Origin of the sequence: Flavobacterium sp., from assembly GCF_035299005.1 — a bacterium.
GTDB lineage: Bacteria > Bacteroidota > Bacteroidia > Flavobacteriales > Flavobacteriaceae > Flavobacterium.
Map to the genome: position 1 here is coordinate 1 of NZ_DATGXL010000001.1, position 115,343 is coordinate 115,343.

At 31.4% G+C, this 115,343-nt stretch carries 104 protein-coding genes and 4 tRNA genes (1 of these 108 running past the window's edge); 45 read left to right on the top strand and 63 right to left on the bottom strand.

The genetic code is table 11. The features are described from left to right. Positions 1-9: 9 nt before the first annotated feature. The 3 genes from VK164_RS00005 (at position 10) to VK164_RS00015 (ending at position 1,891) form a co-directional block, all read left to right on the top strand. Positions 10-153 (top strand): T9SS type B sorting domain-containing protein, encoded by a 144-nt coding sequence (locus tag VK164_RS00005; protein WP_324207569.1) that lies wholly within the window; start codon positions 10-12, stop codon positions 151-153. Positions 154-314: 161 nt separating this feature from the next. Then, positions 315-1,316: a type IX secretion system membrane protein PorP/SprF gene (locus VK164_RS00010; RefSeq protein WP_324207401.1), complete on the top strand. Its 1,002-nt coding sequence runs from the start codon at positions 315-317 to the stop codon at positions 1,314-1,316. A gap of 56 nt (positions 1,317-1,372) precedes the next feature. Continuing rightward, positions 1,373-1,891, top strand: coding sequence for a gamma carbonic anhydrase family protein (locus VK164_RS00015; RefSeq protein WP_324207402.1), 519 nt, complete (start codon positions 1,373-1,375; stop codon positions 1,889-1,891). 2 nt (positions 1,892-1,893) lie between these two features. On the opposite strand, the gene murI is transcribed toward VK164_RS00015, so the two are convergent. The 8 genes from murI to VK164_RS00055 form a co-directional block, all read right to left on the bottom strand. Beyond that, positions 1,894-2,673: a glutamate racemase gene (gene murI / locus VK164_RS00020; RefSeq protein ID WP_324207403.1), complete on the bottom strand. Its 780-nt coding sequence runs from the start codon at positions 2,671-2,673 to the stop codon at positions 1,894-1,896. Between the two features lie 73 nt (positions 2,674-2,746). Next, positions 2,747-3,250: an OmpH family outer membrane protein gene (locus VK164_RS00025; protein WP_166236385.1), complete on the bottom strand. Its 504-nt coding sequence runs from the start codon at positions 3,248-3,250 to the stop codon at positions 2,747-2,749. Positions 3,251-3,275: 25 nt separating this feature from the next. Next, a complete protein-coding gene (locus VK164_RS00030) occupies positions 3,276-4,289 on the bottom strand; it encodes an OmpH family outer membrane protein (protein WP_324207404.1) in 1,014 nt (337 codons plus the stop codon). A gap of 115 nt (positions 4,290-4,404) precedes the next feature. After that, positions 4,405-7,098, bottom strand: coding sequence for an outer membrane protein assembly factor BamA (bamA, locus tag VK164_RS00035; RefSeq protein ID WP_324207405.1), 2,694 nt, complete (start codon positions 7,096-7,098; stop codon positions 4,405-4,407). Continuing rightward, positions 7,028-7,771 (bottom strand): isoprenyl transferase, encoded by a 744-nt coding sequence (locus VK164_RS00040; protein ID WP_324207406.1) that lies wholly within the window; start codon positions 7,769-7,771, stop codon positions 7,028-7,030. The genes bamA and VK164_RS00040 overlap by 71 nt, the downstream gene beginning before the upstream one ends. 1 nt (position 7,772) lies before the next feature. After that, positions 7,773-8,456, bottom strand: a complete 684-nt coding sequence (locus tag VK164_RS00045; RefSeq protein WP_324207407.1) for a DUF6089 family protein — start codon at positions 8,454-8,456, stop codon at positions 7,773-7,775. 121 nt (positions 8,457-8,577) lie between these two features. After that, positions 8,578-9,462: an NAD kinase gene (locus VK164_RS00050; protein ID WP_324207408.1), complete on the bottom strand. Its 885-nt coding sequence runs from the start codon at positions 9,460-9,462 to the stop codon at positions 8,578-8,580. Positions 9,463-9,471: 9 nt separating this feature from the next. After that, on the bottom strand, positions 9,472-10,131 hold the full coding sequence (locus VK164_RS00055; protein WP_324207409.1) for a CBS domain-containing protein: 660 nt from the start codon (positions 10,129-10,131) through the stop codon (positions 9,472-9,474). 95 nt (positions 10,132-10,226) lie between these two features. On the opposite strand from VK164_RS00055, the gene VK164_RS00060 reads away from it, so the two are divergent. The 8 genes from VK164_RS00060 (at position 10,227) to clpX (ending at position 18,633) form a co-directional block, all read left to right on the top strand. Beyond that, positions 10,227-10,940: a pyridoxine 5'-phosphate synthase gene (locus VK164_RS00060; RefSeq protein WP_324207410.1), complete on the top strand. Its 714-nt coding sequence runs from the start codon at positions 10,227-10,229 to the stop codon at positions 10,938-10,940. A gap of 3 nt (positions 10,941-10,943) precedes the next feature. Then, positions 10,944-11,705, top strand: a complete 762-nt coding sequence (locus VK164_RS00065) for an alpha/beta fold hydrolase (RefSeq protein ID WP_324207411.1) — start codon at positions 10,944-10,946, stop codon at positions 11,703-11,705. Positions 11,706-11,827: 122 nt separating this feature from the next. Beyond that, positions 11,828-13,078 carry an OmpP1/FadL family transporter gene (locus tag VK164_RS00070; protein WP_324207412.1) on the top strand — a complete coding sequence of 417 codons (1,251 nt, stop codon included), beginning with the start codon at positions 11,828-11,830 and terminating at the stop codon, positions 13,076-13,078. An 18-nt stretch (positions 13,079-13,096) separates the two neighbouring features. Continuing rightward, positions 13,097-14,677, top strand: a complete 1,581-nt coding sequence (locus VK164_RS00075; protein WP_324207413.1) for a G-D-S-L family lipolytic protein — start codon at positions 13,097-13,099, stop codon at positions 14,675-14,677. A gap of 79 nt (positions 14,678-14,756) precedes the next feature. Beyond that, the gene (locus VK164_RS00080; RefSeq protein ID WP_324207414.1) at positions 14,757-15,101 is read left to right on the top strand and encodes a phage holin family protein; all 345 of its coding nucleotides are present in this window, start codon (positions 14,757-14,759) and stop codon (positions 15,099-15,101) included. A gap of 101 nt (positions 15,102-15,202) precedes the next feature. Beyond that, positions 15,203-16,528 carry a trigger factor gene (gene tig, locus VK164_RS00085; RefSeq protein ID WP_324207415.1) on the top strand — a complete coding sequence of 442 codons (1,326 nt, stop codon included), beginning with the start codon at positions 15,203-15,205 and terminating at the stop codon, positions 16,526-16,528. A 144-nt stretch (positions 16,529-16,672) separates the two neighbouring features. Further along, positions 16,673-17,329, top strand: a complete 657-nt coding sequence (gene clpP, locus VK164_RS00090) for an ATP-dependent Clp endopeptidase proteolytic subunit ClpP (protein ID WP_166236397.1) — start codon at positions 16,673-16,675, stop codon at positions 17,327-17,329. Between the two features lie 71 nt (positions 17,330-17,400). Then, on the top strand, positions 17,401-18,633 hold the full coding sequence (gene clpX, locus VK164_RS00095) for an ATP-dependent Clp protease ATP-binding subunit ClpX (RefSeq protein ID WP_324207416.1): 1,233 nt from the start codon (positions 17,401-17,403) through the stop codon (positions 18,631-18,633). 54 nt (positions 18,634-18,687) lie between these two features. On the opposite strand, the gene VK164_RS00100 is transcribed toward clpX, so the two are convergent. From VK164_RS00100 to VK164_RS00110, 3 genes are all read right to left on the bottom strand, one after another. Further along, a complete protein-coding gene (locus VK164_RS00100; protein WP_324207417.1) occupies positions 18,688-18,822 on the bottom strand; it encodes a hypothetical protein in 135 nt (44 codons plus the stop codon). 38 nt (positions 18,823-18,860) lie between these two features. After that, complete coding sequence (locus tag VK164_RS00105) at positions 18,861-20,423, bottom strand: OmpA family protein (protein ID WP_324207418.1); 1,563 nt, start codon at positions 20,421-20,423, stop codon at positions 18,861-18,863. A 358-nt stretch (positions 20,424-20,781) separates the two neighbouring features. Next, positions 20,782-22,290 carry a GH3 auxin-responsive promoter family protein gene (locus VK164_RS00110; protein ID WP_324207419.1) on the bottom strand — a complete coding sequence of 503 codons (1,509 nt, stop codon included), beginning with the start codon at positions 22,288-22,290 and terminating at the stop codon, positions 20,782-20,784. Positions 22,291-22,391: 101 nt separating this feature from the next. Between VK164_RS00110 and VK164_RS00115 the strand changes: the two genes are divergently transcribed. Next, positions 22,392-23,183, top strand: coding sequence for a DUF2797 domain-containing protein (locus VK164_RS00115; RefSeq protein ID WP_324207420.1), 792 nt, complete (start codon positions 22,392-22,394; stop codon positions 23,181-23,183). 46 nt (positions 23,184-23,229) lie between these two features. Here the strand turns inward: VK164_RS00115 and VK164_RS00120 are convergent, their stop codons facing one another. Both VK164_RS00120 and sppA read right to left on the bottom strand, forming a co-directional pair. Further along, on the bottom strand, positions 23,230-25,833 hold the full coding sequence (locus VK164_RS00120) for an AsmA-like C-terminal region-containing protein (RefSeq protein ID WP_324207421.1): 2,604 nt from the start codon (positions 25,831-25,833) through the stop codon (positions 23,230-23,232). Positions 25,834-25,976: 143 nt separating this feature from the next. Then, positions 25,977-27,743, bottom strand: a complete 1,767-nt coding sequence (sppA, locus tag VK164_RS00125) for a signal peptide peptidase SppA (RefSeq protein ID WP_324207422.1) — start codon at positions 27,741-27,743, stop codon at positions 25,977-25,979. A 114-nt stretch (positions 27,744-27,857) separates the two neighbouring features. Between sppA and folK the strand changes: the two genes are divergently transcribed. Further along, positions 27,858-28,988, top strand: a complete 1,131-nt coding sequence (folK, locus tag VK164_RS00130) for a 2-amino-4-hydroxy-6-hydroxymethyldihydropteridine diphosphokinase (protein ID WP_324207423.1) — start codon at positions 27,858-27,860, stop codon at positions 28,986-28,988. Here folK and VK164_RS00135 read toward each other — a convergent pair. Both VK164_RS00135 and VK164_RS00140 read right to left on the bottom strand, forming a co-directional pair. Further along, positions 28,985-31,045, bottom strand: a complete 2,061-nt coding sequence (locus tag VK164_RS00135) for a T9SS type B sorting domain-containing protein (RefSeq protein ID WP_324207424.1) — start codon at positions 31,043-31,045, stop codon at positions 28,985-28,987. The two genes, folK and VK164_RS00135, sit on opposite strands and share 4 nt — an antisense overlap. A 35-nt stretch (positions 31,046-31,080) precedes the next feature. Next, complete coding sequence (locus tag VK164_RS00140) at positions 31,081-31,617, bottom strand: RNA methyltransferase (RefSeq protein WP_324207425.1); 537 nt, start codon at positions 31,615-31,617, stop codon at positions 31,081-31,083. Positions 31,618-31,883: 266 nt separating this feature from the next. Here VK164_RS00140 and mutS point away from each other — a divergent pair, with 266 nt between their 5' ends. From mutS to VK164_RS00160, 4 genes are all read left to right on the top strand, one after another. Next, on the top strand, positions 31,884-34,451 hold the full coding sequence (gene mutS, locus VK164_RS00145) for a DNA mismatch repair protein MutS (protein ID WP_324207570.1): 2,568 nt from the start codon (positions 31,884-31,886) through the stop codon (positions 34,449-34,451). A 151-nt stretch (positions 34,452-34,602) separates the two neighbouring features. Beyond that, positions 34,603-34,675, top strand: a tRNA-Gly gene (locus VK164_RS00150). Positions 34,676-34,693: 18 nt separating this feature from the next. After that, a tRNA-Leu gene (locus tag VK164_RS00155) sits at positions 34,694-34,779 on the top strand. Between the two features lie 107 nt (positions 34,780-34,886). Further along, positions 34,887-35,237, top strand: coding sequence for a YegP family protein (locus VK164_RS00160; protein WP_324207426.1), 351 nt, complete (start codon positions 34,887-34,889; stop codon positions 35,235-35,237). 53 nt (positions 35,238-35,290) lie between these two features. Here VK164_RS00160 and VK164_RS00165 read toward each other — a convergent pair whose 3' ends face one another. From VK164_RS00165 to gcvP, 10 genes are all read right to left on the bottom strand, one after another. Continuing rightward, a complete protein-coding gene (locus VK164_RS00165; protein WP_324207427.1) occupies positions 35,291-35,509 on the bottom strand; it encodes a hypothetical protein in 219 nt (72 codons plus the stop codon). A gap of 119 nt (positions 35,510-35,628) precedes the next feature. After that, entirely contained in the window at positions 35,629-35,844 is a 216-nt protein-coding gene (locus VK164_RS00170; protein ID WP_166236409.1) for a hypothetical protein, read from the bottom strand. 164 nt (positions 35,845-36,008) lie between these two features. Further along, the gene (locus tag VK164_RS00175) at positions 36,009-38,156 is read right to left on the bottom strand and encodes a S46 family peptidase (protein WP_324207571.1); all 2,148 of its coding nucleotides are present in this window, start codon (positions 38,154-38,156) and stop codon (positions 36,009-36,011) included. Positions 38,157-38,276: 120 nt separating this feature from the next. Beyond that, a complete protein-coding gene (locus tag VK164_RS00180) occupies positions 38,277-38,531 on the bottom strand; it encodes a hypothetical protein (protein WP_324207428.1) in 255 nt (84 codons plus the stop codon). 68 nt (positions 38,532-38,599) lie between these two features. After that, positions 38,600-39,472: an ACP S-malonyltransferase gene (gene fabD, locus VK164_RS00185; protein ID WP_324207429.1), complete on the bottom strand. Its 873-nt coding sequence runs from the start codon at positions 39,470-39,472 to the stop codon at positions 38,600-38,602. A gap of 92 nt (positions 39,473-39,564) precedes the next feature. Next, complete coding sequence (locus VK164_RS00190; protein ID WP_324207430.1) at positions 39,565-40,413, bottom strand: glycosyltransferase family A protein; 849 nt, start codon at positions 40,411-40,413, stop codon at positions 39,565-39,567. 28 nt (positions 40,414-40,441) lie between these two features. Further along, positions 40,442-40,969 carry a methyltransferase gene (locus VK164_RS00195; protein ID WP_324207431.1) on the bottom strand — a complete coding sequence of 176 codons (528 nt, stop codon included), beginning with the start codon at positions 40,967-40,969 and terminating at the stop codon, positions 40,442-40,444. Positions 40,970-41,036: 67 nt separating this feature from the next. Further along, entirely contained in the window at positions 41,037-42,095 is a 1,059-nt protein-coding gene (locus VK164_RS00200; RefSeq protein ID WP_324207432.1) for a ketoacyl-ACP synthase III, read from the bottom strand. Positions 42,096-42,229: 134 nt separating this feature from the next. Beyond that, positions 42,230-42,601: a group III truncated hemoglobin gene (locus tag VK164_RS00205; protein ID WP_324207433.1), complete on the bottom strand. Its 372-nt coding sequence runs from the start codon at positions 42,599-42,601 to the stop codon at positions 42,230-42,232. 131 nt (positions 42,602-42,732) lie between these two features. Further along, positions 42,733-45,576 (bottom strand): aminomethyl-transferring glycine dehydrogenase, encoded by a 2,844-nt coding sequence (gene gcvP, locus VK164_RS00210; protein ID WP_324207434.1) that lies wholly within the window; start codon positions 45,574-45,576, stop codon positions 42,733-42,735. 150 nt (positions 45,577-45,726) lie between these two features. On the opposite strand from gcvP, the gene VK164_RS00215 reads away from it, so the two are divergent. Then, entirely contained in the window at positions 45,727-46,566 is an 840-nt protein-coding gene (locus VK164_RS00215; protein ID WP_324207435.1) for a hypothetical protein, read from the top strand. Here the strand turns inward: VK164_RS00215 and galE are convergent. After that, positions 46,516-47,538, bottom strand: a complete 1,023-nt coding sequence (gene galE, locus VK164_RS00220; protein ID WP_324207436.1) for a UDP-glucose 4-epimerase GalE — start codon at positions 47,536-47,538, stop codon at positions 46,516-46,518. The genes VK164_RS00215 and galE overlap by 51 nt on opposite strands. An 84-nt stretch (positions 47,539-47,622) precedes the next feature. Beyond that, on the bottom strand, positions 47,623-48,750 hold the full coding sequence (locus VK164_RS00225; RefSeq protein ID WP_324207437.1) for a DegT/DnrJ/EryC1/StrS family aminotransferase: 1,128 nt from the start codon (positions 48,748-48,750) through the stop codon (positions 47,623-47,625). A 270-nt stretch (positions 48,751-49,020) separates the two neighbouring features. Between VK164_RS00225 and VK164_RS00230 the strand changes: the two genes are divergently transcribed. Together VK164_RS00230 and VK164_RS00235 are read left to right on the top strand one after the other, a co-directional pair. Next, positions 49,021-50,253, top strand: a complete 1,233-nt coding sequence (locus tag VK164_RS00230; RefSeq protein ID WP_324207438.1) for a 3-deoxy-D-manno-octulosonic acid transferase — start codon at positions 49,021-49,023, stop codon at positions 50,251-50,253. Next, positions 50,253-50,702: a GNAT family N-acetyltransferase gene (locus tag VK164_RS00235; RefSeq protein WP_324207439.1), complete on the top strand. Its 450-nt coding sequence runs from the start codon at positions 50,253-50,255 to the stop codon at positions 50,700-50,702. Before VK164_RS00230 ends, VK164_RS00235 begins: the two co-directional genes overlap by 1 nt. A 7-nt stretch (positions 50,703-50,709) precedes the next feature. On the opposite strand, the gene VK164_RS00240 is transcribed toward VK164_RS00235, so the two are convergent. From VK164_RS00240 to VK164_RS00255, 4 genes are read right to left on the bottom strand one after another with little or no spacing between them, the layout of a single operon-like run. Continuing rightward, entirely contained in the window at positions 50,710-51,096 is a 387-nt protein-coding gene (locus tag VK164_RS00240; protein WP_324207440.1) for a hypothetical protein, read from the bottom strand. An 11-nt stretch (positions 51,097-51,107) separates the two neighbouring features. After that, positions 51,108-51,452: a hypothetical protein gene (locus VK164_RS00245; protein WP_324207441.1), complete on the bottom strand. Its 345-nt coding sequence runs from the start codon at positions 51,450-51,452 to the stop codon at positions 51,108-51,110. Next, positions 51,449-51,787 carry a hypothetical protein gene (locus tag VK164_RS00250; RefSeq protein ID WP_324207442.1) on the bottom strand — a complete coding sequence of 113 codons (339 nt, stop codon included), beginning with the start codon at positions 51,785-51,787 and terminating at the stop codon, positions 51,449-51,451. The genes VK164_RS00245 and VK164_RS00250 overlap by 4 nt, the downstream gene beginning before the upstream one ends. 54 nt (positions 51,788-51,841) lie before the next feature. Beyond that, on the bottom strand, positions 51,842-52,345 hold the full coding sequence (locus tag VK164_RS00255; protein ID WP_026725674.1) for a GbsR/MarR family transcriptional regulator: 504 nt from the start codon (positions 52,343-52,345) through the stop codon (positions 51,842-51,844). Positions 52,346-52,534: 189 nt separating this feature from the next. Here VK164_RS00255 and VK164_RS00260 point away from each other — a divergent pair, with 189 nt between their 5' ends. After that, a complete protein-coding gene (locus VK164_RS00260; RefSeq protein ID WP_324207443.1) occupies positions 52,535-53,650 on the top strand; it encodes an ATP-binding protein in 1,116 nt (371 codons plus the stop codon). A gap of 41 nt (positions 53,651-53,691) precedes the next feature. Here the strand turns inward: VK164_RS00260 and VK164_RS00265 are convergent, their stop codons facing one another. The 4 genes from VK164_RS00265 to VK164_RS00280 all read right to left on the bottom strand — a co-directional run bounded on the left by VK164_RS00265 (position 53,692) and on the right by VK164_RS00280 (position 58,177). Beyond that, positions 53,692-55,716, bottom strand: coding sequence for a M3 family metallopeptidase (locus VK164_RS00265; protein ID WP_324207444.1), 2,025 nt, complete (start codon positions 55,714-55,716; stop codon positions 53,692-53,694). A 159-nt stretch (positions 55,717-55,875) separates the two neighbouring features. Beyond that, entirely contained in the window at positions 55,876-56,358 is a 483-nt protein-coding gene (purE, locus tag VK164_RS00270; RefSeq protein WP_324207445.1) for a 5-(carboxyamino)imidazole ribonucleotide mutase, read from the bottom strand. A 79-nt stretch (positions 56,359-56,437) separates the two neighbouring features. Next, positions 56,438-57,601 (bottom strand): 5-(carboxyamino)imidazole ribonucleotide synthase, encoded by a 1,164-nt coding sequence (locus VK164_RS00275; RefSeq protein WP_324207446.1) that lies wholly within the window; start codon positions 57,599-57,601, stop codon positions 56,438-56,440. A gap of 42 nt (positions 57,602-57,643) precedes the next feature. Continuing rightward, positions 57,644-58,177 carry a hypothetical protein gene (locus VK164_RS00280; protein ID WP_324207447.1) on the bottom strand — a complete coding sequence of 178 codons (534 nt, stop codon included), beginning with the start codon at positions 58,175-58,177 and terminating at the stop codon, positions 57,644-57,646. A 99-nt stretch (positions 58,178-58,276) separates the two neighbouring features. Here VK164_RS00280 and hpt point away from each other — a divergent pair, with 99 nt between their 5' ends. From hpt to VK164_RS00305, 5 genes are all read left to right on the top strand, one after another. Continuing rightward, positions 58,277-58,810, top strand: a complete 534-nt coding sequence (gene hpt / locus VK164_RS00285) for a hypoxanthine phosphoribosyltransferase (RefSeq protein WP_324207448.1) — start codon at positions 58,277-58,279, stop codon at positions 58,808-58,810. 23 nt (positions 58,811-58,833) lie between these two features. Next, positions 58,834-59,406 (top strand): adenylate kinase, encoded by a 573-nt coding sequence (locus VK164_RS00290; protein WP_324207449.1) that lies wholly within the window; start codon positions 58,834-58,836, stop codon positions 59,404-59,406. A 121-nt stretch (positions 59,407-59,527) separates the two neighbouring features. Beyond that, entirely contained in the window at positions 59,528-60,802 is a 1,275-nt protein-coding gene (locus VK164_RS00295) for a hemolysin family protein (RefSeq protein ID WP_324207450.1), read from the top strand. Between the two features lie 142 nt (positions 60,803-60,944). Next, a complete protein-coding gene (gene obgE / locus VK164_RS00300; RefSeq protein WP_324207451.1) occupies positions 60,945-61,955 on the top strand; it encodes a GTPase ObgE in 1,011 nt (336 codons plus the stop codon). Positions 61,956-62,135: 180 nt separating this feature from the next. After that, a complete protein-coding gene (locus VK164_RS00305) occupies positions 62,136-64,283 on the top strand; it encodes a S46 family peptidase (RefSeq protein WP_324207452.1) in 2,148 nt (715 codons plus the stop codon). 58 nt (positions 64,284-64,341) lie between these two features. Here the strand turns inward: VK164_RS00305 and VK164_RS00310 are convergent, their stop codons facing one another. From VK164_RS00310 to VK164_RS00345, 8 genes are all read right to left on the bottom strand, one after another. Next, complete coding sequence (locus VK164_RS00310; protein WP_324207453.1) at positions 64,342-64,869, bottom strand: NAD(P)H-dependent oxidoreductase; 528 nt, start codon at positions 64,867-64,869, stop codon at positions 64,342-64,344. Positions 64,870-64,873: 4 nt separating this feature from the next. Next, positions 64,874-65,086: a hypothetical protein gene (locus tag VK164_RS00315; protein WP_324207454.1), complete on the bottom strand. Its 213-nt coding sequence runs from the start codon at positions 65,084-65,086 to the stop codon at positions 64,874-64,876. Further along, a complete protein-coding gene (locus VK164_RS00320) occupies positions 65,070-65,306 on the bottom strand; it encodes a (4Fe-4S)-binding protein (protein WP_324207455.1) in 237 nt (78 codons plus the stop codon). The genes VK164_RS00315 and VK164_RS00320 overlap by 17 nt, the downstream gene beginning before the upstream one ends. A 15-nt stretch (positions 65,307-65,321) precedes the next feature. Further along, complete coding sequence (locus VK164_RS00325) at positions 65,322-65,606, bottom strand: GNAT family N-acetyltransferase (RefSeq protein WP_324207456.1); 285 nt, start codon at positions 65,604-65,606, stop codon at positions 65,322-65,324. A gap of 40 nt (positions 65,607-65,646) precedes the next feature. After that, the gene (locus VK164_RS00330; protein ID WP_324207457.1) at positions 65,647-66,360 is read right to left on the bottom strand and encodes a pirin family protein; all 714 of its coding nucleotides are present in this window, start codon (positions 66,358-66,360) and stop codon (positions 65,647-65,649) included. 164 nt (positions 66,361-66,524) lie between these two features. Continuing rightward, on the bottom strand, positions 66,525-67,100 hold the full coding sequence (locus VK164_RS00335) for a Crp/Fnr family transcriptional regulator (RefSeq protein ID WP_324207458.1): 576 nt from the start codon (positions 67,098-67,100) through the stop codon (positions 66,525-66,527). A 16-nt stretch (positions 67,101-67,116) separates the two neighbouring features. Continuing rightward, positions 67,117-67,737, bottom strand: coding sequence for a response regulator transcription factor (locus VK164_RS00340; RefSeq protein ID WP_324207459.1), 621 nt, complete (start codon positions 67,735-67,737; stop codon positions 67,117-67,119). A 1-nt stretch (position 67,738) separates the two neighbouring features. Further along, on the bottom strand, positions 67,739-69,730 hold the full coding sequence (locus VK164_RS00345; protein WP_324207460.1) for a sensor histidine kinase: 1,992 nt from the start codon (positions 69,728-69,730) through the stop codon (positions 67,739-67,741). A 130-nt stretch (positions 69,731-69,860) separates the two neighbouring features. On the opposite strand from VK164_RS00345, the gene VK164_RS00350 reads away from it, so the two are divergent. After that, positions 69,861-72,047, top strand: coding sequence for a LamG-like jellyroll fold domain-containing protein (locus tag VK164_RS00350; protein ID WP_324207461.1), 2,187 nt, complete (start codon positions 69,861-69,863; stop codon positions 72,045-72,047). Between the two features lie 98 nt (positions 72,048-72,145). Beyond that, positions 72,146-72,703 (top strand): sugar O-acetyltransferase, encoded by a 558-nt coding sequence (locus tag VK164_RS00355; protein WP_324207462.1) that lies wholly within the window; start codon positions 72,146-72,148, stop codon positions 72,701-72,703. A gap of 37 nt (positions 72,704-72,740) precedes the next feature. On the opposite strand, the gene VK164_RS00360 is transcribed toward VK164_RS00355, so the two are convergent. The 3 genes from VK164_RS00360 to VK164_RS00370 form a co-directional block, all read right to left on the bottom strand. Beyond that, the gene (locus VK164_RS00360) at positions 72,741-74,612 is read right to left on the bottom strand and encodes a U32 family peptidase (protein ID WP_324207463.1); all 1,872 of its coding nucleotides are present in this window, start codon (positions 74,610-74,612) and stop codon (positions 72,741-72,743) included. A gap of 169 nt (positions 74,613-74,781) precedes the next feature. Further along, entirely contained in the window at positions 74,782-75,966 is a 1,185-nt protein-coding gene (locus VK164_RS00365; protein WP_324207464.1) for a pyridoxal phosphate-dependent aminotransferase, read from the bottom strand. A gap of 55 nt (positions 75,967-76,021) precedes the next feature. After that, the gene (locus VK164_RS00370; protein WP_324207465.1) at positions 76,022-77,116 is read right to left on the bottom strand and encodes an acyl-CoA desaturase; all 1,095 of its coding nucleotides are present in this window, start codon (positions 77,114-77,116) and stop codon (positions 76,022-76,024) included. A 107-nt stretch (positions 77,117-77,223) separates the two neighbouring features. On the opposite strand from VK164_RS00370, the gene rsmG reads away from it, so the two are divergent. Next, positions 77,224-77,853: a 16S rRNA (guanine(527)-N(7))-methyltransferase RsmG gene (rsmG, locus tag VK164_RS00375; RefSeq protein WP_324207466.1), complete on the top strand. Its 630-nt coding sequence runs from the start codon at positions 77,224-77,226 to the stop codon at positions 77,851-77,853. Between the two features lie 27 nt (positions 77,854-77,880). On the opposite strand, the gene VK164_RS00380 is transcribed toward rsmG, so the two are convergent. From VK164_RS00380 to map, 6 genes are all read right to left on the bottom strand, one after another. Then, positions 77,881-81,567, bottom strand: coding sequence for a T9SS sorting signal type C domain-containing protein (locus tag VK164_RS00380; RefSeq protein ID WP_324207467.1), 3,687 nt, complete (start codon positions 81,565-81,567; stop codon positions 77,881-77,883). A gap of 190 nt (positions 81,568-81,757) precedes the next feature. Continuing rightward, entirely contained in the window at positions 81,758-83,383 is a 1,626-nt protein-coding gene (pruA, locus tag VK164_RS00385; protein ID WP_324207468.1) for an L-glutamate gamma-semialdehyde dehydrogenase, read from the bottom strand. A 147-nt stretch (positions 83,384-83,530) separates the two neighbouring features. Further along, positions 83,531-83,917 carry a Co2+/Mg2+ efflux protein ApaG gene (gene apaG, locus VK164_RS00390; RefSeq protein ID WP_166236450.1) on the bottom strand — a complete coding sequence of 129 codons (387 nt, stop codon included), beginning with the start codon at positions 83,915-83,917 and terminating at the stop codon, positions 83,531-83,533. Between the two features lie 117 nt (positions 83,918-84,034). Continuing rightward, the gene (locus VK164_RS00395) at positions 84,035-85,285 is read right to left on the bottom strand and encodes a DUF5103 domain-containing protein (RefSeq protein ID WP_324207469.1); all 1,251 of its coding nucleotides are present in this window, start codon (positions 85,283-85,285) and stop codon (positions 84,035-84,037) included. Between the two features lie 77 nt (positions 85,286-85,362). After that, positions 85,363-86,127: a methyltransferase domain-containing protein gene (locus VK164_RS00400; protein ID WP_324207470.1), complete on the bottom strand. Its 765-nt coding sequence runs from the start codon at positions 86,125-86,127 to the stop codon at positions 85,363-85,365. After that, positions 86,127-86,945, bottom strand: a complete 819-nt coding sequence (gene map, locus VK164_RS00405) for a type I methionyl aminopeptidase (RefSeq protein ID WP_324207471.1) — start codon at positions 86,943-86,945, stop codon at positions 86,127-86,129. Before map ends, VK164_RS00400 begins: the two co-directional genes overlap by 1 nt. 178 nt (positions 86,946-87,123) lie before the next feature. On the opposite strand from map, the gene VK164_RS00410 reads away from it, so the two are divergent. After that, a complete protein-coding gene (locus VK164_RS00410) occupies positions 87,124-88,398 on the top strand; it encodes an acetyl-CoA hydrolase/transferase family protein (RefSeq protein WP_324207472.1) in 1,275 nt (424 codons plus the stop codon). A 220-nt stretch (positions 88,399-88,618) separates the two neighbouring features. Then, positions 88,619-88,954, top strand: coding sequence for an RNA recognition motif domain-containing protein (locus tag VK164_RS00415; RefSeq protein WP_231835254.1), 336 nt, complete (start codon positions 88,619-88,621; stop codon positions 88,952-88,954). Positions 88,955-89,010: 56 nt separating this feature from the next. Here VK164_RS00415 and VK164_RS00420 read toward each other — a convergent pair whose 3' ends face one another. The 6 genes from VK164_RS00420 to VK164_RS00445 all read right to left on the bottom strand — a co-directional run bounded on the left by VK164_RS00420 (position 89,011) and on the right by VK164_RS00445 (position 98,215). Further along, complete coding sequence (locus tag VK164_RS00420; protein WP_324207473.1) at positions 89,011-90,396, bottom strand: TolC family protein; 1,386 nt, start codon at positions 90,394-90,396, stop codon at positions 89,011-89,013. After that, positions 90,396-91,742 (bottom strand): HlyD family secretion protein, encoded by a 1,347-nt coding sequence (locus VK164_RS00425; RefSeq protein ID WP_324207474.1) that lies wholly within the window; start codon positions 91,740-91,742, stop codon positions 90,396-90,398. The genes VK164_RS00420 and VK164_RS00425 overlap by 1 nt, the downstream gene beginning before the upstream one ends. 2 nt (positions 91,743-91,744) lie before the next feature. After that, positions 91,745-93,397, bottom strand: a complete 1,653-nt coding sequence (locus VK164_RS00430) for a peptidase domain-containing ABC transporter (RefSeq protein WP_324207475.1) — start codon at positions 93,395-93,397, stop codon at positions 91,745-91,747. Further along, entirely contained in the window at positions 93,394-94,065 is a 672-nt protein-coding gene (locus VK164_RS00435) for a TetR/AcrR family transcriptional regulator (protein WP_324207476.1), read from the bottom strand. Before VK164_RS00435 ends, VK164_RS00430 begins: the two co-directional genes overlap by 4 nt. Before the next feature lie 137 nt (positions 94,066-94,202). After that, on the bottom strand, positions 94,203-95,720 hold the full coding sequence (gene gpmI / locus VK164_RS00440) for a 2,3-bisphosphoglycerate-independent phosphoglycerate mutase (RefSeq protein ID WP_324207477.1): 1,518 nt from the start codon (positions 95,718-95,720) through the stop codon (positions 94,203-94,205). A gap of 83 nt (positions 95,721-95,803) precedes the next feature. Beyond that, positions 95,804-98,215 carry a DUF5916 domain-containing protein gene (locus VK164_RS00445; protein WP_324207478.1) on the bottom strand — a complete coding sequence of 804 codons (2,412 nt, stop codon included), beginning with the start codon at positions 98,213-98,215 and terminating at the stop codon, positions 95,804-95,806. A gap of 190 nt (positions 98,216-98,405) precedes the next feature. Between VK164_RS00445 and VK164_RS00450 the strand changes: the two genes are divergently transcribed. Beyond that, complete coding sequence (locus VK164_RS00450) at positions 98,406-99,137, top strand: murein L,D-transpeptidase catalytic domain family protein (protein WP_324207479.1); 732 nt, start codon at positions 98,406-98,408, stop codon at positions 99,135-99,137. Here the strand turns inward: VK164_RS00450 and VK164_RS00455 are convergent. Both VK164_RS00455 and VK164_RS00460 read right to left on the bottom strand, forming a co-directional pair. Continuing rightward, entirely contained in the window at positions 99,126-100,712 is a 1,587-nt protein-coding gene (locus VK164_RS00455) for a L,D-transpeptidase family protein (RefSeq protein WP_324207480.1), read from the bottom strand. The genes VK164_RS00450 and VK164_RS00455 overlap by 12 nt on opposite strands. Before the next feature lie 42 nt (positions 100,713-100,754). After that, the gene (locus tag VK164_RS00460) at positions 100,755-101,192 is read right to left on the bottom strand and encodes a GNAT family N-acetyltransferase (RefSeq protein ID WP_324207481.1); all 438 of its coding nucleotides are present in this window, start codon (positions 101,190-101,192) and stop codon (positions 100,755-100,757) included. A gap of 161 nt (positions 101,193-101,353) precedes the next feature. Between VK164_RS00460 and VK164_RS00465 the strand changes: the two genes are divergently transcribed. Both VK164_RS00465 and VK164_RS00470 read left to right on the top strand, forming a co-directional pair. Further along, positions 101,354-101,429, top strand: a tRNA-Gly gene (locus VK164_RS00465). A gap of 31 nt (positions 101,430-101,460) precedes the next feature. Beyond that, positions 101,461-101,533: transfer RNA gene (locus VK164_RS00470), tRNA-Gly, on the top strand. A gap of 34 nt (positions 101,534-101,567) precedes the next feature. On the opposite strand, the gene pepE is transcribed toward VK164_RS00470, so the two are convergent. Next, positions 101,568-102,275: a dipeptidase PepE gene (pepE, locus tag VK164_RS00475; RefSeq protein WP_324207482.1), complete on the bottom strand. Its 708-nt coding sequence runs from the start codon at positions 102,273-102,275 to the stop codon at positions 101,568-101,570. Positions 102,276-102,457: 182 nt separating this feature from the next. On the opposite strand from pepE, the gene VK164_RS00480 reads away from it, so the two are divergent. The 6 genes from VK164_RS00480 to VK164_RS00505 all read left to right on the top strand — a co-directional run bounded on the left by VK164_RS00480 (position 102,458) and on the right by VK164_RS00505 (position 107,804). Beyond that, positions 102,458-103,141 (top strand): hypothetical protein, encoded by a 684-nt coding sequence (locus VK164_RS00480; protein ID WP_324207483.1) that lies wholly within the window; start codon positions 102,458-102,460, stop codon positions 103,139-103,141. Between the two features lie 2 nt (positions 103,142-103,143). Next, positions 103,144-103,977 carry a hypothetical protein gene (locus VK164_RS00485; protein ID WP_324207484.1) on the top strand — a complete coding sequence of 278 codons (834 nt, stop codon included), beginning with the start codon at positions 103,144-103,146 and terminating at the stop codon, positions 103,975-103,977. Positions 103,978-103,993: 16 nt separating this feature from the next. Beyond that, the gene (locus VK164_RS00490) at positions 103,994-104,497 is read left to right on the top strand and encodes a DUF6702 family protein (protein WP_324207485.1); all 504 of its coding nucleotides are present in this window, start codon (positions 103,994-103,996) and stop codon (positions 104,495-104,497) included. A gap of 15 nt (positions 104,498-104,512) precedes the next feature. Beyond that, positions 104,513-106,789 (top strand): M1 family metallopeptidase, encoded by a 2,277-nt coding sequence (locus VK164_RS00495; protein ID WP_324207486.1) that lies wholly within the window; start codon positions 104,513-104,515, stop codon positions 106,787-106,789. 95 nt (positions 106,790-106,884) lie between these two features. Then, positions 106,885-107,229, top strand: a complete 345-nt coding sequence (locus VK164_RS00500) for a twin-arginine translocase TatA/TatE family subunit (protein WP_324207487.1) — start codon at positions 106,885-106,887, stop codon at positions 107,227-107,229. Next, positions 107,229-107,804: a phosphatase PAP2 family protein gene (locus VK164_RS00505; protein ID WP_324207572.1), complete on the top strand. Its 576-nt coding sequence runs from the start codon at positions 107,229-107,231 to the stop codon at positions 107,802-107,804. The genes VK164_RS00500 and VK164_RS00505 overlap by 1 nt, the downstream gene beginning before the upstream one ends. On the opposite strand, the gene VK164_RS00510 is transcribed toward VK164_RS00505, so the two are convergent. Next, positions 107,788-108,429 (bottom strand): O-methyltransferase, encoded by a 642-nt coding sequence (locus tag VK164_RS00510; protein ID WP_324207488.1) that lies wholly within the window; start codon positions 108,427-108,429, stop codon positions 107,788-107,790. The genes VK164_RS00505 and VK164_RS00510 overlap by 17 nt on opposite strands. Before the next feature lie 72 nt (positions 108,430-108,501). On the opposite strand from VK164_RS00510, the gene rlmN reads away from it, so the two are divergent. Continuing rightward, complete coding sequence (gene rlmN / locus VK164_RS00515) at positions 108,502-109,542, top strand: 23S rRNA (adenine(2503)-C(2))-methyltransferase RlmN (RefSeq protein WP_324207489.1); 1,041 nt, start codon at positions 108,502-108,504, stop codon at positions 109,540-109,542. A gap of 53 nt (positions 109,543-109,595) precedes the next feature. Further along, positions 109,596-110,576, top strand: coding sequence for a polyprenyl synthetase family protein (locus tag VK164_RS00520; RefSeq protein ID WP_324207490.1), 981 nt, complete (start codon positions 109,596-109,598; stop codon positions 110,574-110,576). Positions 110,577-110,769: 193 nt separating this feature from the next. Here the strand turns inward: VK164_RS00520 and VK164_RS00525 are convergent, their stop codons facing one another. Then, complete coding sequence (locus VK164_RS00525; RefSeq protein ID WP_324207491.1) at positions 110,770-113,181, bottom strand: PAS domain S-box protein; 2,412 nt, start codon at positions 113,179-113,181, stop codon at positions 110,770-110,772. Between the two features lie 193 nt (positions 113,182-113,374). Here VK164_RS00525 and VK164_RS00530 point away from each other — a divergent pair, with 193 nt between their 5' ends. The 3 genes from VK164_RS00530 to VK164_RS00540 form a co-directional block, all read left to right on the top strand. Further along, on the top strand, positions 113,375-114,139 hold the full coding sequence (locus tag VK164_RS00530; RefSeq protein WP_324207492.1) for a response regulator transcription factor: 765 nt from the start codon (positions 113,375-113,377) through the stop codon (positions 114,137-114,139). Between the two features lie 68 nt (positions 114,140-114,207). Next, positions 114,208-114,759, top strand: coding sequence for a hypothetical protein (locus tag VK164_RS00535; RefSeq protein WP_324207493.1), 552 nt, complete (start codon positions 114,208-114,210; stop codon positions 114,757-114,759). Between the two features lie 69 nt (positions 114,760-114,828). Further along, positions 114,829-115,343: the 5' portion of an RNA polymerase sigma factor gene (locus VK164_RS00540; RefSeq protein ID WP_324207494.1), read on the top strand. It continues 55 nt past the right edge of the window; 515 of the gene's 570 nt are visible here — the first part of the coding sequence; its start codon is at positions 114,829-114,831; its stop codon lies beyond the right edge, outside the window.

Below are 115,343 nucleotides of genomic sequence, written 5' to 3' on the forward strand. Positions count from 1 at the left end.
ATTAAACAAATCAGCCCATCAATAGGCAGTGACGGTTGGGACGGAACGTTTAATAACCAACAATTACCATCAACTGATTACTGGTTTACAATAGACTATACAGAAAATGGTGCTGCAAAACAGTTTAAAGCGCATTTTTCATTAAAAAGATAAAGAATATTTAAGGTTAAAGGTGTATTTAAAACACAAAAATTTATATCTTTGACCGATAAGCTTTAAAAATCATTATTGTGGTTGTAACTGCAATAATGATTTTTTAAAAAAGTTGTATATTAAACAATAAATCGCATTTTCATTAAAACGATAAACCTACGATGAATTTTAAAAAGAGTTATTTTATTTTAGCATTTTTAGTAGCACAATTTACTTACTCACAAGAGGGTGTTGCAGTTTATTCTGATTACTTATCAGACAATTATTATTTAATCCATCCATCTATGGCTGGAGCCTCAAATTGTGGTAAAATTAGACTTACAGGTCGTCAGCAATGGTTTGGTCAAGAGGATGCACCAGCTTTGCAAACCTTAAGTTTTAATACATCTTTAGACGAAGATGGAACTTCTGGGATAGGGATGATTCTTTTTAATGACAAAAATGGTTATCACTCACAAAGAGGAGGAAAGTTGACTTATGCTCATCATTTGAGATTTTCTAGAGGGACTCTAGATTTAAATCAATTGTCTTTTGGTTTGAGTGCTGCTTTTGTTCAAAGTACATTGGATGGTTCTGAGTTTACGGGATTTGATCCAGTGATTGTACCAGGTGTAATTCAAAAGGATTCATATTTTAATGTTGATTTAGGTGTTTCTTATCATTATATGGATTTCTTTACTCATTTCACTATTAAAAACTTTTTGGCCAGTCAGAGAAGAGAATTATATTCAGAAGGATTTGAGTCAGATAACTTGAGTAAATATCTATGGAGTGCTGGTGCTGTTTTTGGAGATGATAGTAATTTGTTGTTTGAACCTTCTTTTATGTTTCAATATACTTCTGAAACTAAAGAAAAAGCTATTGACTTAAATTTGAAAGTATATAAAGAATTAGAATTTGGAAAACTATGGGGAGGATTGTCATACAGAAGAAGTTTTGACGGAGCTCAATATGTAAGCGGAAGCGGTTTAGAAGAGCAAAAGCTACAATGGGTAACCCCAATTATTGGCTTAAATTATGATAAATTTATGTTTTCATATACATATTCTCATATAATGGGAGATGTTAAATTTGATGATGGTGGTTTTCATCAGATTACTTTAGGAATCAATATTTTCTGTAAAGATAAAGAGTGGGATTGTAACTGTCCAGCAGTTAATTAATCTTTTAAATATATTATATCTGTCCCGATGAATCGGGACATTTTTTTTAATTAATTATGCTTATAAAAGAAGTAAACGGAAAATATCCGCAAATTCCTCAAGATTGTTATGTGGCTGAAAACGCAACTATTGTAGGCGATGTAGTTTTTGGATCAGACTGTAGTGTATGGTTCAATGCAGTGGTTAGAGGAGATGTAAATTCTATTTCTATTGGGAATAAGGTTAATATTCAAGATGGAGCAGTAATTCATTGTACTTATCAAAAACATCCAACAGTTATTGGTAATAATGTATCAATTGGTCATAACGCAATAGTTCATGGTTGTACAATTAAAGATAATGTTTTAATTGGTATGGGAGCGATAGTAATGGATAATTGTGTTATTGAAAGTAATTCGATAGTAGCAGCTGGTTCTGTAATTACTCAAAATACTGTTGTTGAATCTGGATGTATTTATGCGGGTGTTCCAGCAAAAAAAGTTAAAGATATAGATCAAAGTAATTTTGCTGGAGAAATCGAAAGAATATCGAATAATTATATAATGTATTCAGGTTGGTTTAAAACAGAAGAATAATCTTAAAAGTTCTTGAAAAAAACTTTTTCTTTATTTTTTAGTATGTTTTCTAAAACTCTTGGATTACTATTGGTGTAAAATAGTTGTGTAGACCATTCTTTTGAATTATTCAATAGATTATGTTCTTCTAGTATTTTTTTAGTTTGTTTTGCAACAGCTTCACCAGAATCAATAATTTTAATGTTTGGTGGTATTATTTTTTTAATTTCAGGAATTAGATAAGGGTAATGACTACAACCAAGTACTAAATAATCAATATTTTTTTCAATCATTGGATGTAAATAGCTTTCTAATAATTCTCTCATTTCAGGAGTATTAATATCTCCATTTTCTATTAGTTGAACTAAACCATGTCCTATTTGTTCAATTATATTGACATCTGGATGGTTTGAAACATTTTTATGAAATAATTCACTATTTAATGTTCCTTTTGTTGCAAGAATCCCTATTGTATGGGTTTTACTTTGAATTGCTGCCGGTTTTATTGCTGGTTCAATACCAATGAAGGGGATGTCATATTTTGACCTTAATTCTTTAATTGCATTCGTTGTCGCTGTATTACAAGCTACAACTATAAGTTTGCAATTTTGTTCCAACAGAAATTCGGTGTTTTTGCAACTTAAGGAAATGATTTCTTCTTTTGATTTTAATCCATAAGGGGCATTTTTACTATCAGCTAGGTAGATGGTGTTTTCATGAGGTAGCAAAGCATGAACTTCTTTCCAAATAGAAGTTCCTCCTATACCAGAATCAAATAAGCCTATTGGATTTGTGTTTTTCATTAAAACAAAAATAAAAAAAACTGCTCAATCTAACGTTAGATTGAGCAGTTTTTATAGTTACTATTTGAATTAATTAGAAACCTAATTCTTTTTTAACATCAGCTAATAAATCTGGCCCATCAGCAACAATAACTCCACTACCTGTTGTTGAATCTAATACATAATTGATTCCTTTTGCTTTAGCAACTTTTTTTACAGCGGCTTGTGCTTTTTCCATGATAGGTTTGATTAAGTCTAATTCTTTTTGACCTAATTCTTTTTGAGCAGTTTGTTGGAATTGTTGAATTCGAGCACCCATGTCTTGCATTTCTTTAGAACGAGTTTCGTTTAATGCATCACCAGCAGTAGCAGATTCTTGTTCATATTTTTGCAATTTAGTTTGGTATTCAGTTACCATATTTTTGTAATCTTTGTCATAAGTTTCTTGAATTTTCTTCAACTGTTCTTGAGCCGTTTTCATATCTGGCATAGAAGTCATTAATGCTTGAACATCAATATGAGCTACTTTAGTTTGTGCTGAAGCTTGAGCTCCTATGAAAAGTACAACTGCGATTACTAATGATTTTAATTGTTTCATTTTTTGATTTTAATTTAGGTGTTAATTATTCTTTTTTCTCTGTTTCTGTTTTTTCTTCCTTAGCTTTTTTAGCAGCTTCTTTATCTGCAGCTAATTTTTTCTTTTTTTCCTCTAAAGCTTTTTTACGATCTTCTATTTTTTTATTTCTCTCGTCAATTGCTTTTTGTCTCGTTTCTTCAGGTGTTAACTTTTTTTCTAAGTTACCATCTTCAGTTATTTTGTCTTTATCTGAATCTGGACTTGTTAACTTGTTTTCTCCTCCTGTAGATTCTTTTTCAATTACTGTGCCATTTTTTTTCGCTTCGCGTTCATCAAGCATTTTTTGGCGTTTTTCTGCTGCAGCTGCCTTTTTATCTGCAATAGCTTTTTGTCTTTCTTCAATTAGCTTTTCTCTCGCTGCTTTCTTGTCGTCTAATATTTTTTGTCTTTCTGCAACCGCTGGATTATCTTCGATCGATTCTTCTAAAGCTTCTTTAGCTTCTAAAGCTTTTAATTGTTTTTTACTCATTTCCTCTCTTTTCTGAGAAGAGGTTAGTTTTTTTACAACATAATCACTGATATCATATTTTTGAGCAGCAAATAGCATTGTTAAATCGGATGATTTGTCAAAAATGAAATCATATTTTCTTTGTTCAGCTACATCTTGAACAATTGTAAAAATTTGATCTTGAATTGGCTTTACAAGTACTGATTTCTGAATGATTAAATCACCTTTAGGACCAAAACGTTTTTCTTGATAATCTAAAAGTTCTTTTTCGAAGTAAGCAATTTCTTCTTCGCGTTCTTCTATCAATTCTTTGGTTAAAAGAACACGTTCTGTTTTTAGATTTTCTTTTAAAGTGTTTAATTCATTTCTTTTGGTTTCAATTTCTTGCTTCCATTTTTGAGCTTTTTGCTCTAATTGGTTGATTGCATCAGCATAATCTGGAACTTTTTCTAAAATATATTCCATATCAATATAGCCAATTTTCACACCTCTAGCGGTTTGTGCATTAGCAACAATTGAAATAAAAGCAATAAATAAGAGTATTCTTTTCATATATAAATGTTGTTGTTTTTTATGAATAAAGTACCAAGTAAAATACTTGATACTTTGCAAACGTAACAAATATCAAAATATTTTTACGAATTTAATAAAAAACTATTAACTATCTTTAAAATTGTTGTCCAATGATAAAGTGTGTTTGCCATCCGCTTTTAACGGTTTCTCCAGGAATAGCATCAAATCCATGAGCAAAATCGATACCTAATAGTCCAAAAGCTGGCATGAATACACGTAATCCTACTCCAGCAGAACGTTGTAACTTAAACGGATTGTAATCTTTAAATTCGTTAAATGCAGCTCCAGCTTCTAAGAAACTTAAGGCATAGATTGAAGCGGATTGGTTTAGTGTGATTGGGTAACGTAATTCTAATGAGAATTTATTGTAAACTGTCCCGCCATCAGTTGAAGATAATGAATTGTTTGGATATCCTCTTAATTGAATAGTTTCTCTACCATCTAACGAATAGTTTGCTAATCCGTCACCTCCTAAGTAAAAACGCTCAAATGGAACCAATCCTCTATCGTTATTATATGCGCCCATATATCCAAACTCTCCCAATGAGCGAAGAACTAATTTGTCATAAACACGAGTGTACCAGTCAGCCTTAAATTTAATCTTATAGTATTCTAACCAATTGTATTTTTTCTGATCTACTTTTGCTTGATCTACTGCAGCATCAGCTGGGTCTGAAACTGGATAGCCGTCTTCGTCTAAGTATGAACCAGCAGGGTAGTTACTTCCGTCAGGAGCAAAACCATCTTCTGTGGCTCTTGTTTTGTATTCGTCTAAATTTTCTAAATTTTTATAATCAACACCATTAAATAAAGAGTATGGTAAAGTGAATTTTCCAGAAATACTAAATTCAGAACCTTGAGTTGGGTAAATAGGGTTAATTCCTTTACTATTTCTTGATAGGCCTATTGTGTATGCTAAATTTCTTGATGCTCCATTCCCAAAAGTAAACAATCCAGTATTGTAATTGTTCAGATCATAATATTGAAACGATACAGCTTGTGACAATACAAAATAATCATCAGGTACTGTTAAACGTTTTGCAATACCAACAGATAATGAAGTAATATTAAAGCTTTGATCTCTAGTTACATCCCTTGTGGAATAGTTGTATAAGAATTGTTTACTATGAGATAAAGATGTTGAAAAACTTATAGGTTTTTTACCTCCAAACCATGGTTCAGAAAAAGATAAACTATAGGTTTGGAAATATGAACTTCCTTGTAAGCGTAAAGACATTTTTTGTCCATCTCCCATTGGAAGTGGTTTGTAGGCATCTTTCTTAAATATGTTTTTAGCTGAGAAGTTGTTAAAAGATAGCCCTAAGGTTCCAATGAAGCCACCGCCTCCATAACCTCCTTGAAGTTCTATTTGACTTGCTCCTTTTTCAACAACGTTGTATTCAATGTCAACAGTTCCTGCTTGTGGGTCAACATTTTTAAAATCGGGTTTAATTGCTTCAGGATCAAAAAATCCTAATTGTCCGATTTCACGAATAGAACGGATTAAATCTTCTTTACTATACTTTTGACCTGGTTTAGTTCTTAATTCTCTATAAATTACGTGATCATTTGTTTTGTCGTTTCCAACAACCGTAATTTTGTTAAAATAAGCAATTGGACCTTCAGTAATTCTAATCTCAAAATCAATAGTATCATTTACAGTTCTAACTTCAACTGGATTGATGTTTGAAAACAAATAACCATTGTTTTGGTATAAATTAGTAATATCTTCTCCGTCTGGTTTAGATTGATCAGCGATTCTTTTTTGTAAAATGGTTCCGTTATAAACATCTCCTTTTTTGATTCCTAAAAGGGCATTTAATTGACGATCAGTATATACAGTATTACCTAAATAACGAATGTCTCCAAAATAGTACTTTCTACCTTCTTCTAATTTAACTTTAATTGCTATAGTGTTACTGTTTTTATCATAAGTTACAGAATCTGATAAAATTCGAGCATCTCTATATCCTTTTTCTTTGTATTTATCAATTACTGCGACTAAATCTTCTTTGTATTTATCTTTAATGTATTTGGATTTTTTGAAGATTCTAATAGGATTACGTTGTTTAGTATTTTTAAATGTTTTTTTAAGTGAGGCATCAGAAATTTGAGAATTACCATCAAAATCAATACTCTTAACCTTTACTTTGTCTCCTTTGTCAATATTTACAACCATTTTTACATCAGAAAAAGCAGAATCTTGAACTGTGCTTATGGCTACTTTTGTATTATAATAACCATCTTTTCTATATTTATTTTCGAAATAGTTTTTAGTTGTAGTTAATAAATTTTCATTAACAATTTTTCCTTTTTTAAGGTCGGCTTCTTTGATTAATTCTTCGGCTTTTCCTTTTTTTACACCTTGGATTTTTACGTCACCTAGCTTTGGAAGCTCATTAATGTTTAATTCTAAAAAGATACTATCTCCTTCAATTTTATTTACATAAAAATTAACATCCGAAAACAAACCTAACTTCCATAATTTTTTAATTGCAGCACTTATATCCTCACCAGGAACCATAATTGACTGTCCTTTTTCAAGGCCAGTAAAAGTAGTAACAGTTTGTTCGTTATAGCTAATTTTTCCAGTAACATCAATTTTGGCTAATATATATTCTTTTCCGCTCTCTAATTTTGTTTCTTGAGCAAAAATTGAACTGCTATTTAATAAAATAAAAATTGAAAGTAGTTGTAATCCTTTTTTAAACATTTTTTTACGGTATAATTTGTTCGCTTGTTTTTCCAAATCGGCGTTCTCTTTTCTGATAACTAATAATTGCTTCATATAAATGGTCTTCTGAAAAATCTGGCCAAAGCACATCTGTAAAATAAAACTCGGCGTAAGCGATTTGCCATAATAGGAAATTACTTATTCTATGTTCGCCACTTGTTCTTATTACTAAATCTACATCGGGTAAATTGTGTGTGTAAAGATGCTGATTAATAATTGATTCGTCAATAGCCTCTTCAGAAATTATATTATTTTTAACTTTGTTGCTAATTTTTTTAACAGCTTGAACCAGCTCTTCTCTAGCACCATAACTGAGGGCTAAAGTGAGTGTCATTCTAGTGTTTTCGGTGGTTTTTTGAATTACTTCTTGTAATTCTTTTTGAACGTTAGCGGGTAAATTTGTTAAATTTCCAATAGCGTTCAATTTGATGTTATTTGATTGTAAAGTTTTAATTTCTTTCTTTAATGAAGAAATTAAAAGCTTCATTAGGGTGTCAACTTCTAACTTGGGACGATTCCAATTTTCGGTTGAAAAAGCATAAAGGGTAAGGTTTTTGATGCCAAGTTTAGCACAAGATTCTACAGTTGTTCTCACGGATTTAGTGCCGCTTTCATGACCCAAAGCACGTAAAAGACCTTTTTGTTTTGCCCATCTTCCATTTCCATCCATAATAATGGCTAAATGTTGAGGCAAAGTTGCTGTATTTATTTGTTGTACTAATTCCATTTTATTCTGCACAAAAACATGGGTTTTGACCAAAGGTATATGTAAGTGTTAAACCTGTAAACACATACCAATCGTTACTATTTATATTGCCAAAACGCAATGTTTCAAAATTATCATTTTCAGGATTACTCCCGTCTAAATTATCAGTAAAAGTATATCGAGCTCCAACTTCTGCTCCTAATACAAAATTATTAAATAAACGCGCTTTTACACCAACAATCATTGGAATTGCAAACGTGCTGCTTTGATAATCTTTTTCACTTTCGTTGTTTAAAATATAAATCTCATCATAAATGAAATAATTAACTCCTGTAAAAACATAAGGTGTTACCTTCTTTTTACCATCATGCAAATCAAAATCCATAAAATTGAATTCCATTCCGGCAGAAAATTCTTTAACTTGATTTTTAAATGAATTTCCTCTTAAATTTCTACTTGGAACATCGCTATCAATATCTTTTGACTTTAAACTTCCTTGATAATAGGAAAATCGCCATGCATGACGTGCGCTTCTGTTCCATTTATAAATTATTCCAATCGCTGGCTCATTTGGTGCTATATAATCCGTCGGACCCACGTCTCCAATATAATTAATTCCACCTACAAAAACACCTAACTCGTTGATTTGTGAGTAGGCATTCAAGGTGCAGAAAATCAAGCTTATGTAAATTAAAAAGCGTCTCATTTTTTGAAATAGTTTGCAAATATAACAATATTGACTTCTTAACCCTATTTTAAAGGATTTTTTTGTTACATCTTGTTGAATTTTTAAAACGCTAAAAAACTGAAAATGATATGTAGAAGGATTAATTTCTTTTATCGGCCCCCCAAAGTAGTTTTTTTCTAATCGTATTTAAAAAAGTTTCTTCTTTGAATTCTATGATTGAAATTGTGAATGGAGCTTTTCTAATATAAACGGTTGTTTCTTTAGAAACTGCGGCAATTCTTGAATCTAAGGAGATTAAAAACTGCTCCTCTCTTCCTGAGATTTTTAATTCAATTTCAGTATCATCTGTAATTACCAATGGTCGTGCATTTAAGTTATGAGGTGCCATTGGAGTAACTACAAAACTGGCAACTTCTGGTGTTAAAACAGGACCGCCGCAGCTTAATGAATATCCTGTTGAACCTGTAGGCGTTGAAACAATAAGGCCATCTGCCCAATATGAAGTTAAATATTCGCCATTTAAAGAAGTTTCAATTGTTATCATCGATGTAGTATCTTTTCTAGCTACAGTAACTTCGTTTAATGCAAAGTCTAAATCTTTGAAATTTTGATATTCTGGATTTGTTTTTACACTTAACAAACTTCTTTTGGAAATAATATAATCTTTTATAAGTACTTTTTGTAATAAAGGCTCAATATTTTCAAATTGTACGGTTGCTAAAAACCCTAATCTACCAGCATTTATCCCAATAATTGGAATATTTTTATCCCTTATAAATGTAGCCGCTTTTAAGATGGTTCCGTCACCGCCAATGCTTATTAATGCTTCAAAGTCATCATCAAGTTCTGTATAATTTGAATAATTTGGAAATTCTTTTGTGATAATATTTTTTTCTTGTAATATTTTTAAAAACGAATTTTCAAAAGCAATTGAAATAGAGTTGGTCTCTAAAAATTGAACAACTTTGGCAACAATTTCAGCAGTGTTGTTTTGGTAATATTGTCCGAAAATAGCTATTTTCATATTTCTCTTTTATATATTAAGATATTTGTCCAAGTAATCTGAACGTTCTTTTAAGCTGTTCAAATAAGAATCTTCCTGATGTTCAGAAATAATTTCATATTCATATCTTCTAAATGTTTGGATAATATCGTTCAAGCCACTTTGACTTATTTTTACAGTGATTTCTACTTTGTTATTTACAATATTAGAAATAAATAACCCTAAAATCTTTGCATTGTTACTTTCTATAATTTGAGCAACTTGACTCATCGAAAATTTATCAGCTTCTTTTTCTACGATAATAATTCCGCCTTCTTCCTTTAAAAATGGAGTTTCGTGTAAAAATCGAATAACATCTTCTAATTCATAATAGCCTAAATAATTGTTTTTTTCGTCTAAAACAGGCAATAAATTTGCCTCATTTTTTGCAAAAACTTCCAAAACATCTAACCAAATCATTGTAGATCGAACGAAAAATCGTTCAAAATGAAATCTACTGTCGTTTATAATAGCATCAGGATTTAGAAATTCAACAGCTTCTTTATTTATGCACCCAATATAAATACCATCTTCTGTTACGGGGAAGTGTGTATATGGAAAATCCACAAAAACATCTTGAGCTTCAGCAATAGAATCAGTATGTTTTATAGGTTTTATCTCGTTATTAATGTAGCTGTCTAAACTATTCATTTTGATTTGTGTCTAATTCAACCGCAAAATAATCAAAAAATACCACATGTTACCTAATTTATACTTTGTATTTTTGCTAAATTAAAATAGAACACATGACAAAATTATCGGTTAATATTAATAAAATAGCAACTTTACGTAATTCAAGAGGTGGAGATGTGCCTGATTTACTAAAGGTTGCAAAAGATATTCAGCAATTTGGAGCACAAGGAATCACAATTCATCCGCGACCTGACGAAAGACATATTCGTTATCAAGACGCACGCGATTTAAAATCAATTGTGTATACAGAATATAATATTGAGGGAAATCCACAACATAATTTTATTGATTTGGTTTTGGAGTGTAAGCCTACGCAAGTAACTCTAGTTCCAGATGCTATTGGAGCTTTAACATCTAATGCAGGTTGGAATACAATAATGCACAAATCATATTTAACTGAAGTAATTCAAGAGTTTCAGCGGAATGGAATAAGAACTTCTATTTTTGTAGATGCCGATGAAAAAATGATTGAAGGAGCAAAAGTAACTGGTACAGAACGCATCGAGTTGTACACTGAATCTTTTGCTCACGAATATGGTTTAGGCAATAAAAAAGGAATCGAGCCTTTTATTAAAGCAGCTATTAAAGCTAATGAGTTAGGACTTGGAATAAATGCTGGGCATGATTTGAGTTTAGAAAACATCAAATTTTTTAAGGAAAATATCCCTAATTTATTAGAAGTCTCGATTGGACATGCTTTAATATCGGAATCTTTATATTTGGGATTAGAAAATGTGGTGAATATGTATCTTCAAAAATTAAAGTAAGAAATGTTGTATTCAAGAATAGAAGGAGAAGGGAAGCCAATGATAATTATTCATGGCTTTTTAGGGATGTCTGACAATTGGAAGTCACTAGGGAGCCAATTTGCTTTACAAGGTTTTCAAATACATGCAATAGATTTACGAAATCATGGAAAAAGTTTTCATTCTGATGATTTTAGTTATGATGTTATGGTAGAAGATGTGAAACAATATTGCAATTTTCATCAATTAGCAGATTGTATAGTATTAGGGCATTCTATGGGGGGAAAAGTGGCTATGTTGTTGGCAACTACTTATCCTGAATTGGTTTCTAAATTAATTGTAGCTGATATAGGGCCAAAATATTATGCTCCACATCACCAAACCATTCTTGCAGGATTAAATGCAATCGATTTTTCTAAAAAACCAAGCCGAGGTGATGTTGAAGAAGAATTGTCAAAACACATTAAAGATTTTGGTACTCGTCAATTTTTATTAAAAAATTTATATTGGAAATCGCCAGAGCAATTAGCTTTTAGATTTAATTTAAACGTTTTTAATGAAAAAATAGAAACTATTGGAAAGGCACTTCCTTTTAATAAGCAATTTTTAAAACCGACCTTGTTCTTGAGAGGTGATAAATCGGATTATATTTTAGATGCTGATTTCGAAACAATTTATCATCATTTTCCCAAGGCAGAAATTAATACAATTAAGAATGCGGGTCATTGGTTACATGCTGAAAACCCAAAAGATTTTTATGAGTTTGTAATGCGATTTATGAAATAAAAGTGCTAAAAAATTATGCACGCATAATTTTTTAGTTAAAAAAATTGTAAAATTCATATTTTGTCTTAATTTTGAACTATTGATTTTTATAAATTCAGAAAAAACTAACACTAAATTACATTATGAGAAAATTACTTTCTTTAACATTATTGGCTTTAGCTGGCTCAACTGCATTTGCAGGAGGATATCGAGTTAGTATTCAAGGTCAAAAACAATTAGCTATGGGGCACACAGGTGTTGCTGTAGTAAATAGTGCTGAAGTTGCGTTTTTCAACCCAGCTGGTATGGCTTATTTAGATAAAAAATTCAACTTATCAGTAGGCGGCAATGCATTGTTTGCAAAAACTAAATTCCAAAATTCACAATACAATTGGGAAGCTTCAACAGAAAATATGGGAACTCCATTTAGTGTATATGCAACATACAAAATCAACGATTGGTTTACGGCAGGTTTAGCAGTTTACACACCATATGGAAGTTCTGTAGAGTGGGATCAAGATTGGGAAGGAGCACATTTAGTAAATAATATTGATTTACAAGCTATTTTTGTACAGCCATCTATCTCTATTAGAGTTGGTGAACATTTTAGTATTGGTGGTGGTCCAATCTATGCAACGGGATCAGTAAATTTCAATAGAAATTTATCTATGAATCCATTACTTTCTGATTCAGAGGGTAATCCAACAGATGTTACTTTAGATGCAAAAGGAATTACTGCATGGGGATATACTGCTGGGTTTATGTTCAATCCAACAGATAAATTAAGATTAGGAATGAATTACCGTTCAGAAATTATTATGGAAGCTAGAGATGGTGATGCAAATTATGACGATACACCTTCATTTAATCCTCTTGCAAACACTAAGTTTGATGCTGATTTACCATTACCAGCAGAGTTAACAGTAGGATTGTCTTATGAAGTAACTAATAAATGGTTGGTAGCATTTGATTATAATAGAACAATGTGGAGTGTTTATAAAGCATTAGATGTTAAATTTGCAAATGGAACAGAGTCTTTGAACCCAAGAAATTATCAAAATTCAAGTACTTATAGATTTGGTACTCAGTATAAAGCAAATGATAAATTTACTTTCAGAGCAGGTATGTATTTTGATGAAAGCCCAGTACAAGATGGTTATTTTGCGCCAGAAACACCAAGAAACGACTCTATGGGGTATACAGGAGGTTTGACATATCAAGTGAATAGTAAATTAGGAGTAGATTTCTCATTCTTGTATTTACACTTTGATGAGATTGATAATTCATACAATTATTCAACAGATCCTATTTCAGGACAGCCTAATCCAGATTTTGGAGGAACTTATAAATCAGTTGTATTCTCTCCAGGTATTGGTATTACATATGGTTTCTAATTTTTAATAAAAAGAAAGATGAAAAATAAATTTATATATTTAGCTATTATAGCAGCTGGTTTTGCATCATGTGAACCAGAATTTGAAAATGCAGTTGATGCAAATTATACAGCAGGTGATGCCGATTTTACAAGCTATGTTGCTATTGGAAATTCATTAACTGCTGGTTATATGGATGGTACTGTTTCTAGAGGAGGTCAAGTAAATTCTTACCCAAATTTATTATCACAACAATTTGCATTAGTTGGCGGTGGAGCATTTACTCAACCATCATATGCAGATGATGTTAATAATTTAGGAGGGTTAATGTTAGGAGGAATGCCAATAGGAACAACACGTTTAGTTATTGATGCTTCACAAGGACGTCCAGAAAATATTGCAGGGACTTCTACAATTGAAGTTTCGAATTTACAAGCTACTGCTTATAATAATATGGGAGTTCCAGGGGCAAAATCGTTTCATTTGCTAGCTTCTGGTTATGGTAATGTGGCTGGTGTAGCTTTAGGACAAGCAAACCCATATTTTGTTAGGCATGCAACTTCTCCAACGGCTACTGTTTTAGGTGATGCAATGACAAAAAATCCAACTTTCTTTACCAATTGGATTGGAGCTAATGATGTTTTAGCTTATGCTACTAACGGTGGTGCAAAATCTGACGGGATGACTCCTGCAGATGACCATAATGTTACAGGAAATTTGAATCCAGCAACTTATGGAGGTAATGATATTACTAACTCAAATGTGTATGCTAGTGTTTATTCTACAATTATTAACACATTAACTTCAAACGGAGCTAAAGGCGTAGTTTGTACAATTCCAAGTGTAACATCAATTCCATATTTTACTACAGTTCCTTATGCACCATTATCACCAACTGCATTGGGTGGTTCAGCGAATATTAACGCATTAAATGCACAGTTATACGGACCTTTAGATGGTATTTTTACTGCTTATGGAGAGCCAAATCGTGTAAATCCATTATCTGCTACTTCAGCAAATCCAATATTAATTTATGACGCTGACGCTACAGATAGATCGGCTCAAATTACTGGAGCATTAACACCAACATTAGGTGCTCCTACTGCAGCTGCTTTTGGAGCTGTTTTTGGAAAAGCACGTCAAGCGACAGCTGCTGATTTAGTTGTTTTACCAGCATCTTCAGTAATTGGTACTCCAAATGCTTCTTCGCCTTCAACTATGATTAACATAAATGGTGTTTCATATCCAATGGCTAACAAATGGGTTTTAACTGCTAATGAAAAAGCTAAAGTAGCAAGTGCAACTGCTTCATACAATAGTACAATTGTTTCTATTGCTGCATCTAAAAACTTAGCCGTTGCTGATATGAATGCTATTATGAATCAGTTAGTGAGTGGTTTACAAATTGAGACAGGACAAATTTATACGGCAAATTACTTTAGCGGTGTTGCAACAGAAAATAAAGTATTGTTTTCTTTAGATGGTGTTCATCCAAATGCTCGTGGATATGCTGTAATTGCAAATGAAATTATCAAAGTAATTAACGAACATTATAATGCGAACTTACCTTTACATTATGTAAATAATTTCCCAGGAATTAACATTGTTGGTTCTAATTAAAAAAATAATTTGTATTTTTAAAAAAGGCATCATTTTTGGTGCCTTTTTTTGTAATTTTAAATTTATAAAACTCAAATAAATGAATTTTTTAATCAAACTTTTAATTAGTGCAATTATTGTATTTGCTTTATCGCATTTTTTGCCTGGCGTACACGTTACAGATTTGAAAGCAGCTTTATTAGTAGCTATAGTGTTAGGCTTGTTAAATACCTTTTTAAAGCCGGTTTTAGTTTTTCTAACTATTCCAGCAACTTTAATAACATTAGGTTTATTCTTGTTGATAATTAACGCAGTTATTATTTTAATTTGCGATTATTTTATTCCTGAATTTCAAGTAGACGGATTTTTAACCGCATTATTTTTTAGTGTACTGTTGTCAATAAGTCAGTCAATTTTGAATAAAATATTCGTTAGTGATAAATAATTTTATAGCGAATTGAATTTCAATAAATTAAAAACTTGTTTGGGTTGTAAAAATTCTATAATTTTGCAACCCAATTTTTATGGTATTTAAATAAAGAGATAATGAACATTACAAAAGCACAAGTTGATGCATTAAACGCTATTATTACAATAGCAATTACAAAAGAAGATTATTCAGATAAAGTAGAAAAAGTATTAGCAGATTATAGAAAAAATGCAGCTATTTCTGGTTTTAGAAAAGGAGCAGTTCCAATGAGTTTGATACAAAAACAATATGGAAAAGCTGTTTTGTTAGACGAAGTAAATAAAATTTTACAAGCTTCTTTAAATGATTATTTGACCACAGAAAAATTAGATATTCTTGGAAATCCACTTCCAAAAATGACAGAAGATTTCAATTGGGATAACGAAAATTTATCTTTTGAGTTTGAGTTAGGACTTGCACCACAATTTTCAGTTGATTTAACTGCAAAAAATAATGTCACAAAATTCAATGTTATTGCTGATGATAAAATGTTGAATGATCAAGTAGAGCGTATTCAAAAGCAATATGGAAAATTAATTTCTCAAGCAGAAGTTAAAGCCGATTATGAAGTTAGAGGAACTTTTACAAATGAAGAAAAAGGAATTAATGCACCAGCAAATTTTGCATTAGATATTTTTGCAGATAAAAAAGTTGCTAAATCATTTGTAGGTAAAAAAGTTGGAGATGTTGTTGCTGTTGCAACTAAAGGGTTATTCGATGACGATCATAAATTAATGGATTATTTGAAAGTAGGACATGATGAAGTTCATGGTTTAGATATTACCGTTGATTTTACAATTGAGGAAATTAATGCAGTAGAAAAAGCTGAATTAAATCAAGAGTTGTTTGATAAATTATTTGGACCTGGAGTTATTTCGTCTGTTGATGATCTTAAAGCGAAGATCAAGGAAGATGCTGAAGTACAATTTGCGCAACAAGCAGATCAAAAATTTTTAAATGATGTAACAGATTTCTTGATAGAAAGCACAAAATTTGATTTGCCAGTAACATTCTTAAAAAAATGGATTAAAACAGTAACTGAAACACCACTTACAGATGAGCAAGCGGAAGAAGAATTTGCTAAAGCAGAAAAAGGATTACGTTTTCAATTAATTGAAGGAAAAGTAATGTCTGAAAATAATTTGCAAATTACTTTTGAAGATTTAAAAGCACATACTGCTGAATTAATCAAAAAACAAATGGCACAATTTGGTCAATTAAATCCATCAGAAGATGAGATTAATGGAATTGTAGCTCGTGTAATGTCTAACCAAGATGAGGTAAAACGTTTATCAGAGCAAGTAATGAGCGAAAAAATGTTAGGTCTTTACAAAGAAAAAGTAAAAGCTAAAACAAAAGAAGTAAATTATGAGCAATTCATCAAAGAGATGTATGGAGAATAATATCTCATAAAAAATAATTATCTTTGAGCGTCAAACTAGTTTTGACGCTTTTTGTTTCAAGATAATTTGTCACAAAAAGGGAAAGGCACGAACTTTGTTTTTATTTCAATACTTTTAAACGCATAAACATTTAAACAAAAAAACATGAACTACGGAAAAGAATTTAAAAAATATGCTACTAAGCATCATGGAGTAAACAGTTTATATTATGATAAAATAGTTGGAAGTATGACTCCATATATCATTGAAGAACGCCAAATGAATGTAGCTTCAATGGATGTTTTCTCTCGTTTAATGATGGATAGAATTATCTTTTTAGGAACAGGGGTTGATGATTATGTGGCTAATATCATTCAAGCACAATTATTATTCTTAGAAAGTGTTGATGCGTCTAAAGATATCAGTATTTATATCAATTCACCAGGAGGAAGTGTATATGCCGGATTGGGAATTTATGATACAATGCAATTCGTAAAACCAGACGTAGCTACAATCTGTACAGGAATGGCAGCTTCGATGGGAGCAGTTTTATTGTGTGCAGGAGCAGAAGGAAAGCGTTCTGCGTTACCACATTCAAGAGTAATGATACATCAACCATCTGGAGGAGCTCAAGGGGTAGCAACCGATATGGAAATCAACTTAAAAGAAATGTTGAAATTAAAAGAAGAATTATACCAAATTATTTCTCAACATTCAAAACAACCTTATGATAAGGTATATAAAGATAGTGAAAGAGATTATTGGATGATTGCTGCCGAAGCGAAAGAATATGGAATGATTGACGAGGTTTTAACAAGATAATTTAAAGAGTAATTAGTGATTAATAAATAGTGTGAGCTAATTACTAATCACTTTTCACTAATCACTATAAAATGGCGAAAGAAGTATTAGAGTGTTCATTCTGCGGAAGGAAAAAGCCTGAAACTAATTTATTAATTGCAGGGATTAATGCGCATATATGTGACAAATGTATCGAACAAGCTCATGGAATTGTTCTAGAAGAATTAAAACAATCTGGAAATTCTGATTTAATTGCGGATTTAATTTTATTAAAACCAAAAGAAATTCGTGCTTTTTTAGATGATTATGTAATTGGACAAGATCAGACAAAAAAAGTGATGAGTGTAGCGGTTTACAATCATTACAAGCGTTTGATGCAAAAGCAATTGGAAGATGAAGTTGAGATTGAAAAAAGTAACATTTTAATGGTTGGACAAACTGGAACCGGGAAAACATTAGTGGCAAAAACTATTGCAAAAATGTTGAATGTTCCTTTGGCAATAGTTGATGCAACTGTTTTAACCGAAGCAGGTTATGTAGGAGAAGATGTAGAAAGTATCTTAACTCGTTTATTACAAGCCGCTGATTATGATGTGGCGAAAGCCGAGAGAGGTATTGTTTTCATTGATGAAATAGATAAAATTGCTCGTAAAAGTGATAATCCATCTATTACACGTGATGTTTCTGGTGAAGGAGTACAACAAGCATTATTAAAATTGTTAGAAGGAACAATTGTTAATGTGCCACCAAAAGGAGGTAGAAAACATCCTGATCAAAAATTTGTTGAAGTAAACACGCAAAATATCTTATTTATAGCTGGTGGTGCTTTTGACGGAATTGAAAGAATTATTTCAAAGCGTTTGAACAGACAAGCTGTAGGTTATAGTTCGTCTATTGGGACTGATCATATTGATAAAGACAACTTATTGCAATATTTGATACCAAAAGATGTGAAAGATTTTGGTTTGATTCCTGAAATTATTGGGCGCTTACCCGTTTTAACTCACATGGATCCTTTAGATGCAGAAACATTAAGAGCAATTTTAACAGAACCTAAAAATGCCTTAATTAAGCAATATAAAAAATTATTTGAAATGGATGAGGTAACTCTTGAAGTTGAAGAAGAAGCCTTAAGTTATATTGTTGAAAAAGCTTTAGAATACAAATTAGGAGCGAGAGGATTACGTTCGTTATGCGAGGCTATTTTAACGGATGCTATGTATGAATTGCCAAGTTCTGAAGAGAAGCATTTACAAGTAACGAAAGAATATGCTGAAAATAGTTTAAGTAAAAATTTATTACAGCGTTTAAAAGCAGTTTCCTAGTTATACCAATTACATTATAATTAAAAAGGTCGCCAATTGGCGACCTTTTTATATTTAAGCATTTTTCTTTTGCCCGATTGTTTTTACTTGTTTAGCGTGAACGTATCTTTTTTGACAACTCCAACCTCCAGAACATGAGGTTAATAATAATACAGTTGCAATGGCTAAAACTAGAGAGAATTTTTTCATTTTGTTTAGAGAGTTTTTTATAGTTGTGATTAATTGTGTTATTTAATAATTTTAAATTCGACTCTTCGGTTTGTTTGGTCTTGTTCAGCTGAACATTTGTCACATTTATTTAATAGTTGACTTTCTCCATAGCCTTTATATGATAATCTCGAAGCAGCAATTCCTTTGTTGATTAAATATTGGTATGAAGATTTAGCTCTTCTTTCAGAAAGTTTTAGGTTATAATCAGCAGTACCTTTATTGTCAGTATGGGCGTTAATTACAATGGACATCTCTGGATTGTTATTTAAAACCTCAACAATTTTATTTAAAGATAATGTTGACTCTTGTTTGATACTAGCTTTGTCAAAATCAAAGTATATGTTTTCAATAACAATCGCATCTTCGGTAACAACTGCTTTTTTCTGTTTTAATGTAAGTGTTTTGTTTGTGTCGCCTGTAGAAATTTGAGTAGTTTTAGGTTCATAACCATCTTTTTCAACCGTAGTTGTGTATTGAGTTAATGGCTCTAACTGTAATCTTACTTTTCCTTTATCGTCTGTTTTTGTGTTAGCAATAACATCTCCAAATTCATTTTTAACAACAATTTTTGCATTTGGCAGAGCAATACTTGATAGTTCTTCTACTACGGTATAATCGTTATATTGGTTTTCTTGTGTTTTGATATCAAATTTTAAAATATCAAAATTTCCTGCTGCATGTTTATCTGTAGAAATATAACCTTTAGATGGTGAAGTCATTACAAATGCAACATCATCTCTTCTAGAGTTCAAATCAGTACCTAAATTTAAAGCAGGTAAGAAAGAGTTGTCAACTTTAGCAGATCTAAAAACATCATATCCACCAATGTTTGTATGACCTTTAGATGAAAAATATAAATATTTATTATCAGAAGATATGAAAGGGTATTTTTCATCAGTAGCCGTATTAATAGTAGGTCCTAAATTGACTAATTTCCCTATTGTTCCATCTTCTAAAATAGGTGCTTCATATATGTCAAAACCACCAAAACCACCAGGAATGTTTGATGCTATATAAATTTTCTTACCATCAGGAGAAACGCTTGGAGTCTCTACAGAGTAATTTGCGGGTACAGCATTTAAATTAGTAATATTTGTCCACTTCTTTGCGTCTTTTTCATTTAATTCTGCTTTGTGAAGTGTAAAAATTTGATTGTTTTCTGGGCTCTCTTGTGTAAAATAGATTGTTCTTTGATCAGGTGAAAAACCTAATGAACCTTCATTTTTGTCAGAATTTAAGGCTTGAGAAAAAAGTAAAGGGAATGATAAGCTACCATCTTCTTTAATATCTACACAGTATAAGTTATTATTTGGTTCATTGGTTACTGGATTAACAGTAATTTCAGCGTGTCTATGTTTTTTGTTAGATAAAATAATGTATTTGTTTTTGAAAAACGATGTTCCAACTTCATTCAGTTCAGAATTAATGCCAGTATCGTTGATTAAAAAATTTAAACCTTTAGTAGATTTATTAATTACATTGATAATTGAGTCTAATCCTTCTGAGCGTTTTGGTTCTTGTGAGTATGCAGTAAAAGTTCCAATAAGTAAAAATAAAGTTAGTATTTTAGGGAAATTCATAAAATTAAATACTTAATTAATAGTAGGTTAATGTTTTCTTAAAACGAGTGCAAAATTAAGACTATATTTCAGATAAAAAATCTTTTGTATAATAATTATCATAAAACTCGATAAAGTGCAAAAAAAATCGATTTCATGACAAATGAAATCGATTAAATTTTAAATATTTTTTTAAAAAGTAAAATTATACAACATGTGTTTTATGAATATCTTTATAAATTTCTTGTTTTGTTGAATTTTTATTGATTTCACATCTTCTGTAAGGGCCACATTTATAACGTCTTGGACCACATGAAAACGATGATATTATAACTATTGATATCAGTAAAATGATTACTACTTTTTTCATTTTATTTTTTTATAAATTAAGTAAGCTTTCTAAATAATTTCGTTCATTTGATAATCTCGGAATTTTGTGTTGTCCTCCAAGTTTATCTTCTTTTTTTAACCAGTCATAAAAAAGATTCGCTCGAGCAACATTTAATACTAACGGATTTAAGGTCATATTGTTGTATCGCTTGGCTTCATAATCAGAATTGAGTGCTTGAATATTTTCATCTAATGCTAAACTAAATTTTTCAATATTTTCTGGCGGATTTTTAAATTCAATAATCCATTCATGTGCTCCCTTTTGCTTGTCACTCATAAAAATGGGAGCGACAGTATAATCAACAATTTCACAGTTAAACATAGCACACGTTTTGGCTATGGCAGTATCTGTATTTTCTACCATTAATTCTTCGCCAAAAACATTGATGTGATGTTTGGTTCTTCCAGAAACTTTAACTCTATATGGATTTAATGAAGTAAATCGTATTGTGTCTCCAATTAAATAACGCCATAAACCTGAATTTGTAGTAATAATTAATGCATAATTTTTATTCAATTCAACCTGATTTAGTCTAATTACGCGTTGATTTAATGTTCCAAAAGTGTCCATTGGAATGAACTCATAAAAAATACCATAATCTAACATCAATAGTAGTTCGTCAGAATTATTTTGATCTTGAATGGCAAAAAAACCTTCAGAAGCATTATATATTTCGTAATATTTAAAATTGTCCTTTGGAAATAATTTTTTGTATTGTTCCTTATAAGGTTCAAAACTTACACCTCCATGAAAGTAAACTTCTGCATTTGGCCAAAGTTCTAATAAATTTGATTTTCCTGTTGTTTCTAATGCTTTTTGGAGTAAAACTAACATCCAACTTGGCACGCCTGCCAAACTTGTAACGTTTTCATTAATCGTTTCATTAATAATTGCAGGAAGTTTTGTTTCCCAATCGCCCATTAGTGATATTTTACTGCTTGGAGTTGAGCTAAATTCTGCCCAAATAGGCATATTATCAATCAAGATAGCTGATAGGTCACCAAAAAATGTATTATTATCTTCATACAATTGCTTGCTTCCACCCAAACGAAGACTTTTCCCTACAAAAAGTTGCGAATCTTCGTTGTTGTTTAAATACAAACACAATAAATCTTTACTAGCTTTATAATGACAGTTTTCTAATGCTTCTGTGCTTACAGGTATAAATTTACTTTTAGCATTGGTAGTTCCGCTGGATTTAGCAAACCACTTAATGTTGGAATTCCAAAAAACATTTTGTTCACCTTTTCGAGTCAATTCAATTAAAGGTTCTAAATCTTCGTAAGTTGATACCGGGATTCTTTCGCTAAAGCTTGTGTAACTTTTCATAGAAGAAAAGTCATATTTCTTACCTATTTGAGTGTTTTCGGCTGATTTTATTAGGCTGAAAAGTAATTCTTCTTGTACTTCATGTGGGTATTTTAAAAACAACTCCATTTGATGAATCCGTTTTTTTAAAATCCAAGTTGCAAAAGAATTTATGATTTGTAATGGCATTTAGCTAGTTCTAATTTTGAATTATTAAAAGGGAATAATAACTTTACCAAAAATAGCATTTTTTTTAAATAATTGAGCAAAAAAGAAAATCTTTACACGAAATGATATATCAAGGCACACTTTCTAAAATGCAAACCGAATTAAGTAACCCAATTCAGTATTACTTGGTTTTTGAAAACAGTTTTTTGAATCTTAATCAACTTTTGGGAAAAAATCTTGAAATTGAATTTCAAGGATACCAATGTTTAAATTGTGGAAAAGCCAAAAAGATTTTCCGTCAAGGTTTTTGTTATGATTGCTTTATGAGTAGTCCAGCGGTAGGTGATTGGATAATGAAACCTGAATTAAGCACTGCTCATTTAGATATTGAAGATAGAGATTTAGCTTATGAAAAGCGTGTGCAATTGCAACCTCATGTGGTGTATTTAGCTTTGTCAAGTGAAGTAAAAGTAGGAGTGACAAGAAAAACACAAGTGCCCACAAGATGGATTGACCAAGGTGCTGTTCAAGCGATTCCAATTGTAGAAGTTCCAAACAGATATTTAGCAGGAATAACAGAGGTAGCGTTGAAAAATCATTTTGCTGATAAAACCAATTGGCAAAAAATGCTAAAAAATGAAGTGCCTAACATGGATTTAATTGCTGAACGCAATAAAGTTTTTGATTGGTTGCCAAATGAAGTAAAAGAGTATTTTCCAAATGATGAAAAAATTATTCAATTGGATTTTCCTGTATTACAATATCCAAAAAAAGTAAATAGTTTAAATTTAGATAAAACACCGAATTTCTCAGGAAAATTAGCTGGAATTAAAGGACAATATCTACTTTTTGAAGACGGAACCGTTTTTAATGTGAGAAGTTATGAAGGTTATGTGGTGAAGATGAGTTTATAAAAAGAAACCCTTTCAAATTTGAATGGGTTTCTTTTTTATTTCGAATTTATTCTTTTTTCTTCTTTTTAAGCCAACCATTTAATGCATCAGTTGCTTTGGTCTTAATTTCTTCTTTAGGAGTTGTTTTGGGTTTTGTTGTATCTGTTGCAGTATTCGTTCCAGATGTATTACCTTTAGTTCCGCCTAATAAATTACCTAACGCTGTTGTTCCTTGGTTAATATACTTGTCTTTTTGCATTTTTACTAGTTGAGTGGCCAAGCTAGTAGTGGCTTGTTTCATGTCGGTAGTGATTTTGGGTTGTTTAAAGTTGCCTCCAAGTACCGCATTTACAGGAACATTTTCAATTTTCTTTTGATCAGCAGGTGTGAGTTTTGCAATTAAATTATTAACTTCTGTTCCCATATATTTTGCAGGGACATCAAATTTTAAATTGTAATTCATGCTCTGATCAAAACCGTGCGTTCCACCTACATTTACTGTAATATCTTGATATTTTATGTCAAACGGTTTAACGTTTACTTTTCCTTCTTTAAAGGATAATGCCGCTTTTACATCGTTTAAATTTACCTTACTCATATCAATAAATTTAACTTTAGAACTCAATTGTGTTAGTAATTCTGAGTTTTTCTCATTTATTGTTGTAGATAATAGTTGTCCGAATAAATCACCTGATATCGTTTTTAAATTAGGTGTCATATCTTGTTGTAAATCACCCGACAGTTTTATTGTAGAATTAATTTTTCCGTTAACTACACCAGCAATAGGAGCAATAGATTTTAACATATCTAATTGCGTAAATGATTCCGCAATATTGACTTTGTCTAAGCCTAAATTCATATTAAAAGTTGGCGTTTTTCCTTTGGTTGAAACCGTTCCGGTTAATCCAATGTTTCCTCCAAAAATGCTCATTTTTAAATTATTTAAGGATACAGCCTCATCTCTGATAACCATATTACCAGAAACATTTTGTAGGTTTAAATTGTCATAGATGACTGTTTTTGCTTTTGCCGTAATACTACAATCTAAAAAAGAAGGGATTTTTACAGCTTCTGTTGTTTTCTTGCCTTCATTATTAGTGGTTGTAGTTGGAGCCATAAAATCTGAAACAACTAATTTATTGGCACTCATTGTGAAGTTTCCTTTTAGGATTTGATTTTTGAATACAAAACCATAAAAGTTATCTAAAGTTCCTGTTACTTGTAAATCAGAAGTTCCAGTTTTTGCATCAAATTGATTTAGACGAATTTGACTAGGATTGAATGCAACTGCTGCTTGATTAATTTTGAATGGTTTTGCCATTTCTGGGCCTTCATAATTAAAACCAGTTAAACTAACTAATCCTGAATTTTGAATGTTTTGATACTGACTCGTTTCTACCGATTTCATGTCAAATTTTGTCTTAACATTGGCTTTTAAAATTCCAGTTAAAGGCTTGTCTAATTTTACAGGATAGGCTTTGGTGACATTTGCTAAATTTATGGTTCCTTTTAATTCGGCATCAACAAGCGCATTTTCTGCTATGTTTTTAATAGTTGCTTTTGCATTAAAAACATCTTGATCAATAGCAAATGATAAATTATGTAAATTAACATAAGTGTCGTTCATTAAGCCAGTTTCGTTCACTATATGTGTGTCAATTACAATGTTTTTAACTGATTTTGGTAAGTCTGGATACTGGAAAGATGCGTTGCTTGAGGCAATTTTTACATCAAATGCAGGAATAGTAGTTTCGGTTAAATTTCCTTTTACTTTTCCGTCAACTGAAAATTGTCCTGTTGTTTTTACTTTGTTAATATCGCCAGAATATGCTGCAGGAATTAATCCCAAGAAATTTTTAAAATCAGAAGTTGGTGTTTTAAAAGTTAAATCATAGGCTTGACCTGTTTCCACCATTTGGATAAATCCGTTGAATTCTAACGGTAGCTGATTAATTAAGGCTTTGTTGTCTTTGAATTCATATTTGCTTTTTTCTAAATCAATTCCTAAAATGGCATCTAATGAAATGGATACATTGTTCATATAGTTCATTTTATCCATATCAAAAGATAGTTTTGCTGTAGTTTTAGTTTCTAAATCTAATTTTTGGGCAGCAAAATTTCCTTTTCCTTCGTGATTAATGCTATCTAAAACCATTTTCATTTTTGAACCTTCATCTAGATAAGTGAATTTTAAATTTTCAACTTCATAGTTTTGAATGTTTAAGGCAAAAGGTTTACTGTCAGATGATTTTTTATCGGTTTCTTCTTTTAGTGCGATGTCAAAATTACCAACGCCATCTTTATTGAAAATGATGTTTACAATTCCGTTAATAGTACTAAAACTTTCTAAATTCATAGCTTCACCATCACCTTTAAAAAGCTCTTTAACGCTCATGGTTAAATTAGTTTCTCCAGCATATAAAAGTGTATCGTTTTCAAAAGGAGCTTTTGTTATAATGCTTAATTTTTCTATTGAAACATTTGCTTGAGGGAAACTTTTGAAAAGACTTAAATCAACATCTTCAAAGGCTATGGTTGCATTTACGTTTTCATTCAATGTTTTGGCAATCATTGCTTTGATTTTGTCTTTAAACAAGAATGGTGCTGCTGCCAATGCTATGATGGTTACTAATAGGAATATTCCAGTTCCTTTTAAGATTTTTTTCAACATAATTGTAATTTTTGAAGTGTAGGATGAATTGTATGACACAAAATTAATACCAATTATATAAATAAGTACTAATTTTATGTGAAACTTAAAAAAAATCCCAAAAACGAAATGCTTTTGGGATTAGAAACAATTTATTATTTTAATTACTTGATACTGATTTCATAAGGCATCATTGCTTGAACTCCTTTTCTGCTTTTTACGCGTTTGATTTGTTCTAACATTTGGAAACCTTCTTCGCCTAACTGTTCTTTTAAAAGTTGTTCTTTGGTTTTGAACATTGCCATTCCAGTGAAATTTGCTAATAAATCTTCAAAGTTTTTTTCATATTCAGGAAAGTTCTCTGTTCTGTATGATGTAGTTTTTCCTAATTTAGCAGCATATTTAATAGCATCTTCTAGGCCTCCAATTTCATCTACCAAGCCTAATTTGTGCGCGTCAACGCCAGTCCATACTCTTCCTTGAGCAATAGCGTCTACTTGAGATGTTGTCATTTTTCTTCCATCTGCTACGCGTTTTAAGAAAGTAGTATATGTTTTTTCTATGCTTTCTAACACATATCCTTTGAAGTTTTCGTCTATTGGTTCAAAGATACTATAGCCGCTTGCGTTTTCATGTGTTTTTACTTGTTCAGCATTAATTCCAATGTTTTTTCCTAATTGGTTCATGTTTGGTAACATTCCAAAAACGCCTATAGATCCTGTAATTGTGTTTGGTTCTGCAAAAATTCTATCTGCATTGGTTGAAATATAATAACCGCCAGAAGCAGCATAATTACCCATAGAAACCACAACAGGTTTAACTTTTTTAGTGATTTCAATTTCTCTCCATATTAATTCAGAAGTTAAAGCACTACCTCCAGGACTATTCACTCGCAATACAATCGCTTTTACATCATCATCGTTACGCGCATCTTCTAATGAACGTTTGATTGAACCTTCACCAATAACGTTTACATCACCTTCGCCACCAGCAATTTCACCTTGAGCATAAATCACAGCAATAATATCATCTTTTGAATAATCTTCAACAGATGTCGCTGCTGTTTTAGCATAATCTGTGATGCTTACAATGTTGTATTTTTCTTTTTTATCAACTTTTAATTTTGTTCTAATTGCATTGTGATATTCGTCTTCATAAGCTACTTTGTCAACTAATTTATTTGCTAAAGCTAATTCAGGTGTTCTTGCACCTAATGTATTTGCAATAGCATCAAGTTGTGCAACTGTAAGGTTTCTACTTTTTGCAATATCTGAAACGATTGTTCCCCAAACCGAATTCAATAAAACGGTCATTTGCTCGCGATTTTCAGGACTCATTTCTTGTGCTAAAAAAGGTTCTACAGCACTTTTATATTTCCCATGACGAATCACTTCAAATTTAATACCTGATTTTTCTTGCAAATCTTTCATGTATAAAATTTCTGAGGATAATCCTTTGAAATCTACTTCTCCAACAGGATTTAAATACACTTGATCAGCTACAGAATTCAAATAGTATTCACCTTGTGTGTAATAGTTGGCATAGGCATACACAAATTTTCCTGATTTTTTAAATTCTTCTAATTTATCACGAACAGATTTGCTTTGTGCTAAACCTAATTGTGATTGATTGTTTAAAATAGAAATCCCTTTGATTTTATCATCTGCTTTTGCAGCTTCAATTGCATTTAAAATATCGGTAACACCATCATGATGTGCTTCAAAATAATTGAAGTCTTTATAATTTGTTTTTCCAGCATAGTCTAATGATACTTTTGATAAGTCTAATTCAATCACTGAATTTTCTTTTATCTTAACAGTATCTTCGCCACTTCCTGCAATAGCACCAATTATGATTATTCCGAAGAAGAAAATCATACAAAAAATAAATATCCCAACAATAGTTGCTAATACATTTCCTAAAAATCTCATTTCAATTTATTTATTAATTATCTATAAGTAGTAAAATGAATAAAATTGTTACATGTTCATAAAAAAACTGAAAAGGTAAATTATAAGTCTAAAATAGTTTGTTATTTTGCCAATATGAGTCAACATCAAGTCATTTTATCATTAGGAAGTAATCAAGGCAATCGATTAGAAACGATTAAGTCTTGTATTGATTTGATTCATAATGAAGTAGCTGTTGTGGTTAAAGTTTCCAAAATTTATGAAACACCTGCTTGGGGTTTTGAAAGTGAACCTTTTTATAATTGTGCAATTTTAATTCACACATCAAAATCAGCTCAAAAAATTTTGAACCAGGTTTTAAAAGTTGAAAAAAAATTAGGAAGAGTCCGAGTAAATGAACAAGGTTATCAAGCCCGTATTATAGATGTAGATATCATCGCTTTTGATGAAGAAATTATCTCGACAGAAACCTTACAAGTTCCACATCCATTGATGCAAAATAGAAAGTTTGTATTACAACCCATGTTGGATTTAGGATTAAATTGGGAACATCCAGTTCTAAAAAAATCTGTGGCTCAATTGTTAGTTTTAACAGAAGATAAAAGCGAAATAAAAGTTTTAAATTCAATAGTTTCGCCAATTGAACAATTAGAATTACAACAATTCAATTACATTGCTATTGAAGGAAATATTGGTGCAGGAAAAACTACATTAGCATCAAAATTAGCTGAAGATTGCAATGCAAAATTAGTTTTAGAGCGATTTGCTGATAATCCTTTTTTACCAAAATTTTACAAAGACCAAAGTCGCTATGCTTTTCCTTTAGAAATGTCTTTTTTAGCTGATAGGTACCAACAATTATCGGATGATTTAGCGCAGTTTGATTTGTTCAAAGACTTTGTGGTAGCTGATTATCATATATTTAAATCATTAATTTTTGCTAAAGTTACGCTTCAGGAGGATGAATTTCGTTTGTACAAAACGATGTTCGACATCATTCACAAAGAAATGCCTAAGCCTGATTTGTACGTGTATTTGTATCAAAACACTGAACGACTTTTAGAAAACATCAAAAAGCGTGGCAGAAGCTATGAACAAGAAATTCCAGCTGATTATTTGGAGAAAATAAATCAAGGCTATTTAGACTATATCAAAACTCAAACCGATTTGAATGTATTGATAATTGATGTTTCTGATTTAGACTTTGTAAAAAAGCAAGAAGATTATGTTTTTTTGTTGCAAAAAATACATAAAAAAATAAATTAGCGTAATAATGAAAAATGACCTTTGATGATTTGATTCGTTTCTGGTATTTCAGTTGAAAACCAATAATCTGCAGCTGGCATTTTTTCATTATTAAAACTTCCATCCCATAAAATGTTGTTTGTGTGTAGCGTTGTTAGCAGTTTTCCATATCTATCAAAAATGTAAGTTTTTGCATTGGGAAAAAACTGAGTGCCTTTTACAAACCAAAAATCATTGTTTCCGTCGTTGTTTGGAGTGAAAAATGTAGGTGTTGAAATAAATATAAAAGATTGAATGTCAATGCCACAATCGTAAAAGTCTTTTACATAAGCACTGTATAATCCGCCATTTGTTATTGAAAAAAAGTTAGAAGAATAAAAATTTGTACCATCAATAGAATAAAGAAAATTTCCTGAATTTGTAGTGTTAATGGTAATTCCATCCATTTGCACCTTAATGGAATCTATTTCGGGGATTGGGTTGGTAGTTACCAAAAAATTCTTTGTAGCGCTACAACCGAAACCATTGGTTATTACAACCGAATAATTTCCTGCTGCAACAACAGTTATATTTTGACTTGTTTCACCAGTTGACCACAAATAAGTTGCACTACTAATCCTAGATTGCAATTGAGCGGAAGTGTTTTCACAGAAAGATATGTTTTCATCAAATACAGTTGGGATAGGTTGAACATCAATAGTAACAGCGGTTCGATTTGAAAGACAGCCGTTATTGTCTGCTTCAAAATAATAGGTAGTGGTTGTATTTAAAATTGGAGTTGTAAAAGAATTTCCGCTAAATAAAAGCGACGTACTTGTTGGAGAAGCATACCAATTTATTGTTCCAATAGTTGAAGTAGCATTTATTGTTGTACTTGTATTTTGACAAATAGGATTTGGCTGTATGAAAGAGGTAGTAGGTATTTCGTTTATCGTAGCTGTAATCATGGTTCTGGTTCCTGTTGAACAACCTATTGGGAATGCGTCTACATAATAGTTAGTGGTAGTGTTTAGAATAGGAGTAGTAAATGTGTTTCCAGTAAAAACTGGAATACCTCCAGTCGAATTAGCATACCAATTAACGCTTCCTGTGTTGGCTGAAGCTTGAAGTGTCACAGTTCCATTTCCACAATTTGAGGAATTTGTAAAACTTGTAATTTGAGGAATTGTAATTGTAGCAGTAGTTGAAATATGTAAAACAGGGTCTCCTGGCATTCCACCATATTCTACAATATAACCTTTAGGCTGATAATTTCCACTAGTAGCTCCCGTTAAACTCAAATCATTCCATGAGCCAGGTTGACCGACGCCTGGAGCAGTAACATGAGCATAATCTTCATCACCTTGATTGTTTGGTTCGTTGGTATTCCAAAAAGAGAAGTTAGGAGTACTTCCATTTATACCTCCATTCCAAAAAATAGTTCCTGCTTCGGGTCCTGACGCCCATTTCCAAACACCTTCAGTTTCTTCATCAGTTCCTCCAATCCATCCTGCTCCAGAAGCTTGAATTCCAGAAATTTGAACTTCATCCATAGACGTTATCGTTGCCAAATAGCCTTGTAGTCCATAATAAGTTGAGGAAGCTGCAGCATTTTTTGCATTTAACCAACTAATTCCAGTATTTGGGATATATTGATAATAATGATCGGTTGATTCTAAGTAATTGGCTTGTCCAACTGTAATTGAAAAAACACGTTGACCGTTTGGATTTATTGAAGTGTTTGAAAAGACAATTGCTTCAATAGCGGCAGTAAATTCCAAGTAAGTAGGGTTTCCACTCACACCGCTTAATGTTAACTTTCCTTCTGTTGCGTTCCAAGATGTGGTTATTGTGGGATGAACGCCTGTTAAAGTTAAAGTGTCTTGTCCTAAAACATATCCCGAGGATATTTGAACATACATTGCCTGAATACCAATATCATCAGGGTCAATAATTGACATATTTGTAACTATTGGCAATGAACTTTGAGGACAATATATTTGATTTCCAGTAGCGGTTAAAACTGGAGCAATATTTTGTGAATAAACAATACTTGATAACAAGAGTAGGGTTAAGAATAAATTTTTAATAGTAATCATTCCGTAAAGATACCGCAAACGCTAAATTAAAAAAACTATTTTTTTGTGATTATTTTTTGAAATAAATCCCAAATCACAATTCCAGCACTCACCGAAATATTCAACGAATGTTTGCTGCCCAATTGCGGAATTTCAATTACTCCATTGCTTAAATTAATGGCCTCTTGCGAAACGCCTTTTACTTCGTTTCCAAAAATTAAGGCATATTTTGTATTGATTTCTGGTTTAAAGTTATCTAACATAACTGCATTTTCAGTTTGTTCTACCGAATATACTTTTACATTTTCCGATTTCAATTGATTCACCACCTCTAAAACATCTTTTTTGTGTTCCCAAGTTACAGTTTCAGTAGCACCAAGAGCTGTTTTGTGAATTTCTTTGTTTGGCGGAGTAGCCGTAATACCACACAAATAAATTTTCTCAATCAAAAAAGCATCCGAAGTTCTAAAAACCGAACCAATATTATGTAAACTTCTAATATCGTCTAAGATTACAATAATAGGTGTTTTTTGAGCTTCTTTAAACTCGATGATGTTTTTGCGTTCTAATTCAGCGTTGGCTAATTTTCTCATGTGGCAAAAATAAGGGAAATGTCGCAATTAGGCAATTTGTCAATGTCACATTTTAAATATATAACTCATTTAAGATATAAAAGTTTTTTCGGTCTTTGCGAAAAACTTAACTTCTTTACGTTAAAAATTTTAGATTTTAGTCTTGCTACTTAATTCTTTTATCTTAATACTTTATTTTCTTACCTTCGCAATCATACTTAAAATTTTAAATTGTGGCTAAGAAATCTGCAGCAACTCCCGATAAAACACCAAAGGAAACGCCTTTAATGAAACAATACAACGAGATAAAAAACAAATATCCCGATGCGTGTTTGTTATTTCGTGTGGGCGATTTTTATGAAACTTTTGGAGAAGATGCTGTGCGCGCATCACAAATTTTAGGGATTACCTTAACCAAGCGTGGTGCTGGTTCTGAAACCGAGACTGCTTTGGCAGGATTTCCACATCATTCAATCAATACGTATTTACCTAAGTTAGTTAAAGCTGGACTTCGAGTAGCGATTTGCGACCAATTAGAAGATCCAAAAATGACTAAAACTATCGTAAAACGTGGTGTTACGGAATTAGTTACGCCTGGAGTTTCGATGAATGATGAGGTGTTGCAATCCAAGTCAAATAACTTTTTAGCATCTGTTCATTTTGGTAAAAAATCACTTGGTGTTGCTTTTTTGGACGTTTCTACGGGTGAATTTTTGGTTTCGCAAGGCAATGAAGAATACATTGATAAACTATTACAAAACTTCCGACCAAGTGAAATTTTAATTCCGAAACAATTTAAAAATCAGTTTAATTTGGTTTTTGGAGACGATTTTCATACCTTCTTTTTAGAAGATTGGGTGTATAAAGATGATTATGCGTTAGAAAGTTTGACCAAACACTTTCAAACCAATTCGTTAAAAGGCTTTGGCGTAGAAGAATTAACCGATGGTTTGATTGCTTCGGGTGCGATTTTGTATTATTTGTCGGAAACACAACATAATAAAATCCAACATATCACAAACATTCAACGTATTGCTGAAGATGCTTACGTTTGGATGGATAAATTTACGATTCGAAATTTAGAATTGTATCACAGTTATAATCCAAATGCAGTAACGCTTATAGATGTGATTGACAAAACGCTTTCACCAATGGGAGCAAGGCTGTTGAAACGTTGGTTAGCACTTCCATTAAAAGATGTTTCAAAAATTAGAAGTCGTCATGAAGTGATTTCGTATTTGAAAACCAATCCAGAAGTTTTACAGCAAATTCAATATCAAATCAAACAAATTTCCGATTTAGAACGTTTGATTTCAAAAGTGGCAACAGGAAAAATTTCGCCAAGAGAAGTCAATTTCTTGAAAGATTCGTTAGATGCGATTATTCCGATAAAAACATTGGCTTTGAGTAGTGATAACGAAGCGTTGCGAGTTATAGGGGATAGTTTACATGCTTGTGAATTGTTACGCGAAAAAATCAAAACGACCATTCAAGAAGATGCACCAGTAAGTGTTAATAAAGGAAACGCAATTGCCGTTGGAGTTCATTCGGAATTAGATGAATTACGTGCGATTTCATCCACTGGGAAAGGATATTTGGAAGAATTAGAGCAAAGAGAAAGTGCTGCTTCGGGAATTCCTTCCTTGAAAGTTTCGTTCAATAACGTTTTTGGTTATTATATTGAAGTTCGAAATACACATAAAGATAAAGTTCCAGCCGAATGGATTCGTAAGCAAACCTTAGTGAATGCAGAGCGATATATTACGGAAGAATTAAAGGAATACGAATCTAAAATTTTAGGTGCCGAAGAGAAAATACATCAGTTAGAAACACAATTGTTTGAACAATTAGTGAATTGGATTGCAACATATATTAAACATGTTCAATTGAATGCTAATTTAATTGCGCAGCTAGATTGTTTGACTTCTTTCACGCAATTAGCGATTGATAATAGATATGTTTGTCCTGATTTAGATGAAAGTTTTGATTTGGAAATTAAAGAAGGGCGTCATCCTGTAATTGAAAAGCAATTACCTGTTGGTGTACCGTATATTTCGAATGATGTGTATTTGGATAGGGAAACCCAACAAATTATAATGATTACTGGCCCGAATATGTCGGGTAAATCTGCAATTTTGCGTCAAACCGCTTTAATTGTGTTGATGGCCCAAATGGGAAGTTTTGTTCCAGCAGAAAGCGTCCGAATGGGTGTAGTAGATAAAATTTTCACCAGAGTAGGAGCAAGTGATAATATTTCGATGGGCGAATCTACCTTTATGGTAGAAATGAACGAAACCGCTTCGATTTTGAATAACATTTCGGAAAGAAGTTTGGTGTTGTTAGATGAAATTGGACGAGGAACTTCAACCTATGACGGAATTTCGATTGCTTGGGCTATTTCAGAATATTTGCATGAACATCCAAACAAACCGAAAACTCTTTTCGCCACGCATTATCATGAATTAAACGAAATGGAAGTTACGTTTGACAGAATTCAGAATTTTAATGTTTCGGTAAAGGAATTAAAAGATACGGTTTTATTCATTCGTAAATTAGTAAAAGGTGGAAGTGCGCATAGTTTTGGTATTCACGTAGCAAAAATGGCTGGAATGCCTCAAATTGTGATTCAAAAAGCACAAAAATTATTGAAACAATTGGAAAAAAGACATTCTAGTGAAGAATTATCCGGAATTAAATCGGCTAATGATGAATTGCAATTGAGTTTCTTTAATTTAGACGACCCGCTTTTGGAAGATATTAAAGAAGAAATCATGAGTATTGACATCAACACATTAACGCCAGTGGAAGCATTGATGAAGTTAAATGAAATAAAAAGAATGTTGGTTAAAAAATAATTTCAAAATAAATAATTAGTTATCAAAAGGTTATAAAAAAGATTTAATTTTTATTCTAAAAGTGCTTGCAAGAATAAAAATATGTACTATATTTGCACTCGCAATACGGAACAAGTATAGCAACGTTCTTTAAGAGATAACGAAACGAAACGCGAAAATAGCTCAGTTGGTAGAGCGCGACCTTGCCAAGGTCGAGGTCGCGGGTTCGAACCCCGTTTTTCGCTCTACTACCAAAAATATTTGCTCGAGTGGTGGAATTGGTAGACACGCTGGACTTAAAATCCAGTGGGTAGTAATGCCCGTGCGGGTTCAAGTCCCGCCTTGAGTACAAAAAGCTTCAAACTATGTTTGAAGCTTTTTTTGTTTCTAAAATTCTTTAGTATAGAATTTTCTATTATCTTTAAAAAATTCTTACAAATAATCAATAACATCTATATGGGAACATTTGTAATCGCACAACGATTAAGTGGGGCTTATAAATATGAATTTGTTTCAAGAAAAGGCAAAACGATTTTCACAAGTAACGATTTTGAATTGCGATTTGAATGTGAAGATCAAATAGGGCTACTCAAAAGTTCTTTGGATAGATGTGTTTTTATGCGTTTTAAATCTTCTAGTGGTAAGTTCTTTTTTCGATTGATATTGGATGAACACGAGATAGCGGTAAGCCGAAGATATACTACTCAGTTGTTACTTCAAAAAGGGATTGATGAAATAATTAAATATGCTGATAAAGCAGAATTTTTGGATTTTTCATCTGCTGAAGATATATTTGGGACCTTGTAATAATAAAAAAAACCCTGCAATGCAGGGTTTTGTTTTTTTCTGTGAGTAACTAATTACTTAGCAGGTGCAGCTTCAGCAGCAGGTGCAGCAGCTTCAGCAGCAGGTGCAGCAGCGCTATCAACAGCAGTAGAATCAGCAGTTACAGCAGTAGAATCAGCAGCAGGAGCTTCAACAACAGTTGAGTCAGCAGCAGCTTCAGTGTTTTCAGCAGCTTCTTTACAAGAAACGAACATAGCAGCAACAACTGCTAAACTTAATACAATTTTTTTCATTTTTTTAATTATAAAAGGTTAAAATTTTGTTTTGAATAGACTTTCACTATTCTGCTTTTTTTATATTGTTAAAAAAAAGCCCCACCTTGTGGAGCTTAATTTTTTCTGTCAGCAATAAATTACTTAGCAGGTGCAGCTTCAGCAGCAGGTGCAGCAGCTTCAGCAGCAGGTGCAGCAGCGCTATCAACAGCAGTAGAATCAGCAGCAGGAGCTTCTTCAACAGCAGGAGTTTCAACTACAGTTGAATCTACAGCTTCTGTAGTTTCAGCAGCATTTTCTTTACAAGAAACGAACATTGCAGCAACGATTGCTAAACTTAAAACAACTTTTTTCATCTTACTAAATTATAAAGGTTAATTATTAATTCGGAGCAAAGATATAAATTTTTTAACATGTCAAAATATTTTTAGACAAATTTTTTTAATTTTTTTTCTTTGGATTCCGAAATGCTATATTTCAAATCTCGTGCCAAACTATTATTTTGATATTTTTTTTGTAATTATTTGGCTGTCTGTTTTTTAGGATGTACTAATTTCATCTCGTCTAATAAGTGACTTGCTCCTGCAAATTTGTCAATTATGAATAGTACATATCTGGCGTCAACCATAATGTTTCTACAGATTTCAGGGTCATAATTAATATCACTCATAGTACCTTCCCATACCCTGTCAAAATTTAATCCAATTAAATTTCCGTTTGCATCTATTGCTGGGCTTCCAGAATTCCCACCAGTTGTGTGGTTTGTTCCAATAAAACATACAGGCATTTTTCCTGATGCATCAGCATAGATTCCGTAATCTTTGTTTTTTTCTAGTTCTAATAATTTTGCGGGAACGTCAAATTCATAATCCCCAGGTATATATTTTTCAATAATTCCGTCTAAATGAGTTACAGGTTCATAATATACAGCGTCACTTGGATTGTAGCCTTTTACTTTTCCATAGGTTACGCGTAAAGTGCTATTTGCGTCTGGGAAAAAGCGTGCATTAGGGAAAAGTTCTAATTGAGCCTTCATATAATTGCGTTGTAATGCTGCAATTTGTAAGTTGATTTCATCATATTTAGGTGAAATATTTTTGTAGAAATTATCAGCTAATTCTTTAACTAATAAATAGCCCTTGTCTTTGTTTAGTCTTTTTAAAATTGTTTTTGAATCTCCTTCAAACAACTTTTTAAGCGTGTTATACGAAGTTAATTTAGATTTTGAATATACTTCAGTTGTCAAAGATTTATAATCTTTGTTTTTTAATACTTCTGGTGCTAATGGTGACTTTGTTCCATATAAAGCGATTAATTGTTCAAAAACTTTTTCATCTACTTTTGCACTAAAATCTTTATAAAATCCTTCAGATTCTTTTATAAAGTTGTTTTTACGATCTGTAAAAGCTTGTTCTCCTTTTGTTTTGTATACTTGTTCTAATTGGTATATTTTAAATCCTAAACTTAATAATTCTGTATTTCTTAAAACTACTTCTACAAAATAATCTCTAGCAAGTGCATAATCATTGATCGCTTTGTAATTTTTATCAAAATCGGTCAATAGATTACCATACTCATTTTGTTTTCCTTGAGCAATTATTTTTTCTGAAAATTGTTTTTCAAAATCTTGTTTTAATGCTACAGCATTTGATTTTTTTAATCCTTTGCTTTCTCCAATCCATTTTTTCCAATAGTTAGCAACGCTAGCATATTTTGAAGCATATTGAATTTTAATTGCCTTATCTTTTCGCATGAAGCCATCCTGTACTTTCAAAGCTGCATCACGAATCTCAATTTTTGCTGGATTTAAAGTATTTACAATTTGTTCAACTGCATGTGAAGGTAAATATTCTTGAGTTCTTCCAGGAAAACCAAAAACTAATGTAAAATCATTTTCACTAATTCCATCTAAAGATATTGGTAAAAAGTGTTTTGGTGTATAAGGGATATTATCTGCGGCATATTCTGCAGGTTTATTGTCTTTGTTGGCATAAATTCTGAAAAGCGAGAAATCACCTGTGTGACGTGGCCAAACCCAGTTGTCAGTATCTGATCCAAATTTTCCAATTGATGAAGGAGGTGTTCCTACTAATCGAATGTCTTTAAATGTTTCGGTAACAAATAATAAATATTGATTTCCTTCGTAGAATACTTTAATTCTGTTTTCTTGCCATTTTTCTTTTGGAAAAGTAGCTTGAATTTTAGTTATATTTTCTTGAATTTTCTTTTGTTTTTCTGCTTCAGATTTTGATGATAGAACATCTTCCAAAACAGCGTTTGTTACATCATGAATGCTAATAATCAGTGTAGCAACCATACCGGGATTTGGTAATTCTTCAGCATTGTTTTTTGCCCAAAAACCATCTTGTAAATAATCGTGTTCTACAGTAGAATGACTTTGTATAGCATCATAGCCACAATGATGATTGGTTAGCATTAATCCTTTTGGAGAAATAATTTCAGATGTGCAGCCACCGTCAAAGTGAACGATAGCGTCTTTTAAACTAGATTGGTTTACAGAATACACTTCTTCGGCAGATAATTTCATACCAAGTGTTTTCATTTCTGATTCGTTCATTCCTTTTAACATACTAGGTATCCACATACCTCCTTGTTGAGCAAATGTTGGAAGAACAAATAAAATAAGTAGAACTCTTAAAAATTTCATGATGTAGTTGTTATTTTTCATAATGCATTTAAAATCGATTGCAAGATACAATTTTTGTAGATTTTGTTCTACACGTGCAGAAATAAAAAAAATCCTCATGAATTACATGAGGATTTAAAATTATTTTTTAGCAGATTCTTTTACTTTTTTAGCACCTTCCTCGACTTTTTCAGCGCCTTTGGCTACAATTTCTTTTGCTTTTTCGCCTACTTTTGATGAGTCTAGTACTTTCTTTGCTTTTACTTTTGCAGAATCTGCAGCTTGTTTTATATCAGCACCTACTGCTTTTGAAGCTTCTTTTACTTTTTCTTTAGTTTCTTCTTTACAAGACATTACTAATGCAGCAATGGCAAGTGATAAAATTATTTTTTTCATATTAAATATTTTTAGTTTCTAGGATTAACACAAAATAAATGCCAAAATAGTATCTTGGTTATTCAAGATTAGGCGGAAATAGTCGTTACTTCTTTGTTGATTTTATTTACTAAACCTACTAATACTTTTCCTGGTCCAACTTCTGTAAAGCTTGAAGCGCCATCAGCAATCATTTGATTTACAGATTGCGTCCATTTTACAGGAGCAGTTAATTGAATAATTAAGTTTTTCTTGATTTCATTTGCATCTGAAACTGCACTTGCAGTTACATTTTGATACACAGGGCAAATGGGAGTTGAAAAAGTAGTTGCTTCAATAGCTGCAGCCAATTCTTCTCTTGCTGGTTCCATCATAGGTGAATGAAAAGCTCCTCCAACAGGTAAAATTAATGCACGTTTTGCACCAGCTTCTTTCATTTTTTCGCAGGCTAATTCTACTGCTTTATATTCTCCAGAAATAACTAATTGTCCCGGACAGTTATAGTTAGCTGCCACCACAACGCCATCGATAGAAGCACATATATCTTCCACAATATTGTCGTCTAAATTTAAAACAGCTGCCATAGTTGAAGGTTTTATTTCACAAGCTTTTTGCATTGCTATAGCTCTTTGAGAAACCAGTTTTAATCCATCTTCAAAAGATAATGCACCATTTGCAACTAAAGCAGAAAATTCTCCTAATGAATGTCCTGCAACCATTTCTGGTTTGAAATCTTCTAATGTTTTGGCTAAAATTACTGAATGTAAAAAAACGGCTGGTTGTGTGACCTTAGTTTCTTTTAGTTCTTCAGCTGTTCCTTCAAACATAATATCAGTAATTCGAAAACCTAATATTTCGTTAGCTTTTTCAAATAATTCTTTGGCTACAGCTGAATTTTCATATAAATCTTTGCCCATTCCAGTAAATTGTGCTCCTTGTCCTGGGAATACGTATGCTTTCATAAATTTAGTTTAAAAGTTTAAATTATTGTTTAATAGTCGTAATTCAACATTAAAACAATAACAAAAATAGTGTTTTTTGTAAATATATAATTTTAGAATAATTTTTCTTTTATTTTTTTCCAACGATATTTTCTGAAAAATTTAGCTTGATCATTGTTAACAAATAAAGGCTTTCCAGATGATTTTGCTTTCCAAAAACCCATTAAATAATCGATAAATAGTAATGGCTTTCCTTTGCGCATGGCTAGTTTTAATGATGAAATTGTAGTAATGAGAAATCCATAACCTAAACTATAAAACGCTTCGCCTTGTTTATATCTTGCCGCTTTGTTGTAACTGGCTCCTGTAGGTTTTAGGTGTTTTACATGTAAACTTTCATCTGTAACTACTTTCCAATTATAGAATTTACTCAACAATTCATCAACGGTGTCCCATCCCATTGCAGGTTTTAAGCCTCCAATTTGTTTGAAAGTTTCTTTTCGATATGCTTTTAAAGCACCGCGGATGTGGTCTTTATCGGTTAAGTTTTCTAATATCCAATCGTTGTTTTTCTCGATGTAGCAAAAACCGCCCACCATGCCAATTGTTTCATCAGATTTGAAATGGTTAATGATAGTTTCGAAATAATTTGCTGGAAAAATTAAATCAGCATCAACCTTTACAATGATATCATAATTATCATCAATGTGTTTTTCTCCTTCATGAAATGCTTGAATTACTTTGCTTCCAGGTAAATGAATTGCATCCGATTTTTTGTTTACTAAAGTGATAAAAGGATGTTTTTCGGCGAAAGTTAAAACAATTTCTGGAGTTTTATCAGTTGAATTGTCATTCACTACCACAACTTTTGAAGGCAAAACGGTTTGTTCTACCAAAGATTGTAAAGTCAATGCCATAAATTCTTCTTCGTTGTAGGCAGGAATTATGATGTAGTATTTCATTAGATAAAATCTGCTTTTCTGTGTTGTTTTATCTTTTTTGTCTTTCAGCGTAAACCAAATAATATCTTGGTGTAAAACATCTTAACAAAGGTCTAAATCCAATCTTTTTTACAGGGTGAGTAAATTTTGTGCTATCAATAATTTTAAACCCTGTTTTTTCTAACAACCAGTCTAACTGCCAATCTTCAAATTCATGATAATGCCTATCCCACATATCTGTTTTGCTTCTATAAGCTGGAGAAAACCATAAACGAAGAGGAATTGAAATTAAAATTTTATCCGCCTTTACACTTTGTAAAACAGTGTAAGGATTTAATAGATGCTCAAAAATTTCAAAAGCTGTAAAAACAGAATAATCTTCTGCTTGTAATGCAGATTGATTGTTGTCAACATCTTCTCCTTTAGTATTGATTACTTTGTAATTGTTTTCCACCATAATTTTAGAAAAAGGATTTGGAACTCCTAAATCTAATATGGTTTCGTTTGTAGAAATATGTTTTTTTAGAAAATCTAAAGTAATATTGAATCGCTTGCTAGGATATGTTTTTTCGTACATTGTAATGAAAATTGGTGTACAAATTTACTTTTTTCTTCCAACTTCCAACTTCCAACTTCCAACTTTTTTACATCTGATAGACAATAGCATTAATATTCATACCCGAACCTACTGAAGCAAATACAATAACATCTCCTTTTTCTAGGGTTTGATTTTCTAATTGACCTTTAATCATTAAATCAAAAAGTGTTGGAACAGTAGCTACACTTGAATTTCCTAATTTATGAATACTCATTGGCATAACACCTTCTGGAGGAGTTTGCTTATATTGTTTAAAAAAGCGATGAATAATAGCTTCATCCATTTTTTCATTGGCTTGATGAATCAATACTTTTTTTACTTTACTAATATCTACGCCGCTTTTTTCGATGCATGCAGCCATTGCTTTTGGTACTTGGCTTAATGCAAACTCATAAATTTTTCTACCGTGCATTTTAATATAACGCACATCAGGATCATGGTCTTTATTAAATGAATTTCCGAAGAATAAATAATAAGCTTCGTCATATGTAAAAGTAGCTGTTTCATGTGCTAACATTCCACCTTCTTCTTCTGTTGCTTCAACTATTGTTGCTCCAGCTCCATCAGAATAAATCATAGAATCTCTATCGTGTATATCGACTACTCTTGACAGAGTTTCAGCACCTATAACTAAGCATTTTTTTGCCATACCAGCTTTAATAAATGCATAAGCCTGGATTACTCCTTCAACCCATCCAGGACAACCAAAAAGTATATCATATGCTACACATTTTGGGTTTTTAATTCGTAAATGATGTTTTACACGAGTTGCTAAACTAGGTAAAATATCAGATTGAATAGCTCCTTTTTTTACATCACCAAAGTTGTGTGCAAGTATAATATAATCTAAAGTTTCTGGATCTATTTTAGCATCTTCAATAGCTTTTTTTGCCGCAATAAAAGCAATGTCAGACGTGCATAAATCATCTGACACATATTTTCGTTCTCTAATTCCTGTAATTTCTAAAAATTTTTCAGCAACAACATCATTTGGATAAGGAAAAGGAGTTCCATCATCGTTTAAAAATGAGTGTTTTGCAAAATCGACATTGGATATTGTTTCAGTTGGAATATAACTTCCAGAACCAGTTATTTTTATATTCATAACATTTGGGTTAGTGTAACGAAATTATTAATTATTTCTTAACATAAGATAAAAACAACGGAATTATTTGGAGTAATTATCGAATCGTCAATTTATAGTTAAAAAATTACGAAATTGACTTTTTTATTGCTTTTTTATGTAAATTTTATTTCCATTATAGTTGCCATGCTTAAGGCTTGTGTTTTCATTTGCTCTGCTTTTTTACCTACAAAATATGCATCTATGGTTGTATAAAAATAATTTAACCAAATAGTATAATGTTCTTTTGTAAAAGCCGATTTTTCATGTACTTCTTTGTGAATTGAAAACATATTGTTATAATAACCACCTTTTAAAAATAAGGATTGCTCCCAAAATGTAACCAATGTTTCAAAATGAGCTTCTAAATGCTGGTCAACTGTTGTTATTTTAGTGAAGAAAAAATTAATTGCATCATCGGCTAATAGTTTGTCATAAAACTTTTGCATGATCAATAAAATGTCTTCTCTTGTTTCTATATCATTCATTTACTTGAGAATAAAATTCAAATTTACAATTTTCTATAGTGTGTATTATTGATAAATATCATTTTAAAACAAAAGGTTTCAAGTTATAAACTTGAAACCTTTTTTATAGTTTTTCTAATTTTAATTATAAATTACATATATGCTTCGATAGGAGCACATGAACAAACTAAATTTCTATCTCCATATGCTTCATCAACACGACGAACTGTTGGCCAGAATTTGTTTTCTGTTATATATGCTAATGGGAATGCAGCTTGTTCTCTAGTATAAGGATAAATCCATTCATCAGCTGTTACCATTGCTAAAGTATGAGGTGCATTTTTCAATATATTTTGAGTGTCTTCTTTTGATGAAGCAGTAATTTCTTTACGAATCGAAATTAAAGCATCGCAAAAACGATCTAATTCTGCTAAATCTTCTGATTCTGTTGGTTCAATCATTAAAGTTCCAGCCACAGGGAAAGATACAGTAGGAGCGTGGAATCCATAATCCATTAAGCGTTTTGCAATATCAGTGACTTTAATGCCGTTATCTTCAAATGCGCGACAATCTAAAATCATTTCGTGTGCGGCACGTCCCATTTCACCAGAATATAAAACAGGATAATGTTCTTGTAAACGTGCTTTCATGTAATTTGCATTTAGAATAGCGTATTTTGTTGCATTTGTTAGTCCTTCTGCACCTAACATACAGATATAGCCATAAGAAATTAAACAAACTAAAGCTGATCCGTATGGAGCTGAAGAAATCGCTGTAATAGCTTTGTCTCCACCAACTTTTACTACTGGATTTGTTGGTAAAAACGGAACTAATTTATCGTTCACACAAATTGGTCCAACACCAGGTCCTCCTCCTCCGTGAGGAATAGCGAAAGTTTTGTGTAAGTTTAAGTGACAAACATCGGCACCAATTGTTGCTGGATTTGTTAATCCAACTTGGGCATTCATATTTGCACCATCCATATATACTAATCCACCATTTTCGTGAATAATGTTTGTAATTTCAATTATTGAGCTTTCAAAAACGCCATGAGTTGATGGGTAAGTTACCATTAAGCAAGATAATTTATCTTTAAACTCAATAGCTCTAGCTCTTAAATCTTCAACATCAATATTTCCTTCTGGAGTTGTTTTTGTTACGATTATGTCCATTCCTGCCATAGCTGCTGATGCTGGATTTGTTCCATGAGCTGAGGAAGGAATTAAACAAACAGTTCTGTGATTGTCTCCACGAGATTGATGATATGCCCGAATGGCCATTAAACCTGCATATTCACCTTGTGCGCCAGAATTTGGTTGTAATGTTGTACCTGTAAAACCAGTAACCACATTTAATTGTTGCTCTAATTTTTTAAGCATTGTAATATAGCCTTCAGCTTGTTCAACAGGAGCAAAAGGGTGAATGCTGTTCCAGTTTGCCATTGATAAAGGTAGCATTTCGGCAGCAGCATTTAATTTCATCGTACAAGAACCTAAAGAAATCATCGAATGATTTAATGATAAATCTTTGCGCTCTAATTTTTTGATATAACGCATCAATTGGCTTTCAGAATGATGATTATTAAATACATCATGTTGTAAGAAAGTTGATTTTCTTACTAAGTTTTCAGGAACCATTACTTCATTAGCTAATTGACTAATTGTAATTTTTTCTTTTCCAGTAGCTTCAGCAAAAATGGCAATGATTTGGTTGATGTCGTTTACAGAAGTTGTTTCGTTAAATGAAATCGAAACCGTTTCTGCATCTGGATAGAAGAAGTTTACTTCATTTTTCTCAGCAATTGCTTTTACCTTGTTAGCATCAGCTTTTACTAAAATTGTATCAAAGAAAGCAGAATTTGTTTGGTAAATACCTAATTTATTTAAAGCTTCTGCTATTGTTGTTGCAGAAGCATGTACTTTATCAGCAATATATTGTAATCCTTTTGGTCCGTGATATACAGCATACATTCCAGCCATAACTGCTAGTAAAACTTGAGCAGTACAAATGTTTGAAGTTGCTTTTTCACGTTTAATATGTTGCTCACGAGTACCTAATGCCATACGCAATGCACGATTTCCGTTTGCGTCAATAGAAACTCCAATAATTCTTCCAGGCATTGAGCGTTTATATTCCTCTTTAGTTGCAAAATATCCGGCGTGAGGACCACCATAGCCCATTGGAATACCAAAACGTTGTGTTGTTCCCACTACAACATCAGCACCCATTTCACCTGGAGGAGTTAATTTTACTAATGATAAAATATCCGCAGCAACGGCAACTTTAATTTCGTTTGTTTTTGCTTTTGCAATAAAACCAGCATAGTCATAAACTTGACCATATTTTCCTGGATATTGTAAAATAGCTCCAAAATAGTCACTTGAGAAATCAAAAGTTTCATGATTTCCAACAACTAACTCAATTCCAAAAGGTGTAGCACGCGTTTGTAATACGGAAAGAGTTTGTGGTAAAATTTCTTCAGAAACAAAAAATTTGTTAACGTTATTTTTTTTCTGATCACGAGAACGAACATCTAACAATAGCGCCATTGCTTCAGCAGCAGCAGTTCCTTCGTCTAATAATGATGCATTTGCAATTTCCATTCCAGTTAGTTCTATAACTGTGGTTTGGAAATTTAAAATCGCTTCTAAACGGCCTTGTGCAATTTCTGCTTGGTATGGTGTGTAAGCAGTGTACCATCCTGGATTTTCAAAAATATTTCTTTGAATTACTGCAGGAACAATTGCTGGATGATAACCTAAGCCAATATAGGATTTGAAAACTTTATTTTTTCGTCCTAATTCTTGAATATGATTTAAATATTCATATTCTGTCATTGGGGCTTCTAAATTTAAATCGTTTTTTAAACGAATATCATCAGGAATAGTTTCAAAAATTAATTGGTCCAAAGAGTCTACACCAATGGTTTTAAACATGTGATTTAAGTCTGTTTCACGTGGACCTAAATGTCTCAAAGCGAATGCGTCTGTTCTCATTTATTAATAAAATGTATAAGTGTTTTTATGTGTTGTTTTGGACAACAAAAGTAATTATTAATCTTGTAATAATTTGCTTTTAAATTGTGAAATTTTGTGATTTTATCAACTAAAACAGTATCTTATTAACAGATTGATTAATTTTGTTGAATGATGCTTTTTAAGAAAATAATTGACTTTTATGTTGATAGCAGTATTCATGTGGCATTAGCTGCTTATGCTTTTATTAGAATGACGATGTTGCTATTAAACATTTCTTATGATGAGTCTGTTGCTTGTTTTGGGTTTTATGGAACTATTACAGCGTATAATTGTATTAAATATTTTCTTTTTTTTATTCAAAGAGAAGCGCAAATAACAATAAAATTAAAATTAATTTTTGTAATAAGTCTAATTTCATGTTCAGCATCGATTTATTATTATTTTCAATTAGAGACTATTTCTAAATTGTTATCTTTATTTGCTTTTTGTATTGCTTTGATTTATGGATTCTCTCTTTTTGGAGGATTAAAAGCAGCCCGAAATTGGATTGGTTTTAAAGTTTTTTTAGTTGTTTTTAGTTGGACAATAATTACTTTTTTACTTCCTGTAGTTAACGCAAAACTCGAATTTACTCAAGGATTGTTTCTATGTGGAATACAACGTTTTGTTTTAATTTATGCGTTAATGTGTGTTTTTGAAATTGTAGATTTACAATTTGATGCGATTTCATTGCAAACGATTCCTCAGCGAATAGGCGTAAAGCAAACAAAATTAGTAGGATTTACTTATTTGATACTATACTTGATTTTAGAGTTTTTTAAGACAAATCAATTCATTTTGATTGATTTATTTTTTGTTGGATTAATTGGAACTTTTATTTGTTTTTCAAGCAGAAATAGGTCTAAATATTATTCAAATTTCTGGGTAGAAAGCATTCCAATATTTTGGTGGCTAATCCTATTGTTGTTTGTTTCTGATCTTATTTTCCCATTTCCAAGCAGAAGCTAATGCATCTTCTAGAGATAATGTTGTTTTCCAACCAAGAATTGAATTCGCTTTTTCAGTATTAGCATAGGCTTCAGTAATGTCGCCTTCACGTCTGCCTACGATCTGATAATTTAATTTTTGACCTGAAACTTTTTCGAAAGCCTTGATTACTTCCAAAACTGAACTTCCTTTTCCTGTTCCTAAGTTAAATGTTTCAACTTTATCAGTATTTTGTTTGTTGAGTAAACGTTTTAATGCAACAACGTGTGCTTTTGCTAAATCAACAACGTGAATATAATCTCTTACAGCAGTTCCATCGATTGTTGGGTAGTTATTTCCAAAAACAGATAATTTTTCTCTTAATCCGAAAGCAGTTTGTGTAATGAAAGGCACCAAATTTTGAGGAACTCCTAATGGTAATTCACCTATTTCGGCTGAATCATGAGCGCCAATTGGGTTAAAGTAACGTAATAAAATAGAATTAATATTATTGACTTTTGCAACATCGGTAATAATTTCTTCTCCAATTTGTTTGGTATTTCCATACGGCGACATAGCTTTTTGTATAGGCGCATTTTCTGTAATTGGCATTTTTTCGGCTTGGCCATATACAGTACAAGACGAACTGAAAATAAAATGTGATTCTGGTTTTTTTTGCAATTCCTGCAGTAAATATACTAATGAATTGATGTTATTTTCATAGTACAACAAAGGATTTTCAACACTTTCTCCAACCGCTTTCGAAGCTGCAAAATGAATTACTCCAGCGATATCTTGGTGTTTTTTAAAGAAATCTTGAATAGCAAATTTATCTCGCAAGTCGATATTTTCAAACAAAAGTTTTTTCTCAGTGATGCGTTCAATGCCATCCAAAACATCAATTGATGAATTGGAAAGATTATCAATTACTACGACTTCAAAGCCTTCATTTTGTAATTCGACAACTGTGTGTGAACCTATAAATCCTAAACCACCTGTAACCAGTATTTTCATTTTTTTTCTTGAGAAAATAGAATAAAGAATAAGAAAATAGAATTAAGACTATATCGATTCTATTTCCTCACTCTTAGTTATTAGTTAAACAAATTCTAAAACAGAATCTGTGATAAATTTAATTTGTTCGTCATCTAATTCTGTGTGCATTGGCAATGCGATTACCTCTTTTACCAATTGATTAGTAACGGGAAAATCCTCTTCTTTATATCTTGAATCAGCATATGCTTTTTGACTGTGTAACGGAATAGGATAATATATTGCACAAGGAATTCCTTTAGCTTGCAAATGTTCTAATAAACCATCACGTTTTCCGTTCAAAATTCGGATTACATATTGATGAAACACATGGCAATCGCATGATTCACAAATGGTTGGTGCCCAAATGTTTGAATTTTGCGCTAAAGCCAAACTATATTTTCTAGCTGCATCTTGACGCGCTTTGTTATAAGTGTCTAAATGCGGTAATTTTGCTTTCAAAACACCTGCTTGGATACTATCTAAACGAGAATTTACGCCTACTACATCGTGATGGTATCTTTCATACATTCCATGGTTGACAATTCCTCTGATTTTATGAGCTAATGCATCATCATTAGTGAAAATTGCACCTCCATCTCCATAACACCCTAGATTTTTTGATGGAAAAAATGAAGTTGCAGCAACATGTCCAATTGTCCCAACTTTCTTTTTAGAACCATCTTTTGAAGTGTAATCAGCACCAATAGCTTGTGCATTGTCTTCAATAACATATAAATCATGTTCACGAGCAATTTCTATAATTGCATCCATGTTAGCTGCACGACCAAACAAATGTACTGGAACAATAGCTTTAGTTTTTGGTGTAATTGCTTTACGAATTCCGTCTAGCGAAATATTCATGTTATTCATATCTACATCTACTAAAACGGGAGTCAATTGCAACAAAGCAATCACTTCTACCGTAGCAGCAAAAGTGAAATCAGCAGTAATTACTTCATCACCTGGCTGTAAATCCAATCCCATCATGGCAATTTGTAAGGCATCGGTTCCATTTGCGCATGGGATAACGTGTTTTACACCTAAATACTTTTCTAAATCAGACTGAAATTGGTGAACCAAAGGACCGTTTATATATGTATTTGTGTCTAAAACTTCTTGGATAGAAGCATTTACTTCTTCTTTTATTTTTTCGTATTGACTTTTTAAGTCAACCATTTGTAATTTTCTCATGATTGAAATTTTCTGTTTGCAAAATTACTAATTATCTTTTGATGTGGTTTTTTTTCTGTTTAAAAAATAATAGACTAAACCAACTATTATTGTACCTATTAAAGTGGATATTATAGCTTTGCTATCTAGCTGTTCTTCAAATAAATATTTTTTTATTCCTAGATTTACGATGAAAAATACACTTACAAAAATCCCCATTTTTATTGAAAACAATTTCATATTTTTTTTATTTGATGAAACAATCGTACTTTTATAACCTTAAATATTGGCATGAATCAAATATATAATTTAATTGTAATTCTAGCTTCACAATTGCTAAAAATTATTGCGCTTTTTAGTCCTAAAATGAAACTTTTTGTAGATGGACGAAATACTGTCTTTCAATCCTTGGAAAATAAAATTCAAGCGACTGATAAAACAATTTGGTTTCATGCAGCATCTTTGGGGGAGTATGAACAGGGTTTGCCTGTAATCGAAGCCATCAAACAACAGTACCCAAGTCATAAAATTGTAGTTACTTTTTTTTCGCCTTCAGGGTATGAGGTGCGAAAAAGCAATACTGTTGCAGCTATTACGGTTTATTTACCTCTAGATACTATTTCCAATGCAAAACAATTTTTAAAAGTAGTTCATCCAGAAATGGCATTTTTTATTAAGTATGAATATTGGCCAAACTATTTAAACGAGCTTAAGAAAAAACAAATAAAAACATATCTGATTTCAGGAATTTTAAGAGAAAACCAGGCGTTTTTCAAATGGTATGGAGGGTTTTATAAAAATGCTTTAAATACATTTGATTACTTTTTTGTGCAGAATGAAAGTTCAAAAACACTATTGCAAAACATTGGGTTTACAAATGTTAAAGTTTCTGGAGATACACGTTTTGATAGAGTAGTTTCCATTTTGGAGCGCGATAACGCATTAGATTTTATTGAACAATTTAAAGGTAATAAAACTACAATCGTCATAGGAAGTTCTTGGCCTAAAGATGAAGAGTTGTTAATTAGCTATATTAATAATAGCACTGAAGATGTAAAATTTATTATAGCGCCGCACAATATTAAAGCTGAGCAAATACAAGAGCTAAAAAATGCAATTACAAGAAATACAATTTTGTTTTCTGAAAAGGATAATTTTGATGTATCAAATTATTCCGTTTTCATCATTGATACTATCGGAATTTTAACCAAAATTTATTCGTACGCCGATATTGCGTATGTAGGTGGAGGTTTTGGAAATCCTGGCGTACACAACATTTTAGAACCAGCAACTTTTGGGGTTCCAGTGATTATCGGACCAAATTACTCTCATTTTGCTGAAGCTACGGCATTGGTAAATATGGGAGGTTGTATTGTTATACAAAATCAAATCCAGATGAATGAAGCATTTGATCTTTTACTTCAAAACGAAGATGAACGATTTGAGAAAGGACACATTTGTAGCACTTTTGTTCAAATGAATAAAGGAGCTACACAAGCGGTAATGGGATATTTAATTAAATAATGATAACTTTTAAAGCAATAGAGATTAAAGATATTTTTATCATTATTGATATGATGAAAGATTTTTATGCTATTGATGATTACCCAATAGATGTTGAAATCTCGAAAACTTTGTTTCAAGAATTTATCAAACATAATAATTTAGGGAGTGCGTGGTTGGTTCATCACAATGGCGATGTAGCAGGTTATGTAATTTTGACTTATGTTTTTAGTTTCGAATACCAAGGAAAAATTGCATTTATTGATGAATTATATGTGAAAGAAATATACCGTGGAAAAGGTGTTGGAAAAGCTATATTGCAATATATTCAACAACAAGCACAAGTTAATGATTTAAAATTATTGTATTTAGAAGTTGAAAATCACAATGAAAGTGCTGAAAAATTATATTTGAGTAACAACTTTGTAATTCATAACCGAAAATTAATGAAATACAAAGTTGTTAAATAGTTGATATTTACCCATTAATCACAATTCGTTGTTCCACTTGTGCTTGACTTGCTTTTCGTTTTCCTCTAAAGAAAAAATATAAGTTTAAGAATAACATTATTCCCAAATAAATTGAAAATCCACCAATTTTGTAACTCAGTTTTTCAATTAGCACTTGGTAAGTGTCATCATACATATTCATTTCTAAAATCATAAGAGCAAAACCTAAATTCAACAAATAAAATCCGGTTTCGAATAGTTTGTTGGTGGCGTTGGCGATTTCTTCTCGACCTTTAAAAATATCCAACATATAAATTTTACTGTTTTTGAAAAGTGTTTTTGAAACATAGTAGGTTAAAAATAAAGCAATTGGAAGATAAATTGCATAACCGATTAAAATTTTTGTAGTTTCCATAATAAGAGTGTTTAAATTAATTTTTTGATGTAATTTGTTAATAAAATAATGTTGATGTAATGCATCACGGCAATCGCAATAATAATGAAAGCCGATTTTGAAGTAATCACTTCGATGAGTTGCGTGATACTTTCAATTTGTTCCCAAGAAATTATCGTCATCGCACAATACCCAATGTTTAGTAAATAATAACCCACCAAGAGCAATTGATTAATTTTATGACACAAGTCTTCATGATTTGGAATCAATTGTGAAACGAATATGTTTCCATTGTCGTAGCAAATTCTTCCAACCTTCACAATGATAATGCCTGTGATGCTGAAATAGATGAGATAGGCGATGATGTTGAGGTTCATGATATTTCTTTTTGTGAATAAATGATGATTGAAATATAGATGCAAAGTACCAAAGGTGTAAAAATCAATGGCCATGTCAGAGCATCGATGTAGTTTATGTTCACGTTATAATACCACAAACTAAAAAATGTGGCTACTAGTAGAAAATATATTTTTATGTGAATATTTTCTTTATGGTTTTTCCAGAAGAAGATTCCAACAATAATTTGTAGTAAACCTGTTAGCATAGTTGAATAGGCTGCAAAATATAAACTGATTGGTTCAACAATTCCCAAAACTCCAAGGAATAATGGAATTATCATTGCAATTGAATTAGTTAATTTTAAATTTTCCATATTATCTATTGTTTTAAACTTTCAGAAATAATTGAAAGTTATGATTAAATTTTTTTACTTCATGATTTTAACAACCAATTTTGCCAACCAATTGTCTTTGTATTCTGTAATTTTATCCAAAACGTTATCTGCTTTTAATACAAAATCGTATAATTTTGTGGTTTGATCTACGAAATGTTTTTCCGCTTCGGTTCCGTCAGATTTGATGGTCGAAACTTCTTTTAAAACTTTTAAAGCGGGTTTTATTTCGCGTTTGCTTCTTTCTCTCGAAATTTTTACGGCTAGTTCGTCTAAATCTTTTTCGGCAGTGAAAAACTCACGTCTTTCTCCTGCTTTGTATTCTTTATAGACGATTCCCCAATCCATTAAAGCTCTTAAATTCATAGAAGCATTTCCGCGCGAAATTTGCAATTCTTCCATAATGTCTTCCATAGAAACAGGTTCGTGCGAAACCATCAATAACGCATGAATCTGTGCCATGGTTTTGTTAATGCCCCATTGAGAACCTAAAGCTCCCCAAGTTTGTACGAATTTATTTTTTGCTTCTTTGAATTCCATGAGACAAATGTACAACAAAGTTTTTAAAGTTTCAAAAAAAAATGAAAGCTTATTATTTTGATTGTAAAAATTTAATATTGGTGAATATAATCACTGAAAAATATATAAATTCGGTGAATATAATCACTGAAAAATATATAAATTTGGTGAATATAAATAAATTATATAAATTTGTTTAAAATTTAAGGCATGATTTTTAGGGATTTAGCAGCTAATTTGGAAGCAAAATTACACAAAGGAAAAGTTATTGTGTTAATTGGCCCAAGACAAGTAGGAAAAACAACTTTAATTAATTCCATTTTAAAAGATAAAGAGTATTTGTTTTTGGATGGGGATGATAATACTGTAACCGAAACTTTAGCTACTGCTAATACAGAAATTTTGAAAAGTATTATTGGTAATCATAAATATATTTTTATTGATGAGGTGCAACGCATTCCTAATATTGGACTGAAGTTGAAAATTATAGTAGATCAAATAAAAGATGTGCAAGTTATTGTTAGCGGATCTTCTTCTTTAGATATTAATAATGTTATGCAAGAGCCATTAACAGGTAGAAAATTCGAGTTTCATATGTTTCCCGTTTCATGGAAGGAATTTGAAAGTAGTGTGGGCTACATGAAGGCACAACAACAACTTGAAATTCGATTATTGTACGGAATGTATCCAGATGTTATCAATAATTTTGGTAATGAATATGAAATCTTGAAAAACTTGGTTTCGAGTTATTTGTACAAAGATATTTTAGCTTTGGCAAGTATTAGAAAATCAGAAGTTTTAGAGAAAATATTACGTGCTCTTGCTATGCAAGTGGGAAGTGAAGTTAGCTATAACGAAATTGCTCAATTGGTTGGAGTTGATAAAAACACTGTAAATAATTATATTGATTTGTTGGAAAAAAGCTTTGTTATTTTCCGTTTGACAAGTTTTTCAAAGAATATTAGAAACGAAATTAAAGCCAATAAAAAAATATACTTTTATGATAATGGTGTACTGAATATGCTAATTGGTAATTTCAATTCTTTTGAATTTAGACAAGATAAAGGAGCATTATGGGAAAATTTTTTAGTTTCTGAACGAATGAAACAATTGTCTTATACTCAAAGTTTAGCAAAACCTTATTTTTGGAGGACTACAACTCAACAAGAAATTGACTATATCGAAGTTGATATGGATGAGGTAAGTGCTTATGAATTCAAATGGGCAACCACTAAAAAAGCGAAATTACCCAAATCTTTTTCGGATGCTTATAATCCAAGTTTTTTGGTGGTGAATAAAGATAATTTTAGAGAGTTTTTGAAGTGATTAATCCTGACAGGTTTTTGAAACCTGTCAGGTTTGATATTTTACAAAAGCCCCGCCCTTTTCAACAAAGCCTCTACTTTCGGTTCCTGACCTCTGAATTTTTTATACAATTCCATTGGTAATTCGGTGCCACCTTTTGAAAGCACGTTGTCTTTGAATTTGGTTGCGACTTCTTTATTGAAAATCCCTTTTTCTTGGAAATATGCAAATGCATCGGCATCTAAAACTTCTGCCCATTTATAGCTGTAATATCCCGAAGAATAACCGCCTTGGAAAATATGCGAAAACGAAGTACTCATACAATTTTCTGCTACATCTGGATATAATGATGCGATTTCCATTGCTTGTTTTTCAAAAGCTTTTACATCGTCAATAGTTTGCGATTTTCCGTGATACGTCATGTCTAATATACCGAAGCTTAATTGTCTTAAAGTAGCCATTCCTTCTAAGAAACTCGCACTTTCTTTGATTTTTTCTACATAATCTTGCGGAATAATTTCACCTGTTTCGTAATGTTTGGCAAATAAAGCCAATGCTTCAGGCTCGTAACACCAGTTTTCCATTACCTGACTTGGTAATTCCACAAAATCCCAATACACCGAAGTTCCTGATAAACTTGGATAAGTTGTATTCGCTAACATGCCGTGTAAAGCGTGTCCAAATTCGTGAAACAATGTTGTTACTTCGTTAAAAGTCAATAATGAAGGTTTTGTTTCGGTTGGTGGTGTGAAATTACAAACAATAGAAACATGAGGTCTTTCGTTGATTCCATCCTTAATATATTGTGGTTTGTAAGAAGTCATCCAAGCTCCGTTTCGTTTTCCTTTTCTCGGGAAGAAATCCGAATAGAAAATGGCTATTAATTTTCCTTCGAAATCTAAAACTTCAAAAGTTTGCACATCTTCATGATACTTATCAATATCGAAAACTTCTTTGAATGTAATTCCGAATAACTTTTCAGCAATGGTGAAAGCACCGTTCAATACATTTTCTAATTTAAAATACGGTTTCAACAACTCATCATCCAAACTGAATAATTTTTGTTTCAATTTTTCTGAATAATACGCGCCATCCCATTTTTCTAATTGGTCAATTCCGTCTAGTTCTTTGGCGAAAGCAGTTAATTCAGCAAATTCTTTTTGAGCTGCTGGTTTTGCCTTTTCCAATAAATCATTCAAAAACGATTGTACTTTTTCTGGATTTTGCGCCATTCGTTCTTCCAAAACAAAATGTGAATGCGATTGATAACCTAATAAATTTGCACGTTTGTGACGTAATTCAACAATTCGTTTTACGTTTTCTTTATTATCGAATTCATTATTTTGAAACGATTTTTTTCCTGCAGCGATGGCGATTTCTTTACGTAATTCACGATTTTCAACATAAGTTACAAAAGGCAAATAACTTGGAAAGTCTAAAGTGAAAATCCAACCTTCTAATTTTTTTGATTTTGCTAAACTGGCCGCCATTTCTTTAGCACCATCAGGTAAACCTTTTAAATCAGCTTCATTTGTAATATGTAATTGATAGTTGTTGGTTTCAGCCAAAACATTTTCACCATAAGTAAGTTTTAGTTTAGCTAATTCGGTATCAATTTCACGTAATTTTAATTTGTCTTCTTCATTAAGCAAAGCACCATTTCTTGAAAAACCTTTGAATTTTTTATCCAGTAAAGTCGCTTGTTCAGTAGTTAGGTTCAGAGAGTCTTTTTGATCATAAACGGCTTTAACTCTTTTGAATAAATCTTCGTTTAAGGCAATATCATTACTAAATTCGGTCAATAATGGAGAAACTTCTTGAGCAATTTTTTGCATTTCGTCGCAAGTTTCAGCAGAATTCAAATTAAAGAAAATAGATGACAAGCGATCTAGCGGTTCACCTGAATAATCTAAAGCTTCTATGGTATTTTGAAAAGTAGGTGCTTCAATATTGTTAGTAAGGATGTTAATTTCAGTTTTTGCTAATGCAATAGTTTTTTCAAAAGCCACTTTATAATCTGAAAGTTTTATCTTACAAAAAGGAGCTGTATTGTGTTTTGTTGTAAATTTTTTTAAAAAAAGTTCCATAAAAATTTGTTTTTATCGATAAAGTGTATAATTTTGTCGACGAAATGAAGATGAAAATCCCTTTTTCCCCCGAATCAAGAGAGAGTAGAATTTTTTTATAGTTGTCACTTAATTGTGAGTAGAAATCCCGAATTAGTAATAATACGGGATTTTCTGTTTTTATTTTAATCCTTCCGAAGCTTTAATTACCGCTTGTTTTAATCCTTCTTTGTAGGCTATGATTTTATCTAATACACATTTATCAGAGCTTCCTATAATTTGTGCAGCTAAGATTCCTGCATTTTTAGCCCCGTTTAGCGCTACAGTTGCTACAGGAACACCTCCAGGCATTTGTAAAATAGATAAAACTGAATCCCATCCATCAATAGAATTGCTTGATTTTACAGGAACACCAATTACAGGAAGTGGCGACATTGAAGCAACCATTCCAGGTAAATGAGCCGCACCACCAGCACCAGCAATAATTACTGAAATACCTCTTTCGTGTGCATTTTTACTGAAATCAAATAGTTTTTCAGGTGTTCTGTGTGCCGAAATAATATCTACTTCGGTTTCAATATCAAATCCTTTTAATATGTCGATGGCTTCTTGCATTACCGGCATATCCGAAATGCTGCCCATTATGATGGCTACTTTGCTCATAAATTTTATTTAAAGATTGAAAAATTTAAAGATTGAAAATTCGCTTTGACAAAAAACTTTCAATCATTAAATCTTTTAATTATTCAATTGTTATACTAATTACTCTAATGCTATTTTTCACTTCTTCCGCAATTCTTCTTGCTTCTGTCATGTTTTCATTTACAATGGTAACGTGTCCCATTTTTCGGAAAGGTCTTGTTTCTCTTTTTCCGTAAATATGTGGTGTTACGCCGTCGATTGCCATGATTTTTTCTATGTTTTCGTAAACTACTTGTCCAGAATACCCTTCTTCACCTACCAAATTTACCATAATTCCGGCAACTTTACTATCAGTGTTTCCTAAAGGTAAGTTTAAAATCGCACGTAAATGATTTTCAAATTGAGATGTATAACTCGCTTCAATGGAATAATGTCCAGAATTGTGTGGGCGAGGAGCGACTTCGTTTACTAAAATTTCATCGTCTGCTGTTTGGAACATCTCAACTGCTAATAATCCAACATGATGAAAAGCTTCTGAAACTTTTAAGGCAACTTCGATAGCTTTTTGTGCTACTTTTTCATCAATACGTGCTGGACAAATTACATATTCTACTTGATTCGCTTCGGGGTGAAATTCCATTTCTACTACTGGATATGTTTTAACTTCACCAGAAACAGAGCGAGCCACAATTACGGCTAATTCATTTTTAAACGGAACCATTTCTTCAGCAATGCATTCTACATCGGGTAGTTTTATCAAGTCTAATGCAGAACGACATATTTTAACGCCATTTCCATCGTAGCCAAATTGCGCACATTTCCAAACAAACGGGAATTCTAATTCGTCTTTTGCGATGGCATTTTTTAAATCATTCAAATCAACAAAGCGTTGATGTGATGATGTTGGAATATTGTTTGCAACATAATAGTCTTTTTGTTTCCCTTTATTTTGAATTAAACGTAAGGTTTTTGGCGAAGGGTAAATCGGTAAGCCTTCTTCTTCCAATTGGTCTAAAGCATCTAAATTTACATTTTCAATTTCGATTGTTAGTAAGTTGACCATTTTACCAAATTGGTAAACCGTGTCAAAATCCATCAAGCTACCTTTGTAAAATCCGTTGCAACTGTATCGTGCTGGAGCTTCTTCGTTCGGTTCTAATACTAAAGTTTGGATATCGAATTTTCGAGTTTCGGTCAAAAGCATTTTTCCTAATTGACCGCCGCCTAAAATTCCTAATTTAAAATCAGAAGAAAAATAATTCATTTTGTAGTAGTTGTTGTTTGCGCAAAGATAAACAATTGCAAATTATTTTAATCGCTTCAAGATATCTTTCGCTGCAAAGCAATAGCCTGCGGTTTGTTGGCTAAGATCGCGTGAAAGTAAAATTTTTAATTCTTCATTTACCCACGAATGTTTTTTACCAAGTTCAAAAAGACTTCGCATAGTATAAGCAGCATTAGCGGCTTTGTTTGTTGAAATTAGCCAGTCTAAATTAGTTTCAATAATTTTTTCTTCTTGAAATGTAGTTAACTTAATTGTTTTTGATTTGGATAAAAACAAACAAATTTTTGATACAGAACGAATGGCAGAATCGGAAGTATAATCGGGTAGTTTGTTACAAAACGCTTCAATAAATGGAATGAATAATGTTAGTTGTTCTTCACAAATTAATTCTAAAATCCAACACGCTTTGTGGTGGTTTTTGTCTTTGGTCATTAATGCAATTTCAACTAAATCTTTTAAATAGTCTGGATGATCAAAAACAAAGTTTTTAATATCGTCTCTGCATTTTCTGTGTGCGGTGCTTTCGGCTATTTCGTTGTAAAAATCTAGATTCATTTGGTAAATATATCAAATTTGCAAAAAAGTTAAAATACTTTATTTGAAATCCTTATGAGTTTAGTAAATTTGTTGTTTATTTCTAAAAAGTAACCTAAAGTGATACAACTACACGATAAAAAGTTTGAAGTTTTTATTTCTGGAGAAGAAATTAACTTTGCCATTGAAAATATGGCCAAACAAATTGAAGATGATTTTTTTGATGATGTCCCTGTTTTTATTGGAGTTTTGAACGGCTCTTTCATGGTGGTTTCAGATTTGTTAAAAAAATACAATCAGCCTTGCGAAGTTTCATTCGTTAAAATGGCTTCTTATGAAGGAACGCAAACTACCAATGAGGTAAAACAACTAATTGGTGTGAATCAAAATTTAGAAGGTCGTTCCGTAATTATTGTGGAGGATATTGTAGATACTGGAAATACTATCGAAGAATTAAAGGCAATTTTAAAAGAACACAATGTAAAACATTTTAAAATAGCAACCTTGTTTTTAAAGCCTGAAGCCTACAAAAAAGATATTAAATTGGATTATGTAGGAATCAGAATTCCAAATAAATTTATCGTGGGCTATGGTTTAGACTACGATGGTTTAGGAAGAAACTTAAAAGACGTATATCAATTATCAGAAAACTAACTATTACATTAACATAACTAACAATGATTAATATCGTATTATTTGGAAAGCCAGGAGCTGGAAAAGGAACACAAGCCGAATTTTTAAAAGACAAATACAATTTAGTACATTTATCTACAGGAGATATTTTTAGATTTAATATAAAAAATGACACCGAATTAGGAAGATTAGCTAAAACATTCATGGATAAAGGGGATTTAGTTCCAGATGCTGTAACTATTCAAATGTTGCAAAGTGAAGTTGATAAAAACCCACAAGCAGCTGGTTTTTTATTTGATGGTTTTCCAAGAACTATTGCACAAGCAGAGGCTTTAGATGCTTTTTTAGCAAGTAAAGAAGAAAAAATTACTGCAACTGTGGCTTTAGAAGCAAATGATGAAATTTTAATACAGCGTTTGTTAGAAAGAGGAAAAACTTCTGGTAGACCTGATGATCAAGATGAAGAAAAAATCAGAAATCGTTATGACGAATACAATCAAAAAACTGCTCCTTTAATGGATTATTATAAAGGTCAAAATAAGTTTTATGCAGTAGATGGTATTGGTTCAATACAAGAAGTAACCGAAAGATTGAGCGAAGTTTTAGATCAATTATAAGCTGAAAATTAAGCTGCTAAGATAAATTTCGAGCATTCAATTTTTTTTTAGATATTTGCAAACAGAAAAGGAGCTATTTCCGAAATTCGGGATGTATGCTCTTTTTTTGTAATTTTAAACTATGGAAATTTTAATTATACTTTTTTTAATACTTTTAAATGGTGTCTTCTCAATGTCTGAAATCGCATTGATTTCTGCCAGAAAAAATCGTTTAGAAACCGCTGCAAAAAAAGGAAATAAAAATGCTAAAGCAGCGTTAGACCTAGCGAATTCGCCTAATGAGTTTTTATCTACAGTTCAAATCGGAATCACTTTAATTGGAATTTTAACAGGTATTTATTCGGGAGATAAAATCACGCAAGACATGCAAGATTTTGTAGCTACTTTCGAGGTTTTAAAACCTTATTCACATTCAATTGCTGTTGGAATTGTGGTGGTGACTTTAACTTTTTTCTCTCTTGTTTTAGGGGAATTGTTACCAAAACGCATCGGTTTAAATTATCCAGAAGGTATTGCAAAAGCGGTTGCCTATCCTATGAAAATAGTTTCAACGGTGACAATGCCGTTTATTTGGTTGTTAACTACTTCAACAGATTCATTACTAAAAATGTTGCAAATTAAGCCAACTGCCGATGGGAAAGTGACTGAGGAAGAGATTAAAGCAATTATTAAAGAAGGAACAGAAGTAGGTGAAGTACAAGAAATTGAACAAGATATTGTGGAACGGGTGTTTCATATTGGAGATAGAAAAGTAAATTCGTTAATGACGCACAGAAGTGATATTGTTTATTTATCACTTGAAGATTCTAAAGAAGAAATAAAAGCCAAGGTAATTGATGAATTGCATTCGGTTTACCCTGTATGTGAAGATAATTTGGACAATGTAATTGGCTTAGTGTTATTAAAAGACTTATTTGTAAGTTTTGAGTCTGGAACTTTTGATTTAAAATCAATTACAAAAGAACCCGTTTATTTGATTGAACAAACATCGGCATACAAAGCATTAGAAAATTTTAAAACTTCAAAGCTACATTATGCTTTTGTAGTTGATGAACATGCTATTTTTCAAGGAGTTATTACTTTAAATGATATTTTGGAAGCTTTAGTTGGCGATGCTTCAGATTTTGATGAAGATGAATATAAATTAATAGCAAACGAAGATGGAACGTGGTTAGTTGACGGACAATATTCATTGCATGATTTTTTAACTTTTTTTGATTTAGATGAATTAACTACTGATTATGAAGTAACAACAGTTAGTGGATTTTTTATCACAGAACTAGGAAATATTCCTACACAAGGAGAAAAAATTATTTGGAACAAATTAGAATTAGAGGCATTAGCTATGGATGGTGCCAAAATAGATAAAGTACTTATCAAACAATATAAAGAATAATTATAAAGTATTCAGTGTTCAGTATTTAGTAAGCAGTTATAAGTACTGTACATTTAAAACAACAAAATGTCATCAGATAATGATGTTTAGTTGGGAAAAAATCACTGAACACTCAACGCTGAAGACTGAACACTAAGAAAAGATGACAGAGGGAAATTTTGTAGACTACGTAAAAATATATGTTTCTTCCGGAAAAGGAGGGAAAGGTTCGTCTCATTTACACAGAGAAAAATTTATTGAAAAAGGAGGTCCAGATGGTGGAGATGGTGGACGAGGAGGACATGTTTATATAAAAGGAAATAAAAATCTTTGGACATTGTTTCATTTAAAATTTTTGAAACACTTAAGAGCGGGTCATGGAGGAGATGGAGGAAGTTCAAGAAGTACAGGACATGATGGCGAAGATAAATATGTTGAAGTACCACTTGGAACAGTTGTAAAAGACCAAGAAACAGGAGATGTTTTGTTTGAAATCACCGAGCATGATGAGGTCAAAATCTTAGCTGAAGGTGGAAAAGGGGGGTTAGGAAACTGGCATTTTAGAAGCGCAACGAATCAAACCCCACGATATGCTCAGCCAGGAATGCCTGTTAAAGAAGTGGATGTAACTTTAGAATTAAAAGTATTAGCAGACGTAGGCTTAGTAGGTTTCCCGAATGCAGGAAAATCTACGCTGCTTTCAGTTCTTACATCAGCTAAGCCCAAAATTGCAGATTATCCGTTTACAACTTTGAAACCAAATTTGGGAATTGTAGCTTACAGAGATTTTCAATCGTTTGTAATGGCTGATATACCTGGAATTATTGAAGGTGCGGCAGAAGGTAAAGGATTAGGACATTATTTTTTACGTCACATTGAGCGTAATTCAACCTTATTGTTTTTAGTTCCAGCCGATGCGGATGATATCAAGAAAGAATATGAAATTTTGTTAGATGAGCTGCGTCGTTACAATCCAGAAATGTTAGACAAAGACCGTTTGATTGTGATTTCAAAATGTGATATGCTTGACGATGAATTGAAAGCAGAGTTGAAAAAACAATTGGATAAAGAGTTTAAGGGGACACCATATTTATTTATTTCTTCAGTTGCACAACAAGGGTTGCAAGAGTTGAAAGATAAATTATGGCAAATGCTAAATGCAGAAGCAAAATAAAATAAAAATATAAATGTAAGAAAAAGCATCTTCAACTTGAAGATGCTTTTTGTATTTAATGCAATTATTAAAATAAAAAGTTAAAATTGACATAATCGAAATTGAAATTGTAACTATAATTTTATCAAATTCTTATTTTTAAGTATATTCGCCACACAAATCAAAAGACACATATTTATTATGAAAAAATTATTATTATTTGTCGTTTCTGCGATAATGCTTGTGCCAGCTTCGGTAAAAGCAGACGAAGGAATGTGGTTTTTAATGTTCATTGAGCGTTTAAATCACCGCGACATGCAAAAAATGGGCTTGCAATTAACAGCCGAAGAAATTTACAGCATCAACAATCACAGTTTAAAAGATGCTATTGTGCAATTTAACGGTGGATGTACAGCTGAAATGATTTCTAAAGATGGTTTAGTTTTAACCAATCATCACTGTGGATACGATGCAATTGCAGAATTATCATCAGCTGATAAAAATTATTTAAAAGATGGTTATTGGGCTAAAAACAGAGCTGAAGAATTAAAACCGTCTAGCTTATTTGTGCGTTTCTTTGTTCGCATGGATGATTGTACAAAAAGAATTTTATCTGTTGTAAACCCAAGTATGAGTGAAGCAGATAGAGAAAAAGCTATCAACGCTGAAATCGCAAAGATTGAAAAAGAAAACAACGAAGGTGGAAAATACACAGTTTCAGTTCGTCCGTTTTTCCAAGGAAACGAGTATTATTATTTTGTTTACCAAGACTACAAAGATGTTCGTTTAGTAGGAACTCCACCAGAAAGTTTAGGAAAATTTGGTGGTGATACAGACAACTGGGAATGGCCACGTCATACAGCAGATTTCTCTATGTTTAGAGTATATGCTGATGCAAACGGAAATCCAGCAGAGTATTCTCCAAACAATGTTCCTTTAAAACCAAAGCACCATTTACCAGTAAATTTAGGTGGCGTTAAAGAGAATGACTTTGCTATGATTTTAGGTTATCCAGGTAGAACAAACCGTTGGATGCCAGCAGGTGGAATTGAGCAAAATGTAAAATTTGCTTATCCAGCATGGGTTGAAGGTTCTAAAACGGGAATGGATAACATGAAAAAATACATGTTACAAAGTGATGCTTTAAACCTTGTGTATGCTTCAAAATTCGCAGGTGTTGCCAACTACTGGAAAAACCGTCAAGGAATGATTGATGCATTATCAAAATTTGGTACAGCAAAAACAAAAGCAGCTCAAGAAGCGAAGTTCCATAAATGGGCAAACAAACCGGCAAACAAAGCAAAATATGGTAATGTAGTCCCTACTATCAACAAGTATTATGCAATGACTAATGAAAAAGCACGCCATGATAATTACATGATGCAATTATTCAGAACGTCTGCATTTGGAACAGTTAGTAGAGGTTTAGGAAAACAATTGGAAACTTATGCAAAAGCTGATGCTACAAAAAGAGCGCAAATGGCGCCAGGTATTTTAGAAATGGTGGACGAAATGTATAAAGAATTACACATTCCAGCAGAGAAAGATATTTTAGCGGCACAATTAAATTTATATTCTAAAAAAGCGGGATATACTTTAGCACCAATGGTTGAAAAATTAGCTAAAGAAAATAACGGTGATTTTACTAAATATGTAAACGCAGCATTTGATTTAAGTATTTTTACTTCAAAAGAGAAAATAAAAGCATTCTTAGATTTACCATCTGAAGCTTTATTAGTAAACGATCCTTTATATGTTTTAACAAATGATTTATTAACGCACTATAGCTTTAAAAGTGAAGAGTTAACAAAAGCACAAAACGATTTTGGAGCGTCTTTCCGCTTATTAGTAGAAGGTTTAAGAGAATCTAAAATTGGAGAAATTAAATATCCAGATGCAAACTCTACTTTACGTTTAACTTATGGAAAAGTTCGTTCTTTACCAGCTGATAAGCGTAATGACGCTACAGTTAATAACTATACTACTTTAGCAGGTCAAGTTAAAAAATACAAAAAAGGAGATTTAGAATTTGACTTACCAGCAAGAGTATTAGAAATGAACGCAAATAAAGATTTTGGTCGTTATGCAGATAAAGATGGTTCTTTACACGTTTGTTTCTTAACTGATAATGATATTACAGGTGGAAATTCTGGTTCACCAGTTTTAAATGGAAAAGGTGAATTAATCGGTTTAGCATTTGATGGTAACATTGAAGCTATGGCTGGAGATGTTATTTTTGACAAAAAATTACAACGTACAATTAACGTAGATATTCGTTATGTGTTGTGGGTAATTGAGAATTTCTCTGGAGCTAAACATATTGTTGATGAAATGACAATTGTGAAGTAATTGCAATTTTTTAAATAAATAAAAACCGACTTAAAACTAAGTCGGTTTTTTTATGAAATTATATTTCAATAGAACTAATAATGTTTGTTAATTGACCCTTCAAATTTGGGTTAATAATACCATTTACTACATCAAAATTTTCATAGAAACTTGGTAAAGAAAAACTGCCTTTTACAATTCCTCCTTGAAAAGGAAAACGTTTAGTAGCAATCTCTAAAACCGAACTTCCACCACGAGCACCAGGAGAAGTAGCTAACAACAACATAGCTTTTTCTTGAAAAGTTTTGGGGTTAATACGCGAAGTCCAGTCTAAAATGTTTTTGAAAGCAGTTGAGTAATTTCCGTTATGTTCAGCAAACGAAATTATAATTAAATCAGCACTTCCTAGTTTAGTATAAAAATCTTGTGCTAACGGATGAATGCCATTTTCTTTCTCTTTGTCAACAGAAAAAATAGGCATTTCGTAATCGTTTAAATCTAAAATTTCAACCGAAGCATTTTGAAATTGATTAGCAGCAAAAGTTGCCAATTGTTTGTTTATAGATTGTTTACTTGATGAAGCTCCAAAAGCGATGATTTTTTTCATGTTTTTATTTGTTAAGCCAATTGCCTAATATTTTTCGTAATAAGGGTAATAAAACAAAAACCATAAGTGGAACTAGAATTCCAGTCATGATTAATGTTTTTATAGGTAATGATAAGTTTTTAATATAGTCTCCAATAAAGTAAGATAATAGGGTTATGGCTGGATAAATGGCAAGCCAAACCATGATAGCAAATTTCCATTTAGGTGTTTGTTTCATTATTTAAATAATAAGTCAATGCTCCCGAAGGACATTTTTTTACGGTTTCAATAATTTTATCTGTTGTTGATTTTTTTGCATCAATCCATGGTTTTTCTTTGGGTTTGAAAACATCAGGATTATTTTTCACACATTCGGCAGCATGTTTGCACAAGCTATTTTTCCATACAATGGTTACTTCTCCATTGGTATATTCTTTGGTTAGGTCTTTAGCATTCATAATTGATTTTTTAAATTACAAAACGTATCTAAATTCAGGTGTTTTATCAAATACGCTTTTGGCAAATGGACAAAGTGGAATAATTTTTATATTTTTATCTCTAGCAAACTCAACCGCTTTTATAACCATTTTTTTACCTAAACCTTTGCCTTCATTTCCTGGATTTACTTCGGTGTGGTCAATGATAATTTTATCTTCGCCAGCAAAAACAAAGGTCATCATAGCCTCTTGTTTGCCTTCTACTTCAATGTAAAAAGCACCTTTGTTGTCGTTTATTTTGAGTTGTACTTCGTTAATCATAATTCTTTTTTTTTACTGAATACTTGAGACTGCTCACTAATTATTGCTCCATCGGAATTTCCATTACTAAAAATTTTGCTTCTGTATTGGCTTTGATTTCAATTTCGGAAGTTTCCCAAATTCCAATCGCGTCTCTTTTTTCTAATTTTTGACCATTTATTTCAATTTCACCTTCAATATTCATGATGTAAAAGCCGTTTCCTTCTTTTTTTAAATTTAATTTTTTTGAAAAACCATTATCAAAATTACTTAAATAAAACCATGCATCTTGATGAATCCAAACACCAGCATCATCTGGATTTGGAGATAAAATTTGAGCAAAATCATTTTTTTGTAACGATTGGTCTAACGTAATTTGTTGGTAACGAGGTTCTACATTTCTGTATTTTGGAAACAACCAAATCTGAAATAATTTAGTGTGTTGATTGTGATTTGGATTGAATTCGCTGTGTTGAATTCCAGTTCCAGCACTCATCACTTGAATGTCGCCACTTTTAATAGTTGTGCCATTTCCCATACTGTCTTTGTGCGCCAAATCACCCTCCAATGGGATGGTAATTATTTCCATATTATCATGTGGGTGTGTTCCAAAGCCCATACCAGCTGCAATTGTGTCGTCGTTCAAAACACGTAGCATTCCAAACTGAATTTTTTCTGGGTTGTACCAACTAGCAAAACTAAAACTGTGGTAAGCATTCAACCAACCATGATTAGCATGGCCTCTTTCATTCGCTTTATGTACTATCGTTTTCATTTGTTGTAAATATTTGTTTTTTAATTGTCAAATGCAGCCAAAACAAAACTTTTTATATGATTTAATTGAATTTGTTTTGGTGTCATATCGTATAAATTTAGTAATTATTATGATACAAATATACAACGAGGAATAGGGAAGAGCACTTAACCTAGATTAAGAAATTATTTTTTTAGTAATCTAGCTTTCATTTTACTAAAAAACTCTGGTGTTACTCCAATGTAAGAAGCAATATGTTTTTGAGGAACTTTTTGAATTAAGGTAGGATATTTAGAACAAAATTTTTCAAAGCGTTCTTCAGCGGTCAAACTCAAATTATCCATTAATCGCTCTTGGTGAGAAACCAAGGAATTTTCGGCTAAAATTCTAAAAAAGCGTTCTAATTTTGGAATTTCTTGATAAAGTTGTTGTTGGTTTTCTTTGGTAATAATGACAACTTCGGCATCTTCTAAGACTTCTATGAATAAATTGCCAGGTTTTCCAGAAATGTAACTGTACATGTCGCCAATCCACCAACCTTCGCAAGCAAAATGCAACACATGTTCGATGATGTTATCATTAATATTGAAACTTCTCAAAATTCCTGAATTCACAAAGTAAGTGCAATTAGCAATTTCACCCGAACTCAATAAAATGGTTTTGGCTTTGAATTGTTTGATTTCTATTTTTGATAACAATAAAATTTCTTCTTCAGGAGTTAAAGAAACATGTATGGAGATGTTTTGAAGTAATTTTGACATACTTCAAAAATAGGATTTATTTTTTAATATTTTGAATGGCCCAAATTAGCAAAGCATTTTTTTCTTTAGGAATTCCTAATTTTTCAATGATTTTTGTACGATGACCTTCAACTGTTTTTTCAGATAAGAATAATAATTCGGCTATTTGTTTGCTTGTTTTTTGAGTGGCAATTAACTCAATAATTTTTCTTTCAGACAAAGTTAAAGAAGATAGAATATCGTTTGAAAGAGTTGTGTCTAATTTAAAATCGTGATGCATGGAAGTTGAAAAATATTTTTTCCCATTTTCAATTTCTTTCAGGCAATTTTCCAAATCAGGAAAAGCCTTATCTTTTAAAATATAACCATAAATATTGTATTCTTTTGCTTTGTTAAGAACACTAATTTCATTGTGCATGGTAAGCAAAACAATCTTAGTTTGGCTTTTGTTTTCAAAGATTTTTTGTGCTACTTCTATACCATCTAATCCAGGCATGTTTAAATCTAAAATAGCTAAGTCTGGTGTATGAAGTTGAATGTAATTTAATGCAGCTTTGCCATTAGAGCAAGAGCAAACCACTTTATGTCCCATTTTTTCAACATAAGAAACGGTACCTTGTAAGGTTAAAGGATGATCGTCAGCGATTAGAATTTTCATGTTATTTTTTAATTTCAATTACGATTTTTGTTCCTTTTTCAGAAGAAGAAATAACCGCAATCCCACCAATTGCCTTACTTCGTTCTATAATGTTATGTAAACCAAAAGCATCTTTAGATTGTAGCGTTTCTTCCACATTAAAACCAATACCATTATCAATAACTTCTACACTAATTTTTTCTGATGTTTCTATAATTGTTATTTTAGCGGCAATGGCATCAGCATATTTTATGATGTTGGTTACAGCTTCTTGAACAATACGGTAAACTTGTAGCTCTTTTTCAGAACTTAAACTGTTTTGATAATTAAATTCCGAAGAAATCATGAATTGATGTGTATTTTCAATGCGCTCTATGAATTGTTCTAAACTATTTACTAATCCAATTTTTTCAAACATAACGGGATGTAAATTTCTACTGATTGCTCGAATATCATTAATAATCGTATCTACTTTTTCATTTAACTGAAAATGATTGGCTTCAAATGAGTTTTTTAATGCAAGTAATTCATGACTCACACTATCATGCAAATCGGAAGCAATTCGTTTGCGTTCTTCTTCGGTTTTATCGAGTAAGTTCTTAGTAAATTGTTGTGATTGTTCTCTCTCTTTAAATAATTTCATTTGTTTTTGTTTTAAAAAGTAAATAAAAACACTCAATATTGAGGCTATGAAAACTAATGCTAAAGCAAAAATAGTAGTGTTCTTCTTTGAGATGATTTCATGTTGAAGCTGAATTTTTTGCTCTTTTTCTTTAGTTTCATATTTAGCGGCAAGGGCCAAATTTTCTAATTTATTTTGAATATTTGATAAGCTATCTTTTGTTCTGTAGGCTTCTTCTGTATAAAAAACAGCTTTTTCAAACTCTTTATTTTGAATCGCTTTTTCCAGTAAAACATTATAAAATAAATTAGCGCGTTCATAGTTTTCGTTAGCAAGAAGATTTGGAAGTGCTTTTTCAATATAGCTAGTATTACAATTTTTTACATCATTTTTTATTTCATATAGTGCTAAAGCTGCTTGGTAATCATTTTGCCAATTTTGAGAAGTATTTCTTGCAGCAACAGGTATAATTCTGTCTAAAACGACTTTTGCTTCCTTTATTTTGTTTTCATCTAATAAAGCAGCAATTTCATAATCTGATAAACAAAGGAGCAATACGTCGCTGTCAAATTTACTGTCTAAATATTCTTTATAAGTAGTATGAATGTAATTGTTTTTTAACTTAGTTTTGCCAAAAAAACCATAAATGGAGCATTTATTGTATTTAGCCATAAAATAATCATAAGTGTTTTCTTCTTCTTTGAATACTTTTATAGCTTCATTAGCACTGCTAATTGCTTTTTCAAAAGAACCATTCGCTTTGTAAATATTAATGTAATTCAAATGCACTGAAACAATGCTTTCTTTATCTCTAATTCTTTCAGAATAAATTCTAGATTTTTCATTAGCTTCAATACTGAGTTCAATGTCCCCAAGAATAAAATAAGCATAGGATAAATCATAGTAGGCACGTGCAATTTTATAACAACTCTTATAATCATTAGGTTCTAATGCTGTAATTTTTAAAAAGTAGTCTTTTGCTTTCTTAACGTTGTCTCTATCAAATTCTAAATTTGCGTAATAATTGTCTACATGAGTAGTTTTTAAAGCAGGTAATTTGTTTCTGTATTTTAAATTAAATTCATCAACTGTTTTAGTTAATCTTGGGTCAAAATCATAAAAATATACAAACTTGGTTGTAATTACATCCAATATTTTTGAGGCATTGAGATATTCTTTATTAGTTAATTTAGTATTGTAATATTTAAAAAAAACTTTTAAATAATGCTCTTTATCCTCTTTATAGTTTTCGTTTTGTCTCAACCAAACTTTTGTTGAGTCTTCTTTAGGAGGTGTTACTTTTTCAAAATAGAAATTCTCTTTTTTGTCTTCACAGCTAATACTTAATATGATTAGTGTTAAAAGAAATGTATATTTTTTTATCGCTAACATGTATTGATTTTTTACAAATGTATTCATTTCTGCAAAGAAAAAAAGGAGCTATTGCATTTCAAGGGTTACCCCTTACATGAATATTTAAGAGATTGATACAATTTTGTATTCAAATCAAAAAGACATAACAATGAAAACACAATTACTATTTAAATTAAAATTGCTAACGCTTTTAAGTTTCTGTTTTATTACTCAATTTGGTTATTCTCAACAAGGAGAAGCACTACATTTTGACGGCTCTGACGATTATGTTATGTGTGGGAGTTTTTTACCTTCTTCATATACAAAGGAAGCTTGGATATACATTTCAAATTTTAATGTTTCCAATAATATTATTTCGGGAGGAAACTCAGATGGTCAACATGCTTTGTTTATCCCTAATTATTCTGGAAATAAACTAAGTGCAGGTCATAATGGTTCATGGGAAGCTGTTCAAGATTCCAATCCACTAATTATAAATACGTGGTACCATGTAGCAGTAACTTATGATGCTGCAACTACAACAATGAAGTTGTATAAAAACGGTAATTTGGTGGCTACTAATACAAACGTGCCTCAAGTATTGAATGGCAATATAATTCGATTAGGATCTTTTGATGATGGTGCTAACGTATTCAATGGAAGAATGGATGAAGTAAGAATTTGGGATAGGGTTTTAACAGCTTGTGAATTACAATATAATAAAGATACTGAACTTGCTATTGGACAAACAGGTTTAGTTGCTTATTACAAATGTAATCAAGGAACTGCAAATCAAGATAATGGTGGGGAAATTGATTTAATTGACTCAACAACAAATGGATATGACGGCGCAATAATTGATTTTCAGTTAAATGGAACAACTTCCAATTTCGTTGCTCCGGGTAGTCCAGCAAATGGAGTTTCAGGAACTTTATATAACTCGTTAAACGTAAATACTTCACAAAGTTTTTGCAATGCAGCACAAGTTTCAGATTTGATTGCAACTGGTTCTGGAGTAATTAATTGGTATGATGTCGCAACAGGAGGAACTCCATTGAGTAGTACTCAAAATTTAGTAACAGGCAATTACTTTGTTTCACAGACTACAGGGACTTGTGAGTCGGATAGGGTAGCAGTGAGCGTTATGGTGAATATTACTTCAGCACCTATTGCACCTGCTAGTCAAACTTTTGATGCTAATGCAACAATTGCAAACTTAGCGGCTACTGGATCTAATTTGAAATGGTTTTCACAAGCATCTGGAGGAGTAGAATATAATATAACGGATATTTTGACAACGGGAACATATTATGTCTCTCAAACCAATAATGGTTGTGAAAGTTCAAGAGTTTCTGTAAATGTAACTATTAATGGAGGTTCATTACATTTTGATGATTCTAATGATATAGTTTCTTTAGGTACAGCAATTAATGCTGTTATTGATCCCATCAATACAATAACAGTTGAAGCGTGGGTTTACAATACGTCTTTTAACAACGCATTTGGTTATAACTTGGGGTCTATAATTGGAAATTACAACACCTTTAATGTGGATATGCAATTTATGTTACGTAGAGACGGGACAGCCTATCAGTTTTGGGTTAACGATAGTTTCGGAACCAATTTTAAGGCAGTTTCTGTGTCAAATTTGGCCGTGCTAAACCAATGGCAACATGTGGCTGGTGTATGGAATGGGACTGATTTAAAATTATATCTTAATGGCGTTTTAGTTGGAACAACTACAGGAGTAACAGGTGCTAGTTTTAAATCAGTATTCAATAATCCAATCCATATTGGAACGAACTTGTCTAATGAGAAATACACAGGGAATATAGATGAAATCAGAATTTGGTCAAGAGCTTTAACTGCTCCAGAAATACTTAATAATATGAATTGCGAATTAGGTGCTTCTCAAACAGGATTAGTGGCTTACTACAAATTCAATCAAGGATTTGGAGGCGGAAATAACACAGGTTTATCATCATTAACAGATGCAAGTGGAAACAATTACAACGGTACATTGATTAATTTTGCATTAAATAGTAGCACTTCAAATTGGTCAAATATTGCAGCGGTTACTACTGGAAATACGTGCCCTACATTTCTAAATGCAAATACTTTTGATGAATCTAATTTAAGTTTATATCCAAATCCAACTTCTGGAATAGTGAACATTTCTTATGATGAAGAGATCTCTAATGTGTCAGTTTTTAATTTATTAGGTCAGAATGTTTTAAACCAAGAAGGCAAAGGTATAGAAATGCAATTAGACCTGTCAACACTTTCTTCTGCAACTTATTTTGTAAAAATAACTTCCAAAGGAGCAACAAAAACTATAAAAATAGTTAAGCAATAAATATATAGATTATACTTGATTAAGCAATTAAAAACCGTCTTTATAGGCGGTTTTTGTTTTATATTAATGTGTTATCTTTGATAAATTAATACTAAATAATGAAAACCGAAAAAGAGAAAATGATATCGGGTGAAAATTATTTTTCTAATGATAAGGAGTTGTCTTTGGATAGAAATAATGCCAAAAAACTTCTACATAAATTAAATATCACGGAATATTTAATGAATGGTAATGCTCGTACTATTTTAAAAATACTATTACCTAACGCGCATAAAAGAATATACATTGAACCACCTTTTCATTGTGATTATGGATATAATATTTATTCTGGTGAAAGAGTTTATTTCAATGTGAATTGTGTTGTGTTAGATGCTGCGAAAGTAATCATTGGGAATAATGTTTTCATTGGCCCTGGTGTTCATATTTATACAGCAACACATCCAACAAATGCTATTGAAAGGCAAACAATAGAGTTTGCAAAACCAGTTTCTATTGGCAATGATTGCTGGATAGGAGGAAACTCTGTAATTTGCCCAGGTGTTACAATTGGTGATGGATGTACCATTGGTGCAGGTTCTGTAGTGACTAAAAATATACCAGATAATTCACTTGCAGTAGGAAATCCTGCTAAAGTGATTAAAACTTTGGAGAAATAAAAAACCGATGTCTTTTAATAAAACATCGGTTTCTATATTAATGAAAGTGATCTTCTTCAATTTCGAATTCAGCATCTTTTTCCCAAATTTCCATTTCACAAGGTTTACAATTGAATTTTAGTTTGTATTCCAATTCGCCTTGCTTTAAAACTAAAGGTTCTTTTAGTTTTTTATCCATGTTTTCACGATGGTATTTTGGGCAACGTTCTAATTCGTATTTGATACAATATTTAGTGGTCATTACACGAGATTTTCCAGGGTCCCATTGTAATTCGAAAGCTTTTTCAATTTCTGTTACACCATGACGTTCGTAGAATTTACGAGCTGTTTTGTTGGCAACATTGTACATGAAATCCAATTTCGTTTCTGGATAGGGATGTGATGTTTTTACCAATTGGTGTTCCTTACGAACATAATTTTTCATACGAATTTCTGATAATTGTTCGTAAACCGTTCTTCGCATTTCATTGATTTTTGAAATAGGAAGAAACCAATTTCCAGAAAACTCAATCGTGATTTCATCAGCTGTGTATGGTGTAAAACCTGTTTTTGCTAAGTTAGTTTTGAAGTTTTCTGCTAAAGATTCGTTGTTTTTTGTTTGTTCTTTTGGGTGAACCAAATTCACGATACTTACATTTCCATCTTCGTCAGTTGCGATTAATTCAAATCCTGTTTCGTTTTCTTTTAATAGCAAAGTCGTGCTTATTTTTCGAACTGCACTGTCTTCTCGTTCTACTAACTTAATGAAAGCGGCATCGTTATTTCTATAAATAAAAGTACCTTCTTTGATTTCTTTCAACACATTTGGATAAACGATTCCGTTTTCAGCACGGTTCACGTAAATTCCTTCGGCTTCGTTTTTCTCGTTGATGAAGCACAATCCGTCACCATTATTTAGTAATTCACCGTTTTCAATTTCGTATGAATTCCCAACAGTCTTGATTAGTTTTCCAATATATTGCCCTTTGGATTTTGGACTTTCCCATGAGCCAATGGCTTGATGTCTTTCGTTTACAAAATAATCTGTATAACCGCGATTAAAAGTTCTATCTAAAGCTGAATCAAAAGTATAAGTGCAACTTCCAGAAGATGCCTTGGTGTATTTTTCGCTATTTTCTTTTAAGAAGTTGTCTAACTTTTGACGTAAATAGGACACGTTGTTCTTCACATATACAATATCTTTTAAGCGCCCTTCAATTTTGAAAGAAACAATCCCAGCTTCAATTAAATTTGGAATTTGGTCTGTTACATCAAAATCTTTAATCGAAAGTAAGTGACTGTTTTTTATTAAAGTGTCACCATTTCCGTCAATTAAATTATAAGGTAAACGACAGTTTTGCGCACATGAACCACGATTTGCGGAACGTTCTCCATTGGCAACACTCATATAGCAATTTCCACTAAAAGAAACGCATAATGCGCCAGTTACAAAAAACTCTAATTCTACATCAGTAGCTTCACTGATTTCTTTGATTTGGTGAAGGTTTAACTCGCGTGCTAAAACTACTCTTTGAATTCCTGCATCGGCTAAGAATTTAATTTTATCAGCGTCTCTGTTGTTGGCTTGAGTGCTGGCATGAAGTGCAATTGGAGGCAATTCCATTTCCATAATTGCCATGTCTTGAATGATTAAAGCATCAACTCCTGCATCATATAATTTCCAAATTAATTGACGACATTTTTCTAACTCATCATCGTATAAAATGGTATTGATTACCACAAATACTTGTGCATTATACAAATGAGCATATTGTACCAAAGCGGCAACGTCTTCAAGCGAGTTATGAGCATTGGAACGTGCTCCAAATTGTGGTGCTCCAATATAAACTGCATCCGCTCCAGCATTGATAGCGGCAATTCCAGTTAGTAAGTCTTTTGCTGGAGCTAAAATTTCAATCTTCTTTTTCATTTGTAAATCTTTAATCTTTCGGTATTTGCCGAAAAAAAGTGTGCAAAGTTCTTATAAAAAATTCAAGATTTCTAATTCGAGTTCGCTTTTTTTGATTTTAAAGTATAAAAAAACACGAATTAATCTAATTTAATAGTCAATTCGTGTTAATTTGTGTTTGTTATATAATTTAAGAAACGGCTTCTTTGATTCTTCTCATAGCTTCTGTTAATAAAGCTTCGCTTGTTGCGTAAGAGAAACGAATACAATTAGGATTTCCAAAAGCATCACCTGTTACTGTTGCCACATTTGCTTCTGCTAATAAGAACATCGAGAAATCAGTTGCATTTTTAATTTCAGTTCCTTTTACAGTTTTACCAAAATAGTAAGACACATCAGGGAAAACATAAAACGCACCTTCTGGGACATTCAATTTGAATCCTGGAATTTCTTTCACCAATCCAACAACTAAATCTCTACGGTTTTTGAAGGCAGAAACCATTTCGTTTAGAACGCTTGGATCAGCTTCAACAGCAGTAATTGTTGCTCTTTGTGCAATAGAATTAGCTCCAGAAGTAACTTGTCCTTGAATTTTGGTACACGCTTTTGCAATAAACTCAGGCGCTCCAATATAACCAATTCTCCATCCAGTCATGGCAAATGCTTTTGCAACTCCATTCACCGTTATTGTTCTTTCTAACATTCCAGGAATAGAACCAATACTGCAAAATGTTCCTGAAAAGTTGATATGTTCGTAGATTTCGTCGGAAACTACATATACATGTGGATGTTTTTCTAAAACTTTAGCTAAAGCTGTTAACTCTTCACGATTATAAACCGAACCACTTGGATTACAAGGTGAACTAAACCACATCATTTTTGTTTTTGGTGTGATAGCTGCTTCTAATTGTTCTGGTGTAATTTTGAAATCACTTTCTACTGAAGTAGGAACTTCAACAGGAACACCGCCAGAAAGTTTGATAATTTCGAAATATGAAACCCAATATGGAGCTGGAAGAATTACTTCGTCACCATCGTTTAACATTACTTGTGCGATATTGTATAAAGATTGTTTAGCTCCAGTAGAAACCACAATTTGTGAGGATTTATACTCTAAATTGTTGTCTCTTTTGAATTTTTTACAAATGGCTTCTTTTAATTCTAAGTAACCCTCAACCGGTGTGTATGTACTATAATTTTCGTCGATTGCTCTTTTTGCTGCTTCTTTAATAAATTCAGGAGTGTTGAAATCAGGTTCGCCTAAACTAAGGCTTATAATATCTTTTCCTTGTGCTTTTAATTCTCTTGCTAAAGCTGCCATTGCTAATGTTTGTGAAACAGCTAAGTTGTTGATTCTGTCCGATAACGGGTTCATTGTGTGTTAGTTATTATAGTTAATAGAAAAGACGCGATTACTCGCGCCTCTATGTTTATGCTAATTGTGGTTTTCTTCCAAGCTCTCTCAAATGTTTGAAGTGAGATGCAATTGCTGCTCGAGTTGTTTTAAACTCATGGTATGGTAAGTTGCATTCTGCTGCAGTTTGTTTTACAATTTCAGCAATTTTATTGTAATGAATGTGACTAATATTTGGGAAAATATGATGTTCAATTTGATGATTTAATCCACCCGTATAATAATTTACAATCCAATTTTTAGGAGCAAAATTAGCTGTGGTAAATAATTGGTGAATTGCCCAAGTGTTTTCAATTTCTCCATTTTCATCTGGTAGCGGATTTACAGTGTCTTCTACCACGTGTGCTAATTGAAAAACTACACTTAAAATTAATCCAGCAGTGTAATGCATTACTATAAATCCTAATAATACTTTCCACCAATCAACTCCTAAAACCATTGGTAAAACCAACCAAATAGAGAAGTAAATTACTTTTGTGATAACCAAAGTTGTCCAAAGAATGGTCGGTTTTTTAAATTCACCATATGATAGTTTTCTTTTTAAATATCGTTTCATCTGTAAAAAATCGGTTGTAATTGCCCAGTTAAACGTTAATAATCCATATAAAAATACAGAATAATAATGTTGAAATCTGTGGTGACTATACCATTTTGCAGTTTTAGAAAAACGTAAAATTCTACCAGCTTCTAGATCTTCGTCATGTCCGATAATGTTTGTATAAGTATGATGTAAAACATTATGTTGCACCTGCCAGTTGTAAACATTTCCAGCTAGAATATATATACTACCACCCATTAATTTATTCACCCAAGATTTGTTTGAGTATGCTCCGTGGTTTCCATCGTGCATTACATTCATTCCAACGCCAGCCATTCCAACACCAATTACCACATTAAGTAGTAAATAGGTCCAAAAAGGCATGTCCATTGCTAATAAAAAGAAATATGGAGTCAAGAAAAGGGCAAACATCACAATAGTTTTTAGGTGAAGTTTCCAATTCCCTGTTTTATCTATGTTGTTTTCTTTGAAATAATCGTTTACTCTTTTATTTAAAGTTCTGAAAAATTTTAGATTGTCGTTTTTAGAAAAAACTGGAGCTTGTGTATTCATGTTTTTGCATTCAAATTTTGCCAAAGATAATTATTATAATTTTTTCATTTATGATATTAGTCACTTTTTATTCACTAAAATGAGTATTTTTGTGTAAAATTTAACTAATGGAAGAGATTTTAAGACAATTTTCTAATTTAACTGAAAATCAGGTGCTTCAGTTTCAAAAATTGCAATCCCTGTATGAAGATTGGAACGCAAAAATTAATGTAATTTCAAGAAAGGATATTGACGAATTATACACGCGACATGTTTTACATTCGTTGGGGATTGCAAAAATCATAGAATTTCGTCCTGGTTCAAAAATTATGGATGTGGGAACTGGTGGTGGTTTTCCAGGTATTCCATTGGCAATTTTGTTTCCTGAAGTTGATTTTTATTTGATTGATATAATTGCAAAGAAAATCAAGGTGGTGAATGAAGTTGCAATTGGTTTAGGATTAAAAAATGTAAAAGCAGAACAAAAGAGAGCCGAATTAGTAAAACAAGAATTTGATTTTATCGTAAGTCGTGCTGTAACCAATATGCCTGATTTTGTAAATTGGGTTGATGGTAAAATTTCTAAAAAGCAAAATCATGAATTAGCCAATGGAATTTTATATTTAAAAGGCGGCGATTTAACCGAAGAATTAAAGGATTTTCCAAAGGCAGCGCAATATAATTTATCTGATTTTTTTACCGATGAGTTTTTTGAGACTAAGAAAGTGGTGCATTTGCCGTTAAAATATAAAAAATAAGCTCCAATCTGGAGCTTATTTTTTGATTTAAAAAATCACTTTCTTTTGAACTTTGATATTGTTTTCGTCAACTATTGTTAGAAGTAAAACATTTTGGGTTGGTTTTAAATTTGGAATTATAAATTTGTTATTTTGAATATTATTTCCTTCAAATAAAACTCTTCCTAAAACATCATAAGCTATAATCGATTTCATTTTTGTTGTACGGCTTGTTATTACTAATGAATTATTCTCGTTGAAAGCAATTACTGTATTTTCATTGAATTCAGTTTGGTTGTTATTTGATAAATTATTTTTGTACACTATTTCAAAACGATTGTTTATAGTTTCTGCATTTGCCATGAACGTATAATTGTTTTGAGTTAAATCAATTAAGCTATTAGTAACATTGTCTTTCAAATAAATAGATTGATTTGTGAATAATCCCTCTTTTTCACCTAATGAAATTGTAAATAATCCACTTTTTTGCGAAGTAAATCCTAATTGAATAGAATCTTCATCAGTAAATGGTAAAGTTTTTCCTTGAATTACTAATTCGTTATTGTCTACTAAGGAATAAATCGCACTATTTCCGTTATTTAATATTATACCATCATAACCAAAATCTAAAGCATTAGTAGCGTTTTCAACATAGCCTAATAAAATTTGATTGTGATTGTTATTTCCTTCTGAAAGGTTCAACCAAAAACGGTGTTTTTCTGTTGTTGATGTATTATTACTCACATTTTTACTGATAAATTGATTATTACTTGTTGCGTTTCGCATGCTATTAGTAAAATACATTGGACCTGTCGCTAAAGCATTCACATAGAATCCTTGTCCTGTTTGTATGAATGTATCTGGAATTAATGAACCATTCATTGCTGCTGTTCCGCCTGTTAAATTTCGTGAAGCAAAGTTATTTGCTACATAAGTTCCATTTACTGCTGCATTTGTATTAGTCCAAAAGTGAAGTGTTCCATCAATTTTAGATAAATTTCCAATAATAAACTCTTGAATGTTAATTGGTGAAGGGTACGGATTTCCAACTAAGTTAAAACCTAAGCCTACTGAACCTCCATAAATAACATTTGGGTTAATTCTGCCATTATTTGGTGTTCCAGTAAATTTTCCGTTCCAAGGAGTTGTTGTGCTAGGCATTGTATTTTCAGCTCTAATTAAGTATCCTTTTCCAATAGCAAAGCTATTTGTTGCTGGATTTACGCTATTATAAGCTGTTGGAGTTGTTGTCCCTGTTGGTATATATTCGTAAAAACGATTGGTCAACGTGTTTGGCGAAAATGCTAATAAATTTTGATTTGTAACTGGTGCAGACCAACCCACATAATCTAATCTTTTTAAAGAAGTTTCTCTATTGAATTCAATGTTCCCAGAATTTGAAATTTCTTCTATTTGGTATACATTTGAATTTGATGCAAATTTTAATTGAGCAGTTGGCGCTACTGTAATTCCACCTTTAACATTCAAATCATGATTTGCTAAGAAATTTACAATAGCTGTCCCAGATACAGAAATCGAGCACGCATCAATTGAAGATGATGAGGTGTAGTTTCCTGTGAATGCAACTTGTTTGTCTTTTGATGGCAATCCATTACTCCACGAAGTTCCATTCCAAGTAGTTGTAGTTGGGCATTTCAATTGAATGTTATTTACAATTTCATTCATTGCAAAAGTTACATTTGAAGGTGTTAATGTGACATGGTCTTCATTGACTGTTGGAACAGAATATGCATCAAATGCACTTGTACTACTAGCATTTATATTTGCATACCAGTTGTTAGTGCTTGTAATTGCCAATGAACTTTGTGCTGGAATAAAGTCAAATTTTTTAATGGACATTGCATTTAAAAAGCGAGTTAATGTTGGGTTAGGTCCAGCATCAGCAGCTAAACTTTCTAAATTAAACATGCCTCCTGGTGCCGAATCTAAGCCTGCAGTATAAGAAAATGAACGCGCATTTGTTTGTCCTGTTCCAATAGTTAACCAAAATAATGTCCATGCTTGTTTTCTAACTCTGCTTACTCTTATATTGCCGTTAGCTGCTGGCGTAAAATTCAAATCTAGTAATGCTCTTGTAAAACCATCGCTATTTGGAACATCCAATCCTGAAAGCACTGCCATTCCTGGTGTTCCTGTCATTGTTCCATTTCCAGCTCCATTTGAAATGGCAATTTTTCTACAATTTTGCGGGAACCCCATTGTATTTAATTCTGTTTGAAAAACATTTCTATGTGTAGGGTGACCTGTTGGAAGTAAAGCGGCAGATGCTTGGTCAAAGTCGGTTAAACTTGAGCCTAATAAATGCCCTTCAAAATGGTCAATTAGCATTTGTCTTGCAGCTGGACTTTTAAGCATTGAATCAACAATTGCTCTAACAGTTAAATCAGAAATATCTGGATCATATGCTAAGTAGTTAAACATGTGTTGCATTCCAATAGGAACATTTGCTCCTAAATGAGGTGAATCAAAAGACAACCATAAACGTGTTTTATGATTCATTCCATTCATTTCCATATATCGCAAAGCCATTCTGGTAATCAACCCGCCCATACTTGGACCTATAACTACAAGTTCTTGATTTCCAACTTTATTTGCATTGATATAATTAATTAACTCAATCATTATTCGCGCATTTCTTTGGATATAATCTACACCCCCGTCTACATTTGTAACGCCGTCTGGTCTTGTGTAGATAGGAAAGTTTAATACAACAACATCATAACCTAAATTTCTAATATTGTCACCAAGGTTTTGTGTTGGAGTTCCATAGTTTAATAAGTTATAAATTGCACCTGTATCTCTTCCGTCTCCTGGGTCAAATCCATCACAAACAATGATTACTTTGTCTAATAGGCCAGCCTCATTGTCATAGAATATTTGAAATTCACCTTTTCCAGCATGTGCAGCAGTTTCGTTTGTGCCTTGATAAGTTAATGAAGAAGTTATTTCGGTCAATGGGCTAACAGCAAAAGGAGTTTGTTGTGCAACTTTATTTAATTGACTTAGATTTTGCGCTTTTTCTTTTAAAGTAAATTTTGATTCGTTTGTAAAAATAGTTCCATCATTTAAAGTAATTTTAAATGAAATTGTTTTTGAGCCAAGAGTTTCAAAATCAGTATAAATGATTTGATTACTAGAAATTTTTTCAAATCCTTTTCCAGTATTAAAGTTAATTTCAATTTTACTAATTGTTTGGTTAGTAGTATTAAAAATTAATTCGTCAGAAAGTTTAAAAGCTATCTGAGTTCCTTTCAACTGCTTTATTAAAGGGGATGCAAATCCTATTTTATGTGTATCGAAGTAATCAATTGATAAATCGATAATTTCGTATTGATTGTTTGCATTAAGTTGTAATTGATTTTGCGCTCTTACGCTTGGTTTAATTGCTTCAAATTCAGAAATTAAAATTGAAATTGGAATAATGTTTTCTGAAAACCCTTTTTCTGTTTTAGTTTCTAAAAAATCAATCTTTGGAAGTCGTTCAAGAAAATCTGCTCTTTGAATTTCATGGTATGCTTGTTTGAACTCAATCGAAGATAATGGTTCTGTTTTATCTTCTGTTAATTTTGCAAAAGCACCTACTTTATCGTAAAGTATTTTGGTTTGAGTATGATTTTCTAATAAGTCAAATGTCTTATTTTTTTCTTTAATTTCTTGAGCATTTGAAGATGCTGAAAAAAAAAGCACAGCTACAAAAAGTATTTTTTTAATCATAATTTATTTTCTTTAGGGAGGAAAATACTATGCTTGCATAATAGATTTCGGATACAATTTATAAAAAAAATAATAAATCCTTAGTTTTTTTTATAAATCAGTTGAAAAGAAGCAAAATACCGATGAAATGATAAAAAATAAAAAAGCTTGCCATTTCTGACAAGCCCTGATATGATTTATTTTTTTTAGATTATCCTAAAAATGGGTATTTATAATCTTCTGGTGTTACGAATGTTTCTTTAATAGTTCTTACAGATGCCCAACGTAATAAGTTTTGGGCTGAACCTGCTTTGTCATTAGTTCCAGAACCTCTTGCTCCTCCAAATGGTTGCATTCCCACAACGGCACCTGTAGGTTTATCATTAATGTAGAAGTTTCCTGCAGCATTTTGTAAAGCTATTGTTGCTTCTTCAACTGCATAACGACATTGGCTAAATACAGCTCCAGTTAAAGCATATTCAGAAGTTTCGTCAACTAATTTTAAAGTTTCAGTCCATTTTGTATCTTCATAAATATAAATGGTAACTACTGGTCCGAATAATTCGGTTTCCATAGTTGTATATTTAGGATTTGAAGTTAAAATAACGGTTGGTTCAATAAAATAGCCTTTAGATTTATCATAATTTCCACCAATAATTACTTCTGCATCACTATCTTTTTTAGCTTGGTCGATGTAACGAGTTAATTTGTCAAATGAAGCTTCCGAAATTACAGCAGTAATAAAATTACTCATATCTTCTGGCGAACCCATTTTCATTGATTTCATATCAGCTTCTAATTTAGCTTTAACAGCTGGCCACAAACTTTGTGGAACATAAACACGGGAAGCCGCGCTACATTTTTGCCCTTGGAATTCAAAAGCACCACGTGCAATTCCAACAGCTACTTGTGCTGGGTTTGCAGATGGATGTGCAACGATGAAATCTTTTCCACCTGTTTCACCAACAATTCTTGGATAGGTTTTGTAGTTGGCAATATTTTGACCAATAGTTTTCCAAATATCATTGAAAACACCAGTTGACCCTGTGAAGTGAACTCCTGCTAAATGTGGATTGTTTAAAACTACATCAGAAACCATTCCAGAGTCGCCCATTACCATATTGATAACTCCATTTGGTAAGCCAGCTTCTTTGAAAACTTCCATAATTACATTAGCAGAATAAACTTGTGTTGCTGCTGGTTTCCAAACCACAACATTTCCCATTAATGCGGCACTTGAAGGTAAATTTCCTGCAATAGCAGTGAAGTTAAAAGGAGTAATTGCATATACAAATCCTTCTAAAGGTCTGTATTCAACTCTGTTCCACATGTCAGATGTAGAAGCTGGTTGGTCTGCATAAATTTTAGTCATGAATTCTACGTTATAACGTAAAAAATCAATTAATTCACAAGCCGAATCAATTTCTGCTTGGTGAATTGTTTTTGATTGAGCAATCATAGTCGCAGCGTTGATTTTGGCGCGGTATGGACCTGCTAATAATTCAGCTGCTTTTAAGAAAATACTGGCTCTATTTTCCCAAGACATTGCTGCCCATTTTTTACGTGCTTCTAATGCAGAAGCTATTGCTTTTTCAACTAATACCTTGTCGGCTTGATGATAAACTCCTACAACATGTTGGTGATCATGTGGAGCTGTCATGTTTTTGATATTACCTGTTTTAATTTCTTCGTTACCAATATATAAAGGAACTTCTATTTGGGAATTCCACATTTTTGAATAGGTTGCCGCAACTGTAGCTCTTTCAGGCGAACCTGGAGCATATGATTTTACAGGTTCATTAACTGCTTTTGGAACATTAAAAAATCCTTTTAACATGGTGTTGTATTTGAAAATTAAACAATTTAGTACTTTAATTTACGAATTTATCGTAAACGAATACAAAAATACAAAGTATATTTTGAATAATCGATAACAAAAGTTACGATTGATTAAAGATGTTATTGAGTTTGATTTTTGAATAAATTAATTCAATGCGAATGGCGCTCCTAGTTTAAAAGCTGGAATTTCAACTTTAAAACTACGAGTAGAAGTAAAGTTTACCATGTTAAAGTATCCTTTCATAGCTCCAATAGGTGATGAAAGTAAACACCCTGAAGAATAAGTATGAGTTTCTCCGGGTTTTAATACTGGTTTTTTACCAATAACTCCTTCGCCATCTACAATTTCAACGTTGTTTAAAGCGTCATAAATTTCCCAATGGCGAGAATTTAATTGAACAGAGTCTTTACTTTGATTTTCTATGGTTACATGGTAAGTAAAGGCAAAGTGAATCTTGTAGTTTTTGAAGTAAGTTCCTTCAAAACTAGTTAAAACAGAAATCTTTATGCCTCTTGTAATTTGACTAACCATTTATTTTAAGTAGTGCTTTCTTTTTTCAAAATTACAAATTTTATGGTATTTTTTGTAAAATGAATGCTAATTTTTTCATAAATAAAAGTGAATCAGCAATTTCTGTAAAAATATTCTTTAGTTTTTAATAACCTCGCTGTTTGTGTTGGCAATTCCAATAACTCTGTCATATCTTTCACTATTTCCTTTGTAATAAACGATAGCAGTGTAATTATTTTCAGTTTGATAGTGGTTGCCATCAAGTGCATTTTGGAAATCAATTTTCCCAGTTTTATCAGTTGTAATGTATTGATAATTTGTAAAACCTTGTTTTATTAATAATGCTTTTTCATAAAGACCAGTAGCTTTATTGTATTCCATTTTATATTCATCTGAAATGGTGTAATTATTAAACATTCCCGAAACATAAATGTTATTTTCAAAAAATGTTGGCGCTTCAACAGCGAAGTAAACCCAAGAATAATCGGCTTCAATTTCTGGATTTGTAGTGTTCGCATTTGTAATAAAAAAGTTCCCATTAATGTCTGGAAAATAAGTATAAGGCAGGTTTTTTCTAGCCGAGTTTACATATAAATAAGTGTTATAAATATTGTCTCCAGAAGTTACTTTTGAAACAGTATTGTTAGTCGCTCTAATGATTTTATTGTCGATAGTATAACATTCATTTCCACCCCAAAATTGAGTTTCTTTATTGTATCTGTAAATTAGTTCAGAGCCTAAGGTATATTGAGGTTTTATGTCTGTTATGCTAGTTTTCCAATTGCCATTTTGAAATAAAGTTACTTTGACATTTTGAATTGGATTTTGCAAAATTTTGTCGCCATAATTTATGGTCATTTCTATATTTTGTTTAGTATCAATAGTTTCAAAATCTCTACTTCTGCGAACTAATAAACCAATATTTACTTCTTCTTCATAAAGAATAAATCTTCTTGAAAAAACTACTTCATTTTCATCATTTAAAACAGTTAGTAAATAATTACCACTTTTTGTAATTCGATTAAATTTATTAGGAAAAACTTGTTTGTAATGCGAATAAATTTGTAACGTGTTAAATGAATTTAGATAAGTAATAATTCGTTGATTATCCATCCCAGTTAAATATTCTGCTTTGGATAAATTGGATGGTGCAGACCAGTCGTAGTTGTATTGAGTTATGGTGTAATAATAATCTGCTTCATCACCATATAAATCATCAAATTGCAATTCAAAAGTATCTCCCAATTTAAAAAAAGGAATCACATTTCTACCATTTTGTACAAATGAAATTGTTTTGATATTAAAAGTAGGTTCTTGTTCATCAGCTTGTTGAGAGAATGAGCTGAAATAAACAAAAAGTAAAGCAAATACACTAAAACATTTTTTCATTTGAAGCGGTTTAATAATTGTAAAAATAACAAACTAATTGAATGTCTGCAAAAACTATGCAATTATTACCAAAAATATTATTTAAAACAAACAGGAATTATTTCTCCTTTTGCTAAGCAATATTTTTCTACTAATTCTGGTGAAATGGTAGCGGTATAATCAACTTCATCAACTTTGAAACCAATACTTCTCAACTTATCAAAATAATCTCTGCCGTAAACTCTTACGTGGTCATATTGTCCAAATATTTTAGCGCGTTCTTTTGGGTCGGTTATTGAATCATCTGTAAAAGTTGTTGCTCTTGACAAGTCTTGTGGAATTTGAAAAATTCCCATTCCACCCGGTTTTAAAACGCGATATAATTCTTGCATAGCTTTGGTGTCATCTGGAATATGTTCCAAAACGTGATTGCACAAAATCATATCGTATGAATTGTCTTCAAAAGGTAAATTACAAATATCAGCTTTCACATCTGCTAAAGGCGAAAACAAATCAGTTGTTGTATAATCTAAATTAGATTGCTTTTTGAAACGCTTGTAAAATTCTTGTTCAGGAGCAAAGTGCAATACTTTTTTGGGTACTACAAAAAAATCAGTTTCGTTTTTCAAATATAGCCACAATAAACGGTGTCTTTCTAAAGAAAGTGTGCTTGGTGATAATACATTGTTTCGTTGTGTTCCATAGCCATATGGTAAAAACATACGAAAGCTTTTTCCGTCAATTGGATCAGTAAAACGATTACCTTTTAATAAAAAAGCCAAAACAGGACGCACCACAATACTTAATCTAATCAATATTGGACGGGGAATTGTGTTTAAAATAAGTTTAAAAAGTTTTTTCATTATAGTACCAAAGGTTTTTGTCTCAATCCATCCTCTTCATTACTTACAATTCCCAATGCTTCATAAATGTATGCAAAAGTTGATAATAATTCTGGTTTTCCGTCAACAATGGCTACATCGTGTTCAAAATGGGCACTTGGTTTTCCGTCGGCAGTAGTAATTGTCCAACCATCTTTGTGTTGTTTAATATTTCTTGTACCCATATTAATCATTGGTTCGATTGCAATAACCATTCCGTTAACTAATTTTTTTCCACGACCGCGTTTCCCATAGTTAGGAACTTCTGGATCTTCGTGCATTTTTCTGCCTAAACCATGCCCACATAATTCACGTACAACACCATATCCTTGTGCTTCACAATATACTTGAACAGCATTTCCAATATCTTCCACGCGGTTTCCTACTTTAGTTGCTCGAATTCCTTCGTATAATGATTCTTTTGTGATTTTTAGTAATTTTTTTGTTGCTTCAGCTACTTCACCAACTTCAAATGTATAAGCATGATCTCCATAAAATCCATTTTTCAAAGCACCACAATCTACTGAAATAATATCTCCTTCTTGTAATGGAACGTTATTTGGGATTCCATGAACAACCTGAGTATTTGGACTCATACACAATGAATTAGGAAAGCCATACATGCCCAAAAAGGCAGGCTCAGCACCATGAGAACGTATAAAATCTTCAGCTAATTTGTCCAAATATAAAGTAGTTACGCCAGGTTTGATTTCCTTAGCTATCATTCCTAATGTTTTAGAAACAATCAAAGCGCTTTCACGCATTAATTCAATTTCTTCAAGGGTTTTAAGTACAATCATAATGCAAAATTTCGAAGCAAAAGTACGAATTCAATTTCAAATTCAAGAGCAATTTCAAAATTCAATTTTTATTTCATTTTCCTTTAACTATTAAATCAAAACCTTTAATCAAATATGAGCAATATCATATTTTATCATTAAATTACAGCATAATTTTGCAATATAAATTTCATTAGGTATGGGAAAATATGTTACCGCAGCAGAAGCTGTACAAGTAGTAAAAAGTGGCGATAGGGTTTACGTTCAAGCAGCAGCAGCTACGCCAACAATTTTAACAAAGGCATTAACAGATAGAGCTTCAGAATTAAGAGATGTTGAAGTTTGTCATTTGCATACAGAAGGAGAAGCACCTTATGCTAATCCTGAATTAGCTGATAGTTTTCATGTGAATTCGTTTTTTATTGGAGCTAATGTGCGTCATACTTTAAAGGCAGGAAATGGTTCCTATACACCGGTTTTTTTAAGTGAATTGCCATTATTATTTCGTAAAAATGTAGTGAAATTAGATGTGGCTTTTATTCATGTTTCTCCACCAGATGTGCATGGATATTGTTCTTTAGGAGTTTCTGTGGAAGCAACTGTTGCAGCAATTGAAAATGCAAAATCAGTGATAGCGCAAGTTAACCCAAATATGCCAAGAACATTTGGTGATGGTATATTACATGTTTCTGAAATTGATTATTTAGTAGAAGTTAATGTGCCTATTTTTGCTCACGATGTTGCTCCTTTTACAACAGAAGAAGAGAAAATAGGAACTTATGTTGCTTCATTGATTGAGAATAAGAGTACACTTCAAATGGGAATTGGTTCAATACCTAATGCAGCATTGAGTAAATTAACTAATCATAAAGATTTAGGTTTGCATACAGAAATGTTCTCTGATGGTGTAATTGATTTAATTGAAAATGATGTAATTAATTGTAATTATAAAGGCACTTTGCGCGGAAGAGCTTTGGCAACATTTTTAATTGGTTCAAAACGGTTGTATGATTTTGTAGATGATAATCCCTTTATTGAAATGAAAGAATCATCTATGGTAAATGATACTGCTCGAATTCGTAAAAATCCAAGAATGGTCTCAATTAATTCAGCAATTGAAGTGGATGTCACGGGACAAGTTTGTGCTGATTCTATTGGAAGCACTATGTATTCTGGTGTAGGTGGGCAAATGGATTTTATTCGTGGAGCATCATTAAGTGATGGAGGAAAAGCAATTATTGCCTTGCCATCTATTACAAAACGTGGCGAAAGCAGAATTGTACCTTATTTAAAGCAAGGTGCAGGTGTAGTTACCACAAGAGCTCATGTACATTATATCATTACAGAAAACGGAATTGCAGATTTATATGGTAAAACCTTAAGACAGCGTGTTACTGAATTAGTAAAAATTGCTCATCCAACGCATCAAGAAGCTGTGGAACGAGCTTACTATGAAATGACTGGTTGTAAGTAATAAAAAGTTGAGTTAGTATAAAAAAGGCAATCGAAAGGTTGTCTTTTTTTATTTTAAAATTTTTAATAATTCTGGTAATTCATTTAAAAACTTTTTAAAAAACTAACTTTTTGATTTTGAATTTTTTAACAAAAAATAGCTGTTTTTGAAAATATTTCAAAGTTTAACCTTTTCACAACATTAAATAGCCTACCTTTGTAAGGAATTAAATTTTTCATAGATGAACATTTTTGTAGGAAGTCTTCCTTTCAGTGTAGAGGAAGCAGATTTAAGAGGTTATTTTGAAGAGTATGGAGCTGTAGAATCAGTTAAAATTATCTCTGACAAATTTACCGGAAGAAGTAAAGGATTTGGATTTGTTGAAATGGCTAATGATGCTGAGGCTCAAAAAGCAATCGACGAATTAAACGGTGGAACTATCGAAGGTAGAAAAATCGTTGTTAACAAATCTGAACCAAAACCAGAAGGCGAAAGAAGAAGCTTCGATCGTAATTCAGGTGGAAGTAGAGGCGGTTACTCTAATAATAGAGATAACAACTCAAGAGGTCGTTACTAATATTTTTGGATATAAAACGAAAAAAAACCTTCGCATTGCGAAGGTTTTTTAGTTTATTATGGGTTTGCAATGATTTTATATAATCCAATAATAGCATTCAAATATCTATTCTCTATAATAATATCATTAATTTGTGAGCTTATCAATGAATTTTCTCTGGAATTAATAACAAACAACGAACTTTCTCCCATTTCAAACAATCGATCTTCAGCATTTAGTAATGTGGTAAAATCTTTTACTAATTTATCATTGTAATCTTGCTGTTTTTCAAGCGAAACAATTTCTTGCTGTTGTGCTTTGAGTTTATTTTCTAAATTTTTTCGTTCAAATTGTAAGCCAAATTCCGAATCCTGAATTTTTAAACCGGTTAGTTTTAAACTTCCACGTTCTTTTCGTAAAAATATCGGAAACAAAAAATTCACCCCAATTTTATAATCTTCAAATCGATAATTGTCAATATAACTGGGTTCTGATAAATAATTGTAACTCAAATCCAACTTGGGCAAAAGTGCATTTGCTTTTAGTTTTCGATCAACTTTCAGCATTGCAATTTTCGCATCTAAAGTTTGTATCTTTGGATGATTGTCTAAATCAATAGTTCCTAATTCGTTAATTTGTAAAACTTCTTTAATTGTTTTGGATAACGTTGCTTCTGGAAATAAATTGTCATTCAATTCTAGTGGAATATTGTTTTCTAGCCATAGATAATTGGATAGTTCTAATTTTGCTTTGGTTAATTTTAATTTTGCGTCTTCTAAATTTAATCTTCTGGTTTTAACAGAGATCCCAGCTTCAACGCTATCAATAGCTGGTTTATCACCTTCTTTAATTAATTTTAAAACACCGTTGTAACGAGTTAGTGCATTTTCTAAGTAGGTTTCATACAATTTTACTTCATCAAAACTTCTTTTCCAATTTACATAACTTATTGAGGCTTCATAAATTACTTCAGTAGCTTGCAAATTTCTTTCAGCTATGTTTAAGTTTTGCATAATTTTAGCTTTTCTCAAATCTGCCATTCGTTGATTGATGAATAAACCTTGTCCAACAGGAACCGAAATTCCAAACGAAGTTAACCCACTGTTTGGTAGCGTGTTTTCTGGATTTACATAAATTCCTTCAGAATTATCAAAACCTGCTTTTAATTCGATTCCGTACCAAGTTGGAATTTTAAAACTGCTGTTTAAAATCGAATAATATTCGCTGTCTTTGAATTGTTTTTTACTAAAATCAACTTCGATTTTTGGATCAAAAGCACCACGAGCTTGCATTATATTAGCTTGGGCTTCATTCAGTTTTAAATCGGCTTGTTTCACCAGCGGATGGAATTTTTTCACATATCCTAAAAATTCATTGTAGGTGAATTCGGTTGATAAATTTTGTCCCAACAAATTAAATGAACTACAAATGAAAATGAAGATATAAAATAATTTTGGTTTCATTATTTCTTAGTGTTTTCGGTGGTTTTTGGTTGGTAAAAATTTGGTGGAAAACCATTTAAAGTTCTCCAAATTTCAAACCAAATTGGCACATCATCCAATAAGGCTAAAGATTGTGTTCCTGCTCCAATGCTTAATTGTTCTGGCCATTTTTTGTCTTTTGGATCTGGAGCAATCAAGACACGATATTTTCCGTTTGGGCTAATGAAGTTTTCTTTAGCAATAATTACACCGCCAAAAGTTCCATATGAAACACCTGGCCAACCACTGAACACAATTGTAGGCCAACCATCAAACCATACCCTAACTTTTTCACCTTTGTTAATTAATGGAAAATCCATAGGCTCGATATAAGTTTCAACGGCAATGTCGTATTTTGCGGGCATAATACTCACAATTGAAGTTCCTTCTTTAATAGTTTCACCAATTCCAGATTGCAAAGCTCTATTTACAAATCCGTCCTGAGGAGCTGTTATGTAGTATAATCCATTTCTAATTTGATAGTTTTTGTACTGATTTTTCAATTTGTTTACTTGTGCTTCGGTATCAAATTGGGAACTCAATGCTGTTTGCTTATCACTGCTTGCTTTTGCATTTTTTTCGGCGTATTCAGCAGTAATTCTGTTGAGTTCCATTGTGGCATTCAATACTTCATTCTTACTAGCAATATATTTGTTTTCTTGGGTTATGATTTTTGCTTCGGTTTCTTGCAACTTCATTCGTTTCTCTTCTACATCTGTTAAGGGTTTTAGACCTTCTTTGTTTAAATTTACCGAACGATTATATTGTGTTTGAGCAATCTTTAACTGTGTTTTAGTCGCTTCAAAATCAATACTATCACTTTGCACTTTTAGATAAGTTTGCTTAAGCTTGTTTTGTGCTTGTTTTAATTTTAGGTTTTTTTCGTTTTGAATAGCTCCCATTTGCGCTTCTAATGCTTTTACTTTATCTGCATAAGAGTTCACAGCGTTTTCTTTAGCTTTTACTTGATTGCCTGTGTTTTCTATCAGATTTGGATCTAAATAATCTTCTTTTATTTCCGAAATGAATAAAATGGTATCTCCTTTTTTAACATAATCACCTTCATTTACATACCATTTTTCTATTCGACCACCAATAATAGTTTGAATCGTTTGTGGGCGTTGATTTGGTTTTAAGGTAGTAACATTTCCAGTTCCTTGAATGTTTTGAGTCCAGGGTAGAAATAGAAATAAAACAACAATAACAACAAATGCCCAAATAATCTTGCGAATTACTTTGTAATGCTTTTGCTCTTTGAATATTTGCCCAGATTTGAATTGTTCTAACTTAACAAATTGATCAATTCTGTTTTTTGTGATGTTTAGCATATCTAACTTGCTTTAATTTCTCCTTTTTCTAAAATAATAGTTTGTTTACAAATTTGTTTCCAATAACTGTATTTACTTACAACAATTAATGTCCAAGGATGTTTTTCATCGCTTAGATAATCGATAATTTCTCTGCAATTTTGTTCGTCAGATTTGTCTAATGGATTTTCTAGAAACAATAATTTGGGTTGATTGATAATACATCGAGCCATTACAATTTTTTGAATAGTTGACGAATTAATTTGCTTTCCTTCCGACGAAATTTGTGTATCTAATCCTTTTGGAAGCGCTTTGATAGCTTCAGTTAGTTTTAATTTCTCGATTAATTCAAAAACTGTATCCATTTTGATTTCAGGATTATTACATGTGATGTTTTCTAAAATAGTGCCTTCAAATGGCATTTCATGTGCTGTGATAATTCCAATTTTAGAGCGATATTCATCTGAAGAATATTTTTTGTAATTGGTATTGTTGATGAAAATACTTCCTGAAGTTGGTTCAATCAAACGCGCTAACAATCTAATTAATGTTGTTTTTCCAGAGCCATTTTCTCCCAAAATCAAAGTGTGTTGTTTTGGCTCAATAGATAAACTTATATTTTTTAGTATTTCTTTATCAGATTTAGGATAAGAAAAAGAAACATTTTCAGTTTCAATCGTTATTTTATTTCTGTCTACTAAATAATTTGAGTTTTGAATGCCTTCTTCTAATTCCATATCCACAACCGAACCTAATTTTTCTAAAGAAGTTAATACATCATAGAACAATTCTAAACCAGAGAACAGTTTTTCAACCGCTGCAATAATGCTTAAAATGATAATTTCAGCTGCAACGAATTGTCCAATATTCATTTGTTGATTGATTACTAACAACCCTCCAATTATCAATAAACCAGCCGTAATTAAAATTTTAAATCCTGTTAATTGAATAAATTGTTTCATTAAAACCTGAAAATGATTTTCACGCTGTTTAAGATATTCATTAACTAATTTGTCGTTTTTATGTAATGAAAAATTAAAAATAGAATTACTTTTAAAGCTCAAGTGATTTCTAGCAATTTCTTGTAACCAATGTGCAATTTTATATTTGTATTTAGATTCTTTTAAGCTAGTTTCCAATCCTAAATTGAAGTTGATTTTAAAAATTAAATACAGCAATATCAAAAGGACTAATCCAAAAAAGATAAAAAATGAATGATACAAGGAAAGTAACACAATTCCGAAAAAAATTTGTAATGCTGCTCCTGAAATATCCAATAATAGTTTTGAAAATCCTTTTTGAACCGTTAAAGTATCGAAAAATCGATTGGCTAATTCCGGAGGGTATTGATTGTGTAATTCGTTGAACTTTATTTTCGGGAAGCGATACGCAAATTCAAAAGAAGAGCGCACAAATATTTTTTGTTGTAAGTTTTCGGTGATTCTAAACTGCATAATTTTTAGTAATCCTACAAAAGCTACACCTATTACTACAACTCCAACAAGGACAATCCATGAAGTACTAATTTTTCCAGCCTGGATAAAGTTAATGATGGATTGAATCCCCAAAGGCAAAGACAAGCTGATTAATCCTGCAATAATGGAATACAAGAAGATTTGATAAATATCTTGTTTGTCGATTAAGATGAGGTTTTTGAATCTTTTTAATGGTGTCATAGTAGTGTTTTTTTTGCCATATCTGTATAAAATTCTGTTGCACATTCTTTATCAGATAAGTTTGTGATGGTTTTCAAATGATTTTTTAAAAAATGTTGATGAAGCGATCCTTCTACAATATTTGAAGCTAAACTTTTTGCAAATGGATAATCTGGATTAACTTCTTTTATGATGTCAATAATGCGATTGATAACCCTTTTGTACACCAAGAAGAAACCTTCTTTGTTTTCGTTGTCCACCTCTTTAGTCATTAATGTTTTAGTGAATTCTTCAACGATTATTCGGCTTAGAATTTCTTCATTGATGTGTGGAGTTGTATTATCATCTGCTACATTTTCAGTAACTAGTTTAATTACTTTTTCTAATTTTTCTATTTGATTTGAAACATTTGTAGTAGCAAATGCCATACGATATTCCATCCAAGACCAATACCATGAAGTTAGATAAACCAAAAGTTTGTGTTTATTTTCAAAATAGCGATAAATAGAACTTTCATTTGATTGAATTCTTTCACCTAATTTTTTAAATGTGAATGCTTCAAAGCCGATTTCATCAATTATTACGATGCTGTTTTTTAATATATTACGTCCTAATTCTGAGGTTTCAGGATCTTTAACATATAACTTTTCGTTAATGGTTATTTTTAAATTAGATAGTAAATTTTGCATGATATAATATTTAAAAATGCAAATATAATAGTATTACTATTAATGTGTAAAAGTTTAACTTTTAATTTACAATTGTTATATATAAAAAAAGAGACTCAAGTTAATGAATCTCTTTTTTAAATTTATTTTTGCTATCCTTATAATAATGATTTACATGTCATTACATCTGGTTTTTCAATTCCCATTAATTCTAAAATAGTAGGTGCTATATCTCCCAAAACACCATCATGAATCGCTGTTAAATTTTTATCTACTAAAATAATTGGCACTGGATTCGTTGTGTGAGCAGTATTTGGTGAACCATCTGGGTTTATCATCGTTTCACAATTTCCATGGTCGGCTATGATTATTGTGGTGTAATTATTTTCTAAAGCGGTTTCAACCACTTCTTTTACACAAACATCGACAGCTTCGCATGCTTTTATTGCTGCTTCCATTACCCCTGTATGACCAACCATATCTCCATTGGCAAAGTTTAAACAAACAAAATCAACTTCACCTTTTTTAAGTTCTAGAACTAAAGCGTCTTTTAGTTCGTACGCACTCATTTCTGGTTGTAAATCGTAAGTGGCTACTTTTGGTGAATTTTTCAAAATACGAGTTTCGCCTACAAAAGGTTCTTCTCTTCCACCAGAAAAGAAAAAGGTTACGTGTGGATATTTCTCTGTTTCGGCAATTCGGATTTGTTTTTTATTGGCTTTTTCTAATACTTCTCCAAGTGTTTCTGTGATGTTGTCTTTGTCGTAAATTACATGAACATTTTTATACGTTTCATCGTAATTTGTCATCGTAACATAATATAAACTCAATTTGTGCATGTTGAATTCGTGGAAGTCTTTTTGAGATAAAGCTTCGGTTAATTCTCTTCCTCTGTCTGTTCTGAAATTAAAGAAAACAACTACGTCATCGTCTTGAATTTTAGCAACTGGATTGTTGTTGTCATCAACCATCACAATAGGTTGAATAAATTCGTCAGTAACATTGTTTGCATAACTTTCGTTGATACTCGCAATGGCATTTTTTGAATAATTCCCTTCAGCATTCACAACTAAATCGTAAGCTAATTTTACTCTTTCCCAACGTTTATCTCTGTCCATTGCGTAGTATCTTCCAACTACAGAAGCTAATTTTGCATGGGTGTTTTGAAGATAATTTTCTAAATCAGAAATGTATCTTACTCCCGATTTTGGATCTACATCACGGCCATCAGTAAATGCATGAACAAACATGTTTTCAACACCACTTTCTTGAGCAGCATCAATTAAACCTCTTAAATGTGAAGTGTGAGAATGCACGCCACCATCAGAAACTAATCCCAAAAAGTGAATAGCTTTGTTGTTCTTTTTAGCGTAATTAAACGCCTCCATAAGTGGTTTTTCTTGACTCATGGTTTTGTGTTCTACCGCTAAATTCAATTTGGCTAAATCTTGATACACAATGCGTCCAGCACCTAAATTCATATGACCAACTTCTGAATTTCCCATTTGTCCTTCAGGTAAACCTACATTTAAGCCATCTGTTCTTAGTTGTGCATTCGGGTATATGTTATATAAACTATCAATAAAAGGTGTGTTAGCATTATCAATTGCTGAAACTTTCGGATCTGGAGATTTTCCCCAACCGTCTAGTATCATTAAAATTACTTTTTTGTTCATGGTTCTGTGTTTGTACAAAGATAAACAATTGATAAATTTTTGAATCAAAAAGTAACTTAAAATTACGAAAACGATTAAGCCATTTATCCTTTTCTAAGCCAGTTTTTGGCTTGGTTGTAATCTATAAAATAGCGTACACTAATTGATAAGACATGATTCAAATTGTTGTCAAATAAGTTGGAAAAATTTGAACCAAAATCCTTATTTATTGTACGATCAAAAGTAGCTGCATTATTTCTGTATAATATTGACATTTGGCTACCTGGAGCAAACCACCACGAGTAGGATAAATCTAAATTCCAACTGCTGAAATTTGAGTTTTTATTATTGGTGTAAGTTGTATTAGGTGATAAACTTCCGTCAGCGTTTAATGTGTTTATTTGATTGTTTTCTGCTAATGACCAATAATGTCTTACCGATAAATTAAAGTTCATTACACTACTTATAGAAAATTTGCTTGTTAGTGCATTTGTAAAAGTGTTTCGGTCTCTTCTAGCGAAAATAATATCACTGTTTTCAAAATCAATAAATCCTATATCGTTTTGTTGTTTGAAATAATCAAAACTATAGACTAATGAAAACTTGTTATTGAAGCGATATCTTGGACTTATATTGATTCCTGCTTCGTATCTATTTTGATCTAAAACATGAGTAATATATGGATTGATATCTAATGCAAACTTATTGTTGTAATTAGATGAAAAATAAAACCATCCGCCCAAGTTTCCTGGATTTACAAAAAAGCGATCGACTACTCGTGGTTCATAATAATCATAATTTTTAAATGGATTAAAATTAATACCTCCACCAAAAAAGTGATTTTTCTTGTTTGTTGAATTAATGTTTACATTGAAGTTACTCGATTGGATTTGATTTGTTGGTTTATAAAATTCAAAATAAGAATTCAAATTGATTCTAAAGGTGTTGAATGTTTTGTTTGGATTTAATATGCGATAATTTGAGTTTCCATAGATTGCATAATAATTTGTTTTGAAATTAATTCCCAAATCATTGTTATCAAAATCTTTAGAAATAAAATCACCACCAATGCTATGTCTAAATTTACCGTTAGTTTCTGCTAAATAAAGCGATGCATTTATTCCATTAGTATTTTTGACATCGTTTATGCTGCTCGATTTTATACCTCCTGAAACATTGTATTTATTAGTTTTATTATTCAGGTCAAATAGTAATCCTGTTACATTAGCATCTCTAAAGTTTCCATTTCGAGCCACGTTAGTATTGATAAAAGTAACGGACGAATTTTTATTAAATCTTTGGTCAAAAACGGTAACATTATAATTGGTTAAGGGAGAAACAATAACTTGTCTAGTTAAATCATTATCAGAATTTGAAACGTTAGCAGTGGTTTTCTCTGTAATTGCATTCAAGAAGCCAATTCCCATTCCGTCTTTATCACGACCCGAAATTTTCATGGCATTTAATAAATTAATAGCACTTGGAAATTCATTGATAAATTCGTTATCAGCTAAATTTAAATTTAAATCGGGTGTTTGTCCTATTCTTCTTGAATACAATAAGTTTCCTTTGCTAAATAAATCAGTTCCTTCTGTAAAAAATGGTCTATTTTCGTTAAATTGTTGCTCAAACGGGCCTAAATTTAAAATTACATTATCAAATTTTGTTTGACCAAAATCTGGGACTAAAATAGCATCTAAAGTAAAAGCATCATTGATGCCGTATTTAACATCTAATCCTCCTTTGAATTCCCCTTTTGTTTTTTGAGTCTCGCTTGCATTCAAATAAAAAGATGAATAAGGAATCAAAAATAATCTAGTAGGAGTTTTTATATTTTTGATACCATTTAAAACTCCAGCTTGTTGAATTACGGCTCCAATTTTTGAATCTACATGAGTCCATGTATAAACGCGTCTTTCACGTTTAATTTCACGAACAAAATTTAATCCCCAAGTTTGAACTGATTCAGGAGAAAAACGCAAAGCAGCATATGGAATTTTCATTTCTACAATCCATCCGTAATCAGTAATCTTTACTTTACTATCCCAAATAGCATTCCATGAAAAATCTTCACCTATTTGTTCAGTTGCTAAACAATCTAATTGGCCTCCTGCAGCAGTAAGGAAAAATCGAAAATCTTGTTGACCGTCATTATAACCATTGATGAATATTCCGAAAGCATCTGTTGTGCCAAAGTCGTCACGTTCAGTGATTTCTTTCATAATTTTTTCTGGTTCATCATCATATAGTAAAGCACCTACATATATTGCTTCATCATCATACAATATTTTGACTTCCGTTTTTTTCTTTTCATCAATTGGTTTTCCATTATCAGGTTCAAACATTACAAAATCAGTAGCAATTTCAGCATTTTTCCATGATGCTTCGTTTAAATCTGCATCGATAGTGATAGACTCATTTGTTTTATTAGTGGTAATACTTTTTTTAGTTTGTGAAAACGAAAAAAATGAAGTGGCTATGCAAAAAAGTAGAGTTATGCCGAATTTGTTTGTCATATAAATTAAATTGATGCGCAAAATTATGCGATTATTATATAGGTCTACATTTTTTGTATAATGTTTAACTTTTTTTAGAATAATCGATGAAATACATAAAATTTCGACAAAAAACACTTTTTTATTTGTTTATTAAAAAATAATAAATATATTTGGCACTTTCAACAACAATATAACTACAAGATTAACAATGATTTACAAGTTTTTACCGCTTATTTTATTTTGTGTTTTTTCATTCAAGCCTTTAAATACGGCTGATGTGGAAAGAAATGTAATTTCAAATACAGATCCAAAATTAGTAGCTGCAAATACAAAGTCAACTTTAGAAACAAAGTGTAAAACTTTTTACACAACTATAGATGCTAACAATTTATCATTACCAAAGTTTGATAGTTTTTTTGCTGCATTTCAAGGATACGAGCAATTAAAAGCACAAGGTAAAATTGAAAATGAGATTTTAACAGTAATCGATTTTAGCTTATCTTCTAAAGAAGAAAGAATGTGGGTTATTGATATGAAATCACAAAAAGTAATCATGAAATCATTGGTAGCTCACGGAAGAAATTCGGGCGTTGAATTTGCTACTAATTTTTCAAATGAAAATGAATCATTCAAAAGTAGTTTAGGTTTTTATGTAACAGGTGAAGTGTATCAAGGAAAACATGGGATGTCATTACGTTTAGATGGAATGGAGTATGGAATTAATGATAATGCTAGAAATAGAGCAGTGGTTATTCATGGGGCTGATTATGTAAGCAAAAAAATAGCTAATACTCAAGGTTATATCGGAAGAAGTCAAGGTTGTCCTGCGGTTCCTTATGAAGTTCACAAACAATTAATTGAAACAATTAAAGATAAATCATGTATTTTTATTTATCATCCTTCAAGAAATTACACAATTAAATCGAAGTTAGTTTCTTAATTTCAAAAACAATTCTTTGTCAAGTTCATAGATGTCGGTTCTAAATTGTAATTGATTTTTTTCTAACCAACTTGTCCAATAAAAAATATGAATATTTACAGTGTCTTTAACAGACACTGTTTTTGTTTTCTCTCGTTTTATAATAGAATCTATTTCTGGAGAATCCCATTTTTTAGGATTCTCTTTCACTAAAATTTGTTTGGCTAGAACCAAAGGATTTTCAATACGAACACATCCAGAACTTAATGAACGATAAGTTTTTACAAAATAATCTCGATGATTTGTATCGTGTAAGTAAACTAAGTGACTATTTGGAAAGTTGAATTTTACCAATCCAAGTGAGTTATTATAGCCAGGTTTTTGAACATAGCGATAACTATTAGCTTTTGCTGGGTTCCATTCATATGGGCTTACTTCAACTCCTTTGTTGTTGTATATTGTTAACTTTCGAGAAGAAAAATAATTTCTATTTTTTGTTGCACTAGGAGTTAAATCTTCTTTTATAATTGTAGGAGGAATTGTCCAAGTCGGATTGAAAACAAAATTGGAAAGTTTCGAAGTGAGTATCGGTGTTCTTCTTTTTGGTGTTCCAACAACAGTTCTATGTGTGGCAATAGTATCATTATCGACAACGTAGTTTAACATATATTCAGGAAGATTTACAATTAAGTATTGTTTTCCTAAGTCTGTTGGGTACCAGCGCCATCTTTCTAAATTGGCAAAAATTTGTTCTCTTCTTTCATTTTTGGTAATATTTAAAGCGTTTAATGTTCCTTTTCCGATAACACCATCTTGCAATAGACCATGACGACCTTGAAATTTTTTAACTGCTTTAAAAGTTAGTGTATCGTAAGCCCATGTAAAAATACTGTCAGGGTTTTTGTAATCGTTCCAATAACTTAATCTTTTTTTGATTTTGACCATTTCTGGTAAGGTGTCGTTAAGTTGAATTTTTTCCTTTTTGGTTTCAATCTTAGTAAAAGTAACATTTGGAAATTTATCCAATTCAATTAAACTTTTTTTAAGTAATTGATAAACAATGTGATTTGGTTTTAATTCCTTAAATGTAGATGCGACTGTTTTCTCTGTAATAGCTTTTTCTAACAGTGGTGAAAGTGCAATTTCTTTAGGCTTCAAATCCCAATCTTTATAAAGTTCTTTAGGGTTTAATTTACCTTTGTGTAAATGAAGTGCTAATTTTTCAAAAGATTCTGTTAGTAAAATGTCATATTTAACAATATCTTCATCAGAGAGTTCTTTTCTCTTTTTTTCTAAATTCTCAATAAATTCAAACGAATAATCTAGAGGATTTAAGCCTTCAAGATAGCAAAATTTGATTTCGTTAATAAGGTCATTTCGGTTTTCATCTAAATACCAAATTTCGTGAAAGTTTAATTTTTGATAATATATTTTTAAACTATCTGATTTACCTTCAAGAAGTTCGGGGTTAACGGGTCTGATGATTACATTGTGTATTGTATCTTTTATAATGCTATTGTCAAAAGCAACGATTTTTGTTTCTTTTTTACATGAAACCAGAAATGATAGTAAAAGTAGAGTAGTAATTATTTTCATAGCGAAAATCCATTTGGATATATAAATGTAATAAAAATCTTTTTAATTCCTCTTAAACATTACAAAATGGATGCCAACATCTGGAATGTCAAATGAATTTCCAACAATTTTGTATTTCAGTTTTGAATAAAAAGAAACAGCTTTTTCGCGTGCATTAAACCAAATTAAATTAGCTTTTTCTTCCCAACAAAATTTTTCAGCAGCCTTTAATAGTTGTTCTCCATAGCCTTTGTTTTGAAAGTTTTCTAAAACTGCCATGCCTCGAATCTGGTATTGTATTTCATCTGTAAAAAGAAGGGAATTTGTTTTATAAACCGAAACAACCCCAATTATATTCTCGTCTTCAAATAATCCAAAATGGGTTGTGGTTGAATCGTTATCGCCATTAAAATAACAAGTTTCTATTGGTTTTCCTTTTCTTAAAACTTCTTGTCGAACAGTGTAAGTTTCAAAAGCAGTAATTTTTTTAATGATAAACATTTTCTAACTATTTATATTTTAACGGATTAAGAAAAACGAAATGAATGTCAACAAATTTATAACAAAGGAATTAAAAAAATGTGCTTAAAAATTTGCAATTAAAAAAACTTTTGAAGTATATTTGCACCCACAAAATAAGTATTCATGTGCTTTTTTGCAATGCGGAAGTAGCTCAGTTGGTAGAGCTCCAGCCTTCCAAGCTGGTTGTCGCGAGTTCGAGCCTCGTCTTCCGCTCCAAAACAAGATAAAGTTTTAAAAATTATCATTTGCGGAAGTAGCTCAGTTGGTAGAGCTCCAGCCTTCCAAGCTGGTTGTCGCGAGTTCGAGCCTCGTCTTCCGCTCTTTAAAAAAGCCTTGCAATTGCAAGGCTTTTTTTTATTTCAATTCGTTGAGTTCAGTTTCTGGGTCTACTTCAATAGGAGTTTCGTTTCTTTTGAAAATTCTAGCGGTTAAAGTTCCTTTCAATTTTACTGAATCGCCCTTAACTTCTAACCAACTTCCTTCTCTCAATCCTACAACAGGTTGCGGATTAAAATGATGAAATTCATTAATTCTGGTTTCACGCGTTTCTCCCATGTGTGTTGAGCCTTCAATTGGATCTAAGTAATGAGGATTTATGTTGAATGATACAAATCCTAAAGTTCTAAAACTTGGAGGATATACAATAGGCATATCATTTGTAGTGCCCATCGTTAAACCACAAATATTACTTCCGGCACTAGTGCCTAAATATGGTGTGCCATTTTTAACTACTTTTTCTAAGGTATCAATAACGTTGTTCTTATACAATTGACTAACTAATAAAAAAGTATTTCCTCCGCCAATAAAAATTCCTTGCGCTTTTTCAATGGCTTCAATTGGATCATCAAATTCGTGAATTCCTCTAACAGAAATTTTAATTTTTACAAAAGCATCAGCTACTTTTTTTGTATAATCTTCATGTGAAATACCACTAGGGCGTGCATATGGGATAAAAATTATTTCGGAACAATTTTGAAAAAACAGTTCCAATTCTGGTAATAAATAAGCTAAATAGTCTCCGTTGTGTAATGTTGAAGTACTGGCAATAATTATACTTTTCATGATTTTTTTTTACAAATTTACAAGATTGTATTAACATAAGTTTATCATCTTGTTAGGATTTCATTTTGATGGCTCATAAGTACATTTACAAAATATTATTTGACTATATTTTCATGACGAAACAATTACTTTTTTTTCTTTCTCTTTTTCCAATATTTGTTTTCTCGCAAAACGATTCTATTGTGAATGGAAAAATAGTGTCAAATGCAAATGAAGTGGAAGGAATTTTAGTAAAAAACATTTCAAATAACCAAGAAGTTCTAACACAACGAGGAGGGTATTTTTCAATTTTTGGAAAGAAAAAAGATACATTAATTTTTAGTGCTTTCAATTTAAAAGCTGAAACGCATATTATAACGGATAAAGATTTTGGTGAAAATTTAGTTTTTATTACAATGCAATTAATAAGTAATCAACTTAGTGAAGTTACCATAACTGATTATAAAAATATAAATGCAGAAGCTTTGGGGATTGTACCAAAAGGACAAAAAACTTACACACCAGCCGAGCGCAAACTTAAAACAGCTGGAGAAATGTCGATAGGTTCAGTAATTTCAGTTGACCCATTGCTTAATTGGATCTCTGGAAGAACCAAAATGTTAAAAAAAGAAGTAGAAGTTGAGAAAAAAGAATTGCTTCAAACTAAAATGGCTAATAATTATGAAAGAGAGTATATCGTAAATACTTTAAAAATCCCAGAAGAATATGTAGATGGATTTTTATTTTATGCAGCAGAAAACGAACAATTTGCAGCAGCTATGAAAACTAAAAATTACACTATGGCAACATTTGTCTTATCCGAATTAGCTTCAAAGTATAGAGAAATAAATGAGTTTGAAGTAGTTAAAATTGAAGAAAGAAAATAGAAATGAACACATTTTTTTTGTCTTTTATAGGTTTATTTTTTTTTGTACAAACTTCATTCTCTCAAGGAATTGAGCGAAAGGTACTGCGTGGAAAAATTGCTGTTGACTCTTTTGATGTTGAAAATGTGGCAGTATTTAACGTTTCTTCAAATGTTAGAGCAGTTACTGATATTGACGGAAAATTTTCGATACGAGCTAGACCAACAGATACATTGTTTTTTGAAGGTACTTCTTTTGTATCACAAAAGTACATCTTGACCCAGAAAGATTTTTGGAAAGAAGAATTAGAAATAAAGCTACATGTTAAAATTACCGAACTTGATGAAGTTGTTATTTCTCCATATTCACTTACTGGCGATTTAAAAGAAGACACAAAGCGAATTCAAGTTTATGGAGAAGCTTTTGTAGGTATCGATGCAAAAGCAGTAAAATATTATGAAGATGATATTACATCTCAATCTCCTCTAAATATTGCTATGCCAAATAGTTTTGCGCCAGGAGCAAGTGTTGATATTATAGCAATAGGAACTGGTATTGGAAAATTATTAGGAATCAATAGAGATTCCAAAACGCATTCCGAACAGGTTTATGAAGAAAGACGTATTAGAGATTTGCAATCTAAATCGTTTTCAGAACATATTTTCGAGCGCTTTTCCAATAATTTTTTTGTAGAAACACTTAAAATTAAAAATGAAGATATTCCCATTTTTATGAGTTTCTCCGAACTTTCAATTTATGAATTGTCAACATTATTAAAAACTGAGAATGAACTAAAATTAATAGAATATTTGGTCAATAAAGCAACAGAATTTAAGTTGCAAATACCTAAAGAATAATTATTATTTTTACCAAATGAAAAAGAGTAATAAAATAATATTTTTATTTTTTTGTTTTGCATTGTGTAGCTCATTTGCAGCTCATAAGTTTTATGTGTCGGTTACTCAAATTGATTATGTGCCAAATAAAAAGAGAATAGAAATCACTTCTCGAATTTTTATAGATGATTTAGAAAAAGCACTTACAAAAAAATATAAGAAAAAGCCAAATTTAACTTCAACCAATGAGCTTCCAGAAGCAGAAGAGTGGATTAAATCTTATTTGAAAGAAAAAATTAAAATTTCAATCAATAAAAAGCCACAAACTATTGATTATTTAGCAAAAGAAGTAGAAGGAGATGTGTTAATTGTTTATACTAAAATTGCTATTTCAAAAAAAATAAATACTTTCGAAATCTATAATTCTTTATTAACAGAAACTTTTGTTGATCAACAAAATATTGTTCACACAAATATTAATAGTAACAAAAAAAGCTTTTTGTTGACTAATACTGAATTAGAAGAAAAAATTGACTATTAAACCGACCATAATATTATGAGAAAATCAATTCTATTAAGTGTTTTTTTATCCATTACAGTAGCTTTTGGAGTTTCTGCACAAGAAGTAAAACCTGAAGAAAAAAAACGCGAATCAGGACATTATGATGAAAATAAATTTCGTCAAATGTATCAAGAAATGGCGACGCCAAATATGTTTAGAACTGCCTCTGGAGCACCAGGGCCAGCTTATTATCAGCAAAAAGCAGATTACAAAATGGATCTGGAATTAGACGATAAGAATAAAAAACTATATGGTTCTGAAACGATTACATATTATAATAATGCTCCTGAATCTTTAGAATATTTATGGGTTCAATTGGATCAAAATATTGAAAAGCCAGATTCAAAAACACCATTAATTGAAAATGAAAGTTTAAATAAATCTATTTCAACAGATGGTTTTGCTAAAAAATATATTGAAAAGCCCTTCCAAGGAGGTTTTAATATAGAATATGTAAAAGATGCAAAAGGAAATCCAATGAAATATACCATCAACCAAACAATGATGCGTATAGATTTACCAAAACCATTAAAAAATGGAGAAAAAGTAACTTTTTCAATAAAATGGTGGTACAATATTGTGAATTACATGGAGCAAGCTAATAACGGTCGTTCTGGTTATGAGCAATTTGCAGATGGAAATCGTTTGTATGTTATGGCTCAATTTTATCCAAGAATGGCAGTTTATAGCGATGTGGAAGGTTGGCAAAACATGCAATTTTGGGGAAGAGGAGAATTTGCATTGACTTTTGGAGATTATGAAGTTAATATCACAGTTCCTGCGGATCATATTATGGAAGGGACTGGAGTTATTCAAAACAAAAGTGAAGTTTATACAGCTGAACAAATGAAACGATGGGAGCTTGCTCAAAAAACATTTGATAAACCAGTTGTAATTGTAACACAAGAAGAAGCTACTCAAGCAGAAAAAGGTTTTTCAGACAAGAAAAAAACGTGGAAATTTAAAGCGCAAAATGTTCGTGATTTTGGTTTTTCAACTTCAAGAAAATTTATTTTAGATGCCATGGCTGTTGATTTACCTACCAACAAGCCTCTTGCCATTTCTATTTATCCTAAAGAAGCAAATCCACTTTGGGGAGATTTATCTACAAAAGCAGTTGCACATACTTTAAAAACATATTCACACTACACTTTTGATTATCCTTATCCAAAAGCGGTTTCGGTTTCTGCAGAAGATCAAGGTATGGAATATCCAATGATTTGTTGGAATTATGGACGTCCAGACGATAAAGGATTTGTAAGTAATAGAGTAAAATACGGAATGTTAGGTGTAATTATTCATGAAGTAGGACATAATTTTTTTCCTATGATTGTTAATTCAGATGAAAGACAATGGACATGGATGGACGAAGGTTTAAATACTTTTTTAGAATATTTAACAGAAATTTCTTTTGATCCTAATTTCCCTGTTGATAGAGGTCCAGCTTCAAAAATTGTTCCATATATGAAAGGAAATCAACAATATTTAGAGCCAATTATGACTAACTCAGAAGGTATTTATAATTTTGGGGCTAATGCCTATGGGAAACCAGCAACTGGTTTGAATATTTTAAGAGAAACCATTATGGGGCATGAGTTGTTTGATCATGCTTTTAAAACATACGCAAACCGTTGGAAATTTAAACATCCTACACCAGAAGATTTTTTTAGAACAATGGAGGATGCTTCTGCTGTAGATTTAGATTGGTTTTGGAGAGGTTGGTTTTACTCTACTGATTATACAGACATTGGTATTAAAGATGTGAAACAATATTATGTTATTGAACAAGATCCAAAAGAAGCGCAACAACAATTTAACAGAAGAGGTCGAAAAATAGGTGATGGACAATCAATGTTAAAATTGGTTTTAGAAGGATCAACAGAATTTAAGCCAGAATTAAAGAATGGTTTTGATGCTTCAAAAGTACAAGCATTGAATGATTATTTAACTAAAAATTATACAGCTGAAGAAATTACCGCATTAAAATCACCAAGATTTTTCTATGAAGTTGAGTTTGATAAACCAGGGGGATTAATTATGCCAATCATTGTTGAGCTTCAGTTTGAAGATGGAACAAATGAAACACAAGTCTTTCCAGCTCAAATTTGGAGAAAAAATAATGCAACAGCAAGACGAGTTTTTGCAACCGAGAAAAAAGTGGTAAAAATTCAATTAGATCCAAAGCTAGAAACAGCAGATATTGATGTTGCCAATAATTTTTGGCCAAAAGCCGAAATGGAATCTAAGTTTGATACTTTAGAAAAAAAATAAATTATTGAAGACTATCTACGGATAGTCTTTTTTTTGAATACTTTAAGAGTAATCGAAGTAAAACTTTGTAAATTTGCAACATAAATATAGTAATTATGTTTGACGGAATAGGAGAATTATTATTAATTCTAGTTGTAGTTTTAATGCTTTTTGGTTCAAAAGAAATACCTGATATCGCAAGGTTTTTAGGTAAAACAATGGCGCAATTAAAAAATGCAACTAACGAAATTAAAAGTGAAATTCAAAAAGGAGCTAGAGATAATGGGGTGGATTTAGATTCAATTACTGGAGGTGTCTCGGAAGAAATTAATAAAGCAAAAGCTGGTATTTCGCAAATGGTGAACCCAATTGAGAATATTGATTTGGGTATTCAAAATCCTATTCAAGAAGTAAAAGAGAATATAGAAGATTTGACAGGACCTATTAAAAGACAATCTTAATTTTGGAACATTTAATTCAACTTGACAAGGATTTGTTTGTTTTTTTAAATGGTTTAGGTTCTGAGCCTTTTGATGGTTTTTGGAAAATTATTACCAAGCAAATTTACTGGTCGCCTTTATTTTTAGCCGTTTTTTATTTGATTCAAAAAAAAATGGGCTGGAAAAATTTAGGAATAATCATTCTTTTTTTGGCTGTTTTAATCACCTTTACTGATCAGATTACAAACTTATTCAAAAATACTTTTGAACGCTTACGTCCTTGTAATGTTCCAGAATTTGATGGAATAATACGAGAAGTAATTACAAGAAAATCATTTAGTTTTTTCTCAGGTCATGCTGCCAATTCAATGGCCTCTACTGTGTTTGTATATTTAATAATTAGAAAATACTATAGACACACCCATTTGTTGTTTTGTTTTCCACTTATTTTTGCTTTTAGTAGAATTTACCTTGGATTACATTTTCCTGGTGATATTTTAACAGGGTATTTGTTTGGAGCAACTTTTGGCTTTGTATTTTATAGAATGTATTTGCTCTTTAACAAAAAATATAATTTCATCATAGAACACGACTAACTGTCAAACCATCACGAATAGGTAGTAAAACTGTTTCTACCCTTGGGTCTTCTTTTAATAGTTTATTGTAGTCTAATAAAACTTGAGTGCTTTTGTCGTTCAATTTTACTTCTTCTAGCACTTTTCCGCTCCATAATACATTGTCTGACAAAATGATGCCGCCTTTGTTCATGATAGGGACAATTAAATGAAAATAATTTACATAATTTTCCTTATCAGCATCAATAAAAACTAAATCAAATTTTTTGTTCAATGTTGGTATGATTTCAATTGCATTACCTAAATGTTGGATGATTTGAGTACTCCAAGGTGAAGCATCAAAATATTTTTTTTGGAAATCAAACAATTCTTCGTTTATATCAATCGTATCTAAAGTGCCGTTTGCAGCTAAACCTTCTGCTAAACACAAAGCCGCATAACCTGTATATGTTCCAATTTCAAGTATATTTGTTGGATGAATAATTTTAGACAACATACTCAAAACTCTTCCCTGAAAATGACCACTCAACATTCTTGGTTGTAGAATTTTTTGGTGTGTTTCTTTATTAAGCTTGGCTAATAATTCAGGCTCGTTTTCTGAATGATTGGCTACATAATCTTCTAATTCTTCGGATATAAAGTGCATGATGAAATCAAATTTTGGCAAAAATACAAATTAACAATTAAACGATTTAACATTTTAACCTAACTTTGCACCATGCAAATCGAGAAAAAAGACATACGAGCACTTACAAAAGAACAATTGCGTAATTTTTTTGTTTCCAATGGAGATAAAGCATTTCGTGGTAATCAAGTTTATGAATGGTTATGGCAAAAACGGGCACATACTTTTGAAGATATGACTAATGTGTCTAAAGAAACTCGCGCTATGTTAGAAGCTAATTTTGTTATCAATCATATAAAAGTTGATACATTGCAACGTAGCGAAGATGGAACCGTCAAAAATGCTGTTCGTTTGCACGATGACTTAATTGTAGAATCGGTTTTAATTCCTACTGAAACTCGAACCACTGCTTGTGTTTCTTCGCAAGTAGGTTGCAGTTTAGATTGTAATTTTTGTGCTACAGCGCGATTAAAACGCATGCGAAATTTGGAACCAGGTGAGATTTATGACCAAGTAGCAGCAATTGATAATGAAAGCCGTTTATATTATGACCGACCTTTATCTAACATTGTTTTTATGGGAATGGGTGAGCCTTTGATGAATTATCCTAACGTGATGAAAGCGATTGATATGATTACGTCTAACGAAGGTTTAGGAATGTCGCCAAAACGCATCACGGTTTCAACTTCTGGAATTCCGAAAATGATAAAAAAAATGGCGGATGATGAGGTGAAATTCAAATTAGCCGTTTCATTACATTCTGCTGTGGAGGAAATTCGAAATGAAATTATGCCATTTACCAAGAATTTTCCACTAACTGATTTGCGTGAAAGTTTGGAATATTGGTACAGAAAAACCAAAAGTAAAATCACTTACGAGTATGTAGTTTGGAAAGGTATCAACGACGATAAAAAATCGATTGATGCTTTGGTGAAATTTTGCAAATATGTTCCTTGTAAAGTTAATCTTATTGAGTACAATCCTATTGATGATGGAATGTTTCAACAAGCCTCTAATGAAGCAATTGATTCCTATATTTCTGCTTTGACGAAAAGTAATATCGTGGCAAAAGTAAGAAGAAGTCGAGGTAAGGATATTGATGCGGCTTGTGGACAACTAGCGAATAAATCGTAAAAAAGTGAACTAGTAGTAAAATGTTTTAAAAACTTTCTTACTTTTGTTTACTAATGAAAATAACCGAACAAATAAAGCTGCCTATTGCCCAAGAAATGGAACTTTTTGAAGAAAAGTTTCGTGATGCAATGTCTTCAAAAGTTGCTTTATTAAATAGAATCACACACTATATTGTTAACCGAAAGGGAAAACAAATGCGACCAATGTTTGTTTTTTTAACCGCTAAAATGGTTTCTGGAGGTTCAATTAATGAGCGTACCTATCGAGGTGCTTCTGTTATTGAATTAATTCATACTGCAACTTTAGTACATGATGATGTGGTTGACGATAGTAACAAACGTCGTGGTTTTTTCTCCATAAATGCACTTTGGAAAAATAAAATAGCAGTTTTAGTGGGTGATTATTTGTTGTCGAAAGGATTGTTACTTTCAATAGATAATAATGATTTTGATTTACTAAAAATTATTTCTGTTGCTGTTCGTGAAATGAGTGAAGGCGAATTACTTCAAATTGAAAAAGCGCGAAGATTAGATATAACAGAAGATGTTTATTACGAAATCATCAGACAAAAAACAGCTACTTTAATTGCAGCTTGTTGCTCGCTTGGTGCTTGTTCTGTTGCTCCAAATGACGCTGTATTAGTAGAAAAAATGCGAAAATTTGGTGAACTTATTGGAATGGCTTTTCAAATAAAAGATGATTTGTTTGATTACACCGATGATGCTATCGGAAAACCAACGGGAATTGACATTAAAGAACAAAAAATGACATTGCCATTAATTTATACTTTAAATCATTGCACAGCAAAAGAGAAAAGCTGGGTGATAAATTCGATTAAAAATCACAATAAGGATAAAAAAAGGGTAAAGGAAGTAATCTCTTTTGTAAAACAACAAAGTGGACTGGCTTATGCCGAACAAAAAATGGTTCAATTTCAGCAGGAAGCACTTTTATTACTGCAAGATTTCCCTTCTTCTCCTTATAAGGATGCACTTACTTTGATGGTAAATTATGTGATAGAGAGAAAAAAATAATATTTGATTCAAATATTATTTTTTCTCAGAGTTATTTTTTATTTCATTCTTTTTTTCCTTGCTTTTTGTTTGTTTGAAGAAATTTTGAACCCAGTAATTTACATCATATGCAGTAGGTTCAAATCCCTTTGTTTTTATGTAACCGTTATAGTATTTTAAAAATTCATTTAGAGGAGTGTCCATTTTTCTTTAGTTAGAGAGTTTTATGTTTTATATTAGTTTGTTTTATTTTCTTTTGTTTGTATGGAAATTTAAGAGAAACTACTGTCATTTCATCAATCTTACTTGATATAGAAATTGTTCCATTTAATAATTCTGTGAATTGTTTAGCAATAATTAAGCCTAATCCCGAACCTTGAATAGTGGAAGTATTACTTCCTCGGTAAAATGATTTGAACAAATGTTTTGTTTCTTTTGGAATAATACCGATGCCAAAGTCTATTATTTGAATTTTGAAGTATGCTGGTTCAAAATCTATTTTTAAAATAGGATTTGAGCTTCCTTTTGAATATTTAAAAGCATTTGAAATTAAATTATTTAAAATGTGTATTAAAAGACTTTCATCTGACAAAATTGGTTTTTCAGTTCCGGTCATCTCGAAGATTAATTTTCGATTGTCTTTTTCACTATTAAAATAAGTTTCTATAAGTTTTTCTATAAAATCAGAGAGTAAAATTTCTTTGATTTCTATTTTTAAATTATTAGACTCATATTCTCCAAAAACTAAGATATTATTCATTAATTCAGTCATTCTGTTGACTTCATTGCTAATCCGATTGGTAATTACTTCAACATCATCTTTAATGATTACTTTCTTGGTGTTAATTTTATAATTTAAAAGCTCAACATTAGAAAAAATTACCGAAAGAGGTGTTCTAAACTGGTGAGATGCCATAGTAACAAAACCCGATTTTAATTCATTTAGTTCTCTTTCTTTTTCTAAAGCTAATTTAATTTCTTCTTGATCTTTAACTCTTTCAGTAATATCTCTGCTTGACGTTTGTACACCAATGATTTCTTTGTTTGAGTTTAAAATTATATTGGATGAAGTTTCACACCAAATATATTCTTGGTCTTTTCTTCTCACCCTAAAAGTCATAATTTCATTTTTAAAATTCAAGATGTTTTTATGTTGAATTCTAATGCGTTCTAAATCGTCGGGGTGTAAAATTAAATAAGGGCTTTTGTTTAAAAGTTCATGAGGTTTATAACCAATTAATTTTTCACAATTACTAGAAACATATGTAACTATTCCATCTGGGCGATGTTGCATGATTAAATCGGAAGTGTTTTCTGCTATAAATCTAAATTTTTGTTCAGAAATTTCTAATTCATTTTTTAGACTTATGGTGTCATTAATATCTGTGATACTTCCAATGGCAATTTTTTTATTATTTCTAATATCCGTTTGTATGGTTAAAATAAGTAATACCCAGATTTTAAGGCCATTTTTTTTAACTAATTGAGCTTCAAATAGTTTTGTGGAACTGCTTTCTTCAAGTTGACTTTCTATAATTTCACAGGTAATGTTTTCGAAATAGTCAAATAGATTATGGTTTATGCATTGATTTATTTTATAGCCAGTAGTTTTTTCCCATTGACTATTTAAAAAAATGATGTTACCATTTAGTTCAGTTTTAAAAATTACTTCTGCTAAACTATTTACTAAATGATCATATTCATTTCTTTGTTGTGCTAATTCAATTTCTTTTTCTTTTATTTCGCTAATATCAATATGTGTTCCTACAATTTTTGTTGCTACTCCAAAATTATCAGTTATCATTATTCCAGAATACTTTATCCAAACATAATGGCCTAATTTATGAAGCATTCTAACGACGCCAGAATAATTTTTACTTATTTTATTGATATAATTATTAAGATTTTGTTCAATTTCTGATAAATCTTCAGGATGAATTCTGCTTCTCCAAGTTTCAAATGATTCTTCTAATTCTTCTGGAGTAAAGCCAAGCATTTCAAACCAATAATAAGTGAATTTAACTTCTCCGGTAATAATATTCCACTCCCATTTAGCTTGTTTAGAACTCTTCATATAGAAATTGAGTTCGTCTAATGCGCTCTCGAGTTCAAAATGTACTTTGTCTTGATTTAATCGAATTCCAATATTTCTAGCTACGGTATGCAGTACATTAACTTCTTCTTCTTGCCATATTCGTTCGGTTTCACAATCGTCAAATCCAATCCAGCCCCAAAATTCATCATTTGAAAAAATAGGAGTAAATAAGTAAGATTTAATTCCTTGCATTTCCATAGTTTCTCTAAAAAGAACGTTGTCGCTTTCACGAACAAGACCATATAGAGGAAGATTTTGGATTAAGGTTTCAAGTAATCCAGGGAAAACATCATAAGGTATGCCGCTTAATTCAGGGTTTCCAATAAATGGCGTAACATCTTTTTTGCACCATTCATATTCATAATTAAGTATTAATACCCCATCTTTAATCTCATTTTTAAAAATATAACATCTATCAACTAAGATATTGCTTCCTAATGCTGTAATACATTCTTGGAGAGCATGAGTTATACTATACTCTTTGAGTAAGTGGTTATTTGCTTCTGAGATTGCTTTAAGTAGATGGTTCATTTAGATAGGGACTAATTGTAATAGAAAGAGTTTATTTTTTTAAATTTGTATATAAATTATTATTAGGAATAAAGTATTTCTATTAAGTTTTGATGAACAAACTTAGATTAATTTTCTTTAAATATGTTTCTGTGTACGAATGATTAAAAGTAAATTATTTATAATTTAAAAAATATTAAACTAAATTTACCTTATGAAGAAAAAAGCATCTAAAATATTATTAATTGAAGACGATATTTCATTAGGGCAAACAGTTTCTGAATTGTTAGAAGTGAATGATTATGAGGTTAAATGGTGCCAAAATGGACTGGAAGCTTATCATTATTTAGAAACTAAAATACCAGATATTATTGTGTGTGACTTAATGATGCCGATAATGTCTGGAGAAGAATTGTTTTTTAAAATTAGAAAACTAAAAAAATATGATGAAATTCCATTTTTGATTATTACTGCCGATATGACTTTTGAGACGAAGTTAAAACAACTCGAAAATGGAGTGAATGATTTTATTAATAAACCATTTAAAATTCAGGAACTTATCTTTAAAATTAAAAATTTTCTTCAGTATAAAGAAACGCTAATGAAGCGAACTATTCAAGATCCTTTTTCAAAAGTAACTATAAAACTTAAAAATAAAAATTTCTTTGAAAGACTGAATGAGGTAATAATTAAAAATATCAAATCAAACATTACCATTGAAAAAATTGCTTCGGAGTTATTTATTAGTAAATCAGCTTTAGACAAAAAAATAAGAAGAGATAAACAAGTTAATACAACTAAATATATAAGAGAGTTTAGAATTGAATATGCAATACGTTTAATTGAAGCAGGAGAAACCAATGTGCAACAACTTGCGGATTCTTGTGGATTTAATTCGCTTTCTTATTTTTCAATTAGCTTTAAAGAATACACAAATACTTCACCAAAAAGTTACATAAAAAAAAGAAATCTTAATTAATTACTTTTATACAACCCTATAACTTTTTTTCTCGTCTATATAATTATAAATATTTTAAATTATATAGTATGAGAAAGATATTTTTTACATTTATTCTTTTAAGTTTTTCATTACATGCTCAAGTAAAAAATGAAGTATTTTTCAATTCATTACAAAAGGTTGAAAGTACATATTTTTATGTTTCGTCTTATGAAAAACATTCAAAAATGAGTTCAAATACTCGTGAAAACAATCAAATTCTAATTATAAATTCTAAATTAGATGAAGTAAAAAATATTGTTTTACCTTTGAATGAAAACATAAATAAGGTTAAAACTGACTGTAAATCATTGTTTAAAAATCAAAATTTCATTTTAGTTGAAACTTCTTTTGAAAACGAAAAATCTGTAAAATTGTCTTCTAATTATTCAAGAAACTTATATTTGATTGATTTGGTCAATTTTAGCTTAATCAAATTAAATAGTGATTGGTCAACTATAATAGAGTACGAACTTTCGGAAGAGAGTGATAAATTAATCATTATTCAGAAGAGTTTTTTGAAAAATTCTGAAAATCAAGTGGTTATTGTTAGTTTTGATTTAAAAACCGGAGATAAAAAAGAAATTTTTAAAATAAATTAAACTTCATACAACCATTTTGAAATCATTCTCGTCTATGTTTATAGAAGAATATTTTACTGAACACTTTTTATGAAAGTTATCCAGTTACATCAAGAAGAAAAGCAACTAATTACCTTGGCTGTCGAAAATAATCGACAAGCACAACAGCAAATTTATGCCAAGTTTTCTTCAAAAATGTTGAGTGTCTGTCGTCAATACATAAGAGATATTCATCACGCAGAAGATGTAATGATTACTGGATTTATGAAAGTGTTTACCAATCTAAAAAATTTTGAGCACAAAGGCAGTTTTGAAGGTTGGATTCGAAGAATTATGATTTATGAATGTATTGATTTTCTTCGGGTGAAAAAGAATAATTTTAATCATCAAGATATTGAAGATGTTACAGTAAGCGAAAATGAATCGGTTTATGAAATGGAAGATTTTTTGGCAGATGACATTCAAAACATGATAGACAATTTGCCTGTTGGTTATAAAACAGTGTTTAATTTATATGCAATTGAAGGGTATAAACATCAGGAAATAGCCGAAATGCTAAAAATAAGTGAAGGAACATCAAAATCGCAATTATCACATGCCCGAAA

Excerpts from the sequence above, each read along its gene's own strand:
- VK164_RS00040 (WP_324207406.1), bottom strand. The coding sequence starts at position 7,771 with ATGGAATTAGTACAACAAATAAATACAGCAACTTTGCCTCAACATTTA.
- VK164_RS00320 (WP_324207455.1), bottom strand. The coding sequence starts at position 65,306 with ATGAATGCTAAAGACCTAACCAAAGAATATACCAATGGAGAAGTAACC.
- VK164_RS00370 (WP_324207465.1), bottom strand. The coding sequence starts at position 77,116 with ATGAATACACAAGCTCCAGTTTTTTCTAAAAACGACAATCTAAAATTT.
- mutS (WP_324207570.1), top strand. The coding sequence starts at position 31,884 with ATGAAACAATACAACGAGATAAAAAACAAATATCCCGATGCGTGTTTG.
- VK164_RS00265 (WP_324207444.1), bottom strand. The coding sequence starts at position 55,716 with ATGGAACTTTTTTTAAAAAAATTTACAACAAAACACAATACAGCTCCT.
- murI (WP_324207403.1), bottom strand. The coding sequence starts at position 2,673 with ATGAAAAACACAAATCCAATAGGCTTATTTGATTCTGGTATAGGAGGA.
- VK164_RS00395 (WP_324207469.1), bottom strand. The coding sequence starts at position 85,285 with ATGAAAAAATGTTTTAGTGTATTTGCTTTACTTTTTGTTTATTTCAGC.
- VK164_RS00010 (WP_324207401.1), top strand. The coding sequence starts at position 315 with ATGAATTTTAAAAAGAGTTATTTTATTTTAGCATTTTTAGTAGCACAA.
- VK164_RS00305 (WP_324207452.1), top strand. The coding sequence starts at position 62,136 with ATGAAAAAATTATTATTATTTGTCGTTTCTGCGATAATGCTTGTGCCA.
- VK164_RS00315 (WP_324207454.1), bottom strand. The coding sequence starts at position 65,086 with ATGAAACAAACACCTAAATGGAAATTTGCTATCATGGTTTGGCTTGCC.
- VK164_RS00380 (WP_324207467.1), bottom strand. The coding sequence starts at position 81,567 with ATGATTAAAAAAATACTTTTTGTAGCTGTGCTTTTTTTTTCAGCATCT.
- VK164_RS00120 (WP_324207421.1), bottom strand. The coding sequence starts at position 25,833 with ATGTTGAAAAAAATCTTAAAAGGAACTGGAATATTCCTATTAGTAACC.
- VK164_RS00500 (WP_324207487.1), top strand. The coding sequence starts at position 106,885 with ATGTTTGACGGAATAGGAGAATTATTATTAATTCTAGTTGTAGTTTTA.
- VK164_RS00140 (WP_324207425.1), bottom strand. The coding sequence starts at position 31,617 with ATGAGAAAATTAGCCAACGCTGAATTAGAACGCAAAAACATCATCGAG.
- VK164_RS00360 (WP_324207463.1), bottom strand. The coding sequence starts at position 74,612 with ATGAAAAAGAAGATTGAAATTTTAGCTCCAGCAAAAGACTTACTAACT.
- VK164_RS00165 (WP_324207427.1), bottom strand. The coding sequence starts at position 35,509 with ATGAAAAAAATTGTATTAAGTTTAGCAGTTGTTGCTGCTATGTTCGTT.
- VK164_RS00230 (WP_324207438.1), top strand. The coding sequence starts at position 49,021 with ATGAATCAAATATATAATTTAATTGTAATTCTAGCTTCACAATTGCTA.
- VK164_RS00200 (WP_324207432.1), bottom strand. The coding sequence starts at position 42,095 with ATGAATATAAAAATAACTGGTTCTGGAAGTTATATTCCAACTGAAACA.
- VK164_RS00170 (WP_166236409.1), bottom strand. The coding sequence starts at position 35,844 with ATGAAAAAAGTTGTTTTAAGTTTAGCAATCGTTGCTGCAATGTTCGTT.
- sppA (WP_324207422.1), bottom strand. The coding sequence starts at position 27,743 with ATGAGATTTTTAGGAAATGTATTAGCAACTATTGTTGGGATATTTATT.
- VK164_RS00420 (WP_324207473.1), bottom strand. The coding sequence starts at position 90,396 with ATGAAACCAAAATTATTTTATATCTTCATTTTCATTTGTAGTTCATTT.
- VK164_RS00335 (WP_324207458.1), bottom strand. The coding sequence starts at position 67,100 with ATGTCAAAATTACTTCAAAACATCTCCATACATGTTTCTTTAACTCCT.
- VK164_RS00435 (WP_324207476.1), bottom strand. The coding sequence starts at position 94,065 with ATGCAAAATTTACTATCTAATTTAAAAATAACCATTAACGAAAAGTTA.
- VK164_RS00100 (WP_324207417.1), bottom strand. The coding sequence starts at position 18,822 with ATGAAAAAATTCTCTCTAGTTTTAGCCATTGCAACTGTATTATTATTA.
- VK164_RS00350 (WP_324207461.1), top strand. The coding sequence starts at position 69,861 with ATGAAAACACAATTACTATTTAAATTAAAATTGCTAACGCTTTTAAGT.
- fabD (WP_324207429.1), bottom strand. The coding sequence starts at position 39,472 with ATGAAAGCATACGTATTCCCAGGACAAGGAGCACAATTTACTGGAATG.
- VK164_RS00250 (WP_324207442.1), bottom strand. The coding sequence starts at position 51,787 with ATGGAAAATTTAAAATTAACTAATTCAATTGCAATGATAATTCCATTA.
- VK164_RS00190 (WP_324207430.1), bottom strand. The coding sequence starts at position 40,413 with ATGAAATACTACATCATAATTCCTGCCTACAACGAAGAAGAATTTATG.
- bamA (WP_324207405.1), bottom strand. The coding sequence starts at position 7,098 with ATGAAGCAATTATTAGTTATCAGAAAAGAGAACGCCGATTTGGAAAAA.
- VK164_RS00240 (WP_324207440.1), bottom strand. The coding sequence starts at position 51,096 with ATGGAAACTACAAAAATTTTAATCGGTTATGCAATTTATCTTCCAATT.
- pruA (WP_324207468.1), bottom strand. The coding sequence starts at position 83,383 with ATGTTAAAAGGATTTTTTAATGTTCCAAAAGCAGTTAATGAACCTGTA.
- gpmI (WP_324207477.1), bottom strand. The coding sequence starts at position 95,720 with ATGAACAAAAAAGTAATTTTAATGATACTAGACGGTTGGGGAAAATCT.
- VK164_RS00215 (WP_324207435.1), top strand. The coding sequence starts at position 45,727 with ATGATGCTTTTTAAGAAAATAATTGACTTTTATGTTGATAGCAGTATT.
- VK164_RS00340 (WP_324207459.1), bottom strand. The coding sequence starts at position 67,737 with ATGAAAATTCTAATCGCTGACGATCATCCTTTAACCTTACAAGGTACC.
- VK164_RS00070 (WP_324207412.1), top strand. The coding sequence starts at position 11,828 with ATGAGAAAATTACTTTCTTTAACATTATTGGCTTTAGCTGGCTCAACT.
- VK164_RS00400 (WP_324207470.1), bottom strand. The coding sequence starts at position 86,127 with ATGAAAAAACTTTTTAAACTTATTTTAAACACAATTCCCCGTCCAATA.
- map (WP_324207471.1), bottom strand. The coding sequence starts at position 86,945 with ATGATTGTACTTAAAACCCTTGAAGAAATTGAATTAATGCGTGAAAGC.
- VK164_RS00045 (WP_324207407.1), bottom strand. The coding sequence starts at position 8,456 with ATGAGACGCTTTTTAATTTACATAAGCTTGATTTTCTGCACCTTGAAT.
- VK164_RS00260 (WP_324207443.1), top strand. The coding sequence starts at position 52,535 with ATGATTTTTAGGGATTTAGCAGCTAATTTGGAAGCAAAATTACACAAA.
- VK164_RS00245 (WP_324207441.1), bottom strand. The coding sequence starts at position 51,452 with ATGAACCTCAACATCATCGCCTATCTCATCTATTTCAGCATCACAGGC.
- galE (WP_324207436.1), bottom strand. The coding sequence starts at position 47,538 with ATGAAAATACTGGTTACAGGTGGTTTAGGATTTATAGGTTCACACACA.
- VK164_RS00460 (WP_324207481.1), bottom strand. The coding sequence starts at position 101,192 with ATGTTTATCATTAAAAAAATTACTGCTTTTGAAACTTACACTGTTCGA.
- VK164_RS00195 (WP_324207431.1), bottom strand. The coding sequence starts at position 40,969 with ATGTACGAAAAAACATATCCTAGCAAGCGATTCAATATTACTTTAGAT.
- VK164_RS00060 (WP_324207410.1), top strand. The coding sequence starts at position 10,227 with ATGACAAAATTATCGGTTAATATTAATAAAATAGCAACTTTACGTAAT.
- VK164_RS00455 (WP_324207480.1), bottom strand. The coding sequence starts at position 100,712 with ATGAAAATAATTACTACTCTACTTTTACTATCATTTCTGGTTTCATGT.
- VK164_RS00255 (WP_026725674.1), bottom strand. The coding sequence starts at position 52,345 with ATGGAATTCAAAGAAGCAAAAAATAAATTCGTACAAACTTGGGGAGCT.
- VK164_RS00205 (WP_324207433.1), bottom strand. The coding sequence starts at position 42,601 with ATGAATGATATAGAAACAAGAGAAGACATTTTATTGATCATGCAAAAG.
- VK164_RS00530 (WP_324207492.1), top strand. The coding sequence starts at position 113,375 with ATGAAGAAAAAAGCATCTAAAATATTATTAATTGAAGACGATATTTCA.
- VK164_RS00445 (WP_324207478.1), bottom strand. The coding sequence starts at position 98,215 with ATGACAAACAAATTCGGCATAACTCTACTTTTTTGCATAGCCACTTCA.
- VK164_RS00050 (WP_324207408.1), bottom strand. The coding sequence starts at position 9,462 with ATGAAAATAGCTATTTTCGGACAATATTACCAAAACAACACTGCTGAA.
- rsmG (WP_324207466.1), top strand. The coding sequence starts at position 77,224 with ATGGAAGAGATTTTAAGACAATTTTCTAATTTAACTGAAAATCAGGTG.
- VK164_RS00425 (WP_324207474.1), bottom strand. The coding sequence starts at position 91,742 with ATGCTAAACATCACAAAAAACAGAATTGATCAATTTGTTAAGTTAGAA.
- VK164_RS00345 (WP_324207460.1), bottom strand. The coding sequence starts at position 69,730 with ATGTTAGCGATAAAAAAATATACATTTCTTTTAACACTAATCATATTA.
- VK164_RS00495 (WP_324207486.1), top strand. The coding sequence starts at position 104,513 with ATGAGAAAATCAATTCTATTAAGTGTTTTTTTATCCATTACAGTAGCT.
- VK164_RS00415 (WP_231835254.1), top strand. The coding sequence starts at position 88,619 with ATGAACATTTTTGTAGGAAGTCTTCCTTTCAGTGTAGAGGAAGCAGAT.
- VK164_RS00235 (WP_324207439.1), top strand. The coding sequence starts at position 50,253 with ATGATAACTTTTAAAGCAATAGAGATTAAAGATATTTTTATCATTATT.
- VK164_RS00310 (WP_324207453.1), bottom strand. The coding sequence starts at position 64,869 with ATGAAAAAAATCATCGCTTTTGGAGCTTCATCAAGTAAACAATCTATA.
- VK164_RS00025 (WP_166236385.1), bottom strand. The coding sequence starts at position 3,250 with ATGAAACAATTAAAATCATTAGTAATCGCAGTTGTACTTTTCATAGGA.
- VK164_RS00355 (WP_324207462.1), top strand. The coding sequence starts at position 72,146 with ATGAAAACCGAAAAAGAGAAAATGATATCGGGTGAAAATTATTTTTCT.
- apaG (WP_166236450.1), bottom strand. The coding sequence starts at position 83,917 with ATGGTTAGTCAAATTACAAGAGGCATAAAGATTTCTGTTTTAACTAGT.
- tig (WP_324207415.1), top strand. The coding sequence starts at position 15,203 with ATGAACATTACAAAAGCACAAGTTGATGCATTAAACGCTATTATTACA.
- VK164_RS00075 (WP_324207413.1), top strand. The coding sequence starts at position 13,097 with ATGAAAAATAAATTTATATATTTAGCTATTATAGCAGCTGGTTTTGCA.
- VK164_RS00160 (WP_324207426.1), top strand. The coding sequence starts at position 34,887 with ATGGGAACATTTGTAATCGCACAACGATTAAGTGGGGCTTATAAATAT.
- VK164_RS00030 (WP_324207404.1), bottom strand. The coding sequence starts at position 4,289 with ATGAAAAGAATACTCTTATTTATTGCTTTTATTTCAATTGTTGCTAAT.
- clpX (WP_324207416.1), top strand. The coding sequence starts at position 17,401 with ATGGCGAAAGAAGTATTAGAGTGTTCATTCTGCGGAAGGAAAAAGCCT.
- folK (WP_324207423.1), top strand. The coding sequence starts at position 27,858 with ATGAGTCAACATCAAGTCATTTTATCATTAGGAAGTAATCAAGGCAAT.
- VK164_RS00180 (WP_324207428.1), bottom strand. The coding sequence starts at position 38,531 with ATGAAAAAAATAATTTTATCACTTGCCATTGCTGCATTAGTAATGTCT.
- pepE (WP_324207482.1), bottom strand. The coding sequence starts at position 102,275 with ATGAAAAGTATAATTATTGCCAGTACTTCAACATTACACAACGGAGAC.
- clpP (WP_166236397.1), top strand. The coding sequence starts at position 16,673 with ATGAACTACGGAAAAGAATTTAAAAAATATGCTACTAAGCATCATGGA.
- VK164_RS00490 (WP_324207485.1), top strand. The coding sequence starts at position 103,994 with ATGAAAAAGAGTAATAAAATAATATTTTTATTTTTTTGTTTTGCATTG.
- VK164_RS00510 (WP_324207488.1), bottom strand. The coding sequence starts at position 108,429 with ATGCACTTTATATCCGAAGAATTAGAAGATTATGTAGCCAATCATTCA.
- VK164_RS00520 (WP_324207490.1), top strand. The coding sequence starts at position 109,596 with ATGAAAATAACCGAACAAATAAAGCTGCCTATTGCCCAAGAAATGGAA.
- VK164_RS00015 (WP_324207402.1), top strand. The coding sequence starts at position 1,373 with ATGCTTATAAAAGAAGTAAACGGAAAATATCCGCAAATTCCTCAAGAT.
- VK164_RS00080 (WP_324207414.1), top strand. The coding sequence starts at position 14,757 with ATGAATTTTTTAATCAAACTTTTAATTAGTGCAATTATTGTATTTGCT.
- obgE (WP_324207451.1), top strand. The coding sequence starts at position 60,945 with ATGACAGAGGGAAATTTTGTAGACTACGTAAAAATATATGTTTCTTCC.
- VK164_RS00450 (WP_324207479.1), top strand. The coding sequence starts at position 98,406 with ATGATTTACAAGTTTTTACCGCTTATTTTATTTTGTGTTTTTTCATTC.
- VK164_RS00135 (WP_324207424.1), bottom strand. The coding sequence starts at position 31,045 with ATGATTACTATTAAAAATTTATTCTTAACCCTACTCTTGTTATCAAGT.
- VK164_RS00225 (WP_324207437.1), bottom strand. The coding sequence starts at position 48,750 with ATGAGAAAATTACAAATGGTTGACTTAAAAAGTCAATACGAAAAAATA.
- VK164_RS00280 (WP_324207447.1), bottom strand. The coding sequence starts at position 58,177 with ATGAATCTAGATTTTTACAACGAAATAGCCGAAAGCACCGCACACAGA.
- VK164_RS00065 (WP_324207411.1), top strand. The coding sequence starts at position 10,944 with ATGTTGTATTCAAGAATAGAAGGAGAAGGGAAGCCAATGATAATTATT.
- VK164_RS00175 (WP_324207571.1), bottom strand. The coding sequence starts at position 38,156 with ATGAAATTTTTAAGAGTTCTACTTATTTTATTTGTTCTTCCAACATTT.
- VK164_RS00110 (WP_324207419.1), bottom strand. The coding sequence starts at position 22,290 with ATGCCATTACAAATCATAAATTCTTTTGCAACTTGGATTTTAAAAAAA.
- VK164_RS00325 (WP_324207456.1), bottom strand. The coding sequence starts at position 65,606 with ATGATTAACGAAGTACAACTCAAAATAAACGACAACAAAGGTGCTTTT.
- rlmN (WP_324207489.1), top strand. The coding sequence starts at position 108,502 with ATGCAAATCGAGAAAAAAGACATACGAGCACTTACAAAAGAACAATTG.
- gcvP (WP_324207434.1), bottom strand. The coding sequence starts at position 45,576 with ATGAGAACAGACGCATTCGCTTTGAGACATTTAGGTCCACGTGAAACA.
- VK164_RS00295 (WP_324207450.1), top strand. The coding sequence starts at position 59,528 with ATGGAAATTTTAATTATACTTTTTTTAATACTTTTAAATGGTGTCTTC.
- VK164_RS00485 (WP_324207484.1), top strand. The coding sequence starts at position 103,144 with ATGAACACATTTTTTTTGTCTTTTATAGGTTTATTTTTTTTTGTACAA.
- VK164_RS00365 (WP_324207464.1), bottom strand. The coding sequence starts at position 75,966 with ATGAACCCGTTATCGGACAGAATCAACAACTTAGCTGTTTCACAAACA.
- VK164_RS00275 (WP_324207446.1), bottom strand. The coding sequence starts at position 57,601 with ATGAATTATTTTTCTTCTGATTTTAAATTAGGAATTTTAGGCGGCGGT.
- VK164_RS00525 (WP_324207491.1), bottom strand. The coding sequence starts at position 113,181 with ATGAACCATCTACTTAAAGCAATCTCAGAAGCAAATAACCACTTACTC.
- VK164_RS00330 (WP_324207457.1), bottom strand. The coding sequence starts at position 66,360 with ATGAAAACGATAGTACATAAAGCGAATGAAAGAGGCCATGCTAATCAT.
- VK164_RS00535 (WP_324207493.1), top strand. The coding sequence starts at position 114,208 with ATGAGAAAGATATTTTTTACATTTATTCTTTTAAGTTTTTCATTACAT.
- VK164_RS00105 (WP_324207418.1), bottom strand. The coding sequence starts at position 20,423 with ATGAATTTCCCTAAAATACTAACTTTATTTTTACTTATTGGAACTTTT.
- VK164_RS00410 (WP_324207472.1), top strand. The coding sequence starts at position 87,124 with ATGGGAAAATATGTTACCGCAGCAGAAGCTGTACAAGTAGTAAAAAGT.
- VK164_RS00290 (WP_324207449.1), top strand. The coding sequence starts at position 58,834 with ATGATTAATATCGTATTATTTGGAAAGCCAGGAGCTGGAAAAGGAACA.
- VK164_RS00430 (WP_324207475.1), bottom strand. The coding sequence starts at position 93,397 with ATGACACCATTAAAAAGATTCAAAAACCTCATCTTAATCGACAAACAA.
- VK164_RS00055 (WP_324207409.1), bottom strand. The coding sequence starts at position 10,131 with ATGAATAGTTTAGACAGCTACATTAATAACGAGATAAAACCTATAAAA.
- VK164_RS00115 (WP_324207420.1), top strand. The coding sequence starts at position 22,392 with ATGATATATCAAGGCACACTTTCTAAAATGCAAACCGAATTAAGTAAC.
- purE (WP_324207445.1), bottom strand. The coding sequence starts at position 56,358 with ATGAGCAAAGTAGCCATCATAATGGGCAGCATTTCGGATATGCCGGTA.